This is a genomic window from Nocardioides alpinus (assembly GCF_900112035.1).
In the GTDB taxonomy this organism is placed as follows: Bacteria; Actinomycetota; Actinomycetes; order Propionibacteriales; family Nocardioidaceae; genus Nocardioides; species Nocardioides alpinus.
In genome coordinates, this window is sequence record NZ_FOKC01000006.1 from 1 (window position 1) to 110,296 (window position 110,296).

Sequence of the window (110,296 nt, forward strand, 5' to 3'; positions counted from 1 at the left end):
TTACGGTGTGGACTACCAGGGTATCTAATCCTGTTCGCTCCCCACACTTTCGCTCCTCAGCGTCAGGTAATGCCCAGAGAACCGCCTTCGCCACCGGTGTTCCTCCTGATATCTGCGCATTTCACCGCTACACCAGGAATTCCGTTCTCCCCTGCATACCTCTAGTCTGCCCGTATCGAAAGCAAGCGCCGTGTTAAGCACGGCGTTTTCACTCCCGACGCGACAAACCGCCTACGAGCCCTTTACGCCCAATAATTCCGGACAACGCTCGCACCCTACGTATTACCGCGGCTGCTGGCACGTAGTTGGCCGGTGCTTCTTCTGTACCTACCGTCACTTGCGCTTCGTCGGTACTGAAAGAGGTTTACAACCCGAAGGCCGTCATCCCTCACGCGGCGTTGCTGGATCAGGCTTCCGCCCATTGTCCAATATTCCCCACTGCTGCCTCCCGTAGGAGTCTGGGCCGTGTCTCAGTCCCAGTGTGACCGGTCACCCTCTCAGGCCGGCTACCCGTCGAAGCCATGGTGAGCCATTACCTCACCATCAAGCTGATAGGCCGCGAGCACATCCCTGGCCGAAAAACTTTCCACCACACACCATGCAGTACGTGGTCATATCCGGTATTAATCACCGTTTCCGGTGGCTATCCCAAAGCCAGGGGCAGATTACTCACGTGTTACTCACCCGTTCGCCGCTCGAGTACCACCGAAGTGGCCTTTCCGCTCGACTTGCATGTGTTAAGCACGCCGCCAGCGTTCGTCCTGAGCCAGGATCAAACTCTCCATTGAAACTTGCACCCCACACCCACCCCAACCCAAAGGCCAGAACCAGGCACGAGGAAAAAGAGAGCCACATCCCCTGACAAAAAACGAAACTGACAAATTGTCAGAATCATTGTCAAAGAAACCACTGACACCACAACCACCCAACCCCAAAAGGCCAGACAACCATGAATGCCAACGGGGCAAAACAAACTAATTCGTCGACTAATCAAACACACTGTTGAGTTCTCAAGAATCAGACGCACCCGTTCCTCACCAGTTGGACTGGATCGGCCGCGGGGCAACCTGCAGAAACTTACCGGGCCCTCCACCCGTGAGTCAAACTCTCGGGCTTCGTGCTTCGGTGGTCGGTGCCAGGTTTCCGCTTCATCTGACCTTCTGGCCAGGAGGCGGCGCCACTTGCAGCGACAAGAAGAACTGTAGACCCTTCCCCGGGACCATGCCAAACCGGGGGTGCCTCGAACGCATAGCTGCAGGTCAGGCGCCTGCGGGACGGCGTACTGAGGCTGGGCGGTAGGTGCTGACCGTGGGATCACCGGTGACCCAGAACCGCCAAGGACGCTCCGCAGCACGGCGCAGTCCGACGCGGGGTCCGCTGCTGGTCTGGAGCGGTCCCTCCCCCGCCACCACGTCGAGGCGTACGCCGTTGTGCGTCAGGTCGATGCCGAGCGCGCGGCACAGGCGTGCCGGACCGCGGGCGAGATCGCGGTCCGAGCTGCCGGGACGGCGTGCGCGCGCCACGTCGAGTCCGGCCACGACCTCGCCGGCGCGCAGCAGCACCGCCCCGGGATCGCCGGCGGGGCCGGTGACCAGGTTGGCGCAGTGGTGCATGCCGTAGACGAAGTAGACGTAGAAGCGACCAGGGGGGCCGAACATCACCGCGTTGCGGGCGGTCTCGCCACGGAAGGCGTGGGAACCGGGGTCGTCGGGGCCGGCGTACGCCTCCACCTCGGTGAGCCGCACGGAGACGCCGCCGTGGCTGACCACGGCGTTGAGCAGCCTCGGCGCGACCTCGAGCGGGTCGCCCTCAGCCCAGTCGGTCACGGTGGTGGGTGCTGCGGGACCGCAGCTCGTCGAGCTGCTCGTGCACCCGCACCGGCGCCGTACCGCCGCGACCGGCACGCGAGGCGACGGAACCCTCCACGGTCAGCACGGAGCGCACCTCGGGCGTCAGTGACGCGGAGATCGCGGCCAGGTCGTCGTCGGTGAGGTCGGGCAGGTCGCAGCCGAGCTCCTCGCAGCGGCGTACGCAGGCTCCCGCGATCTCGTGGGCGTCACGGAACGGGACCCCCTCGCGGACCAACCACTCGGCGACGTCGGTCGCGAGCGAGAAGCCCTGGGGGGCGAGCTCGGCCATCCGCTCGCGATGGAACGTCAACGTCGCCACCATCCCGCTCACCGCGGGCAGGAGCACCTCGAGCGTCTCGACCGAGTCGAAGACCGGCTCCTTGTCCTCCTGGAGGTCCCGGTTGTAGGCCAGCGGCAGCCCCTTGAGGGTGGCCATCAGGCCCGACAGGTTGCCGATCAGTCGACCTGACTTGCCGCGCGCGAGCTCGGCGATGTCGGGGTTCTTCTTCTGCGGCATGATGCTCGACCCGGTCGACCAGGAGTCGTGCAGCGTGGCAAAGGCGAACTCCCGGGTGGTCCAGAGGATGACCTCCTCCGCGAGCCGGGACAGGTCGACCCCGATCTGCGCAGCCACGAAGGCGAACTCCGCGGCGAAGTCCCGCGAGGCGGTGCCGTCGATGGAGTTGGCGGACGAGCCCGAGAAGCCGAGCTCGGCGGCCACGGCCTCCGGGTCGAGTCCCAGCGTCTGACCGGCGAGCGCGCCGGAACCGTAGGGCGAGTCGGCGGCGACCCGCGCGTCCCAGTCGCGCAACCGCTCGACGTCGCGCAGCAGGGGCCAGGCGTGTGCCAGCAGGTGGTGCGAGAGCAGGACGGGCTGCGCGTGCTGGAGGTGCGTACGTCCCGGCATCACGGTGCCCGTCCCGGACGGGTCGAGGTGGCCGGCCGCCTGGGTGGCGAGCACGTCGACCAGGTCGAGGACGAGGCCGGAGATCACCCGGGCGTGGTCGCGGAGGTAGGCGCGGAAGAGCGTCGCCACCTGGTCGTTGCGCGAACGCCCGGCCCGCAGCCGGCCGCCGAGCTCGGGCCCGACCTCCTCGAGCAGCAGCCGCTCGAGGGCACCGTGCACGTCCTCGTCCGACTCGGCTGGCAGCAGGTCGCCGGCGGCGTACCGCTCCCCCAGAGACGCCAGTCCGCGCAGGAGCTCGTCGTGGTCGTCGTCGGTGAGCAACCCGGCGCGGTGCAACGCATTGGCGTGGGCGCGCGACCCCGCGAGGTCGTACGGCGTCAGCTGCCAGTCGAAGTGGGTCGACCTCGAGAGCGCCTGCAGCTCGGGCGACGGGCCGCTGGCGAACCGTCCGCCCCACAACGACCCCTCGTTGGTGGAGCCTGTCGCACCAGCCATCAGTCGGTCCCGACGTCCATGGCTGCGTGGTCGAGCGCCTCGTCGTCGAGGCGGTCCGCGCCGTTGGCACGCGCGATCCGGTCGGCCCCGCCGGGCTCGATCTCGCCGAAGAGGTTGCCGTTCTCGACCAGGACGTGGCCCTGGTCCTGAGGCTGGCTGGCGTAGAGCTCCAGCTTGCTCCGCGAGTCGGCGATGTCGAGGTTGCGCATGGTGAGCTGGCCGATCCGGTCGGTGGGACCGAAGACGGCGTTGTCGGTGCGCTCCATCGACAGCTTGTCGGGGTGGTAGGAGAAGGCCGGGCCGTCGGTGGCCAGGACGGTGTAGTCCTCGCCGCGGCGAAGGCGCAGCGTGACCTCGCCCGTCACCAGCGAGGCCACCCACCGCTGGATCGCCTCGCGCATCATCAGCGCCTGCGGGTCGAGCCACCTGCCCTCGTAGAGCAGGCGTCCGAGCCGTCGGCCCTCGTAGTGGTAGTTGGCGATCGTGTCCTCGTTGTGGACGGCGTTGAGGAGCCGCTCGTAGGCGGTCCAGATCAGGGCCATGCCCGGGGCCTCGTAGATGCCCCGCGACTTGGCCTCGATGATGCGGTTCTCGATCTGGTCGGACATGCCGAGGCCGTGGCGACCGCCGATCTCGTTGGCCTTGAGCACCAGCTGCACGGCGTCGGCGAAGGTCGCGCCGTTGATCGCGACCGGGCGACCCTGGTCGAAGCGGATCGTGACGTCCTCGGTCTCGATCGCCACCGAGGGATCCCAGAACTTGACGCCCATGATGGGCTCGACGGTCTCGAGGGACACGTCGAGGTGCTCGAGCGTCTTGGCCTCGTGGGTCGCACCCCAGATGTTGGCGTCGGTGGAGTACGCCTTCTCCTTGCTGTCGCGGTAGGGCAGACCGCGCTCCGTGAGCCACTGGCTCATCTCGTCGCGACCGCCCAGCTCGTGGACGAAGTCCGCGTCGAGCCACGGCTTGTAGATGCGCAGCGCGGGGTTGGCGAGCAGGCCGTAGCGGTAGAACCGCTCGATGTCGTTGCCCTTGAAGGTCGAGCCGTCGCCCCAGATGTCGACGTCGTCCTCGTGCATGGCGCGCACCAGCATCATGCCGGTGACCGCGCGACCGAGCGGAGTGGTGTTGAAGTAGGTGCGCCCGCCGGAGCGGATGTGGAAGGCGCCGCACGCCATGGCGGCCAGGCCCTCCTCGACGAGCGAGGCGCGGCAGTCGACGGCGCGGGCGACCTCGGCGCCGTACTCCTTGGCGCGGGCGGGCACGCCGGAGATGTCGGGCTCGTCGTACTGACCGATGTCGGCGGTGTAGGTGCACGGCACCGCACCCTTCTCGCGCATCCAGGCGACCGCCACCGAGGTGTCGAGGCCGCCGGAGAAGGCGATGCCGACGCGTTCGCCGACGGGGAGGGAGGTGAGGACCTTGCTCACAGGATGTCCTTTGCAGAGGTGGTGGGGCCGGACGGGTGGTCCGCGTGGTGGTTCGCGTGGTGGTGCGGGTGGTTGGCCAGGTCGAGGAAGCGCTGGGCGAGGGCGTCGCCGCCCTCGGGGTCCCGGCCGATGACCAGGAGGGTGTCGTCGCCGGCGATGGTGCCGAGGATGTCGCCGAGGTCAGCCTTGTCGAAGGCGCTGGCGAGGAACTGGGCGGCCCCCGGTGGAGTGCGCAGGACGACGAGGTTGGCGCTGGCCTCGGCGCTGACGAGCAGCTCCCCGCACAGCCGGGCGAGCCGGTCGCGACCGGCCGCGCTCTCGCGGGGGGCGAGGACCGTACGGTCGCCGCCCTCGCCCGGCACGGCGTACACGAGGGCACCGTCGGCGCCGCGCACCTTGACCGCGTCGAGCTCGACCAGGTCGCGGCTCAGGGTGGCCTGCGTGACGCGGACGCCGAGGTCGCCGAGCAGGTCGGCGAGCTCGGTCTGCGAGCGCACCGGGTGGGCGGTGACGAGGTCGATGATCCGTTGGTGGCGGGCGCTCTTGGTGAGCGGGGTGCTCATCATGAGCGCTCCAGCAACCAGGCGAGCACGGCCTTCTGGGCGTGCCGCCGGTTTTCGGCCTCGTCCCACACGACCGACTGGGGACCCTCGATGACGCCCTCCGAGATCTCCTTGCCGCGGTAGGCCGGGAGGCAGTGCATGACGATGGCGTCGGCCTGGGCATGGGCGAGGAGCTCCTCGGTCACGCCGTAGGGAGGGAACACCCGGAGGCGGTCCTGGGACTCCTCCTCGCGGCCCATGCTCACCCACGAGTCCGTGATCACGACGTCGGCGCCGGCCGCCGCCTCGGTCGGGTCGGTGGTGAGCTCGATCGAGCCGCCGGTGTCCTGGGCGATCTCGCGAGCGGTGGCGACGACGTCGGCGTCGGGCGTGAAGCCCTGCGGGGCGCCGATCACGACGTGGAGGCCGGCCGCCGCGCCGGCGAGCACCCAGGAGTTGCCCATGTTGCAGGCGCCGTCACCGACGAACGCCGCTCGTACGCCGGCGAGGCGACCCTTGTGCTCGCGCACGGTCTGGAGATCGGCCAGGAGCTGGCAGGGGTGGAACTCGTCGGTGAGCGCGTTGAGGACAGGGACGCCGGCGTGGTCGGCCATCGTCACGACGTCGCTCTGGTGGGCGGTGCGCCACACGATGGCCGCGGCCTGCCTGCCGAGGATGCGGGCGACGTCCTCGACGCCTTCGCGCGAGCCCATCGCCGCGAGGCCGCCGTCGACGGTCATCGGGTTGCCGCCGAGCTCGGCGATGCCCGCGGCGAAGGACACCTGGGTGCGCAGGGTCGGGCGGTCGAAGACCAGAGCCACGGTCCGCGGGCCGGCGAGCGGCTTGTGGTCGAACGGAGCGGCCTTCATCGCGTCGGCCAGGTCGAGGACCTCGATCAGCTCGGCCGGCGACAGGTCGTCGTCGCGGAGGAAGTGGCGGGTCATGGCTGCGTCTCCTGGGCAGTGCTGCGGGCGAGGTCGAGGATGGCGGGGAGCGCCACGCCGAGGGCGTCGAGGTCGTCGGTGGTGATGACCAGCGGCGGCACGAAGCGCAGGCGGGTGGGACCGGTGGCGTTGAGGATGAAGCCGGCCTCGCGCGCGGCGGCGACGGCCTGGACCGCGTAGGGGCCGTCGAGCTCGGCGCCGCGCATCAGCCCGGCTCCGGTCACCTCGACGACGCCGGCCTGCTGGGCGAGCAGGGAGGCCATCTGGTCACCGCGCTCGACCGTCGCGGCGAGGAGGTCGTCCGACACGATCGTGTCGAGCACGGCCAGCGCAGCAGCCGCCGCCACGGGGTTGCCGCCGAAGGTGGTGCCGTGGTTGCCCGGCTGGAGCAGCGTGGCAGCTGCTCCCCGGGCGATCGTGGCACCGATGGGGATGCCTCCGCCGAGCCCCTTGGCCAGGGTGACGACGTCGGGGTCGACGCCCTCGGCGAGCTGGTGGGCGAACCACGCGCCGGTGCGGCCGATGCCGGTCTGCACCTCGTCGAGCCAGAACAGCGCTCCGTGGTCACGCGCGACCTGCTGGGCTCCGGCGAGGTATCCCGCGGAGGGGACGACGACGCCGGCCTCCCCCTGGATCGGCTCGAGGACGACCGCGGCGACGGTCTCGTCGACGGCGGCAGCGAGCGCAGCCAGGTCGTCGTAGGGCACGAAGGTGACGTCCCCGGGAAGCGGCTCGAAGGGCTCGCGGTAGGCCGCCTTGGAGGTCAGCGCCAGCGCCCCCATGGTGCGGCCGTGGAACGAGCCCTCGGCCGCCACGATGCGGGTGCGGCCGGTGCGCCGGGTGAGCTTGAGCGCGGCCTCGTTGGCCTCGGCGCCGGAGTTGCTGAAGAACACCCGACCGTCGTTCCAGCCCAGCAGGGACAGCAACCGCTCGGCGAGCGAGACCTGGGGCTCGGTGGCGAAGAAGTTGGAGACGTGACCGAGGGTCGAGAGCTGGGCGGTGACGGCCTCGACCAGCGCGGGGTGTGCGTGGCCGAGGGCGTTGACGGCGATGCCGGCCAGCAGGTCGACGTACTCCTTGCCGTCGGCGTCCCAGACATGGGCGCCCTTGCCGCGGACCAGGGCCAGGGCGGGCGGGCCGAAGGTGTTCATCACGGCGTCGGCGTAGCGCTCCTGGATCGGGGTGGTCATCAGTCCTCCTGGTCCTGGTAGGGCTTGCGCAGCTTGGTCTCGACGCCGGGCAGCACCTGGGTGCCGACACCCTCGTCGGTGAAGATCTCGAGGAGCACGGCGTGGGGCTCGCGGCCGTCGACCACCGTGGCGCGCGGGACGCCCCCGGTGACGGCCTCGTAGCAGGCCCGCATCTTGGGGATCATGCCCGCGTCGAGGGACGGCAGCATCTCGCCGAGGGCCTCGGGGCTGATCTCCTGGATGAGGTCGTCGGAGTGGCCGTAGTCGCGGTAGAGACCCTCGACATCGGTCAGCACCATGAGCTTCTCGGCGCCGAGGGCGATGGCGAGCGAGGCTGCTGCGGTGTCGGCGTTGACGTTGTGGACGACTCCGTGGACGTCGGGCGCCACCGAGCTCACGACGGGGACGCGACCGGCCTCGATGAGGTCCAGGACCGCCTCGGGACGCACCTTGGCAACCTCGCCGACGAGGCCGAGGTCGACCTCCTCACCGTCGACGACGGTGTTGATGGCCTCGGCGGTGAAGAGACCGGCGTCCTCGCCGGACAGTCCGACCGCGAGAGCACCGTGCTGGTTGATCAGCCCGACGAGCTCGCGCTGCACCTGGCCGACGAGCACCATCCGGACGACGTCCATCGCCTCGGGGGTGGTGACGCGGAGGCCGCCACGGAACTCGGACTCGATGCCCAGCTTGTCGAGCATCCGGGAGATCTGCGGGCCACCGCCGTGGACCACGACCGGCTTGAAGCCGGCGAAGCGGAGGAACGCGATGTCCTCGGCGAAGGCGACCTTGAGCGCGTCGTCGGTCATCGCGTTGCCGCCGTACTTCACGACGATCGTCTGGCCGTGGTAGCGCTTGAGCCAGGGCAGCGCGGCCGCGAGGGTCCGGGCCTTGGCGGGGTCGGGGCGGGTGGGATGGGCGTTGGGTGTCGTCATGAGCTGTAGGCGCTGTTCTCGTGGACGTAGGCGTGGGTGAGGTCGTTGGTCCAGACGGTGGCGCGGGCGTCGCCGGACTTGAGGTCGATCGTCACGCTGACCTCGCGGCCGGTGAGGTCGACGCCGGTCGGGTCCTCGGCCGGGGTCGAGGTGCGGCAGACCCACACGCCGTTCATCGCCACGTCGAGGTCGGCGGGGTCGAACCGGGCCGAGGTGGTGCCGATGCTGGCCAGGACACGCCCCCAGTTGGGGTCCCTGCCGAAGACGGCGGCCTTGAAGAGGTTGCTGCGGGCGACGCTGCGGCTGACCTCGACGGCCTCGTCCTCCGTGGCGGCGTGGAGGGTGGTGATGGCGATCTCGTGGTCCGCACCCTCGGCGTCCTTGAGCAGCTGCATGGCCAGGTCGGTGCAGGCCTGGGCGAGGGCGGCGGTGAAGTCCTCGGGGGTCGGCGTGATGCCGCTGGCGCCGCTGGCCATGACGGTGACCGTGTCGTTGGTCGACATGCAGCCGTCGGAGTCGAGCCGGTCGAAGCTGACCCGGGTCGCGGCACGCAGCGCAGCGTCCAGCACGGCGGCAGGGACGACGGCGTCGGTCGTGATCACGACCAGCATCGTGGCGAGCGCGGGCGCCAGCATGCCGGCACCCTTGGCCATCCCGCCGATGGACCAGCCGGCGCCCTCGACGACGGTGTTCTTCGCCACTGAGTCGGTGGTCATGATCGCCTGCGCTGCCTGCGCTCCCCCGTCCGCGGACAGCGCGGCCGTGGCGGCCGCGACGCCGGCGAGCAGGTCGTCCCGGTCGTTGGCGAGCCCGATGAGGCCAGTCGAGCAGACGACGACGTCGATCGCGCCGATCCCGAGGCCGTCGGCGACCTTCTCGGCGACCGCGTGGGTGGTCCGGAAGCCCTCCGGCCCGGTGTAGCAGTTGGCGCCGCCGGAGTTGAGCACCACGGCGCGCACGACGCCGTCCTTGACGACCTCCTGGCTCCACAGGACCGGGTTGGCCTTGCACCGGTTGGCGGTGAAGACGCTGGCGGAGTCGAAGGTGGGGCCCTGGTTGACGACGAGGGCGAGGTCGAGGGCGCCGGTGGACTTGAGTCCGGCCGCGACGCCGGCGGCGGTGAAGCCGCTGGGGTGGGTGATGGTCATGGGTGGTTCTTCCGGTCGGGGAGGGCGGGGGCGACGGTGTGGCCCTGTCGTCGCCAGGCCTCCGCCGCGCGGTCCGCGTCGCCCTGGGCCACGAGGATCCAGTCGGTGTCGTAGGTCGAGAGCGTGAACACGCTGATCTGCTCCTCCGCCAGTGGTCCGAGCAGGTCGTGCAGCACCCCGACGAGGGCGAGGTCGAGCGGACCCTTGACGGCGAAGCCGGTCAGCGGGCCGTGGTGCGCCGACTTGGTGGGCACGCCACGCGCAGCGCACACGAGCGAGGTCTCGGTGCTGGTGGCGGTGATCGAGAAGATCGAGGAGGACTCCGCCCACGTCGGGATCTCCGCCCCTGCCGCCAGCCGGACCACGGCGAGGCTCTCGGGGAACTGCTCGATCTCGTGCGTCTGTCCGCTCATGGTGCGAGTCCGATCGTGGAGAGCCCGGTGACCTCGTCGAGGCCGAGGGCGAGGTTCATGCACTGGACGGCGGCGCCGGCCGTGCCCTTGGCGAGGTTGTCGACGACCGCGACGGCCACGAGGCGGCGTACGGACTCGTCGACGGCGACCTGCACGTGCACCGCGTTGGAACCGAGCACGGACTGCGTCTGGGGCCACTGGCCCTCGGGCAGCACGTGGACGAAGGGCTCGTCGGCGTACGCCCTGACGTAGGCGTCGCGGGCCTGCTCGGCCGTGACCCCGTCGAGCAGTGGCGCCTGGACGGTGGCGAGGATCCCGCGCGACATCGGCACGAGGAGGGGCGTGAAGCCCACCGCGACGGGCGCGCCGTGGGCGCTGGTGAGGTTCTGGACGATCTCAGGGGTGTGCCGGTGGGTGCCGCCGACGCCATAGGCGCTGGCGTTGCCCATCACCTCGCTGCCGAGGAGGTGCGGCTTGGCGGCCTTGCCCGCGCCGCTGGTGCCGGAGGCGGCGACGACGGTGACGTCGGGCTCGACCAGGCCGGCGACGAGAGCAGGGACGATCGCGAGCGTCGAGACGGTCGGGTAGCAGCCGGGGACGGCGATGCGGCGTGCTCCCCGCAGGAGGTCGCGCTGACCCGGCAGCTCCGGAAGGCCGTAGGGCCAGGAGCCGGCGTGCTCGCCGCCGTAGAACGTCTGCCAGGCAGCAGGGTCGGTCAGCCGGAAGTCGGCCCCGCAGTCGATGACCACCGTCTCGTCGCCCAGTGCCTGCGCGATCGCGGCCGACTGGCCGTGCGGCAGGCCGAGGAACACGACGTCGTGCCCGGCGAGCGTCTCGACGGTCGTCTCGACCAGGATGCGGTCGGCGAGCGGGACCAGGTGCGGCTGGAGGGCGCCGAGGCGCTCACCGGCGTTGGAGCCGGCGGTCAGGGCTCCGATCTCGACGTCGGGGTGGCCCAGGAGGAGGCGCAGGACCTCTCCCCCGGCGTACCCACTGGCTCCGGCGACGGCAACTCTCACGGACATTTGCATGACTATACATTGCTCTGCATGTACTGCCGAACCGGGTCGGAAAGGCGAGGCGCGTCGTCAGTCTCCTCCCCTACGGTGCTGGGATGACAAGACTCCCTGCCGAGACCTACCTGTCGCACCTGCGCTCCGAGTCCGCCCGGTTCCGCGAGGTCCTCGCCGGTTGCGCCCCCGAGGCGCGGGTGCCGTCGTGCCCCGAGTGGAGCGCCGCCGACCTGCTGTGGCACCTCGCCACGGTCCAGCGCTGGTGGGCCGAGGTGCTCGTGGCCCGGCCGGAGCGACCCGAGGAGGTGGAGCCGCCTCGGCCGGAGTCGTACGACGGACTGCTGGCGGCGTACGACGAGTGGTCGGCGCACCTGGCAGACGTGCTGGAGGCCGCGGATCCCGCCGAGCCGGCGTGGAACTGGTCGGACGACCACACGGTGGGCTTCATCCTGCGTCGGCAGGCGCACGAGGCGCTGGTCCACCGGGTCGACGCAGAGCTCTCCGCTGGGGTCTCGTCGGAGGTTGACCCGGTGCTCGCCGCCGACGGGGTCCACGAGGTGCTGGCCGTGATGTACGGCGGGTGCCCGCCGTGGGGGTCGTGGGCACCGGGCGAGGGCCTGGTGCGCGTCGACGCCACCGACACGGGCCACGGGTTCTGGGTCAGGTTCGGCCTGTTCTCCGGCACCGATCCCGACAGCGGGACGACGTATGTCGACGACGAGGACTTCCACGTGGTCGAGCCGCCGGGTGGGGACGTCGAGCCGGACGTGGTGGTGGACGGACCGGCGGCTGCCCTGGACCTCTGGTTGTGGAACCGGGGCGACGACACGGAGATCTCGGTGGTCGGGGACGAGGCCACCCTCGCCCGGTTCCGCGCGATCGTCGGGTCGCCGATCAACTGAGCCGCCTGGGCGACAGTGGAGCCCGGGGACGCCACGTCCGTCCGCGGGCTCCACTGGTGATGATCAGGCCCGCTGGACCGCCCCGGTGCGCTCGGCGGCGAGTGCCACTGCTGCGTCGCGGGCGGCAGCGGCCTCGCCCTCCTTGAGGGTCCGGTCGGGAGCGCGGAAGCGCAGGGCGTAGGCGAGCGACTTCTTGCCCTCACCGACCTGGTCGCCGGTGAAGACGTCGAAGAGCCGGATCGACTCGAGCAGCTCCCCCGCGCCCTCGCGCAGCGCCGACTCGACGTCGGCCGCCGGCACCGAGGCGTCGACCACGAGGGCGACGTCCTCCTTGGCGACGGGGTAGGACGAGAAGCTCGGCGCCTGCCGCAGGTGGACCGAGCGCGCGATGAGGAGGTCGAGGTCGACCTCCGCGGCGACGGTGCGCTTCGGAAGCCCGAAGGCCTTGCACACGGTGGGGTGCACCTCGCCGGCGTGGCCGATCACCTCTCCCTCGACCGAGAGCTCGGCGCAGCGGCCGGGGTGCCAGGGGGCCAGCTCGACCGACGAGGCGGTGACCTCGAGGCCCAGCGCGGCGGCCACCGAGCGAACCGCCTCGACCGCGTCGGACCAGACCACGGGACGTGGCTCGCCCCACCATCCGCCCGCGACCGCGTCGCCCACAGCCACGACGGCCAGGTGCAGCGGCTGCGCGGGCAGCGCGGCGTCCAGCGCGGCGAACTCCTCCTCGGTCGGTCGGCGGTCGACCGGCAGGATCGCGGCCGGGCCGGAATGGCGCGGCAGCGTGACCGTGCCGGTCTCGAAGATCGCCACGTCGGTGGTGCCGTGGCCGACGTTCCTGCCGGCGGCCCGCAGGATCCCCGGCAGGAGCGTCGAGGTCATGAACCCGGCCTCGGCGCTCAGCGGGTTCGACAGCTGGAGCAGGTCGCGGCGCGGGTCGTCGGCCGTGAGACCGAGCGCATCGAGGTCGGCGACGCCGACGAACGGGAAGTTCACCACCTCGACGAATCCCTCACCCGCGAGCGTGCGACCGGCGCGACGACGGAGCTGCTGAGAGCGGGTGAGCCCGCGGCCGGAGGGCGGCGTCGGCAGCACGGACGGGACCTTGTCGTAGCCGACGAGCCGGATGACCTCCTCGGAGAAGTCCTGGGCATCGGTGAGGTCGGGGCGCCACGGCGGAGGCGTCACCGCGAGGGTCGCCGACCCGGCGACGTCGCACCCGACGGCGCGCAGGCACGCGATGCTCTGCTCCTCCGTGATCGACATGCCGGACACACGGGCGGCGAGGTCGCCGGGGACCTCGATGACCGGCATCGTCGGCGCAGTGCCGACGACGGTGACACCCGGGTCCGCCTGGCCGCCACCGTGCTCGACGAGCAGCTCGACGACGCGGTCGGCCGCGGCCTCGCAGACGGTCGGGTCGACGCCGCGCTCGTTGCGCTTGCCGGCCTCGGACGTGATCCTGTGGCGCCGTCCGGTGCGGAACATCGACACGGCGTCCCAGTGGGCCGCCTCGACGAGGACGGAGGTGGTCGAGTCCGAGATCTCGGTGGTCTCGCCGCCCATGACGCCACCGAGGCCGATGATGCCGGAGTCGTCGGTGACGACCAGGTCGCCCGGGTCAAGCGACCGCTCGGTGCCGTCGAGGGTCTTGAGCCGCTCGCCGTCGCGCGCACGTCGTACGACGATCGCGCCGCGCACCTTGTCGGCGTCGTAGCCGTGGATGGGGCGGCCCGTCTCGAGCATGACGTAGTTGGTCACGTCGACGGCGAGCGAGATCGGGCGCATGCCGGCGGCGGTGATCCGGCGGACCATGAAGTCCGGCGTGGGCGCCGTGGGGTCGAAGCCGCTGACCCTTCGGGCGACGAAGACCGGGCAGCCCTCGGCATCCTCGACCACGACGGGGTGGCCCGCGTCGTCGGCCGGCGGGGTGTCGCGGAGCACCGGGTCGCGGAAGCTGCTCGCACCCTCCACGGACACCAGCACCTCGCGGGCGATGCCGCGGATCGACAGGGCGTACGCCCGGTCCGGGTTGATCTCGAACTCGATGGTCTCCTCGTCGAGGCCGAGCAGAGGACGTACGTCCTCGCCGGGCGCGCCGGCGTCCGCAGGCAGCACGATGATGCCGTCGTGGTCGTCACCCAGGCCGAGCTCGGCCGCCGAGCAGATCATGCCGGCGGACAGGTGTCCGTAGGTCTTGCGGGCGCCGATCGCGAAGCCGCCGGGCAGCACGCCGCCGGGCAGGACCGTGACGACCAGGTCCCCGGGCTCGAAGTTGTGCGCGCCGCAGACGATGCCCTGCGGCTCGCCGGTGCCGTTGGCATCACCGACGTCGACGGTGCACCAGTTGATGGTCTTGCCGTTCTTCTGCGGCTCGGGCTCCATCGTCAGGACGCGCCCGACCACGAGCGGACCGGTGATGTCGCGCCCGGGGCTCTCGATCGCCTCCAGCTTGAGACCGGTCAGGGTCAGGCGATCGGTGATCTCCTCGGTGGTCGTGCCTGCGGGTACGTCGACGTGGTCCAGGATCCAGGACAGGGGTGCCTTCATGTCAGTACTCCCTTCTCAGATCTCGGTGCCGAACGCGCTGCTGAACCGGACGTCGCCCTCGAAGAGCGGTCGCAGGTCCTCCAGGTTGTGGCGGAACATGAACGAACGGTCGATGCCCATCCCGAACGCGAACCCGCTGTAGACCTCGGGGTCGACGCCGCACGCGACGAGGACACGTGGGTTGACCACACCGCAGCCGCCCCACTCGATCCAGCCCTCGCCGCGGCACGTGCGACACGCGTCCGACTCGACGCCACGGCACACGAAGCACTTCACGTCGACCTCGGCCGACGGTTCGGTGAAGGGGAAGTAGGACGGGCGGAACCGCGTGGTGATGCCGTCGCCGAAGAGCTGGGACGCGAAGTGGTCCAGCGTGCCCTTGAGGTGGGCCATGGTGATGCCCTCGTCGACCACGAGGCCCTCGACCTGGTGGAACATCGGCGAGTGGGTGGCGTCGTACTCGTCGGTGCGGAACACCCGTCCCGGGCACACGACGTAGATCGGCGGCTTGCGGGTCAGCATGGTGCGCGCCTGCACCGGCGACGTCTGGGTGCGCAGCACGACGTGGTGGTCGGCCGGCTCGGTCCAGAAGGTGTCCTGCATGGTGCGCGCAGGGTGGTCGGGACCGAGGTTGAGGGCGTCGAAGTTGAGCCACTCGGCCTCCACGACGGGACCCTCGGCGACCTCGTAGCCCATGGCCACGAAGAGGTCGGCGATGAGCTCGGACTGCAGGGTGATCGGGTGCCGGCCGCCGGGACGGCGACGGGTCGTCGGCAGCGAGACGTCGACCGTCTCCTCGGCGAGCATCCGCTCCTCGTGCTCGGCCTCGAGCACGACCTGACGGGCGGCGAGGGCCTGGTTGATCGCGCCGCGCGCCTGGCCGATGCGCTGACCGGCGTCCTTGCGGGCCTGGGGCGGGAGGGCCCCGATCTCGCGGTTGGCGAGGGCGATCGGCGACCGATCCCCCGCGTGGTCGATCCGGACCTGCTTGAGGGCATCGAGGTCGGGGGCAGCGGCGATCGCGGCGAGGGCCGCCTCGCGCATCGCCTCGACCTGGTCGGCCTTGAGCGGGGTCACTTCGACAGGGTCGTAGTCAGTGTTGGGGCCGGACATGGCTCTCTTTCGCGTAGCGCTACCCAGATCGGCGGAGAGTCAGCAGGTGGCTCTCGCCTGGCGACGGCAGGTCGCCACGAAGTCTAGGAGTGGAGGGGCTTCGGGTCGGACGGGGCACTCCCCGGACCCACGACGTCAGCTGCCCGACGGACCAGGTCCGGGGCGCAGAAATCGCAAGCTCGTGTCCACGGCCACCATGCTACTCGCCGAAGGCGGTCCAGATGCCAGCGCATTCGTCCGGTCGGGTGCCGCGCTCGACCCTGTCGATCCCCTCCAACGCGTCCTCGGCGCGGGATCGGCCAAGGTTCCAGGCCCGGGCATCCTCGAGCGCCTCGGGCCGTAGGGAGCCGTAGGGCAGGTCCTGCACCACGCAGCGCGCGACCTCGGCGGGGAGCCGCTCGACGATAGCGGGGGCCGCGTCGGCCGACAGCGTCTGCAGGTAGCGCAGGTCGAGGTCACCCGTCGCGTCGTAGCGGTCGAGGTTGCGGTCCGCGACCCAGGCGTCCGGGTTGATCGCGGCGAGACCGACCAGCGCGACGGCGCCCGACACCAGGGCGATGCGGGGCAGCCACTGGCCGCGACCGAGAACTCCCGCGACCATGATCGCGAGGACGACGAAGCCGAGCCAGCCCTCGAAGACGTCGACGAAGAGTCGCAGCGTCGTGAAGCCGTAGGCGTCCTGGTAGACGCTCATCCCGCGCAGCGCGGAGGCGACCACCAGCAGCGTGAGCACGCACAGCAGCCCCAAGGACGCGAAGAGCCAGCGTCGGTCCTCGGTCGAGTCGCCGGCGCGCCGCGACGCGACCCACACGACGAGCACGGTGAGCGCGGTGGCAAGGGTCAGCTGGCCGAAGCCCTGGTGGACGAAGTCGGCGTACGTCATCCCGGTGGACGCCTCGATGTAGTCGCGTCCGCCGATCAACGCGCGGGCCTGGGCGGCGATGAAGGCAAGGAAGACCGCGTCGACGACCAGCACGGGCACCAGCCACTCGAACCGGTTGGCGAGCGCGGTCGGGCGGCGTCCGCCCAGCACCTCCACGTCCGCGGGGTTGAGCGCGAGATAGGCGGCACCGAGCGTCGTGGCGAAGACGAAGCAGGCCAGGAAGGCCCGCCCGACGAGGTCGTTGAAGGTCAGGTTGGGCACCAGCTGGTCGACCCAGGACCCGAAGACCGGGTTGGCGCTGGCGAAGATCGTGCCGAACACCCCGAGCCCCAGCAGCGACCACACGGCCGTACGCACCAGCGCGGGCGTGCGTGAGCCGGTGCCCGCGATCCGCAGCGAGCGGCCGAACCAGGGCAGCCCGCGCAGCGAGGCCAACGGCCAGGCGAGTCCGGACAGCACGATGCCGGGCATGGAGCGGGCGCCCGTCACACCGCACAGGAACACGGCCGTCGCGGCGACGAGACCGAGCATCTGGATCCACCAGGCGTCGAGCAACGTCATGGGCAGCACGAGCAGGAGGGCGAGGGCGGAGCACACGAGCGTCCAGGTGTCGCGGCGGCGGCGCGCCGTGAGGAGGGCGGCGGTGCCGCTGGCCACGGCGACGAGGGTCCACGTGATTCCCACCGCGGTGAAGGAGAGCGCGAAGCCGGCCACGAGTCCGGCCACCGCGGCTGCGGCAACGGTGGGGATGCCGGGCGCGAGCCCGGACTCGGGCCAGAACCGACCGAAGAGCGTGTCGAGCCCCGGCTGGGGGCGCGCCGCGGCCGGAGGGCTGGCGGGCGGGGCGGTGGTGGTCATCACGGGCTCCTCGGTGGGGGAAGGGACGGTCTGGCGGCCGGCGGTCGGCGCCGGCACCTCGAGGCGAAGCCGCGCTCCGCGGCCCGAGGCGGGGTCGAGGAAGCGCAACGTTCCGCCGTGGAGCTGGGCCACCCAGCGGGCGACGGCGAGGCCCAGACCGGTCCCGCCGGCCCGGTCGGTCCCGAACCGGTCGAAGACGCGCTCGCGGTCCTCGGGCGCGACTCCCCCGCCGGCGTCGGTCACCTCGAGCCACCATCCCGCCTCGGCGGTGCCGGCGACGACTCGGACCGACGTGTCCGGGGGTGCGTGACGGCCCGCGTTGTCGACGATGTTGACGAGGAGCTGCTGCAGCCGGGCGGGATCGCCGGGCACGACGAGGTCGGCGCTGATGTCCACGTCGAACGCACCCGGCCGTCCCGCAGCGACCACCTGCGCGACGGAATCCTCGACCAGTGGGGCGAGGCGGACCTGCTGGGCGTCCAGCTCGACCACGCCCGCCTCCAGCCGCGAGAGCTGGAGGAGGTCGTCGACCAGGCGCCCCAGCCGTTGGGCCTGGTCGAGGGCCCCGCCGAGGTGGGCGGGGTCGGGCTCGACCACACCGTCGGCGAGGTTCTCCAGCTGCGCGGTCATCGCCGTGAGCGGCGTGCGGAGCTCGTGCGACACCGTGGCGATCAGGTCACGGCGCTCGCGGTCCACGGTGGCGAGGTCCTCCGCCATGCGGTTGAAGGCGGCGGCGAGCTGGCCGACCTCGTCGGTCGCGGAGGTCCGCACCCGGCCGGAGTAGTCGCCGCGCGCCATCGCCCGCGACACGTCGGTCATCCGGCGCAGGGGCGCGACCATCCCCGCGGCCAACAGCTGGGTGACACCGAGCGCCAGCGCCACGCTGACCGGCAGGACGAGCAACGGCGAGACGTCTGCTGCGGAGCCGAGCAGGGTGAGCAGCACCGCCGTGACGACGGATGCGGCGACCAGCAGGCCGAGCTTGGTCTTCAGGCTGGAGACCACGTCGAGCGGAGCCGTCACGGGAGGTCCTCGAGGGCGTAGCCGACGCCGTGCACCGTGCGGATCCGGGCGGCGCCGACCTTGGCGCGGAGCGCCTTCACGTGGCTGTCGACGGTACGGGTGGCGCTCGCGCTCCCCCAGGCATCACCCCAGTCCCACACGTCGCGCAGCAGCCGTTCGCGGCTCAGGACCTGGCCGGCCTCCCGTGCCAGGCACAGCAGCAGGTCGAACTCGGTCGGGGTGAGGTGCACCGGCTCGCCGGCCACCGTCGTACGCCGGGTGCCGGGGTCGATGCCGACCCCGCCGACCCGGAGGGCCGCAGGGCGCTCGTCGGCCAGGGCCGCGGCCCGCTCGACGCGGCGCAGCAGGGCAGCGACGCGGGCGACCACCTCGCGCATGGAGAACGGCTTGGTGAGGTAGTCGTCGGCGCCGACGCCGAGCCCGACGAGCACGTCGGCCTCGTCGTCGCGAGCGGTGAGCATCAGCACCGGGACCGGTCGCTCTGCCTGGATCCGCCGGCACACCTCGAGACCGTCGAAGCCCGGCAGCATCACGTCGAGCAGGACGACGTCGGGGCGGACCGAGGCGGCGAGGTCGACCGCCGAGGGCCCGTCGAAGGCCTGCTCGACCTGGTAGCCCTCGGCGCGCAGCCGCTGGGCCAGCGCGTCGTTGATGGTGCGCTCGTCCTCGACCACCAACGCGATCCGGGCAGCCGTGGTGGAAGTCATGCCCCGACCCTAGGAGCCGGAGGGCGTGGGAGGTGGGGGCGACTCGTGAAGGTTGTGTGGAGGTCGCCATGCGGTCAGTCCGGGCGCAGGTCGTCGCTGGGCCAGTCGACCATCACGCGGGCGCCGCCGCCGGGCGCGTCCTCGATGGTGACCCGCCCGCCGTGGGCGCGCGAGAGTCCGCCGACGATGTACATCCCGAGGCCGCTCCCGCCGGACTCGCCGGTGGTCCAGAACTTGGTGAAGACGCGGCGGCGCAGCTCGACGGGGATGCCGTCGCCCTCGTCGTCGACGGTGATGCGTACGCCGGGCATGCTCGGCAGCGCCTCGAGTCGGACGCTGACCTGCCCCTGGCCGTGGCGGATCGCGTTCTCGACGAGGTTGGTCACGACCTGGGTGAACTTGTCGGGGTCGGCGAACACCTCCGGAAGACCTTCCTCGACCTCCAGCGAGATGCCCCGCGCGGTGCCGGCCTCGATGGATCCGACCACGCGGCCGACGAGCACCTCGGCGGACGACTCGCGCGGGTAGAGCTGCAGGCGACCCGTGTCGATCCGGGCCACGTCGAGGAGCTCCGCGATCAGGCGCGCCAGTCGGTCGGCGTCGGCGTTGACCGTCTCGAGCATCAGCTTGCGCTGGTCGTCGCTCAGCTTGTCCCAGCGGTTGAGCAGCGCCTGAACGAACCCCTTGACGCCGGTCAGCGGCGAGCGCAGCTCGTGGGCGACCGTCGCGACGAGGTCCGAGCGCTCGCGGTCCATCAGCGCGCGACCTCGACCGCTGCGCAGTCCGACGGCGATGCCGACCACGGGGCCGAGGGGGTCGTTGCGGACCAGCCGTGCGGTGGTGAGCACCTCCTCGCCGAAGGCGTTGAGCCAGGTCTGCTCGGGGATGCCCCGGACGATCGAGATGCTCTCGAAGGGCCGATTGACACCAAGCCAGGTCCGTCCGTCCTGGTCGAGGAGCCTGAGCACCTCGTCGAACGGCAGCCCGAGTGCCTGCTCGGAGTCGACGCCGAGCAGTGCGGCCCCCTGGGCGTTGAGGATCGTGACGACGCCGTCCCGGGTCGCTCCGAGGATGCCGTCGGGGTAGAAGTCGGCGAGCGAGCGCAACCGGCTGGGAGTGCCGTCGACCCTCCTGCTCTCCCCGGACATGGTCGCCACCCTAGGCCCGCGGCATCGGCTTCGGTCGACGCAACCCCGCGGCGCGCAGGGCGACCACCAGCTCGCGGGACGACACGGGGACCGCACCGGCCGCCACCATGGCGTCGTAGGCCTCGGCCGGGACGTCATAGTGGTCGCGGTCCCACCCCCGGGAGGGGATGCCGTGGGCCGCTGCGAACGCGTGCGCCTCGTCGTAGGACGTGTCGCTGGCGAGGTGCGACCAGAGCCGGTCCCAGCGCGGCACGGCCGGCGGGTCGATCAGCATCATCGGGGCGACCGCTGCGCACGCGCGCTGGCATAGAGGCACACCGCGGCAGCGGTGGACAGGTTGAGGCTCTCGGCGCGGCCGTGGATCGGGATCGCGACGCGCTGGTCGGCCAGGGCAGCCAGCTCGTCGGGGAGCCCCCACGCCTCGTTGCCGAAGAGCCAGGCGGTCGGACCGCTGAGGTCGGCGTCGAAGAGGTCGACCTCACCGGCGCCGTCGGCGGCGAGAACGGTCAGGCCACGCTGCTGGGCTGCGCGTACGGCCGCGGCCGGGTCCGGCTCCACCGCGAACGGCAGGTGGAACAGGCTGCCGACGGTGGCGCGGACGGTCTTGGGGTTGTAGGCGTCGACGGACTGTCCCGCCAGCACCACGGCGTCGGCGCCGGCTGCGTCGGCGGTGCGGATCACCGTGCCGGCGTTGCCGGGGTCGCGGACGTCGGCGCAGATGACCAGCAGCCGCGGGGCCACCGTCACCACATGGGCGAGGGGCGAGTCGATGTGGCGGCAGAGGGCCACGAGTCCCGCCGGGCTCACCGAGTCCGACAGCGACGCGAGGGCACGGTCGTCGACGAGGGTGACGGGCGTGCCGTCCAGCAGGTCGGCGTACTGCGCCTGCGCGCCCTGCGTCGCGAAGACCTCGACCACGCACCCCTCGACGGACAGGGCGCCCTCGACGGCCTTCGGGCCGTCAGCGAGGAAGAGCCGCCGCTCGGTGCGTACCGAGCGGCGGCTCAACTTGCGAGCCTCCTTGACGCGGCTGTTCCCCACGGTGAGGGGGATGCCGTCGGTCGGCGAAGTGCTCATGTGTGACTTTCCGGGTCTCGTGAGGGTCGCGGGGCGACCTCCTCGACCAGCGGACCGATCAGGCGGAGACCTTGGGCGCGTTGACGTCCTCGGGCAGCGCAGCCTTGGCGGCCTCGACGAGCACGGCGAACGCCGGCGCGTCGTGGACGGCGAGCTCGGCCAGGATCTTGCGGTCGACCTCGATGCCCGCCAGGCCGAGGCCCTGGATGAAGCGGTTGTAGGTCATGCCGTTGGCGCGGGCCGCGGCGTTGATGCGCTGGATCCACAGCTTGCGGAAGTTGCCCTTGTTCTTGCGGCGGTCGTTGTAGCTGTAGACGAGGGAGTGGGTGACCTGCTCCTTGGCCTTGCGGTAGAGGCGCGAGCGCTGGCCGCGGTAACCGCTGGCCCGCTCGAGGGTGGTGCGACGCTTCTTCTGAGCGTTTACTGCGCGCTTGACGCGTGCCATGGTGCTACTCCTTGGTGCAAAGGGACGGCGGCTGGGCCACCAGGACTGTGGGGCAGGAAGCTCAGATGCCGAGCATCTTCTTGACGCGGCTGACGTCGGCCTTCTCGAGCTCGACCATGCCGGCGTTGCGACGGTGCTTCTTGCGGCTGCCCGTGGTGGGGGCGGACGCGAACGCAGCGCCGGACTTGCGGCCGGCCTGCAGGCGCATGATCTTGCCCGAGCCGGTCACCTTGAAGCGCTTGCTGGTGCCCGAGTGGGTCTTGTTCTTCGGCATGTGTCTCTTCCTTCGGTTGCTCGTGTGTCTTGGGGGGCCGGGGCCAGTAGGGCCGGGGCCAGGCTCAGGTGGCTGTCACGGCTTCGCCGCGAGCTGCTCGATCGAGCCCTTTCGCTTCGCTCAGGCCTCGATCTCAGGATCCAGGTTCTCGGAGCGGCCGCGCTCCTTCTTCTGCGCGACCGGGCCGGCGAGGTGGGCGGCCTCCCGCTCGGCGTCCTCCTCGGCCTGGCGCTCGGCGCGGACCTGGGCCCGGCTGGCACGTGCGGCGTCGGCGTCGATCTTGGCGTCGGCCTTCTTCTTGTGCGGGCCGAGCACCATGATCATGTTGCGGCCGTCCTGCTTGGGCGAGGACTCGACGAAGCCGAGCTCCTCGACGTCCTCGGCGAGGCGCTGCAGCAGGCGGAAGCCCAGCTCGGGGCGGTGCTGCTCACGACCGCGGAACATGATCGTGATCTTGACCTTGTCGCCTGCACCGAGGAACCGCACGACGTGACCCTTCTTGGTCTCGTAGTCGTGCTGGTCGATCTTGGGACGAAGCTTCATCTCCTTGATGATCACGTTCGTCTGGTTGCGGCGGGCCTCGCGAGCCTTCTGGGCGTTCTCGTACTTGAACTTGCCGTAATCCATGAGCTTGCAGACCGGGGGGCGTCCCTGCGGGGCGATCTCGACGAGGTCGAGGTCGGCCTCCTGGGCCAGCTTGAGTGCCTGGTCGGTCGGCACGATGCCAACGGTCTCACCGTTGGGTCCGACGAGCCGGACCTCGGGTACGCGGATCCGCTCGTTGATGCGCAGCTCGGTGCTGATGGGTCCTCCAGTAGTTCGGGTGGGTGGGAACCCCTTGCCCTCCGGACTGGTCCGCACGGACTGGTCAGAAAATGAACAATGGCTCCCGCTGGTGCCAAGCGGGAGCCAGTCACGACACGTCTCCCCTCGCGGAGAAATCGTGGGTGTCACACAGGTGTGTCACTGGACCGGACCCGACGATCTGTGGTGCAGGGCGATCGATGCGGGTGGGAGACGGGTGGTGCTGCCTCCGCTTGGCTGGATCGGTGTCAGTCGCGGAATCCGGAGAGTCCACTCATGTCACTGATCGGTCAACACGGAAGGTTAGCCGATCATTCCGCTCGCGGGCCAATCCAGCCGTGCCCCTGCCCCGCGCTGCCGCCCGCCCCGTCGCCCAGGGCCACCAGCCGCCACCCGGCGGCCAGGCGGGTCAGGTCCTCCCCGTCGACGACGTAGGACGCCGGGCCGGCGAGGTCGACGAGCAGGGCATCGGCACCGTCCTGCACTGCCGCGGTCGCCGCCGTCGCCGCGGTGACCGGCACCGGGCGCGCCTGCGGATCCCACTGCGCCATCGTCTCGACGGAGGTGAAGGCCAGCAGACCGGTGCTGCCGTCGGCCGCGCGCACGAGGACCGCCGCCATGTCCGAGGACTTGTCGTGGGCGAGCCCGTGCTCGTCGACCTCGACCTCACCGAGCACGGCGACGACAGGCACGAGCAGCCGGCAGTCCTGGAGCACGGCCAGCACCTGGCCCGACGTGGCACGGCCCAGGGCTCGCTCGGCCAGCAGCCCGGCGAGGACCGCGTCCTTCTGTCCCGAGTCGTCGGGGAACCCCGGGTCAGGGATCGTGCGTGCGTCGTCGAGGTCCACGTGCCCATTGTCCCCTTTCGGCTTGTGGGATCGTGGCGGGGTGGACGGAACTACCTGGGCGGCCCTGACCGCAGCACTGACCGTGGCCGGCGCGATCTGGACGTGGATCGCCTTCCAGCGCCGCGGGGCGGCGAACGGCCTGCGCGCGCTCGGTTTCACCCTGCTGCCGGCTGCCGCCTGGCTGACCGGGACCCTCGAGGTGGTCGTCGAGATCGCCGGTTCGGTCACCGACTGGGCGACCGGCCTGGTCTTCGACATCTTCACGTGGGCCGGTGTCGGGCTGGCCGGGCTCGCTGTCGTCCTCTTCCTGGTCAGCGGCATCATCCGGGACCGCCAGCTGGCGCGCGCCCAGCAGGGCGGCGCCACGCAGGCCACCCCGCAGGCAGGCGTCGACGGACCCCGACGGCGTACGTCGTTGCCGCCTGCCTCGGCGAAGTCGAAGGGCGGCTCGCCCATCGACGACGAGATGGCCGACATCGAGGCGCTGCTGAAGAAGCGCGGCATCGAGTGAGCGACCACTTCGTCGACCGCAACCGCCTGTGGTCGCGGTTCAACGCAGCGGTCGCGGCGCTCCCGGAGCCCCCGTCGACGCCGATCGCGGTGGTCGACCTCGACGTGTTCGACGCCAATGCCGCCGACCTCGTGCGCCGTGCCGGAGGCAAGCCGGTGCGGGTCGCGTCCAAGTCCCTCCGCGTCCCCGCCCTCATCTCGCGGGCCCTGGCCACGGACGGCTTCGCCGGCGTCCTCGGCTACACCGTGGCCGAGGCCCTGTGGCTCCACGAGAACGGCGTCAGCGACGACATCGTCGTGGCCTACCCGTCGGTCGACGCCGGCGCGCTGCGTCGGCTCGCGGCCTCCCCGGCGGCGGCAGCGGCGATCACCCTGATGATCGACGACGTCGCGCACCTCGACGCGGTCGACGCGGTCCGCGACTCGCTCGACGTCGAGATCCGGATCGCCCTCGACCTCGACGCCGGTCTGAGGCTCGGCGGGCAGCACATCGGGCCCAAGCGCTCTCCCCTCTTCGACACCGCCGACGTCATCGCCCTGGCCCGCCGGGTCGTCGAGCGGGACGGCTTCCGCCTCGTCGGCGTGATGACGTACGAGGGCCAGGTCGCCGGTGTCCCCGACGACGTGCCCGACCAGCGCACCAGGTCGCTCCTCGTACGCCGCCTCAAGCAGGCCTCCATGGCACAGCTCGAGGTGCGGCGACGCGAGATCTCCGACGCGCTGGCGCGCGTGACCGAGCTCGAGTTCTGGAACGGCGGCGGCTCCGGCTCCGTCGAGGCCACGGCCGCCGACCCGGCGGTCACCGAGATCGCCGCGGGGTCGGGACTGCTCGTGCCCGGGATCTTCGACCACTACGCCTCCTTCGAGCCCCGCCCGTCCGCCTTCTTCGGCCTCCGGGTGTCGCGCAAGCCGACGCCCGCGACGGCGACGGTCCACGGCGGCGGCCTGGTTGCGAGCGGCGCCACCGGTGCGGACCGCTCCCCCATCCCCTGGGCCCCGCCCGGCCTGCACCTCACGAACCTCGAGGGCGCCGGCGAGGTCCAGACACCGCTGACCGGCCACCCCGCCGCACTGCTCGCCATCGGCGACCTCGTGTGGTTCCGCCACGCCAAGTCCGGCGAGCTGTTCGAGCACGTGCGCGACGTGCACCTCGTCCGCGGTGAGTCGGTCACCGAGGTGGTGCCGTCGTACCGCGGCTGCGACCGTGCCTTCTGACTCCTACGACGTCGCGCGGCAGGTCGCCGACCGGGTAAAGGCCGCACCGCCGACGCTCGGTGCCGGCCGGCTGGTGTGCATCGACGGCCCCGGAGGGTCGGGCAAGACCACGCTCTCCGAGCGCCTCGAGGCCGTCGTGCCGGGCGCGACGGTGGTGCACTGCGACGAGCTCCTGCAGGGCTGGGACGGACTGCCGGGCCTCGCCTCGACCGTCGAGCGGCTGGTGACGCCTCTGGCCGCCGGACGGACCGGCAGCTGGCGACGGTGGGACTGGCTCGCCGACGACTGGGCCGAGACCCACGAGGTCGCGCCGGGCGGACTGCTCGTGCTGGAGGGCGTGGGCAGCTGGTCCCCCGCGATCGCCGACCTGGTGGGCGTCCTGGTGTGGGTCGAGGTCGCGTCAGAGGTGCGCCTCGAGCGCGGGATCGCCCGCGACGGAGAAGGGATGCGAGCCCACTGGGAGCGGTGGCGGCTCGAGGAGGACGCCCTGTTCGCCCGCCTCGGCACCCGTGAGCGCGCCGACGTGGTCGTCGACACCGCGGAGGCGGCTCGGGCCGGCGACTCCCCGAGCGGGTAGAAGTCCTGGCGTGCGCGGGGGCTGGTCGTGTCTAGTGTGGCCGTCATGGTGTTGCCGAGCGGGGACCAGTACGAGATCGCGGCAGCGGGCTACGCCGCCGTCGTCACCGAGAGCGGGGCGGCGCTTCGAGGGTTGTCCCTCCACGGCCGGGAGCTCGTGGACGGGTTCGCGGCGGACGAGATGTCGTCGGGTGGACGGGGCCAGCTCCTGGCGCCGTGGCCCAACCGGATCCGTGACGGTCGCTACGCGTTCGGTGGTCGCGACCTCCAGCTCGGTCTCACCGACCCCAGCCGCGGCAACGCCTCGCACGGGCTCGCCCGCTGGGCCGCGTGGACGCTCGAGGAGCACACCGCGACCTCGGTCTCACTGGTCTACCGCGTGATGGCGCAGACGGGATATCCGTGGTCCCTCGACCTGCACGTCCTCTACGACCTGTCCGCCGACGGCCTGGTGGTGACCCAGACGGCGACCAACCTGTCCCCGTCTCCCGCGCCCTACGCCAGCGGAGCGCATCCCTACCTGAAGGTCGGGGACGCCATCGAGGAGCTGGAGCTGCGGGTCCCGGCGCGCACGCGCCTCCTGGTCGACGACCGACAGCTGCCGATCGGCGCGGAGCCGGTCGCCGGGGGGTACGACTTCACCCGCCCGCGCCCGGTCGGTGACGCCGTGCTCGACGAGGCGTACGGCGACCTGGCGCGCGAGGGCGGCCGGACGACCGTGACGCTGCGCGATCCTGTCCTCGACCGTGGGGTGGCGCTGTGGGTGGACGAGCGCCACCACTGGTTGCAGGTGTTCACTCCCCCGCCCGTGGAGGGCCGGCGAACAGGACTGGCGGTGGAGCCGATGACCGCGCCCGCAGACGCCTTCAACTCCGGCACCGACCTGGTCACCCTCGCTCCGGCCGGTGGCCCCGGCGACGAGCTGTCCGTCTCGTGGGGCATCCACGGGTCGTGACGCGCGACCTCAGCCCCGGGGCATCAGCCTGTGGTCGACCCGCAGGGGCTCGGACAGGGTGATCTCGAGGTACTCGTTCTGGTCGGGCTGCGTCGTCGACCGCCCACCTGCAGCGGGGAAGTTGTTGTCGTTCATCACAGCGATGGTGTCGGCGTCGAGGATCTCGACGTCCTCGATCGTGAAGAACGGGAACGTGAACGGGTCGCCGTAGGGCGAGAGCCCTCCGGGGTTGGCGACGTCCATCAGGTCGACCACCAGCGTCTTGGACACCCATCCGTCCCGGTCGGTGTCGCGCAGGTCGACGAGGTAGATCCTCTTGAAGGCTGCTGTCGGACCCTGGCCGTTGTCGCGCTCGATGACGAGTGCCTCGTGGTTGTTGACCTGGATGAAGTCACCGAGCGCATGGGCCGGGCTCTCCATCCGGTAGCGCAGGAACCGGTCGTCGAACTCACCCTTGCGGACCGTGTAGATGCGGAGGGCGTCCGCGAGCCCCGCTGCCTTGTCCTCGTCCGTTGCGCCCTCGAGCATCGGGTGCAGCACCTGCCCGTTGGGGCTGATCGACATGCCCTCGTAGCCCTTCGAGTTCGGCAGGTTCGGCATCCCGGCACCCAACGTCGGGTTGGACGGGCTGCGGACGCCCGGCGTCGGGAGCGGCGCCTCGAGCAGGCGACCCCTGGCATCGAAGTGGAGCACGTAGGGACCGAACTCCTCGCCCACCCACAACGTGCCGTCGTCGGCCACCTGCAACGACTCGGGGTCGAAATCCCAGCCGGTGAGCAGACGATCCGGTTCCGGGCAGGAGTAGCCGGCCGGGACGACGTCGGCCGCGGCGCAGCCGCCATCTCGCCAGGTCGTCCACGGGATGAGGCTCCGCGGGTCACTGAAGGTCAGTGCGGTGCGGTCGTAGGTGGTCTCGCCCGACCCGTCCACGTCGTCTGGCTCGGGTGTGATGCGGTGCACGGCCAGGAGGAAGTCGGCGCTGTTGGCCTTCGCGCCGAAACCGTTGTCGGAGAGCACGAGGAAGGCGCCGTCCGCGAGTGCGTGCGTGCCGGAGAAGCCCTGGACCGGTTGGCCGACATAGGGCGCCGGGACCACGGCGCTGCCGGACGTCCAGTGGCCGCTGCGCTCGCTGCCCGGGACGTACGTCGTCGCCGGGAGCACGGACCAGGCCGAGAGCACCGCTCCACCGGGATCCACCTCGGATCCGTGCGGGATGGCCGAGGCAGTGGTGGCCGGGGCGCCGAGGGCAGTGACGGCGAGTGCGGTGGCGAGTGCGAGCGTGCGAGGTCCGAGGGTCATGCTTCGAGCCAACAGGCGCCCGGTGACCAGCGGGCAACAGCCAGCCGTCGGGCGGGCGACGGCTGGGTCAGCGCTCGCCGGGGTCCTCGCGGTCGATCAGCGCGCGCACCGCTCGTACACCGTCTCGCGCCCGGCTGCCGTCGGAGCCCTGGAAGGCCATCGCGGAGATCGTCGTGCCGTCGGCGAGGTCGAGGGTGGCCCACGGGGCGCCTCCGGCCAGGTGGATGCCGAGCACCTCCTCCCAGGCGAGGTGCCGGGTCCGGAAGCCGTTGACCACGACGAGCGCGTCCACCTCGGCGGTGACGCGGGCGCGGGCGAGGGCCCAGCCGCAGGAGGCGAAGGCGGCCCCCATGACCAGGAGCGTCGAGCGCTGGAGCCAGGTGAAGCGGTCGCGGACCGACTCGTCGAAGCCGAACCAGGCCGCGGCACAGACCACGAGCAGCATCCCGCCGAAGCCGAGCACCGCGATGCGTACGCCCAGTGGGCGCCAGGTGTGCGGCAGGGAGGGCAGGGGCCGGCCGGCGGGCCGGGCGTCGTCAGAGCCGGCAGGCATGGATGTCCGTGAGCAGGATCGCGCGGGCCCCGATCGAGTAGAGCTCGTCCATGAGGCGCTGCGAGCCGGCGCGCGGCACCATCACCCGCACGGCGACCCAGCCGGCCTTGCCGAGCGGCGAGATCGTCGGCCCCTCGCGACCGGGCGCGAGCTCGGACGCTGCGTCGAGGTACTGCTGCTCGATGTCGTAGTCCATCATCACGAAGCTGCGCGCGACCAGCACGCCCTCGATCCGACGCCGGAAGATCTCGAAGTCGTCGGGCACCTGGCCGCCGCGGGTGATGAGCACCGCCTGCGAGTCGAGGATGACCTCACCGAAGGTCTCCAGGCCCGCCGCACGCAGCGTCGAACCGGTCTCCACGACATCGGCGATGACGTCGGCGACGCCGAGCTGGATGCTCGTCTCGACCGCGCCGTCGAGGCGGGTGACGCTCGCGTCGACCCCGTGGCGGAAGAGGTAGTCCTCGACCACACCGACGTACGACGTCGCGATCCGCAGGCCGTGCAGGTCCTCCAGCGAGGAGTAGCGGCCGACGGGGCCGGCGAAGTGGAAGCGCGAACGGCCGAACCCGAGGTTCATGACCTCGTCGGCCTTGGCGCCGGAGTCGAGCAGCAGGTCGCGGCCGGTGATGCCGACGTCGAGCGTGCCCTCACCGACGTAGAGCGCGATGTCGCGCGGGCGCAGGTAGAAGAACTCGACATCGTTCTCGGAGTCGACGAGCGCGAGCTCCTTGGAGTCGTTGCGCTGGCGGTAGCCCGACTCGCGCAGGATCTCGGTGGCGGCCTGGGACAGCGCCCCCTTGTTGGGGACGGCGATGCGGAGGGTCATGCGGGGTTCACCGGCTTCTGGGGGTGGTGCTCACAGGTGGGCGTAGACGTCGTCGAGGGTCAGGCCGGAGGCGATCATGAGCACCTGGGCGTGGTAGAGCAGCTGGCTGATCTCCAGCGCCGTCGCGTCCTTGCCCTCGTGCTCGGCGGCCATCCAGGACTCGGCGGCCTCCTCCAGGAGCTTCTTGCCGATGGCATGGACGCCGGCGTCGAGCTGCTGCACCGTGCCGGACCCCTCGGGGCGCTCCACGGCCTTGGCGGAGAGCTCTGCCCACAGGTCCTCGAACGTCTTCACGAGGAGCAAGCCTAGGGCGCGTCGGTGCCATCGGTGACACTGGCCGCATGGACGAGATCACCGGCGCACCCGATTGGGGCCGCCTCGCCTGGCCCCGGACCACCGAGCGCCTCACCCTGCGACCCGCGACCGCCGACGACGCGGAGGCGATGTTCGCCTACCGGTCCCTCCCGTCGGTCGCCCGCTGGATGACCCAGCTGCCGAGCGACCTCGAGTCGTGGCGCGTCGACTTCCACAAGCGCCACCCCTTCGCCCTGATGGTCCTTCTCGACGACGCACCCATCGGCGACCTGTTCCTCAAGACCGAGGACGCCTGGGCGCAGGCCGAGGTGCGCGAGCGGGCCTCGAACGTCTTCGCGGAGATCGGCTGGTGCCTGGCCCCCGACCACGAGGGCCACGGCCTGGCCACCGAGGCCGTGCGCGACCTGTTGGCGATCGCGTTCGCCGGCCTCGGGCTGCGCCGGGTGATGGCCACCTGCTTCGCCGACAACGAGCCGTCATGGCGTCTGATGGAGCGTCTCGGCATGCGCCGTGAGTCCCACACCGTCCGGGACGCCCTGCACCGCGACGGCGAGTGGTACGACGGGCTCACCTACGCCCTGCTCGCCGACGAGTGGTCGCCTGACGGGACCCACCCCTAGGAGGGGTTGTCCGGCGGCGAGGGCGTGCCTAGGGTCGAGTCATGACTCAATCGAACACGCATTCGGACCCCGCGGACACGCCCGAGACCCTGGGCGGCCCCCAGGGGGACAGCACGCGCAAGGACCCCGAGGAGTGGGTCACCGGCGACGAGCCGATGACCGGCGCGCAGCGCAGCTATCTTGACACCCTGGCGCGCGAGGCCGGCGAGGAGCTGCCCGGCGACCTCACCAAGGCGCAGGCGTCCGAGCACATCGACCGCTTGCAGGGCGCCAGCGACCGGACGGCCTGACCCCGCCACCGAGCAATTGGCGCTAGCGGATCCCGCGCACGACCAGCGCGGTGTCGAGGGCGGCGGACGTCGCCTCCCAGCCCTTGTCCTCCACCGAGCCCTCGAGCCCGGCGCGGTCGAGTGCCTGCTGCTCGGTGTCGCACGTCAGCACGCCGAAGCCCACCGGCATCGCGTGGTCGACGCTCACCCGGGTCAGCCCGTCGGTGGCGGCGGAGCAGACGTAGTCGAAGTGGGGGGTGCCGCCGCGGATGACGACACCCAGGGCCACGACGGCGTCGTACCCCGCCCTGGCCAGGGCAGCAGCGACGACGGGCAGCTCGAAGGCGCCGGGGACCCGGATCACCTCCGGTTCGCTGATGCCGTACGCCGCCAGCGCGCGCTCGGCACCCGCGACGAGTCCGTCCATCACCCGGGTGTGCCACGTGGCCGCGACGACGGCGACGCGCAGGCCGCTCGCGTCGAACGGCTGGGACGTCGGTGCTCCGGCTCCGCTCATGATGCTCCTTCATCGGTGCTGTCACGCGCCAGGTCGGGCAGGTCGTGCCCCATCCGGTCGCGCTTGGTCTGGAGGTAGGTCAGGTTGTGGTCGTTGGGGTGCGGCGTCAGCGGCACCCGCTCGGTGACCCGGATCCCGAAGTCCTCCAGGCTGGCGGTCTTGTCGGGGTTGTTGGTCATCAGCCGCACCGAGGCGACGCCGAGGTCGCGCAGCACCTGCGTGGCGGTGCCGTAGTGACGCGCGTCGGCGGGCAGCCCGAGGTCGAGGTTGGCGTCGACGGTGTCGCGACCGCCGTCCTGGAGCTGGTAGGCCTGCAGCTTGGCGACGAGGCCGATGCCGCGCCCCTCGTGGCCACGGAGGTAGACCACCACTCCCCTGCCCTCCGTGACGATGGTGCTCAGCGCCTCGTCGAGCTGGGGACCGCAGTCGCAGCGCTCGCTGCCGAAGACGTCCCCGGTGAGGCACTCGCTGTGCACCCGGGTGAGCACGGGCTCGTCGCCGCTGATGTCGCCGTGGACGAGGGCGACGTGCTCGCTGTCGTCGATGGTGATGCGATAGCCGTACGCCGTGAACTCGCCGTGCCGGGTGGGCAGGCGCGTCTGGGCCACACGTACGACGTGGCGCTCGTGCCGGCGTCGGTAGCGCACGAGGTCCTCGATGGAGATCATCGCCAGGCCGTGCTCGTCGGCGAACGCGCGCAGCTCGGGCGCACGCTTCATCGTGCCGTCGTCGTTGACGACCTCGACCAGCACGCCGGCCGGGGTGAGCCCGGCCAGCTTGGCGAGGTCGACCGCGGCCTCGGTGTGCCCCCGGCGCACGAGGACGCCACCCTCCCGGTAGCGCAGCGGGAACACGTGGCCGGGCCGGGTGAGGTCACCGGGCTCCGTGGCCGAGTCCGCGAGGGTGCGCGCGGTGTGCGCCCGGTCGGCGGCGCTGATGCCGGTGCTGACGCCGTCGCGCGCGTCCACCGAGATCGTGTAGGCGGTGCGCAGCTTGTCCTTGTTGTGCGGGGTCATGAGGGGGACCTCGAGCCGCTCGAGCATGTCGCCCGGCATCGGCACGCAGATGACGCCGCTCGAGTGACGGATCGTGAACGCCATCAGCTCCGGCGTGGCCTTGGAGGCGGCGAAGATGATGTCGCCCTCGTTCTCCCGGTCCTCGTCGTCGACGACCACCACCGCCTTGCCGGCAGCGATGTCCGCGATGGCCCGCTCGACCGGGTCGAGCCGCACGGATCCGCTGGGGGTGCTCATGCGGGCACCTGCTCGCGCTGGACCTCGTCGGTGTCGGTGGTCTCGACGACGGTCCGGCTGGCGCGCCACCACACGAAGAACCCGATCACGACGAAGACGGCGTAGACGAGGTACATGCCGGCCGTCGGGAGGTAGCCGGCCTTGATGAGGGTGGTGACGCCGACGATGTCGACGAGCACCCAGACCAGCCAGAACTCCACCCACCCGCGGGCCATGCCGTAGGTGGCGAGCATCGAACCGGCCAGGATCCACGCCTCGGTCGTCGGCCCCCACGACCCGATCTGCATCAGCACGGCGTACGCCACGGCGTAGCCGACGACGCCGAGCACGACCAGCTGCATCCGTTCGGGCCACGTCGCCCAGCGGGGAGCGATCGCCCCGCCGTCGGACGCACCACCGGCGCTGCTCAGCTGCGACCAGCGCCACCAGCCGTAGACCGACACGGCGGCGAAGAACACCTGCCGACCCGCCTGGCCCCAGAGCGGCTCGGCGACCGTGCCGGACAGCTCGCCGGTGGCGAAGACGGTGAAGAGCAGGACGTTGCCGACGAGGCCGACGGGCCAGGCCCAGACGAAGCGCCTCATGCCGAGGACCGCGCTGGCGAGGCCGAACAGGTTGCCGACCACCTCGCGGACGCTGAGGGCACCGTCCCCCACGGGGATGGTGCCGTGGATCAGCCATTCGATCAGGGTCATCAGGATTCCTTGGGGATGTAGGCGCCGAGCAGCTTCTCGACGTGCTTGGCGATCACGTCGGCCTCGAGGTTGACCAGGTCACCCGGCCGACGGGCGCCGAGCGTCGTGCGAGCGAGGGTCTCGGGGATCAGGCTGACGGTGAAGCTGGACTCGCGGGCCTCGACGACGGTGAGGCTGACGCCGTCGACGGTGATCGAGCCCTTGTCGACGAGGTAGCGCGCGAGGTGGGCGGGCAGCGAGATCTCTACGACGTCCCAGTGCTCGCTGGGCGAGCGGGAGATGACCTCGCCGACGCCGTCGACGTGACCCTGCACGATGTGGCCGCCGAGCCGCTTGTCGACCGTGACCGCGCGCTCGAGGTTGACCCGGTCGCCAGGCACGACACCGGCCAGCGACGTCTTGTCGAGGGTCTCCTGCATCAGGTCGGCGGTCCATCGACCGTCACCGAGCTCGGCGACGGTGAGGCAGCACCCGTTGACGGAGATCGAGTCCCCGAGTCCGGTGCCCTCGAGCACGGTGGCGGCCTCGAGGGTGAGCCGGACGGCGTCGCCCTGGTCGATGATCTCGGCGATGGTGCCGAGCTCCTCGACGATTCCGGTGAACATCAGTTCCTCCTGGGGAGTGGCGTCATGGTGAGGCGCACGTTGGTGTCCTCACCGTCGTGGCCCTGCAGCACGGTCACGTCCGTGACGTGCAGGTGCAGGGCGTCGGTGATGGTGGTGATGCCGAGGTCGCCCACGGCACTGCTGCCGGCACCGAGCAGCATGGGGGCGACGTAGGTGACGACCTCGTCGACCAGCCCGGCGGCGAGGAACGCCCGCGCCAGGGTGGGCCCGCCCTCGAGGAACACGTGCTGCCGGTCGAGCTCGTGGAGCCGGGCCAACGCCTCGCGGGGGTCGCGGGTGCGCAGGTGGACGGTCTCGGCGCGGTCGTTGAAGATCCGTCGGTCACCGGGCAGCTCGCGCAGCCCCATCACCGCCCGCAGCGGCTGGATCGCGACCGGCTGGTCGACCTCGTCGCGGACCGTCAGCTCGGGGTCGTCGACCTCGACGGTGTGCGTGCCCACCAGCATTGTGTCGCACAGGGCGCGCAGCCGGTGGGTGTCGAGGCGCGCCGAACGGCTGGAGACCCAGCGGCTCGTACCGTCCGTGGCGGCGCTGCGACCGTCGAGCGTGGTGGCGAACTTCCAGGTGACGAAAGGGCGACCGTGCGTGATCGCGAAGGTCCAGGCGCGGTTGACCGCCGCCGCCTCGTCGACCAGCTGCTCGCCGACCACGTCCACGCCCGCGTCACGCAGCCGCGCCGCACCGCCGACGGCGACCGGGTTGGTGTCGGGCTGCGCGAAGACGACGCGGCGTACGCCGGCCGCGACCAGCGCCTCGCTGCAGGGTCCGGTGCGCCCGGTGTGGTTGCAGGGCTCGAGAGTGACCACGGCCGTCGCGCCCCGGGCCGCGTCACCGGCCTCGGCGAGCGCGGCTGCCTCGGCGTGAGGGGTTCCGGCTCCGCGGTGGAAGCCCTCGGCGACCGTCGTACCGTCCGCGTCGAGGAGCACACAACCGACCCGCGGGTTGGGTCCCAGAGGCACGCCCGGGGTGACGGCGAGCGCCAGCGCGCGCCGCATGGCGCTGCGCTCTGCCTCGCTGATCGTCATTTCCGCCTCCGGTCCGTCGACGCGGACTCAGGGGGGCGGTGGACGGGGCGCGCCACCTCTGCAGGCAGTGCGCCGAGCCGTCCGCGTGCACTTCTCATCCGGACTGTGACCGTCGGTCCAGGATTTCCACCTGGTCAACCGGCCACTGGATGTGGCCGGGTCGCGGACTGTGACCGCCGGTGCGGAGTTTCACCGCCCCCAGAGCACGCAAGCTCTTCGTGGGCGCAACTGTGCCACAGCCCGGCGCATTCCCTCACCGGTGTCCGGTCGTGACGTGCGCAACAGTTCCGAGCCCGTCATCGGCGTTGCCTCAGACCTGGTCGAGGAACTTGTCGAAGACCCGCGCGCCGAACTCGAGGGCGTCGACCGGGACGCGCTCGTCGACCCCGTGGAAGAGCGCGGTGAAGTCGAGCTCGGCCGGCAGCCGCAGCGGCGCGAAGCCGTAGGACCGCATGCCGAGCTTGCGGAAGTGCTTGGCGTCGGTGCCCCCGCTCATCAGGTAGGGCGCGACGAGGGCTTCGGGGTCCTCGGCGAGCAGGCTGCGGCTCATCGCGGTCACGAGGTCGCCGTCGTACGGCGTCTCCCAGGGGTCCTGCTTGGACTCGAAGGAGAACTCGATGCCGGGTCCGGCCAGCTCGTGCAGCGTCGCGAAGAACTCGTCCTCGTAGCCCGGGAGGAAGCGGCCGTCGACGGTGGCCTGGGCGTCGGTCGGGATGACGTTGGTCTTGTAGCCGGCGCGCAGCATCGTCGGGTTGGCGGTGTTGCGGATGACCGCGCCGATCATCCGGGCCGCGTCACCGAACTCCTCGACGAGCGTCTCGGCGTTGTCCGGGGTGGCCTCCGTGCCGGCGAGCTCACCGACGGTGGCCAGCAGGACCTCCATCGTCGGGGTCAGGCGCACCGGCCACTGGTGGGCGCCGATCCGGGCCACCGCACCAGCAAGCCGGGTCACGGCGTTGTCGTCGTTGATCATCGAGCCGTGGCCGGCACGACCGCGCGCGGTCAGGTTCATCCACGCCATGCCCTTCTCCGCGGCCTCGATGAGGTAGACCCGGCGGCCGCGGACGGTGGCGGAGAATCCGCCCACCTCGCCGACGGCCTCGGTGCAGTCGGCGAAGAGGTCCGCGTGCTCCTCGACGAGCACCTTGGCGCCGTGGCCGCCGCCCGCCTCCTCGTCGGCGGTGAAACAGAGCACGACCTCGCGGTCGGGCGCTTCGCCGGCAGCAGCGCGGGCGCGTACGACGCTGAGCAGCATCGCGTCGAAGTCCTTCATGTCGACCGCTCCGCGGCCCCAGACCTGGCCGTCCTTGATCTCCCCGCCGAACGGGTCGACCTGCCAGTCGGACGCCTCGGCCGGTACGACGTCGAGGTGGCCGTGGACCAGCAGGGGTGCGCGCCCGTCGCCGCCGCCCCAGCGCGCCACGACGTTGGCCCGACCGGGCTTTGCCTCGATGATCTGGCTCTCGATGCCGACCTCGTCGAGCAGCGCGGCGACGTACTCCGCCGCCTTGCGCTCCCCCGGGCCGTCGTCGGTCCCGTAGTTGGACGTGTCGATGCCGATGAGCTCCTGGCAGAGCTGCACGACCTCGGCGGCAGGGTCGTAGGCGAGGTCCCGGGAAGGCTGTGCGGAGCGGTCGTCCATGCCGTCCATCCTGCCCCACGAGGCACGTTGCCCCCGATTGAATGTCGAGCCCTTCGCTTTGCTACTGTTCTCCAGCACTCGTCCGGGTGGCGGAATTGGCAGACGCGCTAGCTTGAGGTGCTAGTGCCCGTATTAGGGCGTGGGGGTTCAAGTCCCCCCTCGGACACTGAGAAGGCTCCGGCTCCACGGGGCCTTTTCTTCATTTCAGGGCGTGGTCCCCGACACACAGAAGAACTGCGGCCGTACGACTGCGCCGGGGGTCTCCGGGCTGTCGTGCGGCCGCAGTTCTGTGGGGCAGCGCGGCGGGTTGGGCAGTCGTGGTCAGTCGTCGAACGCCTTGACGACGGCCTCGTCGATCGTGTTCTTCGGACCCGTGAACCACTTCTTGGCCGACACGTTCCACCAGATCGCGAGGACGATCAGCGTGCCGATCGTCAGCACCGGGGCGTAGTTGACGCTGCTCCAGGCGAACTCGTCGCTGAACGGCACGCCGGCCGGCGTGAACGGCAGGATGAAGTAGACCGAGATGATCGCGATCTCCGCGACGGCGAGGAGGTTCATCCACTTGTACTTCTGGCCGTTGGTCCAGGTGCCCTCCTCGAACGCGTCGCCGATCCGCCAGCGCAGGTAGATCGGGATCATGAAGGAGAGGTAGAGGCCGATCACCGCGACCGACACGACGGCGTAGAACGCGATCGGGACGCCGCCGATGCTCTTCAGCGCCGGCAGGGTGATGATCGCGCCGATGACGGCGACGAAGACGACGGCGTTGGCCGGGATCTTGGTGGTCTTGTTGACGGTGGAGAGCCACTTCGAGCCGGGGATCGCGCCGTCGCGACTGAAGGCGAAGGTCATCCGCGACGCGCTGGTCAGGCACGCGGTGGTGCAGAAGAGCTGGCCGGCGGTGGAGATCAGCAGGATCAGGAAGTGCCAGCCGTCGGGCAGCGCCTGCCCGAAGATCACGTCCACGGCGCCGAAGCCGTCGCTGACCCCCTGCGGGTCCTGCACGGCGAACAGGAACGCGAGCAGCAGGACGTACCCGCCGACGGCGGAGTAGAAGATCGAGCGCCAGATGCCCTTGGCTGCGCCCTCGGCCGCACCCTGGGTCTCCTCGGACAGGTGGGCCGAGGCGTCGAAGCCGGTGATCGTGTACTGGGTGAGCAGGAAGCCGAGCGGCAGCACGAGGAACCAGTAGGCGCCGCTGCTGAAGCCGGAGTTGTTGATGCGCTCGGTGAAGACGAAGTCGAAGCTCTGGTGCGTGGGCGGCACGATGATCAGCACCAGGATCACGATGGCGGCGCCGGCGACGTGCCACCACACGGAGATGTTGTTGATGACGGCGAGCAGGTGACCGCTGAAGATGTTGAGCACCGACGCGAGGACCAGGATCGCCACGAACAGCAGGAAGACGCGTGTGAGTGAGTAGCCGTCCGCCCAGCTCGTGCTGATCGTGCTGATCGTCAGGTCGAGGAACGTCGCTGCGCCGTAGGCCACGCTCGCGGTGACGGCCAGCAGCCCGATCAGGTTGAGCCATCCGGTGAAGAATCCGGCCGCCGGGCCACCGAGCTTGGCGGCCCACCAGTAGATGCCACCCGACGTCGGGTAGGCCGAGACGAGCTCGCTGAGGGTGAAGCCGATGATGAGGATGAACGCCGAGATGATCGGCCACCCCCACGAGATGGCGATCGGTCCGCCGTTGTTCCACGCCTGGCCGAAGGTCGTGAAGCACCCGGCGAGGATCGAGATGATGGAGAAGGAGATCGCGAAGTTGGAGAAGCTCGACCAGCTGCGGCTCAGCTCCTGCGAGTAGCCCAGCTTGGCGAGGTGCTTCTCGTCGTCGGTCAGTTCACGTTCAGGAGCAGACTCTGCAGCGGACATGGGCGCACCTCTCGCGGCGTCAGTGAATGCTCGGCACCGTAGACCCGCCCCGCGGTGGACGTAAAGGGTCCGGGGCAGAACTGACCAAAAATGGTCTGAACTCCGACCATTGACGTGTGGGAGTGGTCACGCACAAACTGGTCCGCATGTCCGCCCAGCCGCACGAGCACCTCACCGATGCGGTGCTCCGGCCGGTGCGCGGACACCATGCGTTCGAGGGCTGCGTCGAGCAGCTAGCGACGGCCATCCGTCTCGGCGTCTATCCCGTCGGCAGCCTGCTGCCGCCCGAGCGCGAGCTCGCGGAGCGTCTCGCGGTCAGCCGTGCGACGTTGCGCGAGGCCATCGCGGCACTGCGCCAGGCGGGCCTCATCGAGACCAAGCGCGGCCGCGGTGGTGGTTCGACGGTGACCTCGCAGGCCCGGGGTCGCTTCCGTGGCGGCCTGTCACGCGTCTCGAGCGCCACCAAGACCGAGTGGCTCGACGCACTGGAGTTCCGTCGTGTCGTCGAGCCGGGTGCCGCGCACCTGGCGGCCAGCCACGACCTGTCGGCGCCGGACCGCGAGCGGCTCACCGCGACCGAGGTCGCGGTGCACGACGCCTCCGGCAAGCGCGGCCACCGCCAGGCCGACTCCCGGCTGCACCTCACGATCGCCTCCCTGAGCGGGTCCGCGCGGCTCCAGGAGGCCGTCACGTCGGTGCAGTCCACCCTCGACTCGATGCTCGGTGCGATCCCCGCGCTGGAGCCCAACATCGGCCACTCGCACCGCCAGCACCGCCAGATCTGCACGGCCATCCTCAACGGGCGCCCCGACCGGGCCCGGAAGGTGATGGAGGACCACTGCGACGACACCGCGGCGCTGCTGCGCGGCCTGCTCGTCTGACAGCCCGCCTGCCCACGATCCACGGGAGACCCTGTGACCACACGCAACGACCGCCACCTGACCATGGACGACCTGCGCCGCCGCATCGAGGCGGACGAGGTCGACACCGTGGTCCTCGCCTTCACCGACATGCAGGGCCGTCTCCAGGGCAAGCGGCTGCACGGTCGCTACTTCCTCGACCACGTCGTCGGGCACGGCACCGAGGGCTGCAACTACCTCCTCGCCGTCGACGTCGACATGAACACGGTCGACGGCTATGCGATGACGTCGTGGGAGCAGGGCTACGGCGACATGGAGTTCGTCATGGACGAGCAGACCATCCGGCTGCTGCCGTGGCTGCCGGCGACAGCGATGGTCCAGTGCGACCTCGAGTGGACCGACCACCGCCCGGTGGCCGCCAGTCCGCGCGCGATCCTCAGGACGCAGCTCGACCGGCTTGGCGAGCGTGGCCTCGTCGCGATGGCGGGCACCGAGCTGGAGCTGGTGATCTACGAGGACACCTACGAGGAGGCCTGGCGCAAGGGCTACCGCGACCTCACGCCGGCCAACCAGTACAACGTCGACTACTCCATCCTCGGGACCACCCGCGTCGAGCCACTGCTCCGTGACATCCGCAACCACATGTACGCCGCCGGGCTGGAGGTCGAGGGCGCGAAGGGCGAGTGCAACTTCGGCCAGCACGAGGTGGGCTTCCTCTACGCCGACGCGCTGACCACCGCCGACAACCACGTCGTCTACAAGAACGCGGCGAAGGAGATCGCGGCCCAGCACGGCAGGTCCGTCACCTTCATGGCGAAGCCCAACCAGCGCGAGGGCAACTCGTGCCACATCCACATGTCGTTCCGCGGCGCCGACGGAGAGCTCGTCTTCTGGGACGAGGAGACCGGCGCACGTACGCCGCTCTACGACCGCTTCATCGCGGGCGTGCTGGCGACGGCGGCCGACTTCACCCTCTTCTTCGCGCCCAACATCAACTCCTACAAGCGGTTCGCCGACGGGTCGTTCGCCCCCACCACGCTCGGCTGGGGCCTCGACAACCGCACGTGCGCGATGCGGCTCGTGGGCCGCGGCGCCGGCGCCCGCATGGAGAACCGCATCCCCGGTGCCGACGCCAACCCCTACCTCGCCCTGGCCGCGATGATCGCGGGCGGCCTGCACGGCATCGACGAGGAGCTCGAGCTGGAGCCGGAGCTGACCGGCAACGCGTACGCCTCCGACAAGCCTCGGGTGCCGAGCACGATGGGCGCGGCACGTGAGCGATTCCACTCCTCCGCGGTGGTGCGGGCAGCCCTGGGCGACGAGGTCGTGGAGCACTACGCCAACATGGCCGCCATCGAGCTGGCGGCCTACAACGCCGCCGTCACCGACTGGGAGCTCGTGCGCGGCTTCGAGAGGCTGTGACAGACGTGAGCATCCTGATCAACCCGACCACGGGCGTCGAGCTCGAACACTCCCCGGCCTCGGCATCCGTCGAGGAGGCCGATGCCGTCATCGCGCGTGCCCACGAGGCCTTCCCCGCCTGGCGCGACGTCGCGCCGGGCGAACGGGCCCGGCTGCTCCGCGCCTTCGCGGCGATCGTCGACGCACATGTCGAGGAGCTCGCCCAGCTCGAGGTGCTCAACGCGGGCCACACCATCGGCAACGCGCGCTGGGAGGCCGGCAACGTCCGCGACTGCCTGAACTACTACTCGGCGGCACCGGAGCGGCTCTTCGGACGCCAGATCCCGGTCGCCGGCGGCACGGACCTGACCTTCCACGAGCCCCTCGGCGTGGTGGGGATCATCGTGCCCTGGAACTTCCCGATGCCGATCGCCGCGTGGGGCTTCGCGCCCGCGCTCGCGGCCGGCAACACCGTGGTCCTCAAGCCGGCCGAGCTGACGCCCCTGACCGCGATCCGGATCGGCGAGCTCGCCCTCGAGGCCGGCCTGCCGGAGGGCGTGCTCAACGTGATCCCGGGCAAGGGCTCGGTCGTTGGCGAGCGGTTCGTGACGCACCCCCTCGTGCGCAAGGTGTGCTTCACCGGCTCGACAGGCGTCGGCAAGCAGATCATGCGGGGCTGCGCGGACCAGGTGAAGCGGGTGACGCTCGAGCTCGGCGGCAAGAGCGCCAACATCATCTTCGCGGACACCGACGTGGCAGCCGCGGCCGCCAGCGCGCCGTACGCCGTGTTCGACAACGCCGGCCAGGACTGCTGCGCGCGCTCGCGCATCCTCGTGCAGCGATCGGCGTACGACGAGTTCGTGGGGCGGTTGGAGACAGCGGTCCGGGCCTTCAAGGTCATCGACCCCGCAGACGAGCAGAGCGAGATGGGCCCGATGGTGTCGTCGGGCCAGCGCGACTCCGTGCAGCGCTACCTCGACGAGGCCACCGTGGCCTTCACCGGCAGCGCGCCGGACGGGCCCGGCTGGTGGCTGCCGCCGACCGTCGTGGAGTCGACCGACACCAGCGAGCCGGTGTGGCGCGAGGAGGTGTTCGGCCCTGTCGTGGCGGTGATGCCGTTCGACGACGAGGCCGAGGCGGTCGCGCTGGCCAACGACTCGGACTACGGCCTCTCCGGCTCGATCTTCACCGCCGACGTCAGCCGCGCGCTACGGGTCGCGCGCGCTGTCGAGGCCGGCAACCTCTCGGTCAACAGCCACTCGTCGGTCCGCTACTGGACGCCCTTCGGCGGCTACAAGCAGTCCGGCCTCGGCCGCGAGCTCGGTCCGGACGCGCCGAACGCGTTCACCGAGGAGAAGAACGTCTTCATCGCACACTGAGCAGCACCCACAGTCACACCCGCACGTCCCACTGGAAGGGGTCAGCAGACATGGCAGGACGCATCGAGGGCCGCACCGCAGTCGTCACCGGCGGGTGCAGCGGCATCGGCCTGGCGACCGTACGACGCTTCGTCGAGGAGGGCGCGCGGGTCGTCATCGGCGACATCGACGACGCCGCCGGCGAGGCGCTGGTGACCGAGCTCGGCGGCCCCGAGGTGGTGACGTACGTCCACGTCGACGTGACCTCCAAGGAGGAGGTCGACGCGCTCTTCAGGACGGCGAAGGACACCTACGGCTCGGTCGACATCGCCTTCAACAACGCCGGCATCTCCCCACCGGAGGACGACTCGATCCTCGACACCGACCTCGACGCGTGGCGCCGGGTGCAGGAGGTCAACCTCACGAGCGTCTACCTGTGCTGCAAGGCGGCGCTGCCCTACATGCTCGAGCAGAAGCGGGGCTCGATCATCAACACCGCGTCCTTCGTGGCCGTGATGGGTGCCGCGACCTCGCAGATCTCCTACTCCGCCTCCAAGGGCGGCGTGCTGTCGATGTCGCGCGAGCTGGGCGTGCAGTTCGCACGCGAGGGCGTACGGGTCAACGCGCTGTGCCCCGGCCCGGTGAACACTCCGCTGCTCAAGGAGCTCTTCGCCAGCGACGCGGAGCGCGCAGCACGCCGGCTCGTGCACGTGCCGATGGGCCGCTTCGCCGAGCCCGAGGAGATGGCCAACGCCGTGCTGTTCCTCGCCTCGGACGAGTCGAGCTTCATGACGGCCAACACGTTCCTCGTGGACGGCGGCATCTCCGGCGCGTACGTCACGCCCCTCTGATCGCCGCGCTGATGGATGCCCCGCTCATCGGTCTGACGACCTACCGCCAGCAGGCTGCGTGGGGCGTGTGGCACACCCGCGCCGACCTGCTGCCCACGGAGTACGCCGCTGCCGTGGAGGCTGCCGGCGGCATACCCCTGCTGCTGCCTCCGATGTCGCTGCCCGGGGCGGCCGATCGGGTGGTGTCGCGGATCGACGCGCTCGTGGTCTCGGGCGGAGCCGATGTCGATCCGGGCCAGTACGGCGCGGAGCCGCACGAGCGGACGTCAGGGTGGCAACCCGAGCGGGACGTCTGGGAGCTGGCGCTGCTCTCAGCGGCCGAGGAGACCGGACTGCCGGTGCTCGGGATCTGCCGCGGCATGCAGCTGATGGCGGTGCACGGCGGCGGGACGCTCGACCAGCACACCCCGGACCTCGTCGGGCACGAGACGCACTCCCCCGGCGGCGACGCCTACGGCACCGTGGAGGTGGCGACCACCGTCGGGTCGAGGTTGGCCACCCTGGTCGGGGCGCAGGTCGAGGTGAGCTGCCACCACCACCAGTCCGTCGCGACCCACCCGGGCTTCACCGCAGTCGCTCGCGCGAGCGACGGGACGGTCGAGGCGATGGAGGCCGCCGGCGACCGCTTCTGCCTCGCGGTGCAGTGGCACCCGGAGACCCGCGTGGAGGTCGGCCTGATGGCAGGCCTGGTCGAGGCCGCGCGCGCCCACGCCGTACGAGCCGGGGACTAGGCGCGCTGCTCGCGGCGCCGCCGCAGGGTGGCGGGCAGCGTCAGCACGACGGCGAGCGCGACGCCGATGAACAGGCCGATCGCATTGGCCGCCACGTCACGCGGGTCCGACACCCGGCCGGGGATCGAGCGCTGGACGTTCTCGATCACCGAGGTCAGCACGATGCCCGCGGCGAGGGCGACCAGCCACAGCCGGGTGCCCACGAGGAGCAGCAGGAAGACGCCCACCGGGACGAAGAGCCCGATGTTCGCGAGGAACTCGACCCGCTCGACACTCAGCCGACTGGTGATCGGGTCGAGGTCGGGATAGCGCCCCAACCGGGCCAGGACACGCTCGGCCAGCCCGGAGTAGTCAGGCTGCTCGGACCCGGGCGTCAGGGTGACCAGACCGACGAAGCCGAGGTAAAGGACGGTCATCAGGCTCAGGAACGGATGTCGGTGCAGCACACGACCATCATCCGGGTCAGGCCCTAGTCCAGCGTCACCCGCAACGTGGCCAGGCTCGGGTCGGCGGCGTAGGCGATGCGGATCCCGGCGTCGCGCGCCTGCTCGAGCGCCTCGAGCGTCTCCGCCGTGATGAGCTCGCCGGGGGCGAGCGCGGGGATGCCCGGCGGGTAGGGCGCGATCAGCTCGGCGCTGGTGCGGCCCACGGCGTCCCCGAGTGCCACGGTCTCGGCCGCGGAGAAGAACGCCTGCCGGGGCGGCACGGCCGTGGTGGGCCGGACGCGGTAGACGGCGGCCCCCACGACCGGTCGCGCAGGTCCGCGGTGGCGCTCGACCGCACGTGCGACGGCCTCCGCGACGGTCCCCACCGTCTCCGCGGTGTCGGCGAGCGAGACGACGGCGACCAGGACGTCGCGGTCGGCGGACTCGACGGGCAGCCCGGCGGCGAGCAGGTCCCGCTCGACGGCGTTGCCGTCCGCGCCGGTGGCCGACAGCACCACGGTGAGCTTGAGTGGGTCGACCGCAGGACCGTCGAGCACGACCAGGCCGGCGACCGAACGCAACCGCTCGCGTGCCGCGCGGGTCGCGGCGATCGCCTCGCCCAGGAGCTGGTCACCGTCGCGCGCCAGGAGTGCTCGAGCCGCGTCGGTGCTGGCCAGGATCGCGCCCGCGGGGCTGGTGGTGGCGGTGGCCTCGACACCTGCGTCGAGCCGTGCGGGGTCGATGCGCTCGGTCCGGGCCAGGATGATCGCCGCCTGGCTCCAGGCCGGCAGCGTCTTGTGGGCGCTGGTCACCATCACGTCGGCGCCGAGCTGCAGCGGATGACGGGGCAGGTCGGGGTGGAAGCCGAAGTGCGCGGCCCAGGCAGCGTCCACGACGAGGGGCACATCGTGCTCGTGCGCGGCGTCGGCGAGCCCGGCGACGTCGCCGACGGTCCCGACGTACGACGGGTCGCCGACGAAGACGGCCCTGGCCTCGGGGTGCGCGTCCAGCGCACGACGTACGGTCTCGGGCGCGACGCCCAGCGGGAGGCCCGTGGCTGCGTCGACCTCCGGCTGCACCCACACCGGGGTGAGGCCGGCGAGGACGAGCCCGAGGAGCATCGATCGGTGCAGGGTCCGGCTCACGACGACCGTGTCCCCGTCACCTGCCACCGCGAGGGCGACGGCCTGGTTGGCGTGCGTCGCGCCGCCGGTGGAGAAGCGGCAGACGTCCGCGCCCCACAACCGAGCGGCGCGTGCCTCGGCATCTGCGAGGACGCCGGTGGCGAGCTTCATCGTGTCGAGACCGGCATAGAGCGGCACGTCCCCCGCGACCACGTCTCCGACCAGGTCGGTGCGCTGCTTGTGCCCGGGGATGGTGAACGGCGTCGGCGGGTGCTCGTGGAAGCGGAGCCAGGAGTCGAGGAGCGGCGCATCTCCTCGGAGGCCACGCGGGTCGGTCGGCATGACGTCACCCTAGGGACTCGGCGGTGCGGCGAGCGCTCCGTCGGTGGCGTCCGCGAGGCTGTCCCCATGACCCGGGTCTCCCTCTCCCGCCTCGACGGCGAGCGCGTGCTCGTCATCGACGACGGCGCGGAGACGGTGATCGCGCTCACCGAGCTGCCGGCGTACGTCCGGGCGCGCGAGGCCGACGCGTCCGCGTCGCCGCGGTGGGTGTGGGACGACACCGCGCGCTGGTATCCCCCGCTGCTCGCCGCCGGGGTGCGCGTGGCTCGCTGCCAGGACCTGCGCCTGTGCCACCACCTGCTCCGGCGGGCGCCGGCGGTGGACGGCCGGCTGCTCGACGGCTCCGAGTCGACGCACTGGGACCGGCTGGGTCCGGCGGCGGCGCCGACCCATCCCACGCTCTTCAGCGCCGACGACACGGCCGAGCACCTGCGCGCCGACCTCGAGGACGCGCGCCAGCTCGGCGCGATCGCCGGGTCCACCGACCCGGCACGCCTGGGACTGCTGGTGGCGGCCGAGTCGGCGGGCGCGCTCGTCGCTGCCGAGATGACCTACACGGGGGTGCCGTGGCGCAGCGAGGTCCACGAGAGGCTGCTCACCGACCTGCTCGGCCCGCGCCCTCCGCGGGGAGGTCGACCGCAGCTGCTCGACCAGCTGGTGGCCGAGGTGCGCGCGGCGTTCGACGCACCCACCCTCAACCCGGACTCGCGCCCGGACGTCCTGGCCGCGCTGCGACGGTCCGGCATCGAGGTGGCCGACATCCGGGCGTCGACCCTGCGGGAGGTGGACCACCCCGCCATCGAGCCGATGCTGCGCTACAAGAAGCTCGCGCACCTCTTCCAGACCAACGGCTGGGCGTGGGTCGACGAGTGGGTCAGCGGCGGACGCTTCCGTCCGTCCTACCAACCCGCGGGCTCGACGACCGGCCGCTGGTCGTCCAACGGTGGCGGCGCGCTGTCGTTCCCCGCACAGGTCCGATCCGCCGCCGTCGCCGACGACGGCTGGGTGCTCGTGGTGGGCGACGTCGCCCAGCTCGAGCCCCGCGTCCTGGCCGGCATGAGCCAGGACCGTGCGCTGGCCCGGGCCGCCCGCGGTGCGGACCTCTACCAGGGGATGGTCGACGACGGCGCCGTCGCGACCCGGCAGGACGCCAAGCTCGGACTCCTCGGCGCGATGTACGGCGCGACGAGCGGCGAGAGCGGACGGATGGTCGCCGGGCTGACGCGGCGCTACCCCGCGGCCTTCGGTCTGGTGGAGGAGGCCGCGCGCGCGGGCGAGCGCGGACAGGTCGTGCGTACGCTCCTCGGCCGCGGCAGCCCGGCACTCGGCGGCACGTGGGACGAGTCGCCTGACGCGCCGCCCACCGACCTGGAGGACCAGGACCGACGCCGACGCTCCTACGGCCGCTTCACACGCAACTTCGTCGTGCAGGGCACGGGAGCCGAGTGGGCGCTCTGCTGGATCGCCGACCTCCGCAACCGGCTCTGGCGGCTGGGTGACGGCGGCCCGGTCGACGCACGACCTCATCTGGTGCTGTTCCTGCACGACGAGGTCGTCGTGCACGCACCTGCCGCGCTGGCCGACGAGGTCGCCGCGGCGATGACCTCGGCTGCCGCGTCCGCCGGAGCGCTGCTGTTCCGCGAGCTCGACGTCGACTTCCCGCTCACCATCTCCGTCGTGCGGTCCTACGCCGAAGCGGGCAAGCCCGGGACCTAGGTCCTCACTGCCGCCTACCAACGCCCCTGCCCCCACTCAGCGGTCCCGTGGAGGCTGGTCGTGGAGGCAAGGAGGCACCCGTGAGCTCCACGCTCGAGCACACCACCACGGCCGTCACTGCGGGCGAGGTGCGGCGCAGCCGTCCGCGCGCTGCCTCGGTACGCCATTTCGTCGGCGGCTTCTACCTCGTCATGGGAGGCATCAACGCCGGCATCGTCGCGGCCGAACCCGAGACCTACCGGACGTTCGCGGACGGTGCGTTCTGGCCCCTCGTCACCGATGCGTGGCACGACGTCGTGATGTCGCACCCCCTCCCGTGGTTCCTCCTGCTGGCCGCCGGCGAGATCGTGCTGGGTCTGCTGCTGCTCCGCGGGGGCGTCGCCGCCCGTGCCGGCTGGAGCGGCGTCATCGGCTTCCACGTGCTGCTGATGTCGTTCGGGTTCGGGTTCTGGCTGTGGAGCGTGCCCGCTCTCGCCGTGCTCGTGCCGAGCGCCGTGGCCGACTGGCCCGCGCTGACAGGCCCCGGTCGTCGTACCCACTCCCCCTCCGCACCGGCCGGCTCGGGTCCCACGCAGCCGTCGTGGACAGTCCCGGGTGTCGCGCGGACCGGCGCGGTGCTCTGGTCCACGGTGCTGCTGTCCGCCCTCGTCGTGGCCGCGTCCGTCTTCGGCCTCCTCGCGACGTCGCCCTACCGCTCGCTTCCCGAGGCGACCGTGCTCGCGGCGCGTGCCCAGGACGCGTGCAGCATCCTCGTTGCCGTCCTGCTGGTGGCGCTGGTGCGTCGCCCGGTGCTCAGCACGGCGGAGGACCTGGTCCGCCTGGGCCTGCTGGGCTACCTCGTCTACAGCTACCTGATCTACGTCACCGGCGTCCCGATGAACCGGATGTTCCTCGTCTACGTCGCGATCGTGGCCCTCTCGGGCGCGGGACTCCTCACCGGCCTGGTCCGCGTGGCGGTGGGGAGTCCTCCCGCCAGTGCGGCGTCGGAGCGCCTTGCGCGCGCCACGGGATGGATCCTGGTGGTCACCGGCCTTCTCTTCGGCGGACTGTGGCTGTCCGCACTGCTGCCCTTCGCCCTCGGCGGTGACCGGCCGGAGCCCGAGGGAGTCGGTGGGGCGCCCTACCCCGTCTTCTGGCTCGACCTCGCGATCGTGCTGCCGCTCGTCGTCGCCGTCGGCGTGCTCCTGCTGCGTCGTCACGCCTCGGCACCCCCGCTCGCCACCGTCGCCCTGATCAAGATCGTCACGCTCTTCACAGCGCTGTGGGCCGGGCCCCTGGTGGCCCTCGCGACGGGGGCGGACGTCCATCTCGGCCCCGACGCAGGTCCGAGCCTGCTCCTGCTGGTCGCCAGTGTGGCGCTCACGACCCAGTGGCTGAGCTCCTTCGCGGCCTCCGCACCACCACACCCCGCGCCCGCACCCCACCCCGAGAGGTCACCACGATGAACACCTTGCTGGTCCACGAGTCCCACTGGGGCAACACCCGCGCCATCGGCGAGGCGATCGCGGAGGGCATCGCCAGCACTCACGGCGGTCCCGTGACGATCCTCGACGTCGGCGAGGCACCGTCCCCCCTGCCCACCGGCGTCGATCTCCTCGTCGTCGGCGGCCCGACCCACGCCTTCTCGATGAGTCGTTCCTCCACCCGACGCGACGCCCGCACGCAGGGTGCGGAGGCAGGTCACCAGCTGAAGGGCATCCGTGAGTGGCTGGACGCACTGCCGCCACCGACCACGTCCCCCGACGTGGCCACCTTCGACACGCGGGTCACGCAGGTGCGCATGCTGCCGGGGTCGGCGGCCCGGGCGGCCGGCAGACTGGCCGAGCGCCACCACGTCGGGAAGGTCGTCGCCACCGAGTCCTTCTTCGTCCAGGACTCCGCCGGTCCCCTGGTGGACGGCGAGCTGGATCGCGCCCGCGCCTGGGGGCGCGACCTCGCGGCCGGGCACGCCGATCGTGTGAGGCTCCTCTCGTCCTGAGCGGGGTGACGTACTCCCGGTTTGCTTTGCCCCCGCGATCCTTGGTCTGGTCCTCGGATGGCTTTCCGCACCGCAGAACCTGACACCGAGCAGCAGGCAGCGCACCACGGCCCGCCTGCTGCTGACGAGCTCCACCCGGCACTCGACGCCCACGTCGAGCCGTGCGAGGCACGAGGCTCGGGCCTCGACAAGGTCGTCTTCGGCGTCACCGCCCTGATCGCCGTCGGCTTCCTGGTCTGGGGACTCGCGAGCACGGCGACGCTCAGCAGCGCGTCGGGCAAGGGCCTGGCGTGGACGATGACCAACACCGGCTGGATCTTCGTGCTCACCGCGTCGGCCTTCGTGGTCTTCGTGATCTGGCTGGCGATGGGACGCTTCGGCAACATCCCGCTGGGTCGCGACGACGAGCTGCCGGAGTTCAACACGATCTCCTGGGTGGCGATGATGTTCAGCGCCGGCATGGGCATCGGCCTGATGTTCTACGGCGTCAGCGAGCCGGTGAGCCACTTCGTGACGCCGCCGCCGGGCACGGGCGCGGAGGGCAGCGCCCAGACCGCGATGGCCACGACGCTGTTCCACTGGACGCTGCACCCGTGGGCGATCTATGCGGTCGTCGGCCTCGCGATCGCGTACGGCACCTACCGCAAGGGCCGCGTCCAGCTGATCAGCGCCGCCTTCGAGCCGCTCCTGGGCCGGCGCGCCCATGGCCCTGCCGGCAAGGTGATCGACATGCTCGCGATCTTCGCGACGCTCTTCGGCTCCGCGGCCTCGCTCGGCCTCGGCGCGCTCCAGATCCGCAGCGGCCTGGAGATCGTCGGCGGCATCGGCGTCGACGGCAACCGCGTCCTGGTCGGCATCATCGCCGTCCTGACGGTCGCCTTCGTCCTGTCGGCCGTCTCGGGCGTCGCCAAGGGCATCCAGTGGCTCTCCAACATCAACATGGTGCTGGCGCTCGCGCTCGCCGCCTTCGTCTTCGTCGTCGGCCCGACCGTCTTCATCCTCAACCTGCTCCCGACCGCGCTCGGGAGCTATGCCGGCGCGCTGCCCGAGATGGCTGCCCGTTCCGGCGCCGAGGGCAGCGAGGTCAGCGAGTGGCTGGCCGGCTGGACCGTCTTCTACTGGGCCTGGTGGCTCTCCTGGACGCCGTTCGTGGGCATGTTCATCGCCCGCATCTCGCGTGGTCGCACGATCCGTCAGTTCGTGACCGGCGTGCTGCTGGTGCCGAGCCTGGTGAGCCTGGTCTGGTTCGCGATCTTCGGTGGCACCGCCATCAAGCTCCAGCAGGAGGGCGTCGACATCGCGGGTGCCGGCGGCATCGAGTCGCAGCTGTTCACCGTGCTCGACCAGTTCCCGCTCGCGACGGTGTCGAGCATCGTGGTGATGGTGCTCGTGGCGATCTTCTTCGTCTCCGGCGCGGACGCTGCGTCCATCGTGATGGGTTCGCTCTCGGAGAAGGGCACCCTCGAGCCGCGTCGTACGACGGTCATCTTCTGGGGTGTCGCCATGGGCCTGGTCGCGATGGTCATGCTGCTCGCGGGCGGCGAGGACGCGCTGAGCGGCCTCCAGACGATCACGATCATCGCGGCGCTGCCGTTCGTGCTCGTGATGGTCACCCTGGCCGTGGCACTGGTGAAGGACCTGTCGAGCGACCCCCTCGTCGTACGCCGCCAGTACGCCATCGAGGCCGTCGAGGCAGCCGTGGTCGCCGGCGTGACCGAGCACGGTGACGACTTCGTGCTGTCGGTGGAAAAGGACCCTGAGGCCTGAGACGTCCTCGCGCCGTAGGGTCGCCCCCATGAGGGACCCCCTGCGCATCGGCTTCGTCACCGGCGCGACCCCCGACAAGTGGGCGCGGAGCTGGCGCACCCAGCGACGCGAGCCCCTGGAGCTCGTGCCGGTGACGGAGTCCGACCAGCTCGACGGTGTACGCGACGGCAGCCTCGACATGGCACTGGTCAGACTGCCCGTGAACACCGACGGACTGCACTGTGTGCGGCTCTACGACGAGGTGCAGGTCGTCGCCGCCTCCCGCGAGCACATGATCGCCGCGACCGACGACGAGGTCGGCACCGCAGACCTGGTCGACGAACAGCTCGTACGCCCTCACGCGAGCGGCTGGACGCCCGATGCCACCCAGCTCGAGTGGCCGCCGATGAGCGAGCAGGAGGCCATCGAGACGGTCGCCGCCGGCACCGGGATCGCCATCATGCCGATGGCGGTCGCACGCCTGCACCAGCGCAAGGACGTCGTGACCCGAGTGGTCTCTGACCTCGACCCGACCACGATCGCGCTGGTCTGGCTCCTCGACCGTGACGACGAGGTGACCCAGACGTTCGTCGGGGTGACGAAGGGGCGTACGGCGCGGTCCTCGCGCTAGCACCCGCAGACCGGGCCATACTCGATGGATGGTGTGGGCCAGGGCTGCGCTCGTGGGTGGTCTGCTGCTGGTCGTCGTCGCCTTCGCGGTCGGCACCGAAGTCGAGCGCTCGACGGTCGTCTCTGGGCGGACCCACAGCTGCGGGCCATCGATCCCGGCGTCGTGGCTCGTCTCCGGGACGCCCGATCCGACGACTCCGGGCCCGACCTCCACGGCCGACGAGCGTCGGGTGGCGTCCGCGTGCAACGTCGTCATGCGGGCCTCAGGGCTGTCGATCCTCCTCGCGACGGTCCTCGGCGCCCTGCTGGCTGTGGTCGGGTGGACCGGGCTTGCTCGGCGACGGGAGTCCGCGGCACCTCCGGTCGCGTTCGTCGACGCCGGGCAGTAGTCACCGGACCCGCGCCCTGTCGTGGCTCGGCGATGTGTCGACGTGCGATCAGGTCTGCGTCGGGTCATCCCGCCCGTGGCGGTCGGTCGGGCCGTCGACGTTCACGGTGGGGATGCCACCACCCACACGCGCGATGACCGCGAGGGACGGCTCGCTCGAGGGGTTGGACTCGCGGTGAACGGTCCATGCCGGGACGTGGACGAAGTCGCCCGGGCCAGCATCGAGGTAGCCCTCGTAGCCCTCGAACTCCAGTCGGAGGATGCCGCGGACGACGTAGAGGCTCGATTCATTGCGATCGTGGTGGTGCCAGCCCGAGACGGCGCCGGGCTCGGTCTCGACCTGGCCGGCCCAGAGCATCGGCAGCTCGAAGGCGCGGGAACGGTGCATGCCAGCAGTCGGATCCGCCGAGAAGAGGTCGGCCGGCGTAAAGACCCGCACGGGCCGGGGCAGCTCGTCGCTCACTCGTTCAGGATGCCACGACAGAGCCGTTCCCGACCGCCGACGCAGACGTGCCTGGTGCCCCGCCACCGGTGGGTGGCGGGGTGTGGGGCGGGTTCATGGTCGCTCGTGTGGTTCGTCACCGTCGTTGGTCGAGGAAGGACGAGGTCCTGTCGCGAGACCCGGTGCATCTGGTGGATCGAGTGCGCTGCTGCCGTCTCGGTCTCGCGTGAAGCGGTGGCTGTGGGGGCTGGTCCAGACGAAGGTGCCGGGTGCGGTCATCTCGTAGTGCCAGGCCGTGTGGGTTTTGAGGCGGTGGTGGAACCGACAGAGTGCCGCGAGGTTGCGGGTGTCTGTTGGGCCGGGTTGTGGCGTGTGTTCGGTGTCGGCTTGATGGTCGTAGGCGGTGACGTGGTCGATGTCGCAGCCCCGTGCGGGTCGGGTGCACCACGGGAACACGCACGTCGTGTCGCGGAGGATGACGTGCTCGCGGATCCGGTCGGGGATCGCGTACCCGGGTGCGGTCAGGTGCTGGGTGAGGTCGATGACGGGCTTGATCGTGATCGTGGTGCGTGTGTCGGCGCACCAGCTCTTGAGCTGCTCGAGGAGCGCGAGGCGTTGGCCGTTCGCGAGCCGATCGGTGGGTCCGAAGACAGTGGACTCACCGACGGTGGACGCGTCGAAGTGGGCGTGGCCCGGGCTCGCCACGCGGGGACGGCACCGGCGTGGACCTGGGACCACAACCTTGGGAGGCGGTGGCGGAGCTCGAGGGCGTGGCCGATGAGCTTCTTCGCCGAGGTGGTGGTGATCCCCAGGACGGTGCCGAGCTCGGCGATGCAGAACTCCGCGACGAGCGGGCAGCCGGGGCCGGCGATGGGTTCCTCGTGCTCATGACCCAGACCGCCGGTGGTGGTGAACGAAGCGGCACCGTGGAGGGACTCGGGTGGGTGGAGGTCGGCCCAGGCGGCGGCGAGGGCGAGCACGCCGGCAGCGGCCGCATCCTCGGCCGCCCGGCCAGACCGGATCGAGGTGAGGATCCCGGACGCGTCCAGGTCCTCGACCAGCGGGCTGCTGGTCGGGGAGCGGAGGTCCTGGGTGGTGGTCATGGGTACCAGTCAAGCAGGACCCACCGACACTCGGGCCTGCAGGAAGACTGGTGTGGATAAGTATTATCGAACAGGTGGTCCCCTGAGGCATCGCACTGGTTCCTTGGTTTCGACACGGTCGCTGCGCGACCTGCTCAACCAGCGGACGGGGCTTGCTGCGCGACCTGCTCAACCAGCGGAGGCCGGCCTGCGCGACCTGCTCAACCAGCGGCGGTGGCGGGCTGCGCGACCTGCTCAACCAGAGGACGGGGCTGGCTGCGCGACCTGCTCAACCGGCGGCGGCCCTGCTCGACCGGCGGGCAGGCTTGCTGCGGTCCTTCCTCAGCCCGCGGTGGTCGCGTGCTCCCGCAGCCACTCCCCCAGCACGACCGCCGAGGCGTCGACCAGGCGGGGCCAGTCGATGGCGGCCTCGTCGGCGGTGTCGGAGACGTGCTTCACGAGCCGCACCGGGACGCCGGCCTCGCGGGCTGCCCAGGCGACGGCGTACCCCTCCATGTCGACGAGGTGCGCGCGCTCCGCCAGGGCGTCACGCACGACCGGGTCGCTGACGAAGACGTCGCCGGTCGCGAGCACCAGGTCCGAGTCGCCCACCTCGAGCCTCTCCTGCGGGTCGTGCCCCAACGCCCGGATGAGGTCGGCGCTCAGGTCGTGGTTGAGCACGACGCCCGGCTCGAAGAGCCCGGCCAAGCCAGGGCGCAGCGCCCCGGCGGTGCCGATGTTGAGCACGGTGAGCCCAGCGGTGTCGTCGTACGCCGCGAGGGCCCGCGCTGTCGCTGCCGCGGCGGCGACCTTCCCCATGCCCGTGATCACGAGCGGCAGGTCGGCCGGGACGTACGCCGCCTCTGCTGCGGTCGCGGCCACGACCAGGTAGGAGCTCACTCGGAGTCGCCTCGGTGCTTGCCCCGGCGTGAGTGCGGGGTGGCCATCACGTCGTGGATCGCGTCGACGTCGAAGTCCTCGCCGAGCCAGTCGAAGAGTCCACGCAGGACCTCGGGGTCGGCGACGTAGTCGTCGTAGTGCACGCGGTGGACCGCGTCACCCAGGCCCTCGGCGGCACTCAGCATCCGCTCCTCGATGCGCTGCACCCGACCGAGCGGGTCGTCCTTGTGGGTCCAGAAGTTGCTGGCCGCGACGTCCTCGAGGTTGCGCGTGTTGAGCACGAACCGCGCGCCCGGGAACACCTGCTGGAGGAAGACAAGGTAGTCGGGGAGGTCCTCGTCATACCAGCGGATCTCCTTGTAGCCGGTGACGCGGGTGTCGGGCTCCGGCCGCAGGAGCGTCGCCTCGGCCAACGCGCGGATGTGCTGCAGGGACGTCGCCTCGGGGAAGCCCTCGATGCCGAACCACGGATGCGTGGGCTGACTGGCCCGTCCGGCGTCGACGCGCGCCTTCTCCGCCATCCCGCTGCGGTGGAACTCGTAGAGGTGACGCATCGCGTGGCGGTTCTCGCCGCGCAGCAGCCACCCCGGGATGGAGTTGAGGATGCCCATCAGCAGCGTTGATCCCGACCTGCCGTAGGTCATCACGAAGACGTGGTCGACCTCCTTCACGATGGGATCACCACGACTTCTCCAGGGGCCGGCCCTCGTGGAAGCCGGCCGCGGACTGCACACCGACCAGCGCCCGCTCGTGGAACTCCGCCAGCGTGGTGGCACCGGCGTAGGTGCACGAGGAGCGGACGCCCGAGCAGATCTGGTCGATCAGGTCCTCGACACCGGGGCGGGCCGGGTCGAGGTACATCCGCGAGGACGAGATGCCCTCCTCGTAGAGGCCCTTGCGGGCACGGTCGTACGACGACTCGCCGGACGTGCGGTTGGCCACCGCGCGGGCCGACGCCATACCGAAGGACACCTTGAAGGGACGGCCGTCCGCGTCCTGCATGAGGTCACCGGGCGACTCGTGCGTGCCGGCGAACCACGAGCCGATCATCACAGAGGACGCACCCGCCGCCAGGGCGAGCGCCACGTCGCGCGGGTGGCGTACGCCGCCGTCGGCCCACACGTGCTTGCCGAGCTCGCGGGCGGTGGTCGCGCACTCCAGCACCGCGGAGAACTGGGGGCGGCCGACGCCGGTCATCATCCGCGTCGTGCACATGGCGCCGGGACCGACACCGACCTTGACGATGTCGGCGCCGGCCTCGATCAGCGCGCGCGTTCCTTCGGCCGAGACCACGTTGCCCGCAGCGATCGGCACGGTGGGCGACAGGGCGCGTACGGCCTGGAGCGCCTGCACCATCCGGTCCTGGTGACCGTGCGCGGTGTCGACGACGAGGCAGTCGACCCCCGCAGCGAGCAGCTCAGCGGCACGGTCGGCGACGTCTCCGTTGACCCCGACTGCAGCGGCGATCCGCAACCCGCCGGACGCGTCGAGGGCCGGCGAGTAGAGCGTGGCGCGCAGGGCGCCGAGCCTGGTCAGCACGCCGACCAGCTCACCGGACTCGCCGACTGCGACGGCCAGGGGCGCCTTGGCGCGCTCGATGGCGTCGTAGACCTCGCGCGGGTCGGTGGTGGCAGAGACGGTGACCACGGCCGGGTTCATCACCGAGCCGACCTGGGCGAAGCGGTCCACCTCGGCGCAGTCGCTCTCGGCGACCACGCCGACCGGACGCCCGTCACGTACGACGACCGCGGCGCGGTGGGCGCGCTTGGGGATCAACGACAGCGCCTCGGCCACGGTCTGGTCGGGCCGCAGCACGATCGGGGTGTCGAAGACGTGGTGGCGCTGCTTGACCCACGCGACCACGTCGGCGACGACAGGGATCGGGATGTCCTGCGGGATGACCGTGATCCCGCCGCGCCGCGCGACGGTCTCGGCCATCCGCTTGCCGGCGATCGCGGTCATGTTGGACACGACGAGCGGCAGCGTCGCGCCGGTCCCGTCGGAGGTGGCCAGGTCGACGTCGTACCTGCTGGCCACGTCGGAGTGCCGCGGCACCATGAAGACGTCGTCGTAGGTGAGGTCGTGGCCGGGGGCTTCTCCGGAATCGGAGTTGAGGAACTGCACGTGGCCGAACTCTACGCGGCAGGCATCCTCTTCGGCCGCAGACCGACGTCGGCGAGCTCGAGCTCGGCGAGACGTCGTACGACCTCGGGATCCTGCGCGCGCCACGCACCCGCCGGGTCGTCGCTGACCCGGGCGAGCACCCGCATCGGCTGGTGCGCCAGTGCACGCAGGGCGAAGAGGTCGAGGTCCTCGTGGGCGTCGATGAACCTCGCACCCGCCGTGGCCTCGCGGATGAAGCGCCACCGCAGCGGCAGGTGGATGACGGCGACGATGAGGATAGGAATCAGCGCGACCGAGAGGCCCAGCAGCAGCGCCAGCCGCTCCACCGCGTCGACCGTGTCGCGACCTGCGGAGGCGATGCCGTCGGAGGCGTCCGCGGCCTTGTCGAACGGCACCGACAGCTCGTCCCCGACGAGCGGCGCCTCGCCGAGCCTGCCGCCCGCGTCGCGGAGCTGCTCCGCCATCGACGTGGCGGCCGAGTCGGTCTGGCGCGCAGGACCGGCGAGCTCCATGGTCCCGTCGTGGACGGCCATCCCGATCCAGACCCAGAGCACGAGCCAGGCAACGAAGAGCAGGTCGACGAGCACCTGCACGGTGCGACGGACGGGCGTGTCGGCGAAGAGCTTCATGGACCACACTGTCGCGCATGGGTGCTCTCGGGGTACTCCGTGCAGGTGACCGCCGTCAGACCGCACGTACGCACTCCGTCGACGCTGCGTCCGGCTTGCACGTCGTCGTGGGCCGTCAGCCCTGGTCCGCCGCCCGCTGCAGGGCCCGCCAGGTGCGGTCGACGTCCGCCTCCGTCGTACGCCAGCTGCCGACCGCGAGTCGGATCGCAGCCCGACCGTTGACGGTGGTGTGGCTGAGGTAGGCCTCGCCGGAGGCGTTGACCGCCTCCATGGCGGCGAGCGTCTGCTCGTCCCCGGACCTGAGCCGGAACACCACCAGCGAGAGCGCCGGCTCGGTCACCATCTCGAAGCGCTCGTCCGCTGCCACGAGGTCGGCGACGCGCTCGGCCAGCTCGACGCCGCTGCGGATGTGGGCACGGAGGCCCTCCAGCCCGTAGGTCCGCATCACCGCCCACAGCTTGATCGCGCGGAACCGCCGACCGAGCTGCGGGTGCCAATCGCGGTAGTCGACGACCTCGCCCGACTCGGTGGCGGCGTTGCGGAGGTACTCCGGGAGGATCGACAGCGCGCCGGTCAGCGCCGCGCGGTCGCGGACCCAGAAGGTGCTGCAGTCGAAGGTCGTCAGCAGCCACTTGTGCGGGTTGGTGACGAACGAGTCGGCCGCCTCCACCCCGACGAGGTGGTCGCGCAGCTCCGGGCAGACCGCGGCCACACCGGCCCACGCGGCATCGACGTGCAGCCACACGCCCCACTCGCGTACGACCTCGGCGACCGCCGCGATGTCGTCCATCGCACCGGTCGAGGTGCTGCCCGCGGCGACGTGCACCATCACCGGACGCAGCCCGGCCTCCACGTCCGCGACGATCGCGTCGCGCAGGGCGTCGACGTCCATCGCCTGGGTCGCGGGGTCGACGTCGATCGCGCGGACGGCGTCCTCGCCGAGGCCCGCCATCATCGCCGCCTTCACGAGTGACGAGTGCGCCTGCGTGGACCCGTAGACGCGCCACTGCGCCTCGCCCAGGCCGTGCACGCGCACGTCTCCCCCACTAGCCCGGTGGAGCGCGGAGAGCAGGGCCGTGAAGGTCGCCGTGGATGCGGTGTCCTGGATGACGCCGCCACCCGGCCCGTCGCTGCGGAACGCGTCGGGCAGGCCCAGCGCCTCGGCGAACCAGTCCATGACGACCTGCTCGACCTCGGTGACCGCCGGGCTGGTCGCCCAGATCATCCCCTGGGCGCCGATGCCGCTGGAGATGAGGTCGCCGAGGATCGCGGCCGGCGAGGAGTTGGCCGGGAAGTAGGCGAAGAAGCGCGGGTGCTGCCAGTGGGTGAGGCCCGGTACGACGACCCGGTCGAGGTCGGCCAGGACGGCGTCGAACGACTCGCCCACCTCCGGCGCCGACGCCGGCAGGAGACGGCGTACGTCGCCGGGGTCGACCTGCGCGCGTACCGGCAGGTCGTCGAGCGACGCCCAGTAGTCCGCGATCCAGTCGATCGCGGCATGGCCCTGGCGGCGGAACTCCTCGGGCGACATGTGGCCGCCCATGTGCTCGTCTGGCTGCTGGTCTGGCATGGCCCGAACGTACCGGGCGGGTTGGGTCGTCGTACTCAGCACAGGTCAGGTACGTCGACAGGTCCCGCCCGGCCGCATCCCGAAGAGGCTTGCCCCATGACCTCCTCACTCGCCTCCACCGCCAAGAACACCACCGCCTTCGCCGCCCAGGCCGCGATCTCCTTCGGCGCCGCTCTCTTCGCGATGCTGGTCGCGATCTACTTCATGGACACCGACCCGTGGATCAAGGGCTTCCTCGCCCTCGGCACCCTCTACCTCACGACGTCGACCTTCACGCTCGCGAAGGTCGTGCGCGACATGCAAGAGGACAGCACCACTGTCCACCGCCTCGACCAGGCCCGCCTCGACAAGCTGCTCGCGCAGCACGACCCGTACAAGTCCGCCTGACCCAGCGCCTCAAGCAGCACGAAGCCCCTCCCGGATGGACCGGGAGGGGCTTCGTCGTACGTCCGGACGGGGCAGGTGTGCGGAGTCCTGCGCTTCTGGGCCGTTGCAACGGCCTACCCGCGCGGGAGTCACCGCTTCAGCGGTGACTCCTGCAGGAGCAGCTACTTCAGCTCGGAGCTGCTCAGCCCCAGGATCCGGCGGGCCACGATCAGCTGCTGGATCTGCTGGGTGCCCTCGAAGATGTCGAGGATCTTGGAGTCGCGCGCCCACTTCTCCAGCAGCTCCACCTCGCTGTAGCCGAGGGTGCCGCACAGCTGCACGCAGGACAGGGTCACGTCGGACCCCACCCGGCCGGCCTTCGCCTTGGCCATCGACGCCTCGAGCGAGTTGGGCACGCGGTTGTCGGCCATCCACGCCGCCTGCATCATCAGCAGCTGGGCGCCCTCCCAGTCGGCCTCCAGCTGGAGGAACGTCGCCGCCGCCGCGCTCTGGTTCTGCGCCGGGCGGTCGTAGTCGATCGTGACGCCGGCCTGGTCGAGCAGGTCGCGGGTGAGGTCGAGCGACGCGCGTGCGCAGCCGACGGCCATCGCGGCCACCAGCGGGCGGGTGTTGTCGAAGGTCGCCATCGCACCGGCGAAGCCGGACTTGGTGTCGATCTCGGGCGACCCGAGCAGGTCCTCGGCCGGCACCCGGCAGTCGGTGAACGTGATCGCCGCCGTGTCGGACGCGCGGATGCCGAGCTTGTGCTCGAGCCGCTCGACCTTCAGGCCGGGGTTGTCCTTGCGGACGAGGAAGGACTTGATCGCGGCGCGGCCGAGCTCCTTGTCCAGCGTCGCCCACACGACGACGCTGTCGGCGCGGTCACCGGAGGTGACGTAGATCTTCTCGCCGTTGATGACGTACTCGTCGCCGTCCTTGACCGCCGTGGTCGTGAGGTTCGCCGAGTCGGAGCCGATGCCGGGCTCGGTGATCGCCATGGCGGCCCAGGTGCCCTTGTAGCGCTCGAGCTGCTCCTCGTTGGCGACCGAGGCGATGGCGGAGTTGCCCAGCCCCTGGCGCGGCATCGAGAGCAGCAGGGCGGTGTCGCCCCAGCACATCTCGGCGACCGACAGGACGGAGGCCAGGTTGGCACCGTTGCGCACCGTCGCGGGGTCGTCGGTCGCCCGGTCGTCACGACGTACGCCGCCCGCGCCGGCGCCGCCGGTCGCGCCGGTCTCGGACACGCCGTCGATCAGCGCGGCGAGCATGTCGAGCTCCTTCGGGTACTCGTGCTCGGCGCGGTCATACTTGCGGGAGATCGGTCGCAGCATGTTCATCGCCAGCTGGTGGGCCTGGTCGATCAGCTGGGCCTGCTTCTTCGGGGTCTCGAGGTTGATCATCAGACCATCACCACGCCTTCCATCACGCCGACGGCCCGCAGGTCGCGGTACCACCGCTCGACCGGGTGTTCCTTGACGAAGCCGTGGCCACCGAGCAGCTGGACGCCGTCGAGACCGATCCGCATGCCCTTCTCCGTGCACAGCTGGCGGGCCAGCCCCACCTCGCGCGCGAAGTCCTGGCCGCGGGCGGCGCGCGAGGCGGCCTTCCACGTCAGCAGCCGCATCGCCTGCAGCTCGATCGCCATGTCGGCGACCATGAACGCGACCGACTGGCGGTGGCTGATCGGCTCGCCGAAGGCCTGCCGCTCGTTGACGTACTCCTTGACGTAGTCGAGCACCGCCTGGCCGGTGCCGACCGCAAGCGCGCACCACGCGAGTCGCGAGAGCCGTACGCACTCGCGGTAGGCCCGGCCGTCGGAGTCGCCGAGCAACGCGTCCGCGCCGACGCGTACGCCGGTCAGGTGCAGCCGCGCGAGTCCCGCGGCGCGCACGCCCATCGAAGGGTCGGCCTCGACCTCGAGGCCCTCGGCACCGGACTCCACGAGGAAGAGCGCGGGCGTCCCGTCGAGCTGGGCCGCTACCACGAAGAGCTCGGCCTCCGCGCCGCGGACCACCGCGGACTTCACGCCGTCGAGCACGAAGCCGTCGCCGTCGCGCAGCGCGGTCGTCGACAGGGTGAAGGGGTCGAAGAGGACCGTCGGCTCGGCGATCGTGAGCGCCGCCGCCGGGACGTCGGTGCCGGTGAAGGCGGGGAGATAGGTCTGCTGCTGGGCCTCGGTGCCCCAGAGGCCGATCGCGGTGGCGACCGCCCCGGGCGCCAGGGTGGCGACGGCGAGGCCCATGTCGCCGTGGGCCAGCGCCTCGGCGACCAGGGTCCCGGCCATCGCGGAGCGCTCCTCCATGATCCCGCCGAGCGCCTCGGGCACGCCGAGACCCGGGAGGCCGAGCTCCTGGGCGGCGGCGAGCACCTCGGCGGGCGCCGTGCAGACGTCGTCGGCCTCCGCCGCGGCGGGTCGCAGCAGCTCGGCGGACAGCTCCTTCACCACGTCGAGGAGCATCTGCTCGTCCTCGGTGGGCGTGAGGTCGAAGACGCCGCGCGTCGCCGCGGGGGCGGGTCGCGCGCCGGACGTGCGCCGACCGGCCCGGGCGAACGTACGACCGGCAGCGGTGGCCGCGCGGAACCCGTTGCGGGTCGTCGAGTAGACGGCGTGCTCGGTCTGCTTGCGCAGGCCGACGCGGTCGATGAGGTCGCTCTGGGCGAGCCGGTTGACGGCGGCGACGGCGAGGCCGATGGGGTCTCGGGTCTCACGGGACGACAACCCGTGGCGACCGCCCGGCCGGAGGCTGCTCATGAAGGACATGACGTAAATGTAACTGCGAGTTACACCTTTGACCAGAGCATGCCCCGTGGTGCCCGTCACCCACCGCCTCCTCGCTAGGATCCGGCGCATGTCCGACGAGCAGTCCACCGACGTCCCCACCGATCCCCGGGCACCGCACGGCCCCCTCCCCGAGGGTGGCACGGTGCGGGCGATCACCCGCTGGGGCACGCCGGTCATGCACCGCGCCCAACAGCCGGTGACGTCGTACGACGACGCGCTCGCGACCCTGGCGGCCGACATGGTGGCGACGATGTACGCCGCCGACGGGGTCGGCCTGGCGGCCTGCCAGGTCGGCGAGGACGTGGCGATGTTCGTCTTCGACTGCCCCGACGACGAGGGCATCCGCACGGTGGGCGTCGTCTGCAACCCGGTGCTCACGCTGCCCGAGGGCCGCGACCGGCGCCTCGAGGACGACGAGGAGGGCTGCCTGTCCTACCCCGGCTCGTTCGAGCCCTGCCCGCGCCCCGACTGGGCGCGCGTGGACGGCTTCGGGCTCGACGGCGAACCGGTGGTGTTCGAGGGTGACGGACTCCTCGCCCGCTGCCTCCAGCACGAGACCGACCACACCCTCGGCACCGTCTTCGGCGACCGGCTCTCGGCGAAGTCGCGGAAGAAGCTCGGCAAGAAGCACGACGATGCCGCTGACGAGTACCCCCTCACCTGGCCCGCAGGCTCGTCGCAGTGAACGAGCTGCGCATCACCCGCGAGAACGCACGCTTCCAGCAGTGGGAGGCGCTGCTGACCAACCGCTCCAAGCGCCACCGCAACCGCGAGTTCCTGGTGCAGGGCGTCCGCCCCATCACGCGGGCGGTGGAGGAGGGCTGGACCGTGCGGGCGCTGCTGCGCGCGGACGGTACGACGTCCACCTGGGCCGACGACCTCTGGGCGAGCGACGAGGGCGAGCGTGTCGTCGTCTCCCCCGACCTGCACGCGCGACTCAGCGGCAAGGAGGACGGCGCCGAGCTCGTCGCGGTGGTCGAGATGCCCGAGGACGGCGTGGAGCGACTCTCGGACTCGAGTCGTCCCTACGGCCCGATCGTCGTCTTCGACCGGCCGACCAGCCCCGGCAACATCGGGACCCTGGCGCGCTCGGCGGACGCCTTCGGGGCGTCGGCGCTGGTCGTCACCGGCCACGCCGCCGACCCCTACGACCCGCAGGCCGTCCGCGCCAGCACCGGGTCGCTGTTCGCCCTGACCGTCCTGCGCGTGCCCGGTCCGGGCCCGGTCGTCGAGTGGGCGCAAGCGCACGGCTACCGGATCATCGGCACCGACGAGGAGGGCAGTGCACTGGCCGACGTCGACCTCAGCGGCCGGGTGGTCCTCGTCGTCGGCAACGAGACCCACGGACTCTCCTCGGGCTGGCGCGCGGTCTGCGACGACGTCGCCAGCATCTCGATGGTGGGCTCGGCGTCGTCGCTCAACGCCGCCGTCGCCGGCTCGATCATCCTGCACGAAGCCCTCCGGCAGCGCGGCTGATGGAGGCAGTGCTCGACTGGGTCGTCCTGGTCATGCGGACCGTCGGCTCGCCCGGGGTGGGCCTGGCGACCGCCGTGGAGACGGTGTTCCCGCCGCTGCCCATCGAGCTCGTGCTGCCGCTCGCCGGCTACACCGCCAGCCAGGGCTACTACAGCGTCGGCGCGGCCATCGCGTGGGCGACCGCCGGCTCCCTGCTGGGAGCGCTGGTCCTCTACTGGCTCGGCGCCGCGTGGGGCCTGGAACGCATCTGCGCGCTGGCCGACCGGATCCCGCTGATGCACGCCGAGGACGTACGACGCGCGGTGGTGTGGTTCGGTCGACACGGACGGACGGCGGTGTTCGTCGGCCGCCTGGTGCCGGGCGTGCGCAGCCTGATCTCGATCCCGGCCGGGGTCGACCGGATGCCGCTGCTGCGCTTCTGCGTCTTCACCACTGCCGGGAGCCTGGTCTGGAACGCGGCCCTGATCCTGGCGGGCCACGAGCTCGGCGCCCGGTGGCACGTGGTCGAGACGTACGTCGGCGGGATCGGCAACGTCGTCTACGTGCTGCTCGCGGTGGTGCTCGTTGTCGTGGTCGCACGCCGGCTCCGGCACCGGCTCCGCAGCACCTGAGGAGTCAGCGGCGCGCTGCGGCGTAGCAGGCGACCGCGCTGGCCGCCGCGACGTTGAGCGAGTCGATGCCCGCCCGCATCGGGATGATCGCCCGCCGGTCGGCGGAGTCCTCCCACCGTGACGACAGGCCGTGCCCCTCGGAGCCGAGCACCAGCGCGAGCCGGTCCACCCCGGCCACGGCCTCCTCGATCGGCACCGAGTCGTCCGACAACGTGAGCGCGACGGTGGTGAACCCCCTGCGCGACAGGTCCGGCAGCGCGCCGTACCAGTCCGGGATGCGGGTCCACGGCGTCGTGAACACCGCACCCATGCCGACCTTGATCGAGCGGCGGTAGAGCGGGTCGGCGCACCGCGGCGCGAGCAGGACGGCGTCGAAGCCGAGCGCCGCACCCGAGCGGAAGACGGCACCGACGTTGGTGTGGTCGACCAGGTCCTCGAGCACGAGCACCGAGCGGGCACCCGCGAGCACCTCCTCGACCCCGGGCAGCGGGCGGCGGTGCAGGGAGGCGAGCGCGCCTCGGTGCACGTGGAAGCCGGTGACCTGCTCGATCAGTGCCTCGGACAGCACGAAGCAGGGACCTGCGCTGCGGGCAAGGACGTCGTCCAGTCCCTCCACCCACCGCGGGGCCATCAGGAAGGAGCGCGCGTCGTAGCCCGCCTCGACCGCACGACGGACGACCTTGGCGCCCTCGGCGAGGAACAGCCCGTGCTCGGCCTCGAGGCTCTTGCGCAGCTCGACGTCGCGCAGGTCGCGGTAGTCGGCCAGACGGGGATCGTCGGGGTCGGAGAGCTCGACGAGGTCAGCCACGCCCCTGCCCACGATCTGCGTAGTGTCCCGGACGCGCCACTGCCACCACGTCGCCGATCACGATGATGGCCGGCGGGACGACCTCGTGGAGGGCGAGGTCGGCGCCCAGAGCCTCGAGGGTGGTGAGCACGGTGCGCTCGGTCGGCATGGTGCCGTCGACGATCACGGCAACCGGTGTCGAGGCAGGTCGACCTCCGGCGAGCAGGGCGTCGGCGATCGCCGGAGCGTTGTCGACGGCCATCAGCAGGACCAGGGTGCCCCGCAGCGCGGCCAGGGCCTCCCAGACGACCAGCGACTCGGGGTGCCCGGGCGGGAGGTGCCCCGAGATGACGGTGAACTCGTGTGCGACGCCGCGGTGGGTGACCGGGATGCCGACGCGGGCGGGGACGGCGATCGCCGAGGTGAGTCCCGGGACGACGGTGACGGGCACTCCGGCGGCCGCGCAGGCCAGCATCTCCTCGAAGCCGCGGCCGAAGACGAAGTTGTCGCCGCCCTTGAAGCGCACCACGCGCTTCCCTGCGAGGGCGCGGTCGACGATGACCGCGTTGATGTGGTCCTGCGACGCCGAGCGCCCGCGCGGGAGCTTGGCGACGTCGATCAGCTCGACGTGCGGGCCGAGCTCGTCGAGCAGCTCACGCGGCGCCAGGCGGTCCGCGACGACCACGTCGGCCGAGGCCAGCGCGTGCCGCGCGGCCACGGTCACCAGCTCCGGCTCCCCCGGTCCACCGCCCACGAGCACCACCCCGGGCGTGCGGTCGTGGGCGTCGGTCGCGGTGAGGTGGCCGTCGCGCAGCGCGGTGACGATGTCATCGCGCAGGGCCGCGGACTTGCGCGGCTCACGGTTGCCCAGGACCCCGACGGTGACGCTGCCGTGGTGGCCCACCGCAGGGGTCCAGGCGGAACCGCCACGGGCATCGTCGGCGCGGACGCAGAAGGTGTGCCGGGCCTCGGCGGCCGCGGCGACGCGGGCGTTGACCTCCGGGTCGTCGGTCGCGGCCACGACGTACCACGCCCCGTCGACGTCGGACTCGGTGAAGTCGCGCAGCACGAGGGTCAGCTCACCCGCGAGGCCCTCGAGGGCGGGCGTCACCTCAGGGCTCACCAACGTGACCGCGGCACCGGCGGCCAGGAAGGTCGGCACCCGGCGCTGCGCGACGTGCCCGCCACCGACGACGACGACCTTGCGTCCGACCAGCACGAGGCCGGCCAGGTAGGGATGGACCTCGGGTGACTCCTGGGCGGACCTGCTCTCGCTCATGGCCCATTGTCTCTGGCCGGCGTTGCCGGGCGGTGGCTAGGTTCGAGGGATGAGCACAGGCATCGAACGACCCGTGGCCCCGAATCCCTACGACTACCTCCCGGCGACCGCGTCCTTCAGCGTCACCAGCGACGACGTCACCGACGGAGCCCCCCTCAAGGACGACCAGGTCGCCGACCTCGGCAACACCTCTCCCCAGCTCAGCTGGTCGGGTGCGCCCGAGGGCACCCAGTCCTTCGTCGTCACCTGTTTCGACCCCGACGCCCCCACCCCGAGCGGGTTCTGGCACTGGGGCCTGGTGGACCTCCCGGCCGACGTCACGTCACTGGACACCGGCGCCGCGGCCGGCAGCCTGCCGGGCGGCGCCTTCCACGTCCGCAACGACGGCGGCGAGGCCGGCTTCATGGGTGCTGCGCCGCCCGAGGGCGACCAGCCGCACCGCTACTTCTTCGTCGTGCACGCGGTGAAGGACGCGACCCTCGGCGTGGACGCGGACGCCTCCAACGCCGTCGTGTCCTTCAACCTCGCCTTCAAGACGCTGGGGCGCGCGATCCTCCACGGCACCTACCAGCACTGACGTCGCCGGGGCTGCGACTCGTCCCACGCGCCACATACGCCACACACGTCCCACCCACCTCAGGAGACTCGTGATCTGGGCCGACAGGTCCAGACCGCGGGTCTCCTTTTCGCGCATTCGGCCCTCGAAGAAAGCGTCAAGGCGTTTGGATCTACACCAGACGGTTTCCGCGCTCTTGCTACGAAAAAGTCACCCACCACGGGCGCAAGCGGATTCCACAGGACAAAAGTCGGCCACAGAGCCACCTCCAGGGGTACTCTTCAGGCCGAATCTCTTAGATTCCGTCAAGATTCGCTCAACCCCCGATTGCGGATCTTCTTGGGAGGAACCCCGTGCGCCACCCCCGAACCCTCTGCCGCCTGGCGACGCTCGGCGTCGCTGCGGCGCTGCTGTGCGGTCTGCCGACCGCCGCGGAGGCGAAGACCTGGTCCGTGCCGACCACGGTCGCGGTCAAGGACGCCGGCACACTGAGCAGCGACGACCTCGAGGACGCGCTGATGGTCGAGATCAACATCGCTCGCGACCAGCAGGGGCTCCGCAAGATCTGGAACTTCGACGTCTGCACCGACCAGATGGCCGAGCAGTGGGGTTCCCGCATCGCCCGCACCGGCGTGTTCGAGCACCGCGACCAGAACGAGGTCATCCGCAGGTGCAACAACTCCTGGGCCGGCGAGACCCTCGTCCGCGGCGCGGGACTCACCCCGCAGGGCATGGTCGAGCTCTGGCTCAACTCCCCCGGCCACCGCGAGATCCTGCTCAGCCCCCGTGCGCGCCGCGCCGGTGTGGCGGTCACCGAGGACCCGCAGGGCCGCGTCATCGGCGTCGTGAACCTGGTGCGCCACAACTGAGCGTGGTGCGCGGCACCCCCGATCTGTGAGACGATCCCCGGCCCCCATCGTGGGTGGGCCGGGGATCGATCTTGCACGAGGGGGACGAGATGCTGCACGTCGCCATCGCGACCCGTGCCTTCCGCCGCTACTCCACCTACCGTGCCGCCACCCTCGCCGGGATCTTCACCAACTCGGTCTTCGGGATCATCTACTCCTACGCCTACCTCGCGCTCTGGGACGCCAACCCCACCGCGGGCGGCTACGACGCCCAGGACGCGGTGACGTACGTCTGGCTCGGCCAGGCACTGCTGATGACGATCGCCCTCTGGGGCGGGGGCACCACCGACGACCTCGCCGAGCGGATCCGCACCGGCGACGTCGCGATCGACCTCTACCGCCCGGTCGGCCTCGTCGGCTGGTACCTCGCCAGCGACCTCGGGCGCGCGGCCTACCACCTCCTCACCCGCGGCTTCGGGCCCACGCTCATCGGCGTGCTGGTGTTCCACATCGCGCTCCCCTCCTCGGTGGTCAACGCGTTCGCGTTCGCGGTGTCGCTGGTCCTGGCCGTCGTAGTGAGCTTCGCGATCCGCTTCCTCGTGGCGAGCACGGCCTTCTGGCTGCTCGACCAGTCGGGCGTCAAGGTGATGAGCGGCGCCTTCGCGATCTTCTTCAGCGGGATGATGCTGCCGCTGGTGCTCTTCCCCGGCTGGCTCGGCACCGTCGCCAACGTCCTGCCGTGGGCGTCGTACGTCCAGGTGCCCGCGGACATCTGGTTGGGCAAGCACACCGGCAGCGGCCTGCTCACCGCGCTCGGCTTCCAGGTCTTCTGGGCCGTCGTCCTTCTGGCCACCTGCCAGGGCGTGCTGCGCCTGGCGACCCGCAAGGTGGTGGTCCAGGGTGGCTGACACCGCAACCGGCGGCGCCGTCGTCGGAGGGCTGCAGCACCTGCGCACCTACGGCCAGATCGCGTGGCTCTGGATCCGCGCCGCCTGGCAGTACCCCACGTCGTTCGTCCTGCTGGCGATCGGCAACGGCCTGATCACCGGCCTGGACTTCGTCGGGCTGTGGATCATGTTCGCCCACCTCGACGACCTCAAGGGCTTCACGCTCCACGAGGTCGCACTCCTCTACGGCAGTGCCTCCCTCGCCCTCGCGATCGCCGACACGGCCATCGGCAGCGTCGAACGGATCGGCACCTACATCCGCACCGGCCGGCTCGACCAGATGATGACCAAGCCGGTCCCGCTGCTGGTGCAGGTGTGCGCCGACCAGTTCACGCTGCGTCGCCTCGGGCGGCTCACCCAGGCGAGCATCGTCTTCGGCTGGGCCTGCACCTACGTCGACTGGACGCCGTTGCGCGTCGTGGTCGCGGTGTCGATGCTCATCAGCGGCGGCCTCGTGTTCTTCGGCCTGTTCGTCGGCTTCTCGTGCATCCAGTTCTGGACGACGGACGCGACCGAGTTCGCCAACGCCTTCACCTACGGCGGCGCGACCGTGACCCAGTACCCGCTCAACATCTTCCCCCGCGAGGTGCTCGTCGGGTTGACCTTCGTGATCCCGGTGGCCTTCGTGAACTGGTATCCCTGCCTCTACCTCCTGGGACGCAGCGACCCGTCCGGCATGCCGTACGCGCTGCAGTTCGCGTCCCCGGTGGCCGGGGTGCTCACGATGGCCGCGGCCCTGCTCGTGTGGCGCTCCGGCGTCCGCCACTACACCTCCACCGGGAGCTGACATGTCCACCGACGCAGACCGCCACGACCCCACGCAGGCCGGGGCGCTGATCGAGGTGCAGGACCTCGAGCGCACCTTCGACGTGCGCCGACGGGTCGAGGGTCGCCGCCGTCGCTCCCGCGAGCAGGTGGTGGCCGTCCACGACCTCACCTTCTCCGTCCGGCCCGGCGAGATGGTCGGCTACATCGGCCCCAACGGCGCGGGGAAGTCGACCACGATCAAGATGCTCACCGGGATCCTCGTGCCCACCGGGGGCCGGGTGCAGGTCGCCGGCCTCGATCCGAGCCGCAACCGCGTCGAGCTGACCCGCCGGATCGGCGTCGTCTTCGGGCAGCGTTCCACGCTCTGGTGGGACCTGCCGCTGATCGACTCCTTCGAGCTGCTCCAGAGGATGTATCGCATCCCACCCGCGCGCTACCGCGAGAACCTCGACCGCTTCATCGAGATCCTCGACCTCGGCGACCAGCTCGACACCCCGGTGCGCCAGCTCAGCCTGGGCCAGCGGATGCGCGGCGACATCACTGCGGCGCTGCTGCACGACCCGGAGGTGCTCTACCTCGACGAGCCCACCATCGGCCTCGACGTGGTCAGCAAGGGGCGTCTGCGCGAGTTCCTGCGCTCGCTCAACGCCGAGCGCAACACCACGTTGATGCTCACCACCCACGACCTCCAGGACATCGAGGCCCTCTGCGAGCGGGTGATCGTCATCGACCACGGCACGAGCGTCTACGACGGCTCGCTGGCCGGGCTGCACGCCCAGGGCGGGTCCACCCGGACGCTCGTCGTCGACCTCGTCGACGAGGCCCCGCCCATCGACGTGCCGGGCGCCGAGGTGCGTCGCGTCGAGGGACCGCGGCAGTGGCTGTCCTTCCCGAGCGACGCGAGCGCGGCGCCGATCGTCGCCGCGGTGGCGTCGGCGTACGACGTCGCTGACCTGTCGATCCAAGAGCCCGACATCGAGGACGTCATCCGCGACCTCTACTCACGGGGCGCGCAGGCCTGACCTGCGCGCTGGACGAGGGCTCAGGCCCCGAGTCCGCGGAACTGCTCGGAGTCGCGCTCGGGCGAGGTCAGCGGCTGGCGCTCGAGGACGAGCATCGCGCGGTCGTCGTCGCCCCGCGGGACCTTCTTGAGGACCCGCTTGGGCATGCCGGTGAAGCCGCGCGCGTCGACGGCCTGGAGGGCCACCTCGCGCAGCCAGTCGATGCCGTCGTCGAGGTCGCGGTCGGAGGTCTCGATCACGCCGTCGGTGTAGAACATCAACGCCTCCCCGGGGCGCAGGCGCCCACGGCTCGGAGTGAAGTCGGCCTCCTCGATGACGCCGAGCGCCATGCCGCGGGCGTTGTCGATCGACCACCCGCGCTCCCCGAGGTGCCAGTGGAGCGCCGGCGGGTGGCCCGCACTGGTGATCGTGTAGTCGCCGGTGACCAGGTCGACCTTGATGTGCACGGCGGTGGCCAGGGACTCGTCGGACTCCTGCCGCAGCAGGAAGTTGTTGGCGGCGGCCATCAGGTCGGCCGGCGGCAGTGCCCCGATCAGCCCGCCCAGAGCACCGGCGAACTGGAGCGCCTGCGGTCCGACCGTCGTGCCCTTGCCGCACACGTCGACGAGGGCCATCTCCAGCCACCGGCCCTCGCGGAGGTCGGCGACCAGGAAGTCGCCGGCATAGCTGGGGCCGTTGGCGGTGATCGTGGCGGACTGGGTGCGCCACCCGTTGGGGAGCGGCGGGACGACCCCCTGGCGCTGCAGTCGGTCGCGGAGCTGGGTCAGCACGGCCTCGCTGAGCGCCATCGGCAGCCCGGACCGCTGCTTGCTCGCCTGGTAGACGGCGAGCAGGAGACCGATGGCGAAGATGACCAGCGCCGCTCCCCTGCTGGCGGTCGCGAAGCTGCTCTGGACGGAGGTCCACCACGCGACGCCCATGAGGACCAGGCCCAGCACCACGAGCGGGAGGAAGCGCAGCAGCATCGTGCCGAGCATGAGGAAGAGGAACCACAGCGAGACCGGCACCACCCGCTCGACCAGGGCACCGATGCCGACGGCGAGCGCGACCAGCGCGAGCATGATGGTCAGCATGAAGGCCTGGCTGCCCCGCGAACCCGTGCGCCAGCCCTCGACGCGCTGCTGCACGTAGGTCGAGAACCCGCGCATCAGGGACCCCAGCGCGTTCGACACAGGCGAAGGGTAAAGGCCAGCCACCCGGCCCCGAGGTCGAACCACGAAATCGTAGGCCGCTCGATAGGGTCGGGTCATGCCCCTGGTGCCGCCGCAGGCCGACGTCCTCGGACCTGACTACCGGGTGGAGACGATCTCGCTCCCGCCCGACAGCGAGGGCGCCGTCGTCGCCACGCTCGTCACCCTCGAGCCCACCCGTCCCAACGGACGCGCGGTGCTCCACGTCCACGGCTTCGCCGACTACTTCTTCCACACCGAGTACGCCCGCTGGTGGGCCGACCGCGGCTACACGTTCTACGCCCTCGACCTCCGCAAGTACGGCCGGTCGCTGCGTGAGCACCAGACCCCCAACTACGTCGGCGACCTCCACGAGTACTACGCGGAGATCGACCTGGCGTGGTGGCGGATCACCCAGCGCGACGGGCACCGTGAGGTCATCGCCTCGGGCCACTCCACCGGCGGGCTGACCGTGCCCCTCTGGGCGCACGAGCGTCGGCCTCCCGAGCTGCTGGCGATGGTGCTCAACTCGCCGTGGTTCGACATGCAGGGGTCGGCCTGGCTGCGCAGCCCGGCGGCCCGGGTCGCGATCGAGCGGTTCGGCACCACCCGCCCGATGCAGGCGATCCCGCGCAAGATCAGCGGTGTCTACGGGCGCTCGCTGCACCGCGAGCACGGGGGCGAGTGGGACTACGACCTGGGCTGGAAACCGCTCGAGTCCCGACCGGTCTACGTCGGCTGGCTCCGGGCCGTACGCCGTGGGCACGCGATGCTGCACGCAGGCTTGGATGTCGCGTGCCCGACCCTGGTGCTGTCGTCGGCGCGCTCGCACTTCGGGGAGCAGACCGACGTCACCGCCTCCACCCACGACATCGTCCTCGACGTCGAGCAGATCAGGCGGTGGGCGTCGTCGGTCGGACGGCACGTCACCTCGATCGCCGTCGACGGCGCCATGCACGACGTCGTGCTGTCCCGGCCGGAGGTGCGGGCGCGGGCCTACACCGAGATCGCCACGTGGTTGCGGGCGTGGGTGGAGCCACCGGGGGCGCCGTCAGACGAGCAGGACCACGAGGGCGACGAGCCCGACGACGGCGATCACGGCGCGTAGCAGTGCCGGCGAGAGCCGACGCCCGACGGTGGCGCCGATCTGGCCCCCGACGACCGAGCCGAGCGCGATCAGGCCCGCCACCGCCCAGTCGATGTCGGCGACCGCGATGAACACGACGGCGGCGACGCCGTTGACGATCAGCGCGAGGACGTTCTTGGTGGCGGTGTGGCGCTGCATCGAGTCGGCCAGCCCGATGCCGAGGATCGCCATGAGCAGGACCCCCTGCGCGGCACCGAAGTAGCCGCCGTACACCCCGGCTGCGGCCACCGCCGGCCACACCCACCACACGCCGTGGTCGGGGATGCCGCCGCGTGACTCGGCCCGCGCCGCGACGGCGCGCTGGATCCGGGGCCCGAAGATCACCAGCAGCACGCCCAGCAGGATCAGGACCGGCACGATGGTGTCGAACGCCGCGGAGGGCAGGACGAGCAGGAGCAACGCGCCCGCGATGCCCCCGACGAGCGAGGCGGACCCGAGCCGCAGGACACGGGAGCGTTGCCCGGCGAGCTCGCGTCGGTAGCCGACGACCCCCGACATGCTGCCGGGGACCAGGCCGACCGTGTTGCTCACGTTGGCGGTCACCGGGGGGACGCCGAACGCCAGCAGGGTCGGGAACGTGATCAGCGTTCCCGACCCCACCACGGTGTTGATGGTGCCGGCGGCCACCCCCGCGAGGGTGATCAGGACGGCTTCGAGCGGACTCACTCCCGCGGGGGTCCACCCTCGGCGGGAGCGTCGACCACGGGTGCGGGCGTCGTCCGCGTCGGGGCCTGCGCCACCGACTCTGCCTCGGCGATGGCCTCCTCGACGACCTTGCTGGTGCCCGATCCGGAGGGCTTCGGCAGCTGCGGCTCCGAGGGGCCCATGTCGACGCGGGTGCGCGGCGTGGCGTCGCGCGGGATGCCGGCGATCTCGTGGATCGATGAGCCGAGCCCCTCCATCGCCTTGGTGATCTCCGAGGGGATGACCCACACCTTGTTGGCGCTGCCCTCGGCGATCTTCGGCATCATCTGGAGGTACTGGTAGGCGAGCAGCGACTGGTCGGGCTGGCCGTCGTGGATCGCCTGGAAGACGGTCTGGATGGCCTGGCCCTCACCCTGGGCCCGCAGGATCGAGGCCTCGCGGTCGGCCTGGGCGCGCAGGATCTGCGACTCGCGGTCACCCTCGGCGTTCAGGATCTGCGACTGCTTCGAACCCTCGGCGGTGAGGATCGCAGCCTGGCGCTGGCCCTCGGCGGTGAGGATGACGGCGCGCTTCTCGCGGTCGGCGCGCATCTGCTTCTCCATCGAGTCCTTGATGGAGGGCGGCGGGTCGATGCCCTTGAGCTCGACGCGGTTGACGCGGATGCCCCACTTGCCGGTGGCCTCGTCGAGGACGCCGCGCAGGCCGGAGTTGATGGAGTCGCGGCTGGTCAGCGTCTCCTCGAGGTCCATGCCGCCGACGATGTTGCGCAGCGTGGTCATGGTGAGCTGCTCGATGGCCTGGATGTAGTTGGCGATCTCGTACGTCGCCGCGACCGGGTCGGTGACCTGGAAGTAGATGACGGTGTCGATCGACACGACCAGGTTGTCCTCGGTGATCACCGGCTGCGGCGGGAAGCTCACGACCTGCTCGCGCAGGTCGATGAGGTAGCGCACCTTGTCGATGAACGGCACCAGGATGTTGAGTCCGGCCGGCAGCGTCGACTTGTACTTGCCGAACCGCTCGACGACGGCGGCGCGTGCCTGGGGCACGATCTTCACCGTCTTGGCGAGCATCACGACGACGAAGACGATGATGAGCAGGAACAGGACCAACAGTGCGGTCATTCGGTTCTCCCCCAGATGTTGTGGTGCGGTGGTGTGGCGGTGCCGTGCTCAGGACTCGAGCGTGGCCACGGGGTGGACGTAGGCCGTCGCACCCTTGATCTGCAGGATCTCGACGGTCTCGCCGGCAGTGATCCGCAGGTTCTCGTCGTAGGGCAGGGCGGTCCAGGTCTCGCCACCGGCCTTGATGCGGCCCGCGGAGAGGCCGGTGATCTCCTCGGTGACCGTGCCCCGGGTGCCGACCAGCTTGCCGTGGCCGAGCGACAGCTCGGGGCCGCTGTGCAGCTGCTTGAGCACCGTCGGACGCACGAGCGCGAGCGCGGCCACCGACGCCGCGAGCGCGAGCAGGATCTGGGCGACGACCGGCAGCCCGATCAGGGCGGCGACCATCCCGATGACGGCACCGGCGGCCAGCATCGCCAGGATCAGGTCCAGGCTGAACATCTCGGCGACGCCGAGCGCGATCGACAGCGCCAGCCAGGTCTCCCAGAGGTGGTCGCGGATCCAGTCCATGTCCAGAGCCTAACCAGTCACTGACTGAGGATCCGCTGGGCCGGGCGACGGCGCGCGGCGAAACGGTCGTCGGCGCGGCTCAGGAGCAGCGGCATGCCGAACGCGTCGGACAGCGTCTCGGCGGTGACGACGTCGTCCACCGGTCCCGCGTCGACCACGCGTCCCTCCCGCAGGAGCAGGGCATGGGTGAAACCGGGAGGGATCTCCTCGACGTGGTGCGAGACCAGCACGGTGGCCGGTGAGTCGGGGTCCATGGCGAGCTCCGACAGCGTGGCGACGAGGTCCTCGCGGCCACCGAGGTCGAGACCGGCAGCCGGCTCGTCCAGCAGCAGCAGCTCCGGGTCGGTCATCAGCGCGCGCGCGATCTGGACCCGCTTGCGCTCCCCCTCGCTGAGGGTGCCGAAGGTGCGCTCGGCGAGGTGGGCGGCACCGACCTCGGCCAGGAGCTCACCGGCGCGGTCGTGGTCGAGGTCGGCGTACTGCTCGCGCCACCTGCCGACGACGCCGTACGACGCGGAGACGACGACGTCCTTGACCAGCTCCGACCTGGGGATCCGGTCGGCCAGCGCAGCGCTGGTGAGCCCGATGCGGGGCCGGAGCTCGAAGACGTCCGTGGTGCCCAGCACCTCGTCGAGGATGCCGGCGACACCCGAGGTCGGGTGGAGCTGCGCGGCGGCGACCTGGAGGAGAGTCGTCTTGCCGGCGCCGTTGGGTCCGAGGACCACCCAGCGCTCGTCCTCCTCGACCTCCCAGCTCACGTCGTCGAGCAGCAGGGACCGGCCACGGCGCACCGTGACCCCTGCGAACTCGATGACGGCGACCATGTGACGCACCCTATCCAGCGTCCGGGCCCGCTCCGGGCCGGACACGACGGTCATGCAGGAGCGAGTAGCCTCGCCCGCGATGTCGTCCTCCTCGCTGGCCCTGCCCCACTCGGCCGTCCTCGCCTGGTGGCTCACCGCCTGGCTGCGCGGCCACGAGCAGACCGACCACGTCCTCGATGTGCTGGCCGACGACACCCACCTGCTGGACGGCGGCTCGGCGCTCGACCTCCTGGCGCGCACGCGCGCCGGCGGCGCGACGTACGCCGGACTGGCGCTTCCCGTCGACGGCGACCCATTGGGCCTCGGTGGCCCCCGCGCCTTCAACGAGGCGGCGATGGACGCCGGTCAGGCCGTGGTGGCGGGTGCGGTCGGGCTGGTGCCGGAGGAACGGGGCGAGACCGTGCAGTGGCGCGTCCTCGAGGCGGCACCGCGGCAGCTGCCGGACGTGGGCGAGGCGGACCGTGGACTGCGCGAGTCACTCATCGGCGCGGCGGGCGACCTCGCCGACCTGGACGTGGCGCGGTGGCGCCCGGAGGCCGCCGATGCCCTGATGAACCTGCACCACCGACCGGCGCTGGAGGCACCTCTCGGCACGCCGCCGCGGTGCGTGGACCTCGCGGCCCGCGGGTTGCAGGCCTGGGCCATCGTCGACCTGGCGCTCGCCGACGACGGCGGGGCGATCTCGGCGTACGAGGTGGAGCGCCGCCGCGGGCTGCTGCAGCCGCTGGGACGTGCGGCGCGGCGTGCCGTCGTGGCGGCGTGCTCGCCCGAGGTGTGGCCCGACCGGTAGTCGGATCCCTCACGTCGTCCGAGAACAGCAGGACGAGCGGTTCACCGGGACTGGGCGTGCCGCCGGCGTCGAGACCGCCGACCTCGCCGTCACCGGACGGGGGCACGGGCGCCGGAGTAGGTAGGCCCGACGGGCCACCGACAACGCCCGGGTGCGGCCGAGAGGGCCGCGCCCGGGCGTGGCGTGGTGGGCGGTGTGCGGTGGGCGTCAGCCGCCGTACTGGCCGGTGCCGTAGGGCTCGGCCGGCGGGGGCGGCGGGTAGGCGCCGGTCGGGCCGTTCTTGGGGTCGGGACCGTACTGGTTGTCGCCCGGCTTGGTGTCGGTGCAGTACCAGACGATCACGATGATCCAGCCGACGATCGGGATGATGCCGAGGAGGATCCACCACCCGCTCCTGTTGATGTCGTGCAGCCGGCGGATGGCCACGGCCAGGGAGGGCAGGAACAGGGCGAGGCTCCCGAGGGTGTTGATCAGGCCACCGCTCGTGTTCCCGTCGTAGTCGGTGCCGAGGATGCTGTCGAGGATGCTGGTGACGATCCCGACGAGGAAGGTGAAGAGGACGAAGTACCAGAACTCCGACCGGCGCGCGCGCCCGCTGAAACCGACGTACTTGGCGAAGCAGGTCCGGACCGCTGTCATGAAGTCCATGGATAACCCCCTGGGTTCGGGCGGTGCCGTGGGTGGACCGCCAGCGGCAGCAACGTAGGGCATCGCCGGGGGTGTGATCCAGCGTCGCGGCCGCACCGGAGCGGGACTTCGACCGATGGACGGACTGCCCCGCGGTCGGCCGGGTGCCGCGACTAGCCTTCCCCCACCATGGAAGACGAGCCGAAGACTCTCCTGCTCACCCTCACGGGCAAGGACCGGCCGGGCGTCACCTCCGCGATGTTCGACGTGCTGGCCGCGGCGGGTGTCGAGGTCCTCGACATCGAGCAGATCGTGCTGCGCCGCCGCCTCCTGCTCGGCATCCTGGTCACCGCGCCGCGGGACTGGAAGAAGCTGCGCGACGTCATCGAGCGCACCGCCGCCGCGCTCGACATGAACGTCGAGGTCGACCGCGGAGCCGGCGACAACAGGAGCCGGCGCGGGGACCGGTCGCACATCACGCTCATCGGCAGTCCGTTGAAGGCGTCCGCGATGGCCGCGATCGCCGGCCGGATCGCCGACTCCGGCGCCAACATCGACCGGATCGAGCGCCTGGCGCGCTATCCGGTGACCGCGATCGAGCTGCACGTCTCCGGTGCGCCGGCCGACACGCTCCGCCCGCTGCTGTCCACGGAGGCCGTGCGACTCGGCATCGACCTCGCCGTGCAGCGCGAGTCGCTGCACCGCCGCGGTGTGCGCCTGATCGTGATGGACGTCGACTCCACGCTGATCCAGGGCGAGGTGATCGAGATGATCGCCGCCCATGCCGGCCAGGAGGTCGAGGTCGCCCGGGTGACCGAGGCGGCGATGCGGGGAGAGCTGGACTTCGAGGAGTCGCTGCGCGAGCGGGTGGCGCTGCTGGAGGGCGTGCCGGTCTCGGCGCTGGACGAGGTCTACGACTCCATCGCGCTCGCACCCGGCGCGCGCACGATGGTGCGTACGCTGCGGCGCCTGGGCTACCGCTTCGCGATCGTCTCGGGCGGCTTCAGCCAGATCACCGACCGCCTCGCCGCAGACCTGGGCATCCACTTCGCCCGCGCCAACGAGCTCGAGATCGTCGACGGCCGCCTCACCGGCCGGATCGTGGGCGAGGTCGTCGATCGCGCCGGCAAGGCCACGGCCCTGCGCGAGTTCGCCGCGGAGGTGGGGGTTCCGCTGGACGCGGTGATCGCCATCGGGGACGGCGCCAACGACCTCGACATGCTCAACGAGGCCGGCCTCGGCATCGCCTACAACGCCAAGCCGATGGTGCGCGACGCGGCGCAGACGTCGGTCAACGTCCCCTACCTCGACACCGTCCTCTACCTGCTCGGCATCTCCCGCGAGCAGATCGAGGACGCCGACGCCGACGCCGGGATCGTCACGCCGGCCCCGGTCATCGACTGACGGACCTCACGCCGACCGCGACGCACCCGCCGATCTCGTCGTCCACGACGACCTCGGTCATCAGGCCGACCGCCGCCATGGCCGCAGTCGTCAGCGGCGCCTGCGCCCGGCTGGTCTCGATGAGCAGGACTCCCCCGGGCGCCAGCCAGTCCGCGGCACCCGCCGCGAGCCGGCGGTGCAGGTCGACGCCGTCCGCGCCGCCGTCGAGCGCGCTCAGGGGCTCGTGGTCGCGCGCCTCGACCGGCATCGACCCGATCCGGTCGGTGGGCACGTAGGGGGCGTTGGCCGCCAGTACGCCGACCCGGCCCCGCAGGGAGTGCGGCAGGGCGTCGTAGAGGTCGCCTGCGTGCAGCGCTGCACCCGGCGCGTTGTGGCGGGCGCACACCAACGCCGTCGGGCTCAGGTCCGCGGCGTGCACCTCGGCCGCGGTGCCGTCGAGGCAGGCCGCGACCGGCGCGACCCCGCAGCACATCTCCACGACGACGACCCGGCCCTCCACCGCGGCGACGCGGGCGAGCGTCGTACGGGCGAGCAGCTCGGTGCGGCGGCGCGGGACGAACACCCCCGGCGCCACAGACAGCCGGCGGCCGAGGAAGGCGACCCATCCGAGCACGGTCTCCAGCGGTTCCCCGCCGACGCGGCGTGCGACGAGCGCGTCCAGCTCGGTGACGGTCCCGGCCGCGGCCTGCAGCAGTGCGGCCTCGTCCTCGGCCCACACGCATCCGGCGGCGCGCAGACGCGCCACGACCACGGGGTCGGGAGCGGGGTCGGGAGCGGGGTCCGGACCGCTCACGCATCCCCGGCGTGGAACGCCTCGAGCCGGCCGGCGCCGGCTCCGAGGTCGGCCCACTCGCCGGCGATCGCGAACACGGCCAGGGCAGACGTCGGGAAGCCCCGGGTGACGAGGCCGGTCGTGGCGGCAGGGTCGCCCTCGCCGTCGTCGATCAGCTCGGCGATGGACGCCATCGTGGGGTTGTGCCCGATCACGAGGAGCGTCGTCACCGTGGCGTGGACATCGCGGATCAGGTCGAAGGCCGAGTCCGGACCGGCGGCGTAGAGGGCCCCGGAGAGGTCGGCGGTCGTCTCCCAGTCGGCAGCGAGCGCGACCTCCTCCCAGGTCTGCCGGGTGCGCAGGGCGTCCGACACGAGCGCGGCGTCGGGGACGATCCCCTGCTCGCGCAGCCAGCGCCCGGCGTGCGCTGCGTCCCCGCGACCGCGGGCCGCCAGGGCTCGGTCGTGGTCGGACGGAGCGGTCGGCTCGGCCTTCGCGTGACGCATCACGACCAGCCGTCGGAGTCCTTCGCTGGATGGTTGCTGCATCGGCACACCTTTGCAGCCGCTAGCCTGCGTGTCATGCCCAACGGACCACTCATGATCATCGGTGGTGCCGAGGACAAGGTGCGCAAGCCGACGATCCTCAAGCACTTCGTCGCCCTCAGCGGAGGCAAGGACTCCCGGATCGCGGTCATCCCGACCGCGTCCTCCCTCGGGCGGGAGGTCGTCGACGTCTACGACGCCCTCTTCACCAAGTTCGGTGCCGACCGCGTCGACGCCGTACGACCCGAGAGCCGCGAGCAGGCGCAGGACCCGGCGCTGGTGAAGGCGCTCGACGAGGCCACCGGCATCTTCATGACCGGCGGCAACCAGCTCAAGCTGTCGTCGATCGTGTGCGGCACCCCGGTGGGCGACGCGATCCTGCGCGCCCACGAGCGCGGTGCCGTCGTGGCCGGCACCTCGGCGGGCGCGAGCATCCAGTCGTCGCACATGGTCGCCTTCGGCGTCGGCGGCGCGACGCCGAAGCAGCGGATGACCCAGGTGGCAGCCGGTCTCGGCCTGGTCGACGCCACCGTCATCGACCAGCACTTCGACCAGCGCAACCGCTACGGCCGGCTCCTGATGATCGTCGCGCAGAGCCCGCACCTGCTGGGCATCGGCGTGGACGAGGACACCTGCGGCCTGGTCGAGGACATCGACGGCGACATGGTCATGCGGGTCCTCGGCAAGGGTGCGGTCACGATCTTCGACGGCTCCCGGATGGTGTCGAACGCCTACGAGGCCACCCGGTCCTCGCCGCTGCTGGCGAGCGGCGTGCTCTTCCACGTGCTGCCCGAGAAGGCCGTCTTCAACCTGTCGACGCGCGAGCTCGTCGCCCAGGAGCCGGACATCGCCGCGGAGGATGCCGACGAGCTCGCCGAGGCCAGTCGCGACCTGCGCCAGCTGGCCCGCGACATCGCGGCCGCCGACGCTGCTCCGGCCGCGATCCGCCGCCGCCTCAAGATGCGGCGTGCCTCCCGGCCGTCCATCGACCTGCCCCCGAGCCTCAACCAGGGAGACAACGCATGACCGAGCGCAGCGAGGTCATCATCCGACACAGTGCGACATGTGCCTCATGCGCGCACGGAGCGAAGCGAGTACGTGCATGAGTGAGCGGCCCACCCCGGACCTCGAGATCACCGAGACGCGCGTCTACCGCGGCGCCAACGTCTGGTCGTACGACAAGTCGATCCACCTGGTCGTCGACCTCGGCTCGCTCGAGCAGTTCCCCAGCAACACCATCCCCGGCTTCACCGACGACCTCGTCGCGATGCTGCCGGGCCTGCGCGAGCACTCCTGCTCGCGCGGTCGTCGGGGCGGCTTCCTGGAGCGGCTCAACGAGGGGACGTGGCTGGGCCACGTCGCCGAGCATGCCGCGCTGGCGCTCCAGCAGCTGGTCGGCCACGACATCCGGCGCGGCAAGACCCGTGCCGTCAAGGGCCAGCCGGGCCACTACAACATCATCTACGGCTACGTCGACGAGAACGTCGGCCTCACCGCGGGCCGCCTCGCCGTACGCCTGGTCAACCACCTCGTCGAGGGCGACCCGGACTTCGACTGGGAGACCGCGCGCGACGAGTTCATCCGCCGCGCCGAGCGCACCGCTTTCGGCCCCTCGACGCAGGCCATCGTCGACGAGGCCGTGTCGCGCGACATCCCCTGGATCCGGCTCAACCAGGCTTCGCTCGTCCAGCTCGGGCAGGGCGTCCACGCCAAGCGGATCCGCGCCACGATGACGTCGGAGACGTCGTCCATCGCCGTCGACATCGCCTCCGACAAGGACCTCACCACCAAGCTCCTCGGTGCCGCCGGCCTCCCGGTGCCCAAGCAGGAGTCGGTGCGATCCGCGGACCAGGCGGTCGCCGCTGCCCGGCGGATCGGCTACCCCGTCGTGCTCAAGCCGCTCGACGGCAACCACGGTCGCGGGGTCTGCCTCGACCTGCAGGACGAGGACGACGTACGCGCTGCGTTCACGATCGCGGAGGGCCAGTCGCGCCGCGGGTCCGTCATCGTCGAGTCCTTCGTCACCGGCAAGGACTACCGCTGCCTCATCATCGACGGCCGGATGGTCGCCATCGCCGAGCGGGTCCCCGCCTCGGTGACGGGCGACGGCAGGATGACCGTCGAGGAGCTCGTCGACCTGACCAACGCCGACCCGCGCCGCGGCGTGGGCCACGAGAAGGTGCTCACCCGCATCAAGGTGGACGACGCCGCGATCGAGGTGCTCGCCGACCAGGGCCACACCCTCACCTCGGTGCCCGGCGAGGGCGAGATGGTCAAGCTGGCCCTCACCGGCAACATGTCCACCGGTGGCATCTCGATCGACCGCACCTTCGAGGCGCACCCGGAGAACGTCGAGATCGCCGAGGAGGCCGCCCGCATGGTCGGCCTCGACATCGCCGGCATCGACTTCATCTGCCCCGACATCACCGAGCCGGTGCGCGAGGCCGGCGGCGCGATCTGCGAGGTCAACGCAGCGCCCGGCTTCAGGATGCACACGCACCCGACGATCGGCGAGCCGCAGTTCATCGCCAAGCCCGTCGTCGACATGCTCTTCCCGCCGGGAGCGCCGTCGCGGATCCCGATCGTGGCGGTGACCGGCACCAACGGCAAGACCACCACCAGCCGGATGATCAGCCACATCTTCAAGGGCATGGGCCGCAAGGTCGGCATGACCTCCACCGACGGCGTCGTCATCGACGAGCGCCTGGTGATCCGGGCCGACGCCTCCGGCCCGCGCTCGGCGCGGATGGTGCTGCAGAACCCGCGCGTCGACTTCGCCGTCTTCGAGGTCGCCCGAGGCGGCATCCTGCGCGAGGGCCTCGGCTACGAGCGCAACGACGTCGCCGTGGTGCTCAACGTGCAGCCCGACCACCTCGGGCTCCGCGGCATCGACACCGTCGAGCAGCTCGCGGACGTGAAGGCCGTCATCGTCGAGGCGGTCCCGCGCGACGGGCACGCCGTGCTCAACGCCGACGACCCGCTGGTGCGCGAGATGCGACGCAAGTGCTCGGGCCAGGTCGTGTGGTTCTCGATGGAGGAGCCCGGCAGCGAGGTGCGCGACATGATCGACGCGCACTGCCGTCGCGGCGGCAAGGCCATCGTGCTCAACCCTACCGAGCGCGGCGAGATGATGGTCGTGCAGCACGGCCGCCGCGAGATGCAGCTCGCATGGACGCACCTGCTGCCGGCGACCTTCAACGGCCGGGCGCGGATGAACGTCCAGAACTCGCTGGCCGCGGCGGCTGCCGCCTTCGCCGCCGGTGCGCCGCTGCACGACATCCGCCAGGGCCTGCGCACGTTCTCCACCAACTACTACCTCTCCCCCGGTCGCCTCAACGAGGTGGACGTCAACGGCGTCAACGTGATCGTCGACTACTGCCACAACGCCCCCGGCATGAAGATGCTCGGCGACTTCGTGGACCGCGTCGGTGACTCGCTGGAGTCCTCGCACGACCTGGCCCGCCCCTCGCGGATCGGCATCATCGCCACCGCAGGTGACCGCCGTGACCAGGACATGGTCGAGCTCGGCACGATCGCCGCCCAGCACTTCGACGTGTGCATCATCCGCGAGGACGTCGCACTCCGGGGCCGTGAGCGCGGTGCCACGGCGCAGCTCGTGCTCGACGGCGTACGGGCCGCGATGGACGCCGGCGCCCGCTGCAAGCAGGCCGAGATGGTCCTCGACGAGATCGAGGCCGTCCGTCACGCGATGAGCCGAGCCAACGCGGGCGACCTCGTCGTGGTCTGCGTGGACAAGCACGCCGAGGTGATGACCGAGCTCGAGAACTGGTCCGACGTGGCGCAGGCGGGCTCGGGCGGCAACCCCGACGCACCCTCGGCCGACCCGGACTACACACCCCCGACGTCCGACTCGTGAGAGAGCGGCCTGAGTGAGGATCCTCGACCTCGCCGACCTGCCCCACCGTCCGATCGAGGGCCACGGGAGCCGCGGGTTCTCCGTGGGCGCCTTCGGCATCAGCGCCGACGCGCACCTGATCGCGGTCTCCCTCACGCCGGGCGGCACCATCGGTCGTCACCCGGCCGCGGGTCGTCAGCTGCTGGTCGTGCTCTCCGGCGAGGCCGAGGTGGCAGGTGCCGAGGGGACCGTACGCCGGCTCACGGCCGGACAGGCCGCTGTCTGGGAGCCCGGTGAGCTGCACGAGACGCGGTCACCGGGTGGGATGTCGGGGATGATCGTCGAGGGAGACCTCGACATCGGAGCGCCCGGCGAGCAGGTCGACCCCGGCGACGTCTGAGCCCGCCGCGGCTCGGGCCTGGGCCGCGCGCACCTTCTCGGACAGCGTCTCCGGGGTGTCCGCGGTGCCGCCGTGCCCGGCGATCCAGTCGTACGCCTCCTGCCGCTCGGCGTGGCACATCAGCCCGACCACGTCGCCGGGCTCGGCGCGCGCCACCAGGGCCGCCAGGCACTCGACCTCGGTGCGGTAGGTGTCGATGTCGGTGACCCCCACGCGGGCGGCACCGGCCCGGAGCAGGCCGTCGATCTCATCCATCGTGCGGCCCCGGAGGTACCACTCCTTGTGGCCGATCGCGACCACGTCGCTGCCCTTGGCACCGATCTCGCCCAGCGCGTCGATCAGCTCGTCGGTGCGGTCACCGACGGCGCCGAGGCCGAGCATGAGACGCGCGCCGGGACGTCGTACGCCGGCCATGATCTCGAGCAGCGCCTCGAGCCCGGCCTCGTTGTGGGCGAGGTCCATGACGACCGAGACGTCCCCCGGGAGCGAGAAGAAGTTCATCCGGCCCGGGTTGTGCTCGGCGTCGGGGCGGAAGGTCCTCAGACCGGTGATCACGTCGTCGCGCGAGAGCCCGATCGCCAGGGCCGCCGAGGCCGCGGCGAGGGCGTTCTCGATGTTGAAGCGGGAGAGCCCGGCCAGCGTCATCGGCACGTCGACCAGCTCGACCAGCGGATCGGGGTCGACGCCCGGGGCGAGGACCGTGATCCAGCCGTCGATCACGGTGGTGGCGCGCCCGCCACCGTGACCCAGCACCTCGCGCACCGCGGGCGAGTCTGGGTCGCGGCTGAAGATCCACGGCTGGGCGGAGATCACCGACTGCATGGCCAGCACGCGTGGGTCGTCGCCGTTGAGGACCGACCACCCGTCCTTGCGCGTGATCCGCGGGACCACCGACTTCACCTCCGCGAGCTGGTCGACGGTGTCGATGCCCTGCATGCCGAGGTGGTCGGCGGTCACGTTGGTGACCACGGAGACGTCGTTGCGGGTGATGCCGATGCCCTTGAGGAGGATGCCGCCGCGGGCGGTCTCGGTGACGGCGAACTGGACGCCCTCGAGGCCGAGGGCGCGGACGGCGCCGGAGGGTCCGGAGTAGTCCCCCGCCTCGACGAGCACGCCGTCGCGGTAGACGCCGTCGGTGTTGGACCAGCCGACCACGAGCCCGCTGGTGCGGGCGATGTGGGCGATCATCCGGCTCGTCGTGGTCTTGCCGTTGGTGCCGGTCACCGCGACGACCGGGATCCTCGGGACGATGGTCGTCGGCCGGGTGCCCCGGGGCGCGGCGGCGACCTCGGCAGCGGCGGTGCTGACGGCGGACTCCACGTCGGGGGTCGGCAGGGCGTCGAGGGCGTGCGCCACGGCCTCGCCCAGTGCACGCGCGCGTTCGCGGTTGCGCCACGGGAAGGCGACGACGAGCACCTGGGGGTCCGAGGTGGGCCGCACCCGGACGGCGAGGCGTCGGGTGCCCGCCTCGCTCGCGATGGCGCGTACGAGGCGCTCGACCGCACGCACCGCGAAGCGCTGCCGGAACCCCGACCCGGGCGCACCCGGGCGCGTCGTACGCAGGCCGATGCGACGCGCGAAGCGCAGCACCGCCTCGTCGCTCGCATCACTGATCGTGGAGACGTCCAGCGTCAGCTTCACCGCAGCGCGCGGGAAGTAGAGGTTGGGGCCTTCGAGGATGCGCAGCTCGACGAGTGAGGTCACGCGAGGAAACTACCGAAGGGCGCTGGTGGCCCTACAGCCCCATGGCGTGGAAGCCGCCGTCGACGTGGACGATCTCGCCGGTGGTCGCCGGGAAGAAGTCGCTCAGCAGCGCGCACACGGCCTGCGCGGTGGGCGTGTGATTGGTCTCGTCCCATCCGAGCGGGGCGCGGTCCTTCCACGCCGACTCGAGGTCCTCGAAGCCCGGGATCGCCTTCGCGGCGAGGGTCTTCAGCGGTCCGGCGGAGACCAGGTTGCAGCGGATGCCCTCGGGGCCGAGGTCGCGCGCGACGTAGCGCGAGGTGTTCTCCAGGGCCGCCTTCGCGACGCCCATCCAGTCGTACGCCGGCCACGCGGTGGTCGCGTCGAAGGTCAGTCCGACGATCGACCCGCCGCGCGACATCAGCGGGCGCGTCGCGACGGCCAGCGACTTGAGGGAGTAGGCAGAGACCTGCACGGCCTGCGCGACGTCCTCCCAGGGACCGCTCATGAACCTGCCACCCAGCAGCGTCTCGGGGTTGCCGTAGGCGATGGAGTGGACGACGCCGTCGAGGCCGTCGACGTGCTCGCGCACCTGGTCGGCGAGACCGGCGAGGTGGTCCTCGTCCGTCACGTCGAGCTCGAGGACCGGCGCCTCCTGCGGCAGCCGCTTGGCGATGCGCTTGGTGATGTTGAGCGCGCGGCCGAAGTTGGAGATCAGCACCGTGGCGCCCTGCTCTTGCGCGACCCGGGCGGTCGCGAAGCCGATCGAGCTGTCCATCGTGACGCCGGCGACGAGGATGCGCTTGCCGTCGAGGATTCCCATGTGCGTGTGCCTTCCAGTCTGGCCAGTCGCGGCCGGTGCGGGTGGTGTGGCGAAGCGGGTGGGTCAGTGCCCCATGCCGAGGCCGCCGTCGACCGGGATGACGGCTCCGGTGACGTAGGCGGCGCCGTCGGAGGCGAGCCAGGTGACGGCTGCCGCGACCTCGGCGGGCGAGGCGTAGCGACCGAGCGGCACCTGCGTCTTGATCAGCGCCTTCTGGTCCTCGGTGAGGACGTCGGTCATGTCGGTCTCGACGAAGCCCGGGGCGACGACGTTGGTGGTGATCGAGCGGCTGCCGAGCTCGCGGGCCAGCGAGCGGGCCATGCCGACGAGACCGGCCTTGGACGCGGCGTAGTTGACCTGGCCGGCAGAGCCGAGCAGCCCGACGACCGACGAGATCAGGATGATCCGGCCGCGACGCAGGCGCAGCATGCCCTTGGCGGCGCGCTTGGTGAGCCGGAAGGTGGCGGTCAGGTTGGTGTCGATGACCGACGACCAGTCCTCCTCGCTCATCCGCAGCAGGAGGGTGTCCTTGGTGATGCCGGCGTTGGCCACCAGCACCTCGACCGGGCCGTGCGCCTCCTCGACCTGCTTGAACGCCGCCTCGACGGCGTCCGGGTCGGTGATGTCGCACCGCACGTCGAGGGCGCCCTCAGGGGCCCCGCCGTTGCGGGTGGTCACGGCGACCTTGTCGCCCTGGGCCAGGAAGGCCTCGGCGATCGCGCGGCCGATGCCGCGGTTGCCGCCGGTGACCAGGACGGAACGGGGGGTGGTGGATCCGGGCATCTCGCTCACGCTCCGACGCTAGTGATTACTGAGGGGTACGTGGAATCCGACGGCGTCGCTATCACTCGTCCTCGAGGCGGAACCCGACCTTCATGCCGACCTGGAAGTGCTCCACGGCACCGTCCTTGGCCTGGCCACGGATCTGGGTGATCTCGAACCAGTCGATGTGACGCAGGGTCTGGCCGGCGCGCTCGATGCCGTTGCGGACGGCCTGGTCGATGCCGTCGGGCGAGGTGCCGACGATCTCGGTGACGCGGTAGGTGCGGTTGGTCATGGTTCCTCCTGGACGCCGTGCACGGCGGGCCTGTGTGGGCTGTGACACGGCCCGTGGATTGTGGAGCCTAGCGACGTAGAGTCGACCGTATGGCCCAGCCCGACGCCGTTCGCATCACCACCGCGCGCAGCAGCGCGGCGGACGACATGAAGTTGCGCAAGCGACGCTACGCGTGGTCGATGTCGATCCGCCTCGTCTGCTTCCTCGCCGCCGTGATCGTCGGGTCCGGGGTCTTCATGTGGCTCCTGATCGCCGGCGCCGTCTTCCTCCCCCTCTTCGCTGTCGTGCTGGCCAACGCCACCGACCAGCGAAACGACGGATTCACGCTTCCGGGTGGGGTTGGCGCCCATGAACTGACGGCCAGGGACGACGAACACTGAGGAAAATTTGTTGACGCGCGGCGCGCCGGAGGTTTGGTTTTCACGAACCTGCATGCCATGATCGCTCACGCGAGCGCAGCATCCCCCGTCTGCGAATCGCAATCGAGGTGCCGGACAGCTTCCCCCCGTGGCTGTCCGGCACCTCTCATTTCAGCCCGACCACGACGTTGCGGGAGGCACCGATGGACCCCGACCGCGCGATCTGCTCGGCCAAGGGCTGCCAGGCCGACGCCGTGTGGGACCTGCAGTGGAACAACCCGAAGATCCACACGCCCGAGCGCCGCAAGAGCTGGCTGGCGTGCGAGGAGCACCGGGTCTCGCTCTCGGACTTCCTCGGTGCGCGCGGGTTCCTGAAGGACGTCGTCGCGCACGAGGGCTGAGTCCCCCGCTCGCACCGGGCGGTGCCGCAACGGCGACCGCAGGCTCCACCGACGCACCCACGACTGGTGCAGGTCGTCCTCAGTCGGCAGCGCGATGAGTGAGGTCGATCGGCTCCGGTGGAGCACCGTCACGCAACAGCGCGGTGAGCAGCTCACCCAGAGCTGGTGGATAGACGGTCTCGCGTGTCTGGCACAGCTCGTCGGCACGCCACCAGCGGAAGCCGACCACGCTGCGGGCCTCGTAGGCACTCATGGCGGCGGGCGCCGGGTCGAAGTGCGGCACCGTGTGGACCAGCCAGTCCTCGTGGACCTCCACCGTGCGGCCGTCGTACCGGTAGGTGTGGTCGCGGGTCCACACGGGCACACCGGGCGACAACGCCGCGAGACCGGTCTCCTCGTGGGCCTCACGAGCGGCGGCCTCCTGCAACGACTCCCCCGGCTCGATGCCTCCTCCGACCGGATACCAGTGGGTGTCTCCCGATCGTGGGTCCCGGCCGTTGATGAGCAGCAGTCGATCCTCCTCATCGAGGAGGAGCAGCTTCACCGTCATCCGAGGCACGGGTGGGAGCCTAGGTCCTCGTGCACGCCAGAAGAGGACACGTCAGAAGAGGAGAGGAAGACATGGTCGGGAGCTCGGTCCCCGAGGACAGGGTGCGCGTCGAGGTGTGCCACACCGACGCGGCGCTCGCTGCGGCCAGCGACCTCGTCAACCACTATCGGCACCACTACGGCGAACGCCCCGACCAGGACGACCGCACCTTCGGCTGGCTCACCGACATGGTCCGGTCCGGCATGCTCACTGTCTTCACCGCATCTGATGCCGCATCGGCGAACACCTCACCGATCGGCCTCGCCACCTGCCACGCAGTCCCCGCTTCGCTCGCCCTGGGACGGTTCTGGCAGGTGCGGGACCTCTACGTGCTCCCCACGCACCGACGCCTCGGAGCAGGAGCCGCCCTGGTCGGCGCGGCCCGAGATGCGGCACGTGCGGCAGGTGCCGTACGACTGTCGCTCGTGACGGAGCCGGACAACCAGGTCGCGCTCGCCCTCTACAAGCGCCTCGGCTTCAGGCCCGTCGACGGGATCGCGACGCTGAGCCTCGACCTCGGACCGGCGACCTAGCCGCCGATGGCCGACATCGGCCGATCAGGCTGGAGGAACGTCACGTCGTCGATGCCGTGGCCGGCCCGCTTGCCGAGCATCGCGATGACCCAGCGCTCGGCGATCTCCTGGTCGGTGGCGCCGGAGCGCAACGCCGTACGGAGGTCGGACTCCTCGCGGGCGAAGAGGCAGTTGCGGACCTGGCCGTCGGCGGTGAGCCGCACGCGGTCGCAGTCGCCGCAGAAGGGACGGGTGACCGAGGCGATGATACCGACGGTCGAGGGTCCCCCGTCGACGTCGAAGAGCTCGGCCGGGGCGCTGCCACGCGGCTCGCCGTGCGGGGTCAGGACGAACTCGGCGGTGAGCTGCGCGTAGATCTCGTCGGCCGTCACCATCTCGGTGCGGCTCCAGTCGTGCTGGGCGTCGAGGGGCATCTGCTCGATGAAGCGGAGCTCGTAGCCGTGCTCGACGGCCCACCGGAGCAGCTCGGCGGCCTGGTCGTCGTTGGTGCCGCGCAGGAGCACGGCGTTGAGCTTGATCGGGCCCAGCCCGGCCGCCTTGGCTGCCTCGAGGCCCTCCACGACGTCCTTGAGCCGGTCGCGGCGGGTGATCGTGTGGAAGGTCTCCGCGCGCACGGTGTCGATGCTGGCGTTGATCCGGTCGAGACCGGCGTCGGCCAGCGCCTGGGCGGTGCGGGTCAGGCCCAGCGCGTTGGTGGTCAGCGAGGTCTCCACGCCGAGCGCGTGCGTACGCCCCACGATGTCGACCAGCCCGCGGCGCAGGAGTGGCTCACCACCGGTGAAGCGCACCTCCCGCACGCCGAGCTTCTCGACTCCGATCGTGATCAGCCTCACGACCTCGTCGTCGGTGAGCGTCTGATCCGTCGGCAGCCAGTCCAGGCCCTCGGCAGGCATGCAGTAGTTGCAGCGGAGGTTGCACCGGTCGGTGAGCGAGACCCGGAGGTCAGTCGCCACGCGGCCGAAGCGGTCAGCCAGAGGTGTCGTCACCTGCAGGAGTCTATCGAGGTACCCCTCAGCGGCTCAGGACGTCCCGGATAACCTCGGCGCGTGCACAAGCTGCGGTTCCTGGTCTCGCGCCGCTGGATCGTCTTCGCACTGGTCGTCGTGGGCCTGGCCTGGGTCGCCTGGCGTCTCGGCGAGTGGCAGTTCCACCGCCTCGAGGACCGCAAGGAGCAGAACGCGATCATCGAGCGCAACGAGGAGGCCGGCGCCGACCCCGTGGCGGACGTGATGGCGCCCGGCGAGCCCGTCGCGGAGACCGAGGAGTGGCGCATCGTCGAGGCCACCGGGACGTACGCGGTGGAGGACACGGTCATCGTCCGCTACCGCACGCGCGACGGTGCGGCAGGCGTCGACGTGGTCGTGCCGCTGGAGCTGGCCGACGGCTCGAGCGTCCTCGTCGACCGAGGGTGGTTCGGCACGGACAACCGGGGCGCCACGTCCGAGGACGTGCCCGACCCGCCGGCCGGCGAGGTCACGGTGACCGGTTGGGTGCGCGCCGACGCCGACGGTGACAGCACCGCGGTCACCGACCAGTCCACCCGCGCCGTCAACAGCGAGCAGATCGGCGAGGCGCTGGGCCGCGAGGTCGCGGGCGGCTGGATCGACCTCCGGTCGGAGTCCCCCGAGCCCGAGACACCCCTGCTGCCGGTGGAGCTGCCCGAGCTCAACAACGGTCCGCACTTCTTCTACGGCCTGCAGTGGTGGTTCTTCGGTGCGCTGGCGATCTTCGGGTTCTTCTACCTGATGTACGACGAGTGGCGCGGCGGCCGCGGACCGTGGGGCACGACCCGCGGCGAGGCGGGGCGCTCGGAGCGCGCGAGGAAGACCACCGTCGACAAGGCGCACCACGCCCGTCAGGAATGACGCGGCGGAGGCTCAGCCGGGGACCGGAGCGGTGGGCACCTCACGGAACTGGGTCGCGTGCAGGGTGGCGTAGAGCCCGCCCGCCGCGAGGAGGTCGGCGTGGGTGCCCTGCTGGACGACCCGGCCGTCGTCGAGGACGAGGATCAGGTCGGCGTCGCGGACCGTGGACAGCCTGTGCGCGATGACGAGCGACGTACGTCCCTCGAGCGCCGCGTCGAGCGCCTGCTGGACGGCCGCCTCGGACTCGCTGTCGAGATGGGCCGTCGCCTCGTCGAGCACGACGATCGAGGGCGCCTTGAGCAGCAGCCGCGCGATCGCGAGGCGCTGGCGCTCGCCTCCACTGAGCCGGTAGCCCCGGTCCCCCACGACCGTGTCGAGGCCGTCGGGGAGCGAGCGGACCAGGTGGGCGATCTGTGCGGCCTCCAGCGAGGCCCAGACGTCGGTGTCGTCGGCCCCGGGGCGGGCGTAGAGCAGGTTGGCGCGGATCGTGTCGTGGAACATGTGCGCGTCCTGGGTGACGTAGCCGACGACGTCCTCCAGCGACTGGAGCGTGACGTCGCGCACGTCGTGCCCGTCGACGCGGACGGTGCCGGACTCGACGTCGTAGAGCCGGGCGACGAGGTGCGTGATCGTGGTCTTGCCGGCGCCCGACGGACCGACGAGCGCGACCATCTGGCCCGGCTGGGCGGTGAAGGTGACCTCGTGGAGCACCTGCCCGGAGTCGCGTGACTCGGTGCGGGCGACCGTCTCGAGCGACGCGAGCGAGATCTGGTCGGCGCGGGGGTAGGTGAAGGCGACGTGGTCGAACTCGAGCTTCGACGCCGTGCTGGGCAGCGCGACAGCGTCGGGCTTCTCCTGGATCAAGGAGGGCAGGTCGAGCACCTCGAAGACCCGGTCGAAGCTCACGAGCGCGGTCATCACGTCGATGCGGACGTTGGAGAGCCCCTGGAGGGGGCCGAGCAGCCGGGTGAGCAGCACACCGAGCGCGACGATCGTGCCCACGGACAGGTCGCCACGGATCGCGAGGTAGCCGCCGATGCCGTAGACCAGCGCGGTGGCCAGCGACGGCACGAGCGTCATCGCGGCGAAGAAGATGCGGGTCAGCAGGGAGATCCGGATGCCGAGGTCGCGGACCACGGCGGCCTTCTCGGCGTAGGCGATGTCCTCGGCCTCGCGGCGACCGAAGAGCTTGAGCAGCATCGCGCCGCCGACGTTGAACCGCTCCGTCATCGCGTTGCCGAGGTCGGCGTTGCCGTCCATCTGGGCGCGGGAGAGGTCGGCGAGCCTGGCGCCCACGAGCTTCGAGGCGATCAGCAGGATCGGGAAGAGCGCCAGGCACAGCACCGTCACCGGCCAGCTGAGGAAGAGCATCGTCACGCCGACCACTACGGCCGCGATGATGTTGGACACCGTGCCCTGCAGGGTGGAGGTGAAGGCGCGTTGGGCGCCGATGACGTCGTTGTTGAGCCGGCTGACGAGCGCGCCGGTCTGCGTGCGGGTGAAGAAGGCGAGCGACTGCCGCTGGACGTGGGCGAAGACCTGCGTGCGGAGGTCGTAGATCAGTCCCTCACCGATCCGGCTGGACAGCCACCCGGTGACGAGCCCGAAGGCGGCATCCACGATCGCGACGAGGGCCACCAGCAGCGCCAGCCAGACCACGAGCGTCGTGTCGCCCGAGCTGACGCCGTCGTCGATGATCGTCTTGAGCAGCAGCGGCGGCGCGACGACGAGCGCGGCGTCCACGACGGTGACGGCGAGGAACGCCGTGATCAGCCTGCGGTGCGGTCGCGCGAACTCCAGGACCCGGCGCAGGGTCTTGCGCTCGATCTTGTTGTCGACCACGCTCCGGTCGCTGCGCAGGTGCCGCCACGGCGGTCCGCCGGCTCCGGGACCCATCGACATGCATGCTCCTTCTGTTGTCATCCATCGAACCACCAGCCACCGACGATTGTTCCTCGGTGGCACACGCCCGGGCCCGGGAGGAGAATTGCCGGTCCCTCCGAGTGGAGGTCGGGCGGCTCTCGGGACTGTGTCAGGTCGGGAGGTGTGGCGATGCGCGACGAAGGCGACTTCGAGGCGCTGTTCGCGCACGAGTTCCCCCGGGTCGCCCGGGTCGTCCACCACGTCGTCGGCGACCGGGCCCGCGCCGAGGAGATCACCCAGGACGCCTTCGTGGAGCTGTTGCGACACTGGCGGACCGTCGTCGCCTACGACCGTCCCGACCTGTGGCTGCGCCGCGTGGCCATCCGCAAGGCGCAGCGCGAGCGTCGCCGCGGCTGGCGGGGTCGTGAGCTCGAGGCACTCGCTGCACCACCCGAGGTGGTGGGACCACCGCCGACGCCGGCACCCGAGGTCCTCGAGGCCGTACGCCGGCTCGCCCCGGGACAGCGCGCGGTCGTCGTGCTCTTCTACCTCGAGGACCGACCCATGACCGAGATCGCCGAGATCCTCGGCATCCGGGAGTCGACCGGCTGGAGCCAGCTCCACACTGCGCGCAAGCACCTGGCGCAGGCCCTGCGTTCGGAGGTGTCCGATGCCTGACGTCGACGACCTGTTGCGCGACGCCTTCCGCCCCGACGACGACCCCTGGGCGGTCGAGACCCGCGCCGCGCTCGGAGCCGTGGTCCGCCGTCATCGACGTCGGACCATGACCCGACGCGGTCTGGCGGCCGGAACGCTGGTGGCGACCGCCGCTGCGGTGATGGCGCTCGTCGTGCAGGACGCCACCGGCCCCCGCGGCGTCGAGCCGGCCGCGCCGTCCCCGATGCCCTCGGCATCGACGACGCCGATCGAGGGCCGGTGGACCTCGGGTCCCTTGGGTACGTCCGATGTACGGGCCGCCGCGCGCGCCGCCGACGCTCCGGGTGCCGCCGCGACCATGCTGACCGACCTCCCGCGCGCGCCCTTCCGGGTGGTCGCCGTGATCCGGGGCACCGGCCTGACGACGTACGTCGAGGGGCGGGGAGGGCGACGTGAGCTCCTCGACGAGGAGTCCGTCGCCGTCGAGGGCGACCTCCTCATCCTCCGCCCCCGCACCCTCTCGGCGGAGACCGTGCACGCCTGGTCGGTCGTCGGCGACGAGCTCACGCTGGACTTCCGCTCCACCACCGAGGGCGAGAACGACATCGGCGTGCCGGGCGAGGCGTGGCAGCGCCTGCTCTACGACACGGTGCCGTTCACCCGCTGACGTCCGGCCGCGTCAGGCGCCGGGCTCGACCCGCGGGTGCCGGCCGACGATGGTCGAGGCGCCGAGCTCCTCGACCGCCGAGCCGTCCGCCGACACCGTGAGGAGCACCCCCTCCTCGAACGCCCCGGGCAGCTTGCCGCTGAAGACGATGCGAGTGCTGTCGGCGCGCCAGGTCGGCTCCACGGCGTAGCCGCCCGCGTCCGCCAGGGTCGTCACCTGCCGTGGCTCGCCGCCGGCGGCCGGGATGACGAAGAGGTCCGGGTTCCCGGCGTCCGGCTGGGCCAGGGCGGAGTAGACGATCGTGGTGCCGTCGGGACTCCAGTCGGCGGTCGCGGCGAAGAGGTCCGGCTCGGTCAGCGCCGGCCCGGCCCTGCGCGCCTCCCGGTCCGCGATCCGCAGGGACACGCCGTCGACCTCGGCCTCCACCCCGGGGCCGGCCTTGTGCACGCTCTCGAAGACGATCCGTGAGCCGTCCGGCGACCAGCGGGCGCCGGCGGTGAAGGTGCGCACGCGCGGCGCGAGGATGACCGACACCTCCCCCGTCGCGACGTCCACCTCCTCCAACGATCCGTGCCCGGTGCGGCCGCGCGCGACCGTACGGCTGTAGACGATGCTCGCCCCGTCGGGCGACCAGGACGGGTCGTCGAGGTAGCGGCAGGCACCGGCGCAGTCGAGGAGGAGGTGGGGCGCGCTGCCGTCGGCGCCCGAGACCCACAGGTCGTCGCGCGTGCCGTCGTTGACGGCGAAGACGATCTGCGACCCGTCGGGTGACCAGTCCGGGTTCATCTGGTGCCCGCCCGGCAGGTCCGCGAGCGGATAGCTGGTCTCGGACCCGTCGAGGTCACCGACCGCGATGAGGATGTGGTCCGGACCGTCGGCCTGGAAGAGCACGCGCGGCTGCGGGGACGCAGCAGCAGGGTCGGCCCGGTCGACCTCCGGCGACGAGCAGCCGGCCAGGGCGATGACCGCTGCCGCGGTCGTCAGTGCGTACGTGCGCCCGGTCGACGGGCAGGAGAAGGGAGTCATACCCGTCAACAGTCACGGACCTGCCCCCGCGTCCACTCCCTCTGGACCGGTCCAGACGGCTCAGCCGGCGAAGGCGGCCGCCACGGCGCGGAAGCGGCGTACCTGCGCCTCCCGCTCGAGGCGGCGCTGCTCGTCGAGGTCGCGGTCGGCGGCCCCCTGCAGCAGCGCCTTCGTCTCCGACACCACGCCCGGCATCGGCGCCACCAGGGCGGCGGCGAGGACGTCGACGGCCGCGTCCAGCTCGGCCCCCGGGACCATCGTGGTCGCGAGGCCGATCGCGACCGCCTCGTCGGCGGGTACGACGCGGGCGGTGGCGCAGATCTCCAGCGCACGGGCGTAGCCCACGTGCTCGACCAGGGGCTTGGTGCCGGTCAGGTCGGGCACGAGGCCGAGCGCGGACTCCTTCATGGAGAACTTCGCGTCGTCGGCCACCACGCGCAGGTCGCACGACAGCGCCAGCTGGAAGCCCGCACCGACGGCGTGGCCACGCACCTTGGCGATCGAGACGAAGCGCGGGTCGCGCAGCCAGGTGAAGCCGCCCTGGAAGTCGTCGATCCGGGCAGCCGCGTCCTCGTCGCTCAGGGCGAGCAGCCCGACGACGCTCTCCTGGCCGGAGGTCGCCGGGTCGAGCATGGCGCGGTCGAGCCCGGCGGAGAAGGTCTCCCCCGCACCCGTCACGATCACGACGCGGATGTCCTCGGGCAGGGTCCGGCCGAGCTCGGCCAGCGCGAGCCACATGGCGGGGGTCTGGGCGTTGCGGACCTCGGGGCGGTCCAGCGTCACGGTCGCGACGGGGCCCTCGATCTCGAGACGGAGGCCGACGGCTGCGAGGTCTGCGGGAGTCATGACGGCAGGCTACTACCGGCGAGTAACCTCAGGCGAGCGAGACCAGGTCGGCGTAGTCCTCGTTCCAGAGGTCCTCGTCGCCGTCGGGGAGCAGCAGCACGCGGTCGGGCTCGAGCGCGCGCACGGCGCCCTCGTCGTGCGTGACCAGGATGATCGCGCCCTCGTAGGTGCGGATCGCGGCCAGCACCTCCTCGCGGGAGGCGGGGTCGAGGTTGTTGGTGGGCTCGTCGAGGAGCAGCACGTTGGCCGAGGACACCACGAGGCTGGCGAGCGCGAGACGGGTCTTCTCGCCACCCGAGAGCACCGACGCGCTCTTGTGCGCGTCGTCTCCGGAGAAGAGGAACGACCCCAGCACGCTGCGGGCCTCGGAGTCGGTGAGCTGGGGCGCGGCCGACTGCATGTTCTCCAGGACCGTGCGCGAGGTGTCGAGGGTCTCGTGCTCCTGGGCGTAGTAGCCGACCTTGAGGCCGTGGCCCGGGATCACCTCGCCGGTGTCGGAGGCGTCGACTCCCGCCAGGATGCGCAGCATCGTCGTCTTGCCCGCACCGTTGAAGCCGAGGATGACGACGCGGCTGCCCCGGTCGACGGCGAGGTCGACGTCGGTGAAGACCTCGAGCGAGCCGTAGGACTTCGACAGCTCGCGGGCCATGATCGGCGTCTTGCCGCAGGGCGCGGGTGCGGGGAACTTGATGCGGGCGACCTTGTCGGCGGCGCGCTCCCCCTCCAGGCCGGCCATCATCTTCTCGGCCCGCTTGAGCATCGACTGCGCGGCCGTGGCCTTGCTGGCCTTGGCACGCATCTTGTTGGCCTGGTCGGTGAGCGTCTTGGCCTTGGTCTCGGCGCTGGCCCGCTCGCGCTTGCGACGGCGCTCGTCGGACTCCCGCTGCGCGAGGTAGTCCTTCCAGCCCATGTTGTAGCTGTCGATCACCGCGCGGTTGGCGTCGAGGTGGAAGACCTTGTTGACCGTCTGCTCGAGCAGCGCGTTGTCGTGGCTGATCACCACGAACCCACCGGCGTGGGCCTTGAGGTAGTCGCGCAGCCACACGATCGAGTCCACGTCGAGGTGGTTGGTGGGCTCGTCGAGGAGCAGGATCTCCGCACCGGAGAAGAGGATGCGGGCGAGCTCGACGCGACGACGCTGACCACCCGAGAGCGTCCCGAGCTTCTGGTCGAGGATGCGCGACTCGATGCCGAGCGAGTCGGCCATCTGGGCGGCCTCGGACTCAGCCGCGTAACCCCCGGCTGCATGGAGGTCGGCGTCGGCACGTGACCAGCGCTTCATGCCGCGCTCGTGGATCTTCGGGTCCTCGTGGGCCATGTCGACCTCGGCGGCACGCAGACGGCGTACGACGTCGTCGAGCCCGCGCGCGGACAGGATCCGGTCCCGGACGAGCACCTCGGGGTCGCCGGTGCGCGGGTCCTGCGGGAGGTAGCCCACCTCGCCAGAGGTCAGCACAGCGCCCGACGCGGGCTGCGCCTCGCCGGCGAGGATCTTGGTGAGGGTCGTCTTGCCGGCTCCGTTGCGCCCCACGAGGCCCACCTTGTCGCCTGCGGCGATCCGGAAGGAGAGATCCTCCATGAGGAGCCGCGCGCCGGCTCGGACCTCGAGCTTCTGGGCGGTGATCATCAGGGTCCCCATCCTACGAAGGGGTGGAGCAGAGAGCCCCATCGGCGATGCAGGCGCTAATGTGCGCCAAGGCTGCGCCGAGCGGCACGCCAGCGTCACGACCTGCGGAAAGGCACTCCCATGCGGTTCAACCCGAAGGCCCGTCTCGACACCTCCCGCGTGGGCGACGGTGGCGGCGGCGCGGGTGGTGGTGGCCCGATGCGGATCCCGATCCCCGGTGGGACACGTGCCGGCGGAGGCATCGGCGGTCTCGTCATCATCATCCTGTTCGTGGTCCTCACGCAGTGCATGGGCGGTGGCGGCGGCAGCCTGCCCGACACGGGCGGTACGTCGGCGGGCACCGACGCCAGCCGGATGGACGACACCGAGCGCTACGCCAACTGCAAGACCGGGGCGGACGCCAACGACGACGAGGACTGCGCCCGGGTGGGGGTGGAGAACTCGCTCGTGGCGTTCTGGGAGACGACGCTCGCCGAGCAGTCGGACACCTCGTTCTCGCCGGCGATGATGCGCACCTTCAGCGGCGCGGTCGACACCGGGTGCGGTCAGGCCAGCTCGCAGGTCGGGCCGTTCTACTGCCCGGCGGACCAGAAGATCTACCTCGACACCACCTTCTTCGCCGACGTGCTCGAGGGCCAGCTCGGCGGTCAGGGCGGTGACTTCGTCGAGCCCTACGTCCTGGCCCACGAGTACGGCCACCACATCCAGAACCTGCTCGGCACGATGGGCCAGGTCCGCACTCAGCAGGGCGCCAACTCCGACGCCGTACGCCTGGAGCTGCAGGCCGACTGCTACGCCGGCATGTGGACGCGCGACGCCAGCGACGGTGACGCCCTGCTGGCCGACCTCGACGAGGGCGACATCACGGAGGCCCTCGACTCCGCCAAGGCCGTCGGCGACGACCGGATCCAGCAGAAGTCCGGTCAGGGCGTCGACCCCGAGGGCTGGACGCACGGCTCGTCGGAGCAGCGGATGGCGTGGTTCACCACGGGCTTCGAGGAAGGCACGCTCGAGGCCTGCGACACCTTCTCCGCCGACCGGCTCTGAGGACCGGCCCGGTCGGGCTCAGGCGAGCAGCGCCTCGATCTGGTCGACCTGCCGCTGCATGGCGCGGATGTAGGGCGCCACGCTGGGGTGGCGGAACTTCCCGGCGAGCGCACCTTCTCCGTCGGCGACCCGGGCGAGTGCCCAGTCGAGCCGCGTCAGCGCGGTGTAGACGGCCATGACCCTGGCACCGGTCACGACCTCGTCGACCGTGGCGAGACCGGCGGGCAGCACGGCGACGTACGCCTCGACGAGCGGCTCGATGTCCTCGCGCGTGGCCAGGGAGAGGTAGCCGAGGTCGGAACCCACCGGGCCCCGTCCGAGGTGCGCCCAGTCGACGGCGACCGCGCCGTCGCCGGCACGCCCGGGGATGTTCGCCGCGGAGGGGTCGCCGTGCTGGGCCACCTGCGGGAGGGCGTCACAGCGGTCGAGCCAGAGCGTGCGGTGCGACCACAGGTGGTCGGCGATGTCGGCCATCGGCGTGCGCGCCAGGGTGAGCCAGCCGCCGCGTCGCTGGACCAGGCCGAGCCGGCTGCGGAGCTGGTCGCGCGCCAGCCACGCGTGCCGGCCCAGGTCGACGGCGGCGAAGCGGCCGAGGCAGGCGGCGAGCCACAGGCCCGGTGCATCGTGGTGCTCGACGCGCTCGTGCACGAGCGTGATGCCCTCGGGGTCCTCCTCCACGCCCACGACCGGTGCCTCGCACAGCCCCGGCGCCTCGGCGACGACGCCGCTGAGGGCGACGTCGGCAGCGCGACGCCAGTAGTTCACGTCGCCCGGGGTGAGGGCGCCGGGCGCGTCACGGGGGTCGGGACAGCGCAGCCGCTTGACCACGACCTCGCGCCCGCCGCGGGTCGCTGACCAGACACCGATGGTGGCCGGCCCGGCCCCGGGGAGGGAGCGCCAGCCCGGCTCCGGTTGCCACATGGGCGTGACGCTAGCCGATGTCGCGGCCGCGGTAGCGCGTCCAGCTCGCCGCCAGCGCGGCGAGTGCGAGCAGGGTGAGGACGAGCTCGGGCCTCCAGGCAACGGCCTCGGCGGGATAGCGCGAGACGTGGTGGTAGGGCGAGAGCCCTACGAGCCAGCCCGGCAGGTCGAGGCTCTCGCCCACCTGGCCGAGGGTCACGCAGGCGGCGACGAGCGCCCACCCGGCCACCGCCCACCGGCTCCGCAGGGACAGCAGGAGAAGTCCCAGCGCGAGCACCAGCCACACCGCCGGCGCCTGGACGAGCGCCGCCCCGACCGGGTCGAAGCCCTCCCCACGCCCCACGGCGGTGGCCGCTCCGGAGACCAGCAGCAGCCACGTGGCGCCGACGAGAGCGCTCCCGGCCACGGCGACGAGCAACCCGCGCCGCGAGGTGGCGGTCGCCAGCAGCGTCTCGGTCCGGCCGTCCCGCTCGTCGCCTGCCGCCCGGGTCACCGCCGAGATGCCGTAGCAGGTGATCACGACCGCGATCACCGAGGCCAGCGCGGACACCAGCACGTCCTGGAGCGCACCGACGCCACCCATCGCCTCGATCACCTCGCGGGCCTCACCGGTCCCCAGCATCGAGCCGATGCTCGGGATGATGGAGCCCATCAGGATGCCGATCACGGCGATGCCGATCGTCCACCCCGTCAGGGCCGCGGACTGCTCGCGCCACACCAGCGCCGCGACGTCACGCAGACGCGGCGAGCCCTCGGCGGGGCCCGGGCGGTCCGGCAGGACGCCTGCGCCGAGGTCGCGGCGGCGGCGCAGCGCGAGCGCCACCCCGGTCAGTCCGACGGCCAGCAGCGGGTAGCCCACGAGCAGCCACACCCGCGGCTCGGACCAGGCGCTCAGCCGGGTGCCCCACCCGAAGGGGGTGAGCCAGGACAGCCACGACACCGACGTGTCCCCCACCGCCCGGAGCAGGTAGAGGGCGCCGATCGCGGTGGACGCCAGGAAGCCGACGGTGCGGGCGCTGCTCGAGACCTGCGCGGCCACCAGCGCGATCGCCGCCCCCACCAGTCCGATGCCGGTCCAGGAGGCGCCGAAGAGCACCGACCCCGCGACCGGGAGCCCGGCCACGATGTTGCCCGCAGCCGCGAGCAGGCCGACGACCAAGGACGCGAGCGCGGCCTCCGCGAGTGCTGCAGCGGTCGGCGCGTGGACGCCGACCGCGGTCGCCCCCACCATCTCGGCACGACCGGTCTCCTCCTCGACCCGCGTGTGACGGCGTACGAGGACGACGCCCATGAACGCGACGAACACGGCGTAGAGCACCGTCATCTTGGTCATGGACAGCTCGCCGAGGCTGCTGGTGTCGAGGATCGGGCCGTAGAGCGCGACCACGGCCGGGCTGGCGTTGAGGGCCTCGGCAGCGGCCACCCGCTCTGCCTCGCTCCCATACAGCGGACCGGTCGCGGCGGCACTCACGAGCACCATCCCGGACAGCGCGAGCACCCAGGCGGGGGCCAGGACGCGGTCGCGCCGGAGCGCGAACCGCAGGAGCAGACCGGTGCCCTCGAGCCCTTGGCTCACGGCGTGCTCCGGTACGCGTCGAGGAACAGCTCCTCCAGCGTCGGCGGCGTGCTGACCAGGGAGACGACGCCGGCCGTGCTGAGCGCGTCGAGCAGCAGCGGCAGGCCGACCGGATCGACCGAGGCCGACACGAGCCGGCCGTCGACCTCGACGTCGTGGACACCGTCGAGACCCTCGAGCGCAGGCACCGTCCCGGAGACCTCGGCGCGTACGCGGTTGCGACGCAGGTGGCGCAGGTCCTCGAGCGTGCCGGACTCGACGGCGCGGCCGGTGCGGATGATGGTGACCCGGTCGGCGAGTCGCTCGACCTCGCTGAGGATGTGGCTCGAGAGCAGCACGGTGGCACCGGCCGCCTTGTGCTCGGCCAGGCAGGTGTTGAAGACCTGCTCCATCAACGGATCCAGGCCGGAGGTCGGCTCGTCGAGGACCAGCAGCTCGACGGGGGCGGCGAAGGCGGCCACCAGCGCGACCTTCTGCCGGTTGCCCTTGGAGTAGGCACGGCCCTTCTTCGTCGGGTCGAGCTCGAACCTCTCGAGCAGCTCCGCCCGACGCGTGCCGCGCGGGTCGACCCCTCGCATCCGCAGGAGCAGGTCGATCGTCTCCCCACCTGTCAGGTTGGGCCACAGGCTCACGTCGCCCGGGACGTAGGCGAGGCGACGGTGGATGTCGGTGGCGTCGCGCCACGGATCGAGGCCGAAGACACCGACCTGACCCCCGTCGATGCGCAGCAGACCGAGCAGGACCCGGATGGTCGTCGACTTGCCCGAGCCGTTGGGCCCGAGGAACCCGTGCACCTCCCCCGGTGAGACGACGAGGTCGAGCCCGTCGAGCGCCCTGGCCCGGCCGAAGGTCTTGACCAGGCCGTGGACCTCGATCGGGTTGCTCACCTCTCCACCGTAGACCGCGGTGGGATCAGGCGTTGGTGACCTCGACCTGGATCGCCTGCGCATCGGCGATCGCCTGGTCGAGCACCGCGCGCCGAGGGTCAGGCACCGCGAGCCACGGCCCGACCACCACCGCCCGCGCCAGCCGTGGATCGGTCAGCACCGCGTCGACGGCCCCGTGGTCGCCGCCGGTCACCAGTGTCCTCGTGCCGCCGACGATGCGGACGGCGTGCTCGGCCGCCGCCTCGTAGGCCTGCCGTGCCTGGTTGTCGCGCCTGCGCGCGAACCGCTGCTGGCTCTGCCCGCCCGCCTTGGTGCGTCCCTGCACGTGGCGCTGGCCGATCTTGTGCTCGACCATCGCGCCGCCCTCCATGCGGGCGATCGCGAAGCCGCCCTTGCGGACCAGCAGCACCCCCCACTGCGGCGGGACCACCGCGGCGGTCGCGAACGCGCCGACCTCCGCGGGACCGTCGTACGTCGCGGCGAAGGGCAGGTGGGCCTCGAAGTGCGAGCCGTCCTCGCCCGTGCCGCGCAGCGCCGCGTCCGCCGTGACCAGCTCCGTCGCGCCGTGGCTCGCGGAGAAGTTGTCGACCCAGCGTTCCCAGCGCGACGGCGGGACGAGGACGAGGGGCACGGTGGCAACCTAGCCTGACTCCGCGACCTGTCGCTTTGAGGGCGGCGCTACGGTCGAAGTCCCCACTCTCGGAGGTTCACCGTGCGACGTCTTCTCGTCCCTGTTCTCGCCGCCGCACTCGGGCTCAGCGCGCTGACCACTGCCTCGCCGGCCGTCAGCAGCGCCCCCGCAGGCGACCGGCCGTTCCCTGCTCGCATCGAGCTGCCCGACGGCTTCCAGCCCGAGGGCATCGCGATCGGCCCCGGTGCCACCGCCTGGCTCGGCTCCCTCGACAGCGGCGACATCTACCGCGTGTCGCTGCGCACCGGGGAGGGCGAGGTCGTCGTCACCGGCGACGGCACGCCCGCGGTCGGCCTGAAGCGCGACGGCAGGGGGCGCCTCTACGTCGCCGGTGGCGAGTCCGGCACGGCCCGGGTGATCGACACGCGGAGCGGCGCCGTCTCCCAGTACGCCCTCGAGGGCGGCTTCGTGAACGACGTGGTGCTGACCCGCCAGGCCGCGTGGTTCACCGACTCCCAGCAGCCCCGGCTCTACCGCCTCGCCCGCGGTGCGGGCGGCTCCCCTGCGGTGGAGGCCACCCCGGTGCCCCTCACCGGCGAGTGGGTGCAGGGGAGTGGCTTCGGTGCCAACGGGATCGCGACCGCTCCGGGCGGCAAGGCCCTGCTCGTCGTCAACTCGACGTCCGGCCTGCTCTACCGCGTCGACCCGGCGACCGGCGCGGCGACCGAGGTGGACCTCGGCGGCACGTCCCTCACCAGGGGTGACGGGATGCTGCGTCACGGCCGCCTGCTCTACGTCGTGCGCAACCGCGACAACGAGGTCGACGTGATCCGCCTCGACCGCACCGGCCTGACCGGCGAGCGGGTGCGGACGATCACCTCGCCCGACTTCGACGTGCCCACCACGGTGGCCGGATTCGGCAAGCGCCTCTACCTCCCCAACGCGCGCTTCCGGGACGCGTCCGCCCCGCTGACGCAGCCCGCTGACTACTGGATCTCCCAGGTCCGCGGCGGCCGCAGCTAGTCACTCCGGCCCGTTCGGCGACCCTGCCTCGCCGGGGTCAGAGGAAGTCGAACGGGTCGAACTCGTCGATCGGGATGATCCGGACCCGCGGCAGCGGCGTGTTGAAGGCGCCGAGGTCGTACTCGAGGTCGAAGATCCGCAGCCCGGGCAGGTTGCGGAACTGCGAGCTGACGAACTCGGTGAAGCCGATGACGCCGACCTGACGGCTGCCGTCGCACAGCGCCGAGACCTGGTCGACGAAGTCGCCGTCGTGGCTGACGAGGACGACGTCGGCCTCGCGGTGGACGAGTGCCTCGGCGGTGCGCTGGATGGCGATGTCGACGATCTTGCCCTCGCCGCTCAGCGGGATCGGCTTGAAGCCGATCGCCAGCAGGGCCTGGACGAAGCTGGTCGGCATCTCCGTGGTGGCGGCGAGGAAGAACAGTCCGGTGACGTCCTGGTCGAAGGCCCGCTCGGCCCACTCGAGCAGCCGGTCCCAGCGGGGGCGCTCCTCGGGTCGCGGGCGCCGACCGAGGATCGACGTGCCCAGGGTGGCGTCGATGTTCTCCCCGTCGACGAGGAGGTAGGTCATCCGCTCGGCCATGCGAGGACTCTCCCACACCGGCCGCGACGGGAGTCAGGCCCGGTAGACGACCTTGAACGACTCGACGACGTCGTCACCCGTGACACGCACGCGGTCGACCTCGACCAGGGCCCTCGGAACCCCGGAGCCGTCGCACAGGATCGACAGCACGCCGACCTGCGGCAGCTCCCCGGCGTACTCCTCGGCCGTCGCCCTGGTCTCGCCGCGGTCGTCGGCCAGCACCTGGGCGACGAAGGCGTCGGACTCCCCCGCCGCGTCGCCGTACGCCCACGCCGGAGGCGGGACCGACTCGAGCGTGGTGGGCCCGAAGTAGGTCGGCGCGGCGTTGAGCTTGGCGTGGTAGCGGGCCAGCTCCCAGAAGACCCGCAGCTCCTCGTGGTCGAACTCCATCTCGCTGACCTCGACGTTGCTGGGGTCGACCTCGGGCTCACTCATGCACCGAGGGTAGTGGGCCGAGCCTCACGCGACGGCTGCGACGTAGGCCGCGAACTCCCGCGCCGCGTCGAGCGAGCCGGGCCTCGGCGGGTCCTCCGGGTCCCAGCCCAGCTCGCGGTCGGCCAGCACCTGCTGCAGCAGCGGTCGCCACCGCGGGTCGGCGTGCATCATCGACCACCGCAGCGCGTCGCGCTTGCTGGCCACCTCGCCGGTGCGCACGGTGTAGAGGCTGCGGCTCGACTGGATCACCAGGTAGCGCTGGCACCAGGCAAGGCTCGGCGGGCACCAGCTGAGGACGTCGTCGCTGAGGCTCGCGAGCCCCGCGCGGGCCTGGCCCCTCAGCACGTCGGTCGGCACCGGGTCGACCAGCTCGACCGGGCACGGCCCAGCCAGCGTGATGCCGTGCTCGCGCAGGATCCACCGCGTCCAGGGCTGGTTGCAGTGCTCGGACCACGACATCTCGTCCCAGCCGTGGTCGACGTAGAGCCACTCGCGGCCCAGCCCGTCGACAGTGCGCAGGTCGTCCAGGACGGCGTACGACCCCTCGAGGTGCTCGTGCCAGAAGCCGCCGCGGTGCGGGATGTCACGGTGCATCGCCCTCAGGGCGGCCTCCTGCTCCGCGTCCGGCCGGTCACGGACCACGACGAGGAAGTCGCAGTCGCTGTGCAGGTCACCCGCACCGAGGGCGAACGAGCCCTGCAGGTAGGCGCCGACGAACGACTCGCCGAGCGCTGCCTGGGCGCCGGTCACGAGGTCGTGGAGCACGCCGTTGAGGTCGGCGTAGCGCGTGGGGTGGGGGTTGAGCACGGCTGAAGTGTGCGCCTGTGCCGACCCCCGCCGCCACGCAATATCAGCAGGCCAGAGCCGTGTCAGACATTGAACCCAAGGGCGCGGAGCTGCTCGCGACCGTCGTCGGTGATCTTGTCCGGACCCCACGGCGGCATCCAGACCCAGTTGATCGCGACGTCGTTGACCAGGCCCTCGAGGGCGGCGTTGGTCTGGTCCATGATCACGTCGGTCAGCGGGCAGGCGGCCGAGGTCAGCGTCATGTCGAGCACGGCGTTGGAGCCCTCGTCGATGTGCACGCCGTAGACCAGGCCGAGGTCGACGACGTTGATGCCGAGCTCGGGGTCGACGACGTCCTTCATCGCCTCGGTGACGTCGTCGACGGTCACCGTCGACGTCCCGCCACCGGTGGCCTCGGGGACCTCGGGCAGGTCGCTGTGGTCGATCTGCTGGTCAACGGACTCGGTCATGACGTCACTCCTTCGGATTGGGCCTGGGCGGTCGCGTCCTTCCACGCCATCCAGGAGAGCAGCGCGCACTTCACGCGTGCAGGGAACTTGGCGACACCGGCGAACGCGATGCCGTCCTCGAGGACGTCCTCATCGGGCACGACCTGCCCCTTGCCCTGCATGAGCTCGAGGAAGGTCTGGTGGATCGTCATCGCCTCGTCGACCGGCTTGCCGATCACCAGGTCGGCCAGCACGGAGGCCGACGCCTGCGAGATCGAGCAGCCGACGGAGTCGTAGGACACGTCCTCCACGACCCCTCCGGCCAGGTGCACGCGCAGGGTGACCTCGTCGCCGCAGGTCGGGTTGACGTGGTGCACCTCGGACTCGAACGGCTCGCGCAGGCCCTTGTGGTGCGGGTTCTTGTAGTGGTCCAGGATGATCTCCTGGTAGAGGTTGTCGAGCTCGGCACTCATGGGTCAGCCCACCTTGAAGTAGCTGCGGGTGTGGTGGAGTGCCTCGACGAGAGCGTCGATCTCGGCGGGCGTCGTGTAGAGGTACGACGACATCCGCGTCGAGCTCTGGACCCCGAAGCGCGCGTGCGCAGGCTTGGCGCAGTGGTGGCCTGCCCGTACGGCCACGCCCCGCGAGTCGAGGACCTGGGCGATGTCGTGGGGGTGGACGCCCTCGAGCTCGAAGGAGATCGCGCCACCACGCTGCGTGGCGTCGAGCGGGCCCATCACGGACAGCCCCGGGATGCTCTGCAGCCCCTCGAGGGCGTAGCGCGTGATGGTCTGCTCGTGCGTGTGGATCGCGTCGAGACCGATGTGGCCGAGGTAGTCGACGGCCGCACCGAGTCCGACCGCCTCGACGATCGGGGGCGTGCCGGCCTCGAAGCGGTGCGGCACCTTGGCGTAGGTCGAGCGCGCCATGGTCACCGTCTCGATCATCTCGCCACCGCCGTGGAAGGGCGGGAGCTCGTTGAGCAGCGCCTCGCGGCCCCAGAGCACGCCGATGCCGGTGGGTCCGCAGACCTTGTGGCCGGTGAACACCAGGAAGTCGCAGCCCACTGCCTGTACGTCGACCGGCAGCTGCGGCGCCGCCTGCGACGCGTCGATCACCGAGAGGGCACCGAACGCCTTGGCGCGCGCCACCAGGTCGACGACCGGGTTGATGGTGCCGAGCATGTTGGACACCCACGTGAAGGCGACGACCTTGGTGTGCTCGTCGATGAGCCGGTCGGCGTTGCCCAGGTCGAGCTCGCCGCCGTCGGTGAGGCCGAACCACCGCAGCTCGGCGCCCGACCGCTCGCAGGCCAGCTGCCACGACACGATGTTGGAGTGGTGCTCCATCTCGGTGATCACGACGTTGTCGCCGGGGCCGAGATCGATCGTGCGCGCGAGCAGGTTGAGCGCCTCGGTGGCGTTCTTGGTGAAGATGACCTCGTTGCGCGACGGGGCGTTGAGGAAGGCCGCCACCTTGTCGCGCGCCGACTCGTACGCCTCGGTCGACTCCGCGCCCAGCTGGTGCATGGCGCGGGCGATGTTGGCGTTGTGCCGCTCGAGGTGGTCGACCATCGTGTCGATGACGATCTGCGGCTTCTGCGAGGTGTTGGCGCTGTCGAGGTAGACCAGCGGCTGCCCGCCCGCGAGCACACGCTCGAGGATCGGGAAGTCCTTGCGGATCACGTCGAGATCCGGGAGCAGTCCTTCCATGGTCATTCCTTTCTCAGCACCTGGTCTCGTGACGGTCGCTGCGCGACCTCCTCGACCGACGGAGGTGTCAGGCCGATGCCGGGTTGAGGTACTTGTCGTAGCCGTTCGCCTCGAGCGCATCCGCCAGCTCCTTGCCGCCGGACTCGGCGACCTTGCCGTCGACGAAGACGTGGACGAAGTCGGGCTCGATGTAGCGCAGGATGCGGGTGTAGTGGGTGATCAGCAGGACACCCTTGCCCTCGCGCGCCCGGAAGCGGTTGACGCCCTCGGAGACGACCTTGAGCGCGTCGATGTCGAGGCCGGAGTCGGTCTCGTCGAGGACGGCGACCTGCGGGTCGAGGAGCTCGAGCTGCGCGATCTCGTGGCGCTTCTTCTCGCCACCGGAGAAGCCCTCGTTGACGTTGCGGGTGCCGAACGTCGGGTCGAGGTTGAGCTGCTGCAGGGCCGCGTTGACGTCCTTGACCCACGTGCGGAGCTTGGGGGCCTCGCCGTCGATCGCGGTCTTGGCGGTGCGCAGGAAGTTCGACACCGAGACACCGGGGACCTCGACGGGGTACTGCATGGCGAGGAACAGGCCGGCGCGGGCCCGCTCGTCGACCGACATCGCGAGGACGTCCTGGTCGCCGAGGGTGACCGAGCCGCCGGTGATCGTGTACTTGGGGTGGCCGGCGATGGAGTAGGCCAGCGTCGACTTCCCGGAGCCGTTGGGGCCCATGATCGCGTGGGTCTCACCCTCGTTGATGGTGAGGGTGACGCCCTTCAGGATCTCCTTGGGGCCGTCCTCGGTCTCGACGGTGACGTGCAGGTCGGTGATGACGAGCTTCATGCGGGGGTGACTCCGTTCAGGGTGGTCTCGGTGTCGACGTAGACGTCACTGGTGCCGTTGGAGCTGGCGCGTACGTCGACGGGGAAGGTGGCGACCGGCTCGGTCGCAGGGAAGTTGGTGGGCTTGCCGGTGCGCAGGTCGAACATCGACCCGTGCAGCCAGCACTCGATCTGGCAGCCGCCGTCGTTGCGGGCGACCTCGCCCTCGCTCAGCGCGACCTCGGCGTGGCTGCACACGTCCTCGACGGCGAAGACCTCGTCACCGTCACGGGCGATGGCCAGGTCGTAGCGCCCGAGGGTGATCGCCAGGGCCTGGTCGCTGGGGACCTCGTCCAGCGCGCACACGCGCTCGAAGGCCATCAGAAGAGCTCCTTCAGGACGTTCTTGGCCAGCTCGGCCTCGACCGTGCTCAGCAGCCGCTCCTCGATCGAGGGCACGCCGACCTTGCGGATCAGGTCGTTGAAGAAGCCGTGCACGACCAGTCGCTGCGCCTCCTTCTCGGAGATGCCGCGCGACTGGAGGTAGAAGAGCTGCTCGTCGTCGAAGCGGGCGGTGGCCGACGCGTGCCCGGCGCCCTCGATCTCTCCGGTCTCGATCTCGAGGTTGGGGATCGAGTCGGCGCGGCAGCCGTCGGTGAGGACGAGGTTGCGGTTCTCCTCGTAGGTCTCGATGCCCTCGGCAACCTTGCGGATCAGCACGTTGCCGACCCACACGGTGTGCGCCTTGTCGCCCTGCAGCGCGCCCTTGTAGATGGCGTTGGACTTGGTGTGCGGCGCGTTGTGGTCGGCGAAGATCCGGTGCTCGATGTGCTGGCCGGCGTCGGCGAAGTAGAGGCCGAGCAGCTCGGCGGACCCACCGGGGCCGTCGTACGTCACGTTGGCGTCCATCCGGACCAGGTCACCACCGAAGGAGATCGCCGCGTGCTTGTAGGTCGCGTCGCGTCCCACGAGCGCCTGGTGGTGGGCCAGGTGCACGGCGTCGTCGGCCCAGTCCTGGATCGAGACGACCGTGACGTCGGCACCGTCACCGACCACGATCTCGACGACCGCGGCGACGGTGGAGGAGCCGGTGTGGTTGAGCACCACGATGGCCTTGCTGTGGGCTCCGAAGCGCATGGCCACGTGACCGGCCTCGGTCACCGCGACGTCCTCGCCGTGGAGGTCGACGACGACGGGCTCGGAGACCTCGGTGTCGGCCGGCACGTCGATCAGCAGCGTGGCCGGCACCTCGGCGAGGATCCGGGCCGCGTGGCGGGTGTTGGGCACGAGGCCGGAGATGCCGCGCAGGGTCCGGGCCTCCTCGCCCGAGACGCCCTCGATGTGGACACCGGCGGGGGTGTTCCACGTGCACGAGGTGGCCGACGGCATGAACTCGGCGTCGGCGTGCAGGCCCTTGAGCCGCTTGAGCGGGGTGAAGCGCCAGATCTCCTCGCGCCCGGTGGGCACGGGGTGGTCGGCGACGTCGAAGGAGCCGACGGGGTTGAGGTGGCTCTCGACCTTGTCCTGCTCCAGCGCGGAGCGTACGGATTCAGTGACTGTCACTACTTCTCTTTCGTGGGAACGTTGCGTGGACGGCGGGGCGGTGCGGATCCCGGAGG

The 110,296-nt window shown here is 71.3% G+C and carries 117 protein-coding genes, 1 tRNA gene, 1 rRNA gene and 1 riboswitch; of the genes, 42 read left to right on the forward strand and 77 right to left on the reverse strand.

Annotation, left to right across the window (positions count from 1 at the left end):
- The 11 genes from BM127_RS13045 to argC form a co-directional block, all read right to left on the reverse strand.
- Positions 1-788, reverse strand: a 16S ribosomal RNA gene (locus BM127_RS13045); the annotation flags it as partial.
- A gap of 471 nt (positions 789-1,259) precedes the next feature.
- On the reverse strand, positions 1,260-1,826 hold the full coding sequence (locus BM127_RS13050; RefSeq protein WP_091199223.1) for a DNA-3-methyladenine glycosylase: 567 nt from the start codon (positions 1,824-1,826) through the stop codon (positions 1,260-1,262).
- A complete protein-coding gene (gene argH / locus BM127_RS13055) occupies positions 1,810-3,252 on the reverse strand; it encodes an argininosuccinate lyase (protein ID WP_091199225.1) in 1,443 nt (480 codons plus the stop codon). Before argH ends, BM127_RS13050 begins: the two co-directional genes overlap by 17 nt.
- On the reverse strand, positions 3,252-4,682 hold the full coding sequence (gene argG / locus BM127_RS13060; RefSeq protein ID WP_091199227.1) for an argininosuccinate synthase: 1,431 nt from the start codon (positions 4,680-4,682) through the stop codon (positions 3,252-3,254). Before argG ends, argH begins: the two co-directional genes overlap by 1 nt.
- On the reverse strand, positions 4,679-5,248 hold the full coding sequence (locus BM127_RS13065) for an arginine repressor (RefSeq protein WP_091199229.1): 570 nt from the start codon (positions 5,246-5,248) through the stop codon (positions 4,679-4,681). The genes argG and BM127_RS13065 overlap by 4 nt, the downstream gene beginning before the upstream one ends.
- Positions 5,245-6,168 (reverse strand): ornithine carbamoyltransferase, encoded by a 924-nt coding sequence (gene argF, locus BM127_RS13070; RefSeq protein WP_091199231.1) that lies wholly within the window; start codon positions 6,166-6,168, stop codon positions 5,245-5,247. Before argF ends, BM127_RS13065 begins: the two co-directional genes overlap by 4 nt.
- On the reverse strand, positions 6,165-7,358 hold the full coding sequence (locus BM127_RS13075) for an acetylornithine transaminase (RefSeq protein WP_091199233.1): 1,194 nt from the start codon (positions 7,356-7,358) through the stop codon (positions 6,165-6,167). Before BM127_RS13075 ends, argF begins: the two co-directional genes overlap by 4 nt.
- Positions 7,358-8,293, reverse strand: a complete 936-nt coding sequence (gene argB, locus BM127_RS13080; RefSeq protein ID WP_091199235.1) for an acetylglutamate kinase — start codon at positions 8,291-8,293, stop codon at positions 7,358-7,360. The genes BM127_RS13075 and argB overlap by 1 nt, the downstream gene beginning before the upstream one ends.
- The gene (argJ, locus tag BM127_RS13085) at positions 8,290-9,441 is read right to left on the reverse strand and encodes a bifunctional glutamate N-acetyltransferase/amino-acid acetyltransferase ArgJ (RefSeq protein ID WP_091199237.1); all 1,152 of its coding nucleotides are present in this window, start codon (positions 9,439-9,441) and stop codon (positions 8,290-8,292) included. Before argJ ends, argB begins: the two co-directional genes overlap by 4 nt.
- Positions 9,438-9,854 (reverse strand): ACT domain-containing protein, encoded by a 417-nt coding sequence (locus BM127_RS13090; RefSeq protein WP_091199239.1) that lies wholly within the window; start codon positions 9,852-9,854, stop codon positions 9,438-9,440. The genes argJ and BM127_RS13090 overlap by 4 nt, the downstream gene beginning before the upstream one ends.
- Positions 9,851-10,879, reverse strand: a complete 1,029-nt coding sequence (argC, locus tag BM127_RS13095) for an N-acetyl-gamma-glutamyl-phosphate reductase (protein ID WP_091199241.1) — start codon at positions 10,877-10,879, stop codon at positions 9,851-9,853. The genes BM127_RS13090 and argC overlap by 4 nt, the downstream gene beginning before the upstream one ends.
- Before the next feature lie 89 nt (positions 10,880-10,968).
- Between argC and BM127_RS13100 the strand changes: the two genes are divergently transcribed.
- Positions 10,969-11,769 (forward strand): maleylpyruvate isomerase family mycothiol-dependent enzyme, encoded by an 801-nt coding sequence (locus BM127_RS13100; protein WP_091199243.1) that lies wholly within the window; start codon positions 10,969-10,971, stop codon positions 11,767-11,769.
- Between the two features lie 63 nt (positions 11,770-11,832).
- Here the strand turns inward: BM127_RS13100 and pheT are convergent, their stop codons facing one another.
- The 11 genes from pheT to BM127_RS13155 all read right to left on the reverse strand — a co-directional run bounded on the left by pheT (position 11,833) and on the right by BM127_RS13155 (position 23,499).
- Entirely contained in the window at positions 11,833-14,319 is a 2,487-nt protein-coding gene (gene pheT, locus BM127_RS13105) for a phenylalanine--tRNA ligase subunit beta (protein ID WP_091199245.1), read from the reverse strand.
- Positions 14,320-14,334: 15 nt separating this feature from the next.
- The gene (gene pheS / locus BM127_RS13110) at positions 14,335-15,432 is read right to left on the reverse strand and encodes a phenylalanine--tRNA ligase subunit alpha (protein ID WP_091199247.1); all 1,098 of its coding nucleotides are present in this window, start codon (positions 15,430-15,432) and stop codon (positions 14,335-14,337) included.
- Between the two features lie 199 nt (positions 15,433-15,631).
- Entirely contained in the window at positions 15,632-18,196 is a 2,565-nt protein-coding gene (locus BM127_RS13115) for a DUF4153 domain-containing protein (RefSeq protein ID WP_091199249.1), read from the reverse strand.
- A complete protein-coding gene (locus tag BM127_RS13120) occupies positions 18,193-18,903 on the reverse strand; it encodes a response regulator transcription factor (RefSeq protein ID WP_091199251.1) in 711 nt (236 codons plus the stop codon). Before BM127_RS13120 ends, BM127_RS13115 begins: the two co-directional genes overlap by 4 nt.
- 74 nt (positions 18,904-18,977) lie before the next feature.
- The gene (locus tag BM127_RS13125) at positions 18,978-20,051 is read right to left on the reverse strand and encodes a sensor histidine kinase (RefSeq protein WP_091199459.1); all 1,074 of its coding nucleotides are present in this window, start codon (positions 20,049-20,051) and stop codon (positions 18,978-18,980) included.
- Between the two features lie 10 nt (positions 20,052-20,061).
- Positions 20,062-20,328 (reverse strand): DUF4031 domain-containing protein, encoded by a 267-nt coding sequence (locus BM127_RS13130; RefSeq protein ID WP_091199252.1) that lies wholly within the window; start codon positions 20,326-20,328, stop codon positions 20,062-20,064.
- Positions 20,325-21,128, reverse strand: coding sequence for a TrmH family RNA methyltransferase (locus BM127_RS13135; RefSeq protein ID WP_091199254.1), 804 nt, complete (start codon positions 21,126-21,128; stop codon positions 20,325-20,327). The genes BM127_RS13130 and BM127_RS13135 overlap by 4 nt, the downstream gene beginning before the upstream one ends.
- Before the next feature lie 58 nt (positions 21,129-21,186).
- Positions 21,187-21,573 carry a 50S ribosomal protein L20 gene (gene rplT / locus BM127_RS13140; RefSeq protein ID WP_091199255.1) on the reverse strand — a complete coding sequence of 129 codons (387 nt, stop codon included), beginning with the start codon at positions 21,571-21,573 and terminating at the stop codon, positions 21,187-21,189.
- A 61-nt stretch (positions 21,574-21,634) separates the two neighbouring features.
- Positions 21,635-21,847 carry a large ribosomal subunit protein bL35 gene (locus tag BM127_RS13145; RefSeq protein ID WP_091199257.1) on the reverse strand — a complete coding sequence of 71 codons (213 nt, stop codon included), beginning with the start codon at positions 21,845-21,847 and terminating at the stop codon, positions 21,635-21,637.
- 120 nt (positions 21,848-21,967) lie between these two features.
- A complete protein-coding gene (gene infC / locus BM127_RS13150) occupies positions 21,968-22,708 on the reverse strand; it encodes a translation initiation factor IF-3 (RefSeq protein ID WP_091199259.1) in 741 nt (246 codons plus the stop codon).
- 254 nt (positions 22,709-22,962) lie between these two features.
- Positions 22,963-23,499, reverse strand: coding sequence for an SseB family protein (locus BM127_RS13155; RefSeq protein WP_231263393.1), 537 nt, complete (start codon positions 23,497-23,499; stop codon positions 22,963-22,965).
- Between the two features lie 40 nt (positions 23,500-23,539).
- On the opposite strand from BM127_RS13155, the gene BM127_RS22560 reads away from it, so the two are divergent.
- From BM127_RS22560 to BM127_RS13175, 4 genes are read left to right on the forward strand one after another with little or no spacing between them, the layout of a single operon-like run.
- The gene (locus BM127_RS22560) at positions 23,540-24,010 is read left to right on the forward strand and encodes a hypothetical protein (protein WP_231263392.1); all 471 of its coding nucleotides are present in this window, start codon (positions 23,540-23,542) and stop codon (positions 24,008-24,010) included.
- Positions 24,007-25,224 (forward strand): amino acid deaminase/aldolase, encoded by a 1,218-nt coding sequence (locus BM127_RS13165; protein ID WP_198554316.1) that lies wholly within the window; start codon positions 24,007-24,009, stop codon positions 25,222-25,224. Before BM127_RS22560 ends, BM127_RS13165 begins: the two co-directional genes overlap by 4 nt.
- The gene (locus BM127_RS13170) at positions 25,214-25,801 is read left to right on the forward strand and encodes a uridine kinase family protein (RefSeq protein ID WP_091199264.1); all 588 of its coding nucleotides are present in this window, start codon (positions 25,214-25,216) and stop codon (positions 25,799-25,801) included. Before BM127_RS13165 ends, BM127_RS13170 begins: the two co-directional genes overlap by 11 nt.
- Positions 25,802-25,846: 45 nt before the next feature.
- Positions 25,847-26,755 (forward strand): aldose 1-epimerase family protein, encoded by a 909-nt coding sequence (locus BM127_RS13175; protein WP_091199461.1) that lies wholly within the window; start codon positions 25,847-25,849, stop codon positions 26,753-26,755.
- Positions 26,756-26,764: 9 nt separating this feature from the next.
- On the opposite strand, the gene BM127_RS13180 is transcribed toward BM127_RS13175, so the two are convergent.
- The 4 genes from BM127_RS13180 to BM127_RS13195 form a co-directional block, all read right to left on the reverse strand.
- Positions 26,765-28,054, reverse strand: coding sequence for an esterase-like activity of phytase family protein (locus BM127_RS13180; RefSeq protein WP_091199266.1), 1,290 nt, complete (start codon positions 28,052-28,054; stop codon positions 26,765-26,767).
- A gap of 67 nt (positions 28,055-28,121) precedes the next feature.
- Positions 28,122-28,607 carry a PH domain-containing protein gene (locus BM127_RS13185; protein ID WP_091199269.1) on the reverse strand — a complete coding sequence of 162 codons (486 nt, stop codon included), beginning with the start codon at positions 28,605-28,607 and terminating at the stop codon, positions 28,122-28,124.
- Positions 28,591-29,436: an ATP phosphoribosyltransferase gene (gene hisG, locus BM127_RS13190; protein WP_091199271.1), complete on the reverse strand. Its 846-nt coding sequence runs from the start codon at positions 29,434-29,436 to the stop codon at positions 28,591-28,593. The genes BM127_RS13185 and hisG overlap by 17 nt, the downstream gene beginning before the upstream one ends.
- Before the next feature lie 30 nt (positions 29,437-29,466).
- Positions 29,467-29,730 carry a phosphoribosyl-ATP diphosphatase gene (locus BM127_RS13195; RefSeq protein ID WP_091199272.1) on the reverse strand — a complete coding sequence of 88 codons (264 nt, stop codon included), beginning with the start codon at positions 29,728-29,730 and terminating at the stop codon, positions 29,467-29,469.
- Between the two features lie 47 nt (positions 29,731-29,777).
- Between BM127_RS13195 and BM127_RS13200 the strand changes: the two genes are divergently transcribed.
- Together BM127_RS13200 and BM127_RS13205 are read left to right on the forward strand one after the other, a co-directional pair.
- A complete protein-coding gene (locus BM127_RS13200; RefSeq protein WP_091199275.1) occupies positions 29,778-30,371 on the forward strand; it encodes a GNAT family N-acetyltransferase in 594 nt (197 codons plus the stop codon).
- A 41-nt stretch (positions 30,372-30,412) separates the two neighbouring features.
- Positions 30,413-30,661, forward strand: coding sequence for a DUF3072 domain-containing protein (locus BM127_RS13205; RefSeq protein ID WP_091199276.1), 249 nt, complete (start codon positions 30,413-30,415; stop codon positions 30,659-30,661).
- 22 nt (positions 30,662-30,683) lie between these two features.
- Here the strand turns inward: BM127_RS13205 and ribH are convergent, their stop codons facing one another.
- The 6 genes from ribH to BM127_RS13235 form a co-directional block, all read right to left on the reverse strand.
- Positions 30,684-31,157: a 6,7-dimethyl-8-ribityllumazine synthase gene (ribH, locus tag BM127_RS13210; protein WP_091199278.1), complete on the reverse strand. Its 474-nt coding sequence runs from the start codon at positions 31,155-31,157 to the stop codon at positions 30,684-30,686.
- A complete protein-coding gene (locus BM127_RS13215) occupies positions 31,154-32,410 on the reverse strand; it encodes a bifunctional 3,4-dihydroxy-2-butanone-4-phosphate synthase/GTP cyclohydrolase II (RefSeq protein WP_091199280.1) in 1,257 nt (418 codons plus the stop codon). The genes ribH and BM127_RS13215 overlap by 4 nt, the downstream gene beginning before the upstream one ends.
- Positions 32,407-33,108 carry a nicotinamide riboside transporter PnuC gene (gene pnuC / locus BM127_RS13220; RefSeq protein WP_198554326.1) on the reverse strand — a complete coding sequence of 234 codons (702 nt, stop codon included), beginning with the start codon at positions 33,106-33,108 and terminating at the stop codon, positions 32,407-32,409. Before pnuC ends, BM127_RS13215 begins: the two co-directional genes overlap by 4 nt.
- Positions 33,105-33,710 (reverse strand): riboflavin synthase, encoded by a 606-nt coding sequence (locus BM127_RS13225; RefSeq protein WP_091199283.1) that lies wholly within the window; start codon positions 33,708-33,710, stop codon positions 33,105-33,107. Before BM127_RS13225 ends, pnuC begins: the two co-directional genes overlap by 4 nt.
- Positions 33,710-34,750 carry a bifunctional diaminohydroxyphosphoribosylaminopyrimidine deaminase/5-amino-6-(5-phosphoribosylamino)uracil reductase RibD gene (gene ribD, locus BM127_RS13230; RefSeq protein ID WP_372476660.1) on the reverse strand — a complete coding sequence of 347 codons (1,041 nt, stop codon included), beginning with the start codon at positions 34,748-34,750 and terminating at the stop codon, positions 33,710-33,712. Before ribD ends, BM127_RS13225 begins: the two co-directional genes overlap by 1 nt.
- A gap of 87 nt (positions 34,751-34,837) precedes the next feature.
- Positions 34,838-34,967: riboswitch (FMN riboswitch) on the reverse strand.
- A gap of 99 nt (positions 34,968-35,066) precedes the next feature.
- A complete protein-coding gene (locus BM127_RS13235; protein ID WP_198554315.1) occupies positions 35,067-36,398 on the reverse strand; it encodes a M20/M25/M40 family metallo-hydrolase in 1,332 nt (443 codons plus the stop codon).
- An 80-nt stretch (positions 36,399-36,478) separates the two neighbouring features.
- On the opposite strand from BM127_RS13235, the gene BM127_RS13240 reads away from it, so the two are divergent.
- Positions 36,479-36,564, forward strand: a tRNA-Leu gene (locus BM127_RS13240).
- Between the two features lie 155 nt (positions 36,565-36,719).
- On the opposite strand, the gene BM127_RS13245 is transcribed toward BM127_RS13240, so the two are convergent.
- Positions 36,720-38,276, reverse strand: a complete 1,557-nt coding sequence (locus BM127_RS13245) for an amino acid permease (protein WP_091199287.1) — start codon at positions 38,274-38,276, stop codon at positions 36,720-36,722.
- 146 nt (positions 38,277-38,422) lie between these two features.
- On the opposite strand from BM127_RS13245, the gene BM127_RS13250 reads away from it, so the two are divergent.
- The 5 genes from BM127_RS13250 to BM127_RS13270 are packed head-to-tail and all read left to right on the forward strand — an operon-like array spanning position 38,423 to position 43,477.
- Positions 38,423-39,157: a FadR/GntR family transcriptional regulator gene (locus tag BM127_RS13250; protein ID WP_091199463.1), complete on the forward strand. Its 735-nt coding sequence runs from the start codon at positions 38,423-38,425 to the stop codon at positions 39,155-39,157.
- A gap of 33 nt (positions 39,158-39,190) precedes the next feature.
- Complete coding sequence (locus BM127_RS13255; RefSeq protein WP_269800897.1) at positions 39,191-40,558, forward strand: glutamine synthetase family protein; 1,368 nt, start codon at positions 39,191-39,193, stop codon at positions 40,556-40,558.
- 5 nt (positions 40,559-40,563) lie between these two features.
- On the forward strand, positions 40,564-41,916 hold the full coding sequence (locus BM127_RS13260) for an aldehyde dehydrogenase family protein (RefSeq protein WP_198554314.1): 1,353 nt from the start codon (positions 40,564-40,566) through the stop codon (positions 41,914-41,916).
- Positions 41,917-41,966: 50 nt separating this feature from the next.
- Positions 41,967-42,746, forward strand: coding sequence for a 3-oxoacyl-ACP reductase (locus BM127_RS13265; RefSeq protein WP_091199288.1), 780 nt, complete (start codon positions 41,967-41,969; stop codon positions 42,744-42,746).
- Positions 42,747-42,757: 11 nt separating this feature from the next.
- A complete protein-coding gene (locus BM127_RS13270; RefSeq protein ID WP_091199290.1) occupies positions 42,758-43,477 on the forward strand; it encodes a gamma-glutamyl-gamma-aminobutyrate hydrolase family protein in 720 nt (239 codons plus the stop codon).
- On the opposite strand, the gene BM127_RS13275 is transcribed toward BM127_RS13270, so the two are convergent.
- Positions 43,474-43,893 carry a VanZ family protein gene (locus BM127_RS13275; protein WP_139227732.1) on the reverse strand — a complete coding sequence of 140 codons (420 nt, stop codon included), beginning with the start codon at positions 43,891-43,893 and terminating at the stop codon, positions 43,474-43,476. The two genes, BM127_RS13270 and BM127_RS13275, sit on opposite strands and share 4 nt — an antisense overlap.
- A 53-nt stretch (positions 43,894-43,946) precedes the next feature.
- A complete protein-coding gene (locus BM127_RS13280) occupies positions 43,947-45,368 on the reverse strand; it encodes an aminotransferase class I/II-fold pyridoxal phosphate-dependent enzyme (protein ID WP_091199292.1) in 1,422 nt (473 codons plus the stop codon).
- A gap of 66 nt (positions 45,369-45,434) precedes the next feature.
- Between BM127_RS13280 and BM127_RS13285 the strand changes: the two genes are divergently transcribed.
- The 6 genes from BM127_RS13285 to BM127_RS13310 all read left to right on the forward strand — a co-directional run bounded on the left by BM127_RS13285 (position 45,435) and on the right by BM127_RS13310 (position 51,827).
- The gene (locus tag BM127_RS13285) at positions 45,435-47,084 is read left to right on the forward strand and encodes a bifunctional 3'-5' exonuclease/DNA polymerase (RefSeq protein WP_091199293.1); all 1,650 of its coding nucleotides are present in this window, start codon (positions 45,435-45,437) and stop codon (positions 47,082-47,084) included.
- Positions 47,085-47,164: 80 nt separating this feature from the next.
- Entirely contained in the window at positions 47,165-48,529 is a 1,365-nt protein-coding gene (locus BM127_RS22295) for a hypothetical protein (protein WP_175507403.1), read from the forward strand.
- Positions 48,526-49,062: a flavodoxin family protein gene (locus BM127_RS13295; RefSeq protein ID WP_091199294.1), complete on the forward strand. Its 537-nt coding sequence runs from the start codon at positions 48,526-48,528 to the stop codon at positions 49,060-49,062. Before BM127_RS22295 ends, BM127_RS13295 begins: the two co-directional genes overlap by 4 nt.
- A gap of 57 nt (positions 49,063-49,119) precedes the next feature.
- Positions 49,120-50,829: a BCCT family transporter gene (locus BM127_RS13300; RefSeq protein ID WP_091199295.1), complete on the forward strand. Its 1,710-nt coding sequence runs from the start codon at positions 49,120-49,122 to the stop codon at positions 50,827-50,829.
- A gap of 28 nt (positions 50,830-50,857) precedes the next feature.
- Positions 50,858-51,439, forward strand: coding sequence for a LysR substrate-binding domain-containing protein (locus BM127_RS13305; RefSeq protein WP_091199296.1), 582 nt, complete (start codon positions 50,858-50,860; stop codon positions 51,437-51,439).
- A gap of 28 nt (positions 51,440-51,467) precedes the next feature.
- Positions 51,468-51,827, forward strand: coding sequence for a hypothetical protein (locus BM127_RS13310; RefSeq protein ID WP_091199297.1), 360 nt, complete (start codon positions 51,468-51,470; stop codon positions 51,825-51,827).
- Between the two features lie 48 nt (positions 51,828-51,875).
- On the opposite strand, the gene BM127_RS13315 is transcribed toward BM127_RS13310, so the two are convergent.
- The 7 genes from BM127_RS13315 to BM127_RS13345 all read right to left on the reverse strand — a co-directional run bounded on the left by BM127_RS13315 (position 51,876) and on the right by BM127_RS13345 (position 58,573).
- The gene (locus tag BM127_RS13315; protein ID WP_198554313.1) at positions 51,876-52,289 is read right to left on the reverse strand and encodes a cupin domain-containing protein; all 414 of its coding nucleotides are present in this window, start codon (positions 52,287-52,289) and stop codon (positions 51,876-51,878) included.
- Between the two features lie 500 nt (positions 52,290-52,789).
- Positions 52,790-53,371 carry a hypothetical protein gene (locus tag BM127_RS23030; RefSeq protein ID WP_139227733.1) on the reverse strand — a complete coding sequence of 194 codons (582 nt, stop codon included), beginning with the start codon at positions 53,369-53,371 and terminating at the stop codon, positions 52,790-52,792.
- A gap of 321 nt (positions 53,372-53,692) precedes the next feature.
- Positions 53,693-54,250, reverse strand: coding sequence for a nucleosidase (locus BM127_RS13325; RefSeq protein ID WP_091199299.1), 558 nt, complete (start codon positions 54,248-54,250; stop codon positions 53,693-53,695).
- Positions 54,247-54,921, reverse strand: a complete 675-nt coding sequence (locus tag BM127_RS13330; protein WP_091199300.1) for a sulfotransferase family protein — start codon at positions 54,919-54,921, stop codon at positions 54,247-54,249. The genes BM127_RS13325 and BM127_RS13330 overlap by 4 nt, the downstream gene beginning before the upstream one ends.
- A 7-nt stretch (positions 54,922-54,928) precedes the next feature.
- Positions 54,929-56,374 (reverse strand): GuaB1 family IMP dehydrogenase-related protein, encoded by a 1,446-nt coding sequence (locus tag BM127_RS13335; protein WP_091199301.1) that lies wholly within the window; start codon positions 56,372-56,374, stop codon positions 54,929-54,931.
- Between the two features lie 11 nt (positions 56,375-56,385).
- Positions 56,386-57,003, reverse strand: a complete 618-nt coding sequence (locus BM127_RS13340; protein ID WP_091199302.1) for a hypothetical protein — start codon at positions 57,001-57,003, stop codon at positions 56,386-56,388.
- 115 nt (positions 57,004-57,118) lie between these two features.
- A complete protein-coding gene (locus tag BM127_RS13345; protein WP_198554312.1) occupies positions 57,119-58,573 on the reverse strand; it encodes a pyridoxal phosphate-dependent decarboxylase family protein in 1,455 nt (484 codons plus the stop codon).
- Positions 58,574-58,669: 96 nt separating this feature from the next.
- Between BM127_RS13345 and BM127_RS13350 the strand changes: the two genes are divergently transcribed.
- Complete coding sequence (locus BM127_RS13350) at positions 58,670-58,960, forward strand: YiaA/YiaB family inner membrane protein (protein WP_091199303.1); 291 nt, start codon at positions 58,670-58,672, stop codon at positions 58,958-58,960.
- A gap of 161 nt (positions 58,961-59,121) precedes the next feature.
- Here the strand turns inward: BM127_RS13350 and BM127_RS13355 are convergent, their stop codons facing one another.
- Both BM127_RS13355 and BM127_RS13360 read right to left on the reverse strand, forming a co-directional pair.
- Positions 59,122-60,339, reverse strand: a complete 1,218-nt coding sequence (locus BM127_RS13355; protein ID WP_091199304.1) for an acyl-CoA dehydrogenase family protein — start codon at positions 60,337-60,339, stop codon at positions 59,122-59,124.
- Entirely contained in the window at positions 60,339-61,700 is a 1,362-nt protein-coding gene (locus BM127_RS13360; protein WP_091199305.1) for an acyl-CoA dehydrogenase family protein, read from the reverse strand. Before BM127_RS13360 ends, BM127_RS13355 begins: the two co-directional genes overlap by 1 nt.
- 88 nt (positions 61,701-61,788) lie before the next feature.
- On the opposite strand from BM127_RS13360, the gene def reads away from it, so the two are divergent.
- Genes def through BM127_RS13375 form a run of 3 tightly spaced genes read left to right on the forward strand, consistent with a single transcriptional unit; the run spans position 61,789 to position 63,808 of the window.
- Positions 61,789-62,406 carry a peptide deformylase gene (gene def / locus BM127_RS13365; protein WP_091199306.1) on the forward strand — a complete coding sequence of 206 codons (618 nt, stop codon included), beginning with the start codon at positions 61,789-61,791 and terminating at the stop codon, positions 62,404-62,406.
- Positions 62,403-63,197, forward strand: a complete 795-nt coding sequence (locus BM127_RS13370) for a TrmH family RNA methyltransferase (RefSeq protein WP_231263390.1) — start codon at positions 62,403-62,405, stop codon at positions 63,195-63,197. The genes def and BM127_RS13370 overlap by 4 nt, the downstream gene beginning before the upstream one ends.
- Positions 63,197-63,808 carry a DedA family protein gene (locus tag BM127_RS13375; RefSeq protein ID WP_091199307.1) on the forward strand — a complete coding sequence of 204 codons (612 nt, stop codon included), beginning with the start codon at positions 63,197-63,199 and terminating at the stop codon, positions 63,806-63,808. The genes BM127_RS13370 and BM127_RS13375 overlap by 1 nt, the downstream gene beginning before the upstream one ends.
- 4 nt (positions 63,809-63,812) lie before the next feature.
- Here the strand turns inward: BM127_RS13375 and BM127_RS13380 are convergent, their stop codons facing one another.
- Entirely contained in the window at positions 63,813-64,616 is an 804-nt protein-coding gene (locus BM127_RS13380; protein WP_091199469.1) for a TrmH family RNA methyltransferase, read from the reverse strand.
- Complete coding sequence (gene cobA / locus BM127_RS13385) at positions 64,609-65,874, reverse strand: uroporphyrinogen-III C-methyltransferase (RefSeq protein WP_091199308.1); 1,266 nt, start codon at positions 65,872-65,874, stop codon at positions 64,609-64,611. Before cobA ends, BM127_RS13380 begins: the two co-directional genes overlap by 8 nt.
- Before the next feature lie 49 nt (positions 65,875-65,923).
- Between cobA and BM127_RS13390 the strand changes: the two genes are divergently transcribed.
- The 5 genes from BM127_RS13390 (at position 65,924) to BM127_RS13410 (ending at position 70,015) form a co-directional block, all read left to right on the forward strand.
- Complete coding sequence (locus tag BM127_RS13390) at positions 65,924-66,451, forward strand: YbhB/YbcL family Raf kinase inhibitor-like protein (protein ID WP_091199309.1); 528 nt, start codon at positions 65,924-65,926, stop codon at positions 66,449-66,451.
- Between the two features lie 332 nt (positions 66,452-66,783).
- Positions 66,784-67,299 carry a CAP domain-containing protein gene (locus BM127_RS13395; protein WP_091199310.1) on the forward strand — a complete coding sequence of 172 codons (516 nt, stop codon included), beginning with the start codon at positions 66,784-66,786 and terminating at the stop codon, positions 67,297-67,299.
- Positions 67,300-67,388: 89 nt separating this feature from the next.
- Positions 67,389-68,186 (forward strand): ABC transporter permease, encoded by a 798-nt coding sequence (locus BM127_RS13400; protein ID WP_091199470.1) that lies wholly within the window; start codon positions 67,389-67,391, stop codon positions 68,184-68,186.
- Positions 68,179-69,012, forward strand: coding sequence for an ABC transporter permease (locus tag BM127_RS13405; protein WP_231263389.1), 834 nt, complete (start codon positions 68,179-68,181; stop codon positions 69,010-69,012). Before BM127_RS13400 ends, BM127_RS13405 begins: the two co-directional genes overlap by 8 nt.
- A 1-nt stretch (position 69,013) precedes the next feature.
- Positions 69,014-70,015: an ABC transporter ATP-binding protein gene (locus tag BM127_RS13410; RefSeq protein ID WP_091199311.1), complete on the forward strand. Its 1,002-nt coding sequence runs from the start codon at positions 69,014-69,016 to the stop codon at positions 70,013-70,015.
- A gap of 20 nt (positions 70,016-70,035) precedes the next feature.
- On the opposite strand, the gene BM127_RS13415 is transcribed toward BM127_RS13410, so the two are convergent.
- Entirely contained in the window at positions 70,036-71,187 is a 1,152-nt protein-coding gene (locus BM127_RS13415; RefSeq protein WP_157829572.1) for a PP2C family protein-serine/threonine phosphatase, read from the reverse strand.
- Positions 71,188-71,263: 76 nt separating this feature from the next.
- Between BM127_RS13415 and BM127_RS13420 the strand changes: the two genes are divergently transcribed.
- Positions 71,264-72,292 carry an alpha/beta hydrolase gene (locus BM127_RS13420; RefSeq protein ID WP_091199313.1) on the forward strand — a complete coding sequence of 343 codons (1,029 nt, stop codon included), beginning with the start codon at positions 71,264-71,266 and terminating at the stop codon, positions 72,290-72,292.
- Here the strand turns inward: BM127_RS13420 and BM127_RS13425 are convergent.
- From BM127_RS13425 to BM127_RS13440, 4 genes are read right to left on the reverse strand one after another with little or no spacing between them, the layout of a single operon-like run.
- Positions 72,236-72,997 (reverse strand): sulfite exporter TauE/SafE family protein, encoded by a 762-nt coding sequence (locus BM127_RS13425; protein ID WP_091199314.1) that lies wholly within the window; start codon positions 72,995-72,997, stop codon positions 72,236-72,238. The two genes, BM127_RS13420 and BM127_RS13425, sit on opposite strands and share 57 nt — an antisense overlap.
- Positions 72,994-74,100 (reverse strand): SPFH domain-containing protein, encoded by a 1,107-nt coding sequence (locus tag BM127_RS13430; RefSeq protein WP_091199315.1) that lies wholly within the window; start codon positions 74,098-74,100, stop codon positions 72,994-72,996. The genes BM127_RS13425 and BM127_RS13430 overlap by 4 nt, the downstream gene beginning before the upstream one ends.
- 48 nt (positions 74,101-74,148) lie before the next feature.
- The gene (locus BM127_RS13435) at positions 74,149-74,610 is read right to left on the reverse strand and encodes an NfeD family protein (RefSeq protein ID WP_091199316.1); all 462 of its coding nucleotides are present in this window, start codon (positions 74,608-74,610) and stop codon (positions 74,149-74,151) included.
- A gap of 17 nt (positions 74,611-74,627) precedes the next feature.
- Complete coding sequence (locus BM127_RS13440; protein ID WP_091199317.1) at positions 74,628-75,434, reverse strand: ABC transporter ATP-binding protein; 807 nt, start codon at positions 75,432-75,434, stop codon at positions 74,628-74,630.
- Positions 75,435-75,486: 52 nt separating this feature from the next.
- Here BM127_RS13440 and BM127_RS13445 point away from each other — a divergent pair, with 52 nt between their 5' ends.
- Positions 75,487-76,224, forward strand: a complete 738-nt coding sequence (locus BM127_RS13445; protein WP_231263388.1) for a hypothetical protein — start codon at positions 75,487-75,489, stop codon at positions 76,222-76,224.
- Positions 76,225-76,431: 207 nt separating this feature from the next.
- Here BM127_RS13445 and BM127_RS13450 read toward each other — a convergent pair whose 3' ends face one another.
- Entirely contained in the window at positions 76,432-76,872 is a 441-nt protein-coding gene (locus BM127_RS13450) for a DUF805 domain-containing protein (RefSeq protein WP_091199320.1), read from the reverse strand.
- Between the two features lie 168 nt (positions 76,873-77,040).
- On the opposite strand from BM127_RS13450, the gene serB reads away from it, so the two are divergent.
- Positions 77,041-78,255: a phosphoserine phosphatase SerB gene (serB, locus tag BM127_RS13455; RefSeq protein WP_091199321.1), complete on the forward strand. Its 1,215-nt coding sequence runs from the start codon at positions 77,041-77,043 to the stop codon at positions 78,253-78,255.
- Here serB and BM127_RS13460 read toward each other — a convergent pair.
- Positions 78,245-79,048 (reverse strand): putative protein N(5)-glutamine methyltransferase, encoded by an 804-nt coding sequence (locus BM127_RS13460; RefSeq protein WP_091199322.1) that lies wholly within the window; start codon positions 79,046-79,048, stop codon positions 78,245-78,247. The two genes, serB and BM127_RS13460, sit on opposite strands and share 11 nt — an antisense overlap.
- Positions 79,045-79,575 (reverse strand): SixA phosphatase family protein, encoded by a 531-nt coding sequence (locus BM127_RS13465; protein ID WP_091199323.1) that lies wholly within the window; start codon positions 79,573-79,575, stop codon positions 79,045-79,047. Before BM127_RS13465 ends, BM127_RS13460 begins: the two co-directional genes overlap by 4 nt.
- A 33-nt stretch (positions 79,576-79,608) precedes the next feature.
- Between BM127_RS13465 and BM127_RS13470 the strand changes: the two genes are divergently transcribed.
- From BM127_RS13470 to BM127_RS13480, 3 genes are all read left to right on the forward strand, one after another.
- Complete coding sequence (locus tag BM127_RS13470; RefSeq protein WP_091199324.1) at positions 79,609-80,598, forward strand: cyanophycinase; 990 nt, start codon at positions 79,609-79,611, stop codon at positions 80,596-80,598.
- Positions 80,599-80,674: 76 nt separating this feature from the next.
- Positions 80,675-83,449, forward strand: coding sequence for a cyanophycin synthetase (gene cphA / locus BM127_RS13475; protein WP_091199325.1), 2,775 nt, complete (start codon positions 80,675-80,677; stop codon positions 83,447-83,449).
- Positions 83,450-83,462: 13 nt separating this feature from the next.
- A complete protein-coding gene (locus BM127_RS13480; protein WP_091199326.1) occupies positions 83,463-83,828 on the forward strand; it encodes a cupin domain-containing protein in 366 nt (121 codons plus the stop codon).
- On the opposite strand, the gene BM127_RS13485 is transcribed toward BM127_RS13480, so the two are convergent.
- The 4 genes from BM127_RS13485 to BM127_RS13500 all read right to left on the reverse strand — a co-directional run bounded on the left by BM127_RS13485 (position 83,742) and on the right by BM127_RS13500 (position 87,391).
- Positions 83,742-85,532 (reverse strand): Mur ligase family protein, encoded by a 1,791-nt coding sequence (locus BM127_RS13485; RefSeq protein WP_231263387.1) that lies wholly within the window; start codon positions 85,530-85,532, stop codon positions 83,742-83,744. The two genes, BM127_RS13480 and BM127_RS13485, sit on opposite strands and share 87 nt — an antisense overlap.
- Positions 85,533-85,563: 31 nt before the next feature.
- Entirely contained in the window at positions 85,564-86,334 is a 771-nt protein-coding gene (gene fabI, locus BM127_RS13490) for an enoyl-ACP reductase FabI (protein ID WP_091199327.1), read from the reverse strand.
- A gap of 63 nt (positions 86,335-86,397) precedes the next feature.
- Entirely contained in the window at positions 86,398-87,117 is a 720-nt protein-coding gene (fabG, locus tag BM127_RS13495; protein ID WP_091199473.1) for a 3-oxoacyl-[acyl-carrier-protein] reductase, read from the reverse strand.
- 61 nt (positions 87,118-87,178) lie between these two features.
- The gene (locus BM127_RS13500) at positions 87,179-87,391 is read right to left on the reverse strand and encodes a dodecin (RefSeq protein ID WP_091199328.1); all 213 of its coding nucleotides are present in this window, start codon (positions 87,389-87,391) and stop codon (positions 87,179-87,181) included.
- 89 nt (positions 87,392-87,480) lie between these two features.
- Between BM127_RS13500 and BM127_RS13505 the strand changes: the two genes are divergently transcribed.
- Together BM127_RS13505 and BM127_RS13510 are read left to right on the forward strand one after the other, a co-directional pair.
- On the forward strand, positions 87,481-87,771 hold the full coding sequence (locus tag BM127_RS13505; protein WP_091199329.1) for a DUF3099 domain-containing protein: 291 nt from the start codon (positions 87,481-87,483) through the stop codon (positions 87,769-87,771).
- A gap of 182 nt (positions 87,772-87,953) precedes the next feature.
- Entirely contained in the window at positions 87,954-88,151 is a 198-nt protein-coding gene (locus tag BM127_RS13510) for an acetone carboxylase (RefSeq protein WP_091199330.1), read from the forward strand.
- A 79-nt stretch (positions 88,152-88,230) separates the two neighbouring features.
- On the opposite strand, the gene BM127_RS13515 is transcribed toward BM127_RS13510, so the two are convergent.
- A complete protein-coding gene (locus BM127_RS13515) occupies positions 88,231-88,701 on the reverse strand; it encodes an NUDIX domain-containing protein (protein WP_091199331.1) in 471 nt (156 codons plus the stop codon).
- Between the two features lie 71 nt (positions 88,702-88,772).
- Between BM127_RS13515 and BM127_RS13520 the strand changes: the two genes are divergently transcribed.
- Complete coding sequence (locus BM127_RS13520; RefSeq protein WP_091199332.1) at positions 88,773-89,273, forward strand: GNAT family N-acetyltransferase; 501 nt, start codon at positions 88,773-88,775, stop codon at positions 89,271-89,273.
- Here BM127_RS13520 and moaA read toward each other — a convergent pair.
- Positions 89,270-90,259, reverse strand: a complete 990-nt coding sequence (gene moaA / locus BM127_RS13525; RefSeq protein WP_091199333.1) for a GTP 3',8-cyclase MoaA — start codon at positions 90,257-90,259, stop codon at positions 89,270-89,272. The two genes, BM127_RS13520 and moaA, sit on opposite strands and share 4 nt — an antisense overlap.
- A 60-nt stretch (positions 90,260-90,319) precedes the next feature.
- On the opposite strand from moaA, the gene BM127_RS13530 reads away from it, so the two are divergent.
- Positions 90,320-91,138 carry an SURF1 family cytochrome oxidase biogenesis protein gene (locus BM127_RS13530; RefSeq protein ID WP_091199334.1) on the forward strand — a complete coding sequence of 273 codons (819 nt, stop codon included), beginning with the start codon at positions 90,320-90,322 and terminating at the stop codon, positions 91,136-91,138.
- 12 nt (positions 91,139-91,150) lie between these two features.
- Here BM127_RS13530 and BM127_RS13535 read toward each other — a convergent pair whose 3' ends face one another.
- Positions 91,151-93,034: an ABC transporter ATP-binding protein gene (locus BM127_RS13535; protein ID WP_420811364.1), complete on the reverse strand. Its 1,884-nt coding sequence runs from the start codon at positions 93,032-93,034 to the stop codon at positions 91,151-91,153.
- A gap of 156 nt (positions 93,035-93,190) precedes the next feature.
- On the opposite strand from BM127_RS13535, the gene BM127_RS13540 reads away from it, so the two are divergent.
- Complete coding sequence (locus BM127_RS13540; RefSeq protein ID WP_139227735.1) at positions 93,191-93,679, forward strand: RNA polymerase sigma factor; 489 nt, start codon at positions 93,191-93,193, stop codon at positions 93,677-93,679.
- Positions 93,672-94,325, forward strand: a complete 654-nt coding sequence (locus BM127_RS13545) for a hypothetical protein (RefSeq protein WP_091199337.1) — start codon at positions 93,672-93,674, stop codon at positions 94,323-94,325. Before BM127_RS13540 ends, BM127_RS13545 begins: the two co-directional genes overlap by 8 nt.
- Positions 94,326-94,337: 12 nt before the next feature.
- Here the strand turns inward: BM127_RS13545 and BM127_RS13550 are convergent, their stop codons facing one another.
- Genes BM127_RS13550 through BM127_RS13560 form a run of 3 tightly spaced genes read right to left on the reverse strand, consistent with a single transcriptional unit; the run spans position 94,338 to position 97,824 of the window.
- On the reverse strand, positions 94,338-95,351 hold the full coding sequence (locus BM127_RS13550; protein ID WP_091199338.1) for a TolB family protein: 1,014 nt from the start codon (positions 95,349-95,351) through the stop codon (positions 94,338-94,340).
- A gap of 60 nt (positions 95,352-95,411) precedes the next feature.
- Positions 95,412-96,197 carry an enoyl-CoA hydratase/isomerase family protein gene (locus tag BM127_RS13555; RefSeq protein ID WP_091199339.1) on the reverse strand — a complete coding sequence of 262 codons (786 nt, stop codon included), beginning with the start codon at positions 96,195-96,197 and terminating at the stop codon, positions 95,412-95,414.
- Between the two features lie 28 nt (positions 96,198-96,225).
- Positions 96,226-97,824: an ABC-F family ATP-binding cassette domain-containing protein gene (locus BM127_RS13560; RefSeq protein ID WP_091199340.1), complete on the reverse strand. Its 1,599-nt coding sequence runs from the start codon at positions 97,822-97,824 to the stop codon at positions 96,226-96,228.
- A gap of 120 nt (positions 97,825-97,944) precedes the next feature.
- On the opposite strand from BM127_RS13560, the gene ypfJ reads away from it, so the two are divergent.
- On the forward strand, positions 97,945-98,871 hold the full coding sequence (gene ypfJ, locus BM127_RS13565) for a KPN_02809 family neutral zinc metallopeptidase (protein ID WP_091199341.1): 927 nt from the start codon (positions 97,945-97,947) through the stop codon (positions 98,869-98,871).
- 18 nt (positions 98,872-98,889) lie between these two features.
- Here the strand turns inward: ypfJ and BM127_RS13570 are convergent, their stop codons facing one another.
- Genes BM127_RS13570 through BM127_RS13585 form a run of 4 tightly spaced genes read right to left on the reverse strand, consistent with a single transcriptional unit; the run spans position 98,890 to position 102,886 of the window.
- Positions 98,890-99,792, reverse strand: a complete 903-nt coding sequence (locus BM127_RS13570; RefSeq protein WP_091199342.1) for a phosphotransferase — start codon at positions 99,790-99,792, stop codon at positions 98,890-98,892.
- A gap of 10 nt (positions 99,793-99,802) precedes the next feature.
- A complete protein-coding gene (locus BM127_RS13575) occupies positions 99,803-101,368 on the reverse strand; it encodes an ABC transporter permease (RefSeq protein ID WP_091199343.1) in 1,566 nt (521 codons plus the stop codon).
- On the reverse strand, positions 101,365-102,255 hold the full coding sequence (locus tag BM127_RS13580; protein WP_231263386.1) for an ABC transporter ATP-binding protein: 891 nt from the start codon (positions 102,253-102,255) through the stop codon (positions 101,365-101,367). Before BM127_RS13580 ends, BM127_RS13575 begins: the two co-directional genes overlap by 4 nt.
- A 25-nt stretch (positions 102,256-102,280) precedes the next feature.
- Positions 102,281-102,886 carry an acVLRF1 family peptidyl-tRNA hydrolase gene (locus tag BM127_RS13585; RefSeq protein WP_091199345.1) on the reverse strand — a complete coding sequence of 202 codons (606 nt, stop codon included), beginning with the start codon at positions 102,884-102,886 and terminating at the stop codon, positions 102,281-102,283.
- A gap of 81 nt (positions 102,887-102,967) precedes the next feature.
- Here BM127_RS13585 and BM127_RS13590 point away from each other — a divergent pair, with 81 nt between their 5' ends.
- Positions 102,968-103,909: an SMP-30/gluconolactonase/LRE family protein gene (locus BM127_RS13590; protein WP_198554310.1), complete on the forward strand. Its 942-nt coding sequence runs from the start codon at positions 102,968-102,970 to the stop codon at positions 103,907-103,909.
- A gap of 37 nt (positions 103,910-103,946) precedes the next feature.
- Here BM127_RS13590 and BM127_RS13595 read toward each other — a convergent pair whose 3' ends face one another.
- From BM127_RS13595 to sufD, 9 genes are all read right to left on the reverse strand, one after another.
- Positions 103,947-104,492 carry an NYN domain-containing protein gene (locus BM127_RS13595; protein WP_091199346.1) on the reverse strand — a complete coding sequence of 182 codons (546 nt, stop codon included), beginning with the start codon at positions 104,490-104,492 and terminating at the stop codon, positions 103,947-103,949.
- 33 nt (positions 104,493-104,525) lie between these two features.
- A complete protein-coding gene (locus BM127_RS13600) occupies positions 104,526-104,927 on the reverse strand; it encodes an ASCH domain-containing protein (RefSeq protein ID WP_091199347.1) in 402 nt (133 codons plus the stop codon).
- 24 nt (positions 104,928-104,951) lie between these two features.
- Positions 104,952-105,734: an aminoglycoside adenylyltransferase domain-containing protein gene (locus tag BM127_RS13605; RefSeq protein WP_091199348.1), complete on the reverse strand. Its 783-nt coding sequence runs from the start codon at positions 105,732-105,734 to the stop codon at positions 104,952-104,954.
- Between the two features lie 62 nt (positions 105,735-105,796).
- The gene (locus BM127_RS13610) at positions 105,797-106,183 is read right to left on the reverse strand and encodes a metal-sulfur cluster assembly factor (RefSeq protein WP_091199349.1); all 387 of its coding nucleotides are present in this window, start codon (positions 106,181-106,183) and stop codon (positions 105,797-105,799) included.
- Positions 106,180-106,635, reverse strand: a complete 456-nt coding sequence (gene sufU / locus BM127_RS13615) for a Fe-S cluster assembly sulfur transfer protein SufU (protein WP_091199350.1) — start codon at positions 106,633-106,635, stop codon at positions 106,180-106,182. Before sufU ends, BM127_RS13610 begins: the two co-directional genes overlap by 4 nt.
- Before the next feature lie 3 nt (positions 106,636-106,638).
- On the reverse strand, positions 106,639-107,874 hold the full coding sequence (locus BM127_RS13620) for an aminotransferase class V-fold PLP-dependent enzyme (protein WP_372476652.1): 1,236 nt from the start codon (positions 107,872-107,874) through the stop codon (positions 106,639-106,641).
- A gap of 67 nt (positions 107,875-107,941) precedes the next feature.
- Positions 107,942-108,700, reverse strand: a complete 759-nt coding sequence (sufC, locus tag BM127_RS13625) for a Fe-S cluster assembly ATPase SufC (RefSeq protein WP_091199352.1) — start codon at positions 108,698-108,700, stop codon at positions 107,942-107,944.
- On the reverse strand, positions 108,697-109,059 hold the full coding sequence (locus BM127_RS13630) for a non-heme iron oxygenase ferredoxin subunit (protein ID WP_091199353.1): 363 nt from the start codon (positions 109,057-109,059) through the stop codon (positions 108,697-108,699). The genes sufC and BM127_RS13630 overlap by 4 nt, the downstream gene beginning before the upstream one ends.
- On the reverse strand, positions 109,059-110,240 hold the full coding sequence (gene sufD / locus BM127_RS13635) for a Fe-S cluster assembly protein SufD (RefSeq protein ID WP_091199354.1): 1,182 nt from the start codon (positions 110,238-110,240) through the stop codon (positions 109,059-109,061). Before sufD ends, BM127_RS13630 begins: the two co-directional genes overlap by 1 nt.
- Between the last annotated feature and the right edge of the window lie 56 nt (positions 110,241-110,296).

Excerpts from the sequence above, each read along its gene's own strand:
- BM127_RS13435 (WP_091199316.1), bottom strand. The coding sequence starts at position 74,610 with ATGGACTGGATCCGCGACCACCTCTGGGAGACCTGGCTGGCGCTGTCG.
- BM127_RS23030 (WP_139227733.1), bottom strand. The coding sequence starts at position 53,371 with ATGACCACCACCCAGGACCTCCGCTCCCCGACCAGCAGCCCGCTGGTC.
- BM127_RS13545 (WP_091199337.1), top strand. The coding sequence starts at position 93,672 with ATGCCTGACGTCGACGACCTGTTGCGCGACGCCTTCCGCCCCGACGAC.
- BM127_RS13125 (WP_091199459.1), bottom strand. The coding sequence starts at position 20,051 with ATGTCCGGGGAGAGCAGGAGGGTCGACGGCACTCCCAGCCGGTTGCGC.
- BM127_RS13510 (WP_091199330.1), top strand. The coding sequence starts at position 87,954 with ATGGACCCCGACCGCGCGATCTGCTCGGCCAAGGGCTGCCAGGCCGAC.
- BM127_RS13515 (WP_091199331.1), bottom strand. The coding sequence starts at position 88,701 with ATGACGGTGAAGCTGCTCCTCCTCGATGAGGAGGATCGACTGCTGCTC.
- sufC (WP_091199352.1), bottom strand. The coding sequence starts at position 108,700 with ATGAAGCTCGTCATCACCGACCTGCACGTCACCGTCGAGACCGAGGAC.
- BM127_RS13340 (WP_091199302.1), bottom strand. The coding sequence starts at position 57,003 with ATGAAGCTCTTCGCCGACACGCCCGTCCGTCGCACCGTGCAGGTGCTC.
- BM127_RS13270 (WP_091199290.1), top strand. The coding sequence starts at position 42,758 with ATGGATGCCCCGCTCATCGGTCTGACGACCTACCGCCAGCAGGCTGCG.
- BM127_RS13280 (WP_091199292.1), bottom strand. The coding sequence starts at position 45,368 with ATGCCGACCGACCCGCGTGGCCTCCGAGGAGATGCGCCGCTCCTCGAC.
- BM127_RS13445 (WP_231263388.1), top strand. The coding sequence starts at position 75,487 with ATGCAGGAGCGAGTAGCCTCGCCCGCGATGTCGTCCTCCTCGCTGGCC.
- BM127_RS13355 (WP_091199304.1), bottom strand. The coding sequence starts at position 60,339 with ATGATCAACCTCGAGACCCCGAAGAAGCAGGCCCAGCTGATCGACCAG.
- pheS (WP_091199247.1), bottom strand. The coding sequence starts at position 15,432 with ATGTCCGGCCCCAACACTGACTACGACCCTGTCGAAGTGACCCCGCTC.
- BM127_RS13630 (WP_091199353.1), bottom strand. The coding sequence starts at position 109,059 with ATGGCCTTCGAGCGCGTGTGCGCGCTGGACGAGGTCCCCAGCGACCAG.
- BM127_RS13180 (WP_091199266.1), bottom strand. The coding sequence starts at position 28,054 with ATGACCCTCGGACCTCGCACGCTCGCACTCGCCACCGCACTCGCCGTC.
- BM127_RS13520 (WP_091199332.1), top strand. The coding sequence starts at position 88,773 with ATGGTCGGGAGCTCGGTCCCCGAGGACAGGGTGCGCGTCGAGGTGTGC.
- BM127_RS13470 (WP_091199324.1), top strand. The coding sequence starts at position 79,609 with ATGCCCAACGGACCACTCATGATCATCGGTGGTGCCGAGGACAAGGTG.
- BM127_RS13350 (WP_091199303.1), top strand. The coding sequence starts at position 58,670 with ATGACCTCCTCACTCGCCTCCACCGCCAAGAACACCACCGCCTTCGCC.
- pheT (WP_091199245.1), bottom strand. The coding sequence starts at position 14,319 with ATGAAGGCACCCCTGTCCTGGATCCTGGACCACGTCGACGTACCCGCA.
- BM127_RS13275 (WP_139227732.1), bottom strand. The coding sequence starts at position 43,893 with ATGACCGTCCTTTACCTCGGCTTCGTCGGTCTGGTCACCCTGACGCCC.
- BM127_RS13390 (WP_091199309.1), top strand. The coding sequence starts at position 65,924 with ATGAGCACAGGCATCGAACGACCCGTGGCCCCGAATCCCTACGACTAC.
- BM127_RS13360 (WP_091199305.1), bottom strand. The coding sequence starts at position 61,700 with ATGTCCTTCATGAGCAGCCTCCGGCCGGGCGGTCGCCACGGGTTGTCG.
- BM127_RS13560 (WP_091199340.1), bottom strand. The coding sequence starts at position 97,824 with ATGATCACCGCCCAGAAGCTCGAGGTCCGAGCCGGCGCGCGGCTCCTC.
- BM127_RS13450 (WP_091199320.1), bottom strand. The coding sequence starts at position 76,872 with ATGGACTTCATGACAGCGGTCCGGACCTGCTTCGCCAAGTACGTCGGT.
- ribH (WP_091199278.1), bottom strand. The coding sequence starts at position 31,157 with ATGAGCGGAGCCGGAGCACCGACGTCCCAGCCGTTCGACGCGAGCGGC.
- BM127_RS13555 (WP_091199339.1), bottom strand. The coding sequence starts at position 96,197 with ATGACTCCCGCAGACCTCGCAGCCGTCGGCCTCCGTCTCGAGATCGAG.
- BM127_RS13610 (WP_091199349.1), bottom strand. The coding sequence starts at position 106,183 with ATGACCGAGTCCGTTGACCAGCAGATCGACCACAGCGACCTGCCCGAG.
- argB (WP_091199235.1), bottom strand. The coding sequence starts at position 8,293 with ATGACGACACCCAACGCCCATCCCACCCGCCCCGACCCCGCCAAGGCC.
- BM127_RS13600 (WP_091199347.1), bottom strand. The coding sequence starts at position 104,927 with ATGAGTGAGCCCGAGGTCGACCCCAGCAACGTCGAGGTCAGCGAGATG.
- serB (WP_091199321.1), top strand. The coding sequence starts at position 77,041 with ATGGAAGACGAGCCGAAGACTCTCCTGCTCACCCTCACGGGCAAGGAC.
- def (WP_091199306.1), top strand. The coding sequence starts at position 61,789 with ATGTCCGACGAGCAGTCCACCGACGTCCCCACCGATCCCCGGGCACCG.
- BM127_RS13505 (WP_091199329.1), top strand. The coding sequence starts at position 87,481 with ATGGCCCAGCCCGACGCCGTTCGCATCACCACCGCGCGCAGCAGCGCG.
- BM127_RS13130 (WP_091199252.1), bottom strand. The coding sequence starts at position 20,328 with ATGATGCTGATCGACCCGCCGGCCGTGCCGCGCTGGGACCGGCTCTGG.
- BM127_RS13310 (WP_091199297.1), top strand. The coding sequence starts at position 51,468 with ATGGTGTGGGCCAGGGCTGCGCTCGTGGGTGGTCTGCTGCTGGTCGTC.
- BM127_RS13075 (WP_091199233.1), bottom strand. The coding sequence starts at position 7,358 with ATGACCACCCCGATCCAGGAGCGCTACGCCGACGCCGTGATGAACACC.
- cobA (WP_091199308.1), bottom strand. The coding sequence starts at position 65,874 with ATGAGCGAGAGCAGGTCCGCCCAGGAGTCACCCGAGGTCCATCCCTAC.
- BM127_RS13100 (WP_091199243.1), top strand. The coding sequence starts at position 10,969 with ATGACAAGACTCCCTGCCGAGACCTACCTGTCGCACCTGCGCTCCGAG.
- BM127_RS13135 (WP_091199254.1), bottom strand. The coding sequence starts at position 21,128 with ATGAGCACTTCGCCGACCGACGGCATCCCCCTCACCGTGGGGAACAGC.
- fabI (WP_091199327.1), bottom strand. The coding sequence starts at position 86,334 with ATGGGAATCCTCGACGGCAAGCGCATCCTCGTCGCCGGCGTCACGATG.
- ypfJ (WP_091199341.1), top strand. The coding sequence starts at position 97,945 with ATGCGGTTCAACCCGAAGGCCCGTCTCGACACCTCCCGCGTGGGCGAC.
- BM127_RS13175 (WP_091199461.1), top strand. The coding sequence starts at position 25,847 with ATGGTGTTGCCGAGCGGGGACCAGTACGAGATCGCGGCAGCGGGCTAC.
- hisG (WP_091199271.1), bottom strand. The coding sequence starts at position 29,436 with ATGACCCTCCGCATCGCCGTCCCCAACAAGGGGGCGCTGTCCCAGGCC.
- BM127_RS13090 (WP_091199239.1), bottom strand. The coding sequence starts at position 9,854 with ATGAGCGGACAGACGCACGAGATCGAGCAGTTCCCCGAGAGCCTCGCC.
- BM127_RS13250 (WP_091199463.1), top strand. The coding sequence starts at position 38,423 with ATGTCCGCCCAGCCGCACGAGCACCTCACCGATGCGGTGCTCCGGCCG.
- BM127_RS13570 (WP_091199342.1), bottom strand. The coding sequence starts at position 99,792 with ATGTGGCAACCGGAGCCGGGCTGGCGCTCCCTCCCCGGGGCCGGGCCG.
- argJ (WP_091199237.1), bottom strand. The coding sequence starts at position 9,441 with ATGACCATCACCCACCCCAGCGGCTTCACCGCCGCCGGCGTCGCGGCC.
- BM127_RS13265 (WP_091199288.1), top strand. The coding sequence starts at position 41,967 with ATGGCAGGACGCATCGAGGGCCGCACCGCAGTCGTCACCGGCGGGTGC.
- BM127_RS13430 (WP_091199315.1), bottom strand. The coding sequence starts at position 74,100 with ATGACCGCACTGTTGGTCCTGTTCCTGCTCATCATCGTCTTCGTCGTC.
- BM127_RS13225 (WP_091199283.1), bottom strand. The coding sequence starts at position 33,710 with ATGTTCACCGGAATCGTCGAGGAGCTCGGCACCATCGCCGAGATCATC.
- argF (WP_091199231.1), bottom strand. The coding sequence starts at position 6,168 with ATGACCCGCCACTTCCTCCGCGACGACGACCTGTCGCCGGCCGAGCTG.
- BM127_RS13300 (WP_091199295.1), top strand. The coding sequence starts at position 49,120 with ATGGCTTTCCGCACCGCAGAACCTGACACCGAGCAGCAGGCAGCGCAC.
- rplT (WP_091199255.1), bottom strand. The coding sequence starts at position 21,573 with ATGGCACGCGTCAAGCGCGCAGTAAACGCTCAGAAGAAGCGTCGCACC.
- BM127_RS13145 (WP_091199257.1), bottom strand. The coding sequence starts at position 21,847 with ATGCCGAAGAACAAGACCCACTCGGGCACCAGCAAGCGCTTCAAGGTG.
- BM127_RS13535 (WP_420811364.1), bottom strand. The coding sequence starts at position 93,034 with ATGGGTCCCGGAGCCGGCGGACCGCCGTGGCGGCACCTGCGCAGCGAC.
- BM127_RS13295 (WP_091199294.1), top strand. The coding sequence starts at position 48,526 with ATGAACACCTTGCTGGTCCACGAGTCCCACTGGGGCAACACCCGCGCC.
- BM127_RS13345 (WP_198554312.1), bottom strand. The coding sequence starts at position 58,573 with ATGCCAGACCAGCAGCCAGACGAGCACATGGGCGGCCACATGTCGCCC.
- BM127_RS13375 (WP_091199307.1), top strand. The coding sequence starts at position 63,197 with ATGGAGGCAGTGCTCGACTGGGTCGTCCTGGTCATGCGGACCGTCGGC.
- BM127_RS13245 (WP_091199287.1), bottom strand. The coding sequence starts at position 38,276 with ATGTCCGCTGCAGAGTCTGCTCCTGAACGTGAACTGACCGACGACGAG.
- BM127_RS13400 (WP_091199470.1), top strand. The coding sequence starts at position 67,389 with ATGCTGCACGTCGCCATCGCGACCCGTGCCTTCCGCCGCTACTCCACC.
- BM127_RS13235 (WP_198554315.1), bottom strand. The coding sequence starts at position 36,398 with ATGGACGACCGCTCCGCACAGCCTTCCCGGGACCTCGCCTACGACCCT.
- BM127_RS13500 (WP_091199328.1), bottom strand. The coding sequence starts at position 87,391 with ATGACCAACCGCACCTACCGCGTCACCGAGATCGTCGGCACCTCGCCC.
- BM127_RS13440 (WP_091199317.1), bottom strand. The coding sequence starts at position 75,434 with ATGGTCGCCGTCATCGAGTTCGCAGGGGTCACGGTGCGCCGTGGCCGG.
- BM127_RS13205 (WP_091199276.1), top strand. The coding sequence starts at position 30,413 with ATGACTCAATCGAACACGCATTCGGACCCCGCGGACACGCCCGAGACC.
- BM127_RS13120 (WP_091199251.1), bottom strand. The coding sequence starts at position 18,903 with ATGACTTCCACCACGGCTGCCCGGATCGCGTTGGTGGTCGAGGACGAG.
- BM127_RS13285 (WP_091199293.1), top strand. The coding sequence starts at position 45,435 with ATGACCCGGGTCTCCCTCTCCCGCCTCGACGGCGAGCGCGTGCTCGTC.
- BM127_RS13065 (WP_091199229.1), bottom strand. The coding sequence starts at position 5,248 with ATGATGAGCACCCCGCTCACCAAGAGCGCCCGCCACCAACGGATCATC.
- BM127_RS13305 (WP_091199296.1), top strand. The coding sequence starts at position 50,858 with ATGAGGGACCCCCTGCGCATCGGCTTCGTCACCGGCGCGACCCCCGAC.
- BM127_RS13410 (WP_091199311.1), top strand. The coding sequence starts at position 69,014 with ATGTCCACCGACGCAGACCGCCACGACCCCACGCAGGCCGGGGCGCTG.
- BM127_RS13420 (WP_091199313.1), top strand. The coding sequence starts at position 71,264 with ATGCCCCTGGTGCCGCCGCAGGCCGACGTCCTCGGACCTGACTACCGG.
- BM127_RS13620 (WP_372476652.1), bottom strand. The coding sequence starts at position 107,874 with ATGGAAGGACTGCTCCCGGATCTCGACGTGATCCGCAAGGACTTCCCG.
- argH (WP_091199225.1), bottom strand. The coding sequence starts at position 3,252 with ATGGCTGGTGCGACAGGCTCCACCAACGAGGGGTCGTTGTGGGGCGGA.
- BM127_RS13465 (WP_091199323.1), bottom strand. The coding sequence starts at position 79,575 with ATGCAGCAACCATCCAGCGAAGGACTCCGACGGCTGGTCGTGATGCGT.
- BM127_RS13550 (WP_091199338.1), bottom strand. The coding sequence starts at position 95,351 with ATGACTCCCTTCTCCTGCCCGTCGACCGGGCGCACGTACGCACTGACG.
- fabG (WP_091199473.1), bottom strand. The coding sequence starts at position 87,117 with ATGCCCGGATCCACCACCCCCCGTTCCGTCCTGGTCACCGGCGGCAAC.
- argC (WP_091199241.1), bottom strand. The coding sequence starts at position 10,879 with ATGTCCGTGAGAGTTGCCGTCGCCGGAGCCAGTGGGTACGCCGGGGGA.
- cphA (WP_091199325.1), top strand. The coding sequence starts at position 80,675 with ATGAGTGAGCGGCCCACCCCGGACCTCGAGATCACCGAGACGCGCGTC.
- BM127_RS13595 (WP_091199346.1), bottom strand. The coding sequence starts at position 104,492 with ATGGCCGAGCGGATGACCTACCTCCTCGTCGACGGGGAGAACATCGAC.
- sufU (WP_091199350.1), bottom strand. The coding sequence starts at position 106,635 with ATGAGTGCCGAGCTCGACAACCTCTACCAGGAGATCATCCTGGACCAC.
- BM127_RS13185 (WP_091199269.1), bottom strand. The coding sequence starts at position 28,607 with ATGCCTGCCGGCTCTGACGACGCCCGGCCCGCCGGCCGGCCCCTGCCC.
- BM127_RS13200 (WP_091199275.1), top strand. The coding sequence starts at position 29,778 with ATGGACGAGATCACCGGCGCACCCGATTGGGGCCGCCTCGCCTGGCCC.
- BM127_RS13215 (WP_091199280.1), bottom strand. The coding sequence starts at position 32,410 with ATGAGCACCCCCAGCGGATCCGTGCGGCTCGACCCGGTCGAGCGGGCC.
- BM127_RS13540 (WP_139227735.1), top strand. The coding sequence starts at position 93,191 with ATGCGCGACGAAGGCGACTTCGAGGCGCTGTTCGCGCACGAGTTCCCC.